This window comes from Streptomyces sp. NPDC047706 (assembly GCF_043204795.1).
Taxonomy (GTDB): Bacteria; Actinomycetota; Actinomycetes; order Streptomycetales; family Streptomycetaceae; genus Streptomyces.
Window position 1 is genome coordinate 1 of the sequence record NZ_JBIDCW010000003.1, and the last position, 113,871, is coordinate 113,871.

Here is a 113,871-nt window from a genome sequence, read left to right on the forward strand (position 1 = left end):
TGCTGGAAGCTTCAAGAACTCCCATCATCGCAGGTCACAAGGCTCTTCCTCGTTCCCGAAGAAGTTGTCCACAGACGTCAGCCGGTGGATCCGGGCTGAGGTGAAGGCGGCGGAGGAGCCGCAGCCCACGGCGAAGAAGGCGGCGGCCAAGCCCGCCGCGAAGCCTGCGGCGCGCGCCACGGGTACCAAGGCGCCGGCGCGCCGGACGCCCGCCAAGAAGGCTGAAGCGGCAGCGAAGTAGAACGGAGGGGCGCGGTGGCGGTCGCGCCCCTCCTCTCCTGTGGGCTTGAGCGGGTGGGCGCGGCCGGAATTCCGGCCGCGCCCATTTCCGCTGGAATTCCTCCAGGAACTCCAACCCGTTTTCGGCCCCGGGCCGGGCGGGCAGGGGGACTCTCCCTGCCCGCCCGGTGCCGCTCAGGCCCTCTGCAGGTCCGAGCGGGCGGCATCATCGGTCACCGAGGACGTCGGCGGCGACGCCGACGCACCCCGGCATCTGAGCACCACGAAAGGAATGGCCACGTGCTCACCCTGTTCACCAACCGCTTCCAGGCGTTCCAGCCCCCGCAAGGGGTGCCGGTGCGCATCACCCTGGGCGCTCCCCGCTTCAAACTCCCCTACTCCCTCACCCACTCGGTGCGGGAGCTCGCGCCGCGTCGGGACTACCTCTCCCAGCCTGAGCCTGAGTTCACGACGGCCTACCGCGCCGACCTCGACCAGCTCGGCCCCGAGCGAATCGCCGCGCACTTGCGGCAGATCGCGCAGGCCGAAGGTGATCACCGCCTGGTGCTGCTCTGCTTCGAGGACCTGGCCAAGCCGGGCCTGTGGTGTCACCGTCGCGTGTTCGCCGCCTGGTGGAAGGACGTCACGGGGGACGACGTGCGCGAGCTGTCTCCGATGGATCAGCAGGGCACCTTGATCTGAGCGTCGGAACCGCGCCCCAAAGATAGGTGACATTATTCCAAGGAGCTGCCTGCTCCTTGTGTAAGGTTCCAGCGCAGCGCCCGGCCCCGGCACCCCGCCGAGGCCGGGCGCTGTTGTTCGTCGGGAGGCGAGAGATGTTCCAGGGCACCATCCCGGGCCCCATGCGCTCCATCGTGCGCGAGACCGCCAGCGGCTGGCCCAGCGGCCCGGTGTACGTCCCGTGCTGCGGCAACTTCACCATCGAGCGCAGCGTGGCCGGCATGGGCTTCGCCCTCCACTCCTCCGACGTGTCCATCTACACCAGTGCCGTCGGTCGGTGGCTCACCCGGCAACCAGTCGGCATCCAGCTCCGCGAGGAGAGCCGAGACGAACTCGGCTGGCTCGCGGACTCCTTGGACGACGGCGTGGGCACCGTCGCCACGCTCATGCTCGGCACCCGGTTCCTCGCCAGCGTCGGCCGCGAGGGGCTGTGGCACGAACGGGTCGTGCGCTCCTACCGGGAGCAGTGGAAGGCCAAGCACGCGGAGACGGTCGAGCGGCTGTCCGGCTCGGACATCGAACTCGCCTCGTACGAGGTGGAAGACGTGCGCTCCTGGCTCCAGAAGGTTCCCCGCGACGCCCCGGTGTGTTCCTTCCCTCCCTTCTACGGCGGCGGCTACGAGAAGCTGTACGAGCCGCTGGAGGCACACTTCACCTGGGACGCGCCCGAGTACGAGCCACTGTCCGACGACGACGTGGTCAGCGTGCTCGGCGCGATCACGGACCGGCCGTACTGGCTGACGGCCTCCAACCACGACGTGCCCGAGCTGCACCCCTACCTGCGCGGTGTGATCAAGGCGACCCCGCGCGCCGCTCCCTTCTACGTGTATGCCAGTCAGGCCCGGACGAGGATCGTCGCCCCGCGCCAGCCGATCGAGCCGGTGAAGGTCCCCCGCCTGCGCGAGGGTGACGAACTGGTCGGCCCGCTCATGCTGTCGCTGCTGAAGCCCGGCCAGTTCAACGCGCTGCGCTCCCGGTATCTCAACCCGAGGATTGCGCCGGGCGCGGCGAACCTGGCTGTGGCGGTGAAGGACGGCGGAGGACGGCTGCTGGGCGTGTTCGCGATGGCTCCGAGCACGTTCACGCCGGACGAGGCTTATGTGCTCTCGGACTTCGCGGTCGCGCCGACCGACTACCCGCGGTTGTCGAAGCTGATCGTGCTGGCGGCCACGAGCGCAGAGGCGCAGTTGCTGTGCCAGCGGGCGTTCTCGCGGCGGATCCGGCGGGTGGCGACGACGGCGTTCAGCAACAACCCGGTGTCGATGAAGTACCGCGGTCTGCTGCGGCTGCACAAGCGCAGCCCGTCGAACGAGAACGGCTGGAAGTTCCAGCTCCAGTACCAGGGGGTGATGGGCCAGCACTCGTTGGCCGAGGCCCTTGAGACATGGGCGAAGCGGTGGGGCGCCCAGACGACGAAGACGGGAGTCTGATTATGGAGGAGACCACGCGCCTCGCCCCGCCGCAGATGGTGCAGGGCGACCCGCGCACGCTGACGCTGCTCGACGTCAACGCGCGGTTCCTGCCGCACGAGCAGTTCCGGCAGCTCGTGGCGAACATCGAGCGGGATGGCTGCCTGACCTCGACGCCGCTGGTGTGGAACGACCGCGAGACGGGGCGGCTGGTCGTCCTGTCCGGCAACCACCGCACGCTCGCCGCGATCGAGGCCGGCCTGTCGCAGATCTGGTGGATGCAGATAGACGAGCCGCTGCCCCGCCAGCGGCAGATCGCGCTCCAGCTCTCGCACAACGCCATCGCGGGACAGGACGATCCGGCGATCCTCAAGGAGCTGTACGACGAGCTGGAGTCGGTGGAGTGGCGACAGTACACGGGCCTGGACGACAAGGCCCTGGACCTGCTGGAGAAGGTGGACGTCGCCTCCCTGGGTGAGGCGAACCTCGACTTCGCGTCCGTGCAGTTCATGTTCCTGCCCGATGAGCTGGAGCGGGCGGAAGCCGCGTTCGACGCGGCCCGGGCCACGGCGACGGCGGACCAGCGGTGGGTGGCCGGGCTGGAGCAGTACGAGCCGGTGCTCGATGCGCTGGAGACCTCCCGGGCCGCGTACAAGATCGGCAACAGTGCGACGGCGCTCGGCGTGATCCTCGCAGTGTTCGAGCGGCACCTCGGGGAGCTGGCCGAGGGCTGGTTCGATGCCGCCTCCGGGGAACCGACGCGGGCGGGGACAGCACCGCTGGAAGCCGTGTTCGGCGTTCGGGACGTGCCGGTGGAGACCGCGGCTGTCGTGCGGGCTGCCATCGACCGGATGGTGCAGGACGGCACCGTGCCGGCCGACGAGCCGTGGCGGGCGCTGGAAGTCCTGGCCGCACAGAGTCACTAGTCGGCCGTCGGCCAGGAGGTGAGCGGTGGCCGAGGGCACCGTGGAGTCCTGGGAGCGGCAGAGCGGGGAGTCGGTCCAGGCGTTCGAGGCGTTCGCCGTGTACCGCGATCTCGGTCCGGCGCGGAGTGTCACGAAGGTGGCACGGGAGTTGCATAAATCCCGCGCGCTGGTGGGCCGGTGGTCGCGGCAGTTCGCATGGGTGATGCGGGCCGCGGCGTACGACCGGGAGCAGGACCGGCTGTTCCTCGCGGAGCAGGCGCAAGCGCGGCGGGAAATCGCCCGCAGGCACGCGAAGTTGGCGCAAGCCGTGCAGAGCAAGGCGGTGGCTCGGCTCCAGACACTCGACCCGCGGGAGCTGTCGCCGTCGGAGCTGCTGCGCTACATCCAGGTCGCGGCGGAGATCGAGCGGCGGGCCGTGGGTGAGGCACCGGCAGCCGGGACGGTCGAGGACCGGGACCAGGGCGTGGACGTGGCCTCCCTGTCGGACGAGGAGCGCCGGGCGCGAATGGATCAGCTGCGCCGGGAGCTGGAGCGCAGGTTGTCGGAGGGCGCGCAGTGAGCCGCGGCCGGGCGAAGCGTCGCATGGTCGAGGGGTTCGCGGACCCGTCGGTGATGAGCGACGAGCAGTTGAAGGCCGAGGTCGCGGCACTGGTACGGGCCGATGAGCTGTCGGCGCGCAGGTGGGCGTGCGAGGTCCCGGACTGTGACGGGCTGCCTCACGCGGGCTGGCTGCATCACCATGCCCGTGCGGCGCAGCGTCAGCCGCTGTGGCTGTGGACGGTGTGGATGCTGCTCACCGGCCGTGGTTGGGGGAAGTCGCGGACGGCGGCGGAGGCGGTCCGGGAGTGGGCGCAGACGCCGGGGTTGCAGATCGCGGTGGTGGCGAAGAACGCGACGCTGGTGCGGGACATCTGCTTCGAGTCCCCGAAGTCGGGGCTGCTGTCCGTGTTCCCGCCGGAGGAGGTAGCGAAGTACAACTCCTCGCTCGGTGAGACGACGCTCCGGCTGACGAACGGCACGCTGATCCGGGGGTTCGGTGCGGAGACGCCGGACAACCTGCGCGGTTGGGCGTTCGACAAGGCGTGGTGCGACGAGTACGCGGCCTGGTCGCGGCACACCGCGCAAGAGGTCTACGACATGCTGTGGTTCTGCCTGCGTGAGGCCGACACCCCGCAGGTCGTCATCTCCACGACCCCGAAACCGCTCCCACACGTCAAGCGCCTCGTTGAGCGCGGCCGTGCCCAGGAGAAGACGCACGCGGAGGGAGGGGCGCCGCCTCGGGTGGTGCTGACCCGCGGGCACATGCGGGAGAACGACGCGAACCTGTCGGCCGCGGCCCGGGAGGAGCTGGAGGAGGAGTACGCCGGCACACGCCTCGGCCGTCAGGAACTGTCCGGCGAGCTACTCGAGGACGTGGAGGGCGCGCTGTGGAAGGGCTGGATGCTGGAGGTCGAGGGCTTCCGGCCCCGGCCCGAGCATCTGCCAGACCTCCAGCGCGTGGTGGTGTCCGTGGACCCGGCGACCAAGAGCCACGAGAACGCAGACATGACCGCGTTCACGGTGGCGGGACGCGGCTTCCCGGTGGAGACGATGTTCGGGGACGACCGGCCCCGCGGGTATCTGCTGCACTGCGAGCAGGACCGGTACACGCCGACGCAGGCGATGAAGCGGGCCGCCACGCTGTATCACGAGCACCGGGCGGACTGCGTGGTCATCGAGGCGAACAACGGCGGCGACTACCTGCCCGCACTCCTGGAGCAGGTGGACCCGACCGTGAACTGGCGCATCGTTCACGCAACGCGCGGAAAGCGGGCGCGGGCGGCCCCGGCAGCGCAGATGTACGAGCAGGCGCGTGTGCATCACGTGGGCTCTGCGCGGGTGTTCGCTGAGCTGGAGGAGCAGATGACGACGTTCGTCGGGCAGGGCGAGACGGAGGACTCCCCGGACCTGCTTGACTCGGCGGTATGGGCGCTGTGGGATCTGTTCCTTGACCCGACCATGCCGCCTCCGCGCAGTGGGGATGACCAGCGCCTCAGCGGTCGTCGGTAACCGTGGTGTTCGCCGTACACGCTTCTTATGCTGGCCAAATAGCACCATCAGGCGGCAACTGGCGTCCTCGTGGGCTTACGACTTTTTGAACTTGGCGGCAGGCCAGTCCTTGGCGATCCGATAAAAGGCAAGGATCAGCAGAAGTGCCACATCCAGAGCGACAACCTTTCCGCCATCGCGTGGCATCCATACCAGGGTCACGACGAAGACCGCAGTGCTCATCAGTGAAAATACCCAAGTGACTCGTCTCCTGCGAAGACGTTCACTGCCTTCACTGCCGTCCGTGTCATCCGCATATCTAGAGCTTGCGTAAATGCGGCGACTCACCTCGTCCCACAGCGCGTAAAGAATGAAGGCTAGAAATACGCCTAGAGCTTCGGGCTGGGCACTCGTTGGGCTATTCGGCCGTGCGGAAATTTCCGGGACGTACTCAACTGTCGCCGCAACGAACCAATAGTCACCGACGAGCAAGACGTCGATCAAGAATTGCCAGAATGGCAAATTGATAAAGCGAATTGGGTATTGAGGTCTGTTGGCGCTGTTGTGATAACCTACCCAACTAAAGGTAGTTAGGGCTGCCGCTACCAGCAGGTGGCTAATCGCATGTGCAGGCAACGAGCTCGCATCCGTAGCCGCAGCTAGAATACGACTAACAACCAAAGCGAACAGCACATCAATGAACGTGATGCCCACTTCGTCAACGCGGTGAAAAACTTGGGTGGTGTCATTCGAGGCTTTGGGGTCTTGGTTCACGCTGGCGCTCCAATAATGCTGCAGGCGACTGCGCGATGATCTCATCAACCGCCTCAGAAATCGATGAGGCGCGCAGCAGTCTACCTTTCTCCACCTCCGTTTCGCGGTGTTCGTAAGCCCACACATCTGCTGGTACCCAGACGGCGGATAGACCGGCGCGCAGCGCAGGGTTAATGTCTGACGGGAGGCTATTACCAATAGACCATGATTTGGCAGGAGTAGCGTTGAATTCCTCGGTGATCTCAAGAAACACCGCATCGGTCTTCCGGGGAACGATGCGCATGCAAGAAAAGTTGGTAGCGAGACCGCTGTGGGCGATCCGCCGAATCTGCACGGTTTGATCGCCGGCCGTGAGGAGGGCGAGCGGAGCCCACCTGCTTGCGCGATTAATGGCATCGACGACGCCCGGCATAAGCTTTGCTGGTTGCGTGAAAACCGACTCAGCAATTTTGCGAATTCTGGCCTCGCTCATGATGCTCGTGGAGTTTCCAGCGTTTGACGCAACTTTGCGGTAGGCCTGCACGCATGAGGCGGGGAAACGCTTACTTGAGAGACCCATAGTGGTCACATTCCGCAGATCATATTCACGCTGCGCTTGGATCCAGGTAGCACCCTCCAGCCCGAGATCTTCCACGTACTCGGCCGCTTCAGTCAGCGCATCCTCATAAAGCGACTCCGTTTCCCATAGCGTATCGTCGCCATCGAATACGATCACCATGCCTTTCATGGCGATACCATAGCAAGGGGTTGGGCTACTAATAAGCCTTGTCGAGTCAATGAGCTGCTTTCGTGGCCGATGTGATTATTGAAATGTAGATTTTCATCCTGCCTGCGAATCCTGGTCGAGATGGGCATATTGTGCAAAATGTGTATTCCCGTCTTCTGGCTTCGTGATCCACCTTGCCTTCATCGCGCCCTAGGACAAAGGCCCTTGAACTCAAGGTTGTGGGCCGCAGTTGTGACAGGTCGTGGCCTCCTGACCACCTAAGATGCAGTCGGCTGAGTATGCTGCAGAAGGCGCGGGGCCGACTGACATAGGGGACTCGTGGGCCTGCGCCAATTCGTCATCGATGCCTGGTCGTGGCTGAACTACAAGCCGGTGATGGCCGATGTCGGGCGTCCCGGCAGCCGCGCGTTTCCGGAGCTGGCCAAAACGTGGGTGCCGCCGCAGGAGCTGCGGCGGCTGGCCGCGTACAAGGTGCTGGCGGCGTACGACAACAACCAGGCCGGGCAGCTCGCGGCGGTCGGGGGCGACGAGGGCGCGCTGGAGCGGCGGGAGCTGGGCGACGCGGCGAACCTTGTGGACACCGCGCTCGGTTACCTCCTCGGCTCGGAGCAGAAGATCACGGTCGAGGGGGCGGAGAACGCCGACGGGGAGACGCCGACGCCTGGTGCGGCGGAGGCCACCGCAGTGCAGGAGCGATTGCGGAAGTGGGCGGACAAGGAGCTGCTGACGTTTCGGGTCCAGCAGGCGGAGCGGGCGGCGGTGCTCCTTGGGGACAGCGTGATGGTGCTGGCGTGGAACCCGGAGAAGCAGCGGCCGACGTTGCGGGTCTACGATCCGGGGTTCTTCTTCCCGCAGTGGGACGACGAGGACGAGGACTTCCCGAGCCGGGTGCATCTGGCGTGGGAGCTGCCGGCGGACGACGCCGCTGGGCTGAAGGCCAGGGTGCGTCGGGTGACGTACGAGCTGGGTCCGATCTCCGAGGACGGCGAGCCCGGCGACGACGGTGCGGCGGCTGGTGGACGGCAGTATCCGTGGGAGCCGGGCCGGACGTCCAACGTGACGTGCTACCTCACGGACGCGGAGTGGCTGCTGGAGGATCTGAAGAACGGCGAGACGCTGGACCGGCTGCCGATGGACAAGGCGAGCTTCCGGGTACGGCCGGATGGCACGGAGCTGAACCGGCGGATCTGTTGATCGACTTCGTGCCGGTGGTGCACATCGCGAACACAATCCCGGACGGTGGGGAGCACTGGGGGCGGTCGATTCTGGCGCGGGTATTGCAGGCGCTCGATGAGCTCGCGGCCACAGACTCGGACAGCTCGGCGGCCTCGGCGACGACGGGCACGCCGATCATCGGGCTCGCGGGTGCGCGGCTGCCGGTGGACCGGGCGACGGGCAAGCCGCAGGAGCTTCAGGTGAAGGCCGGTGCGGTGTGGCAGCTCGGCGAGACCGGGCGGATGGACGCGTTGGACACGTCGCCGCAGCTGGCCGAACTGCGGGCGCGGGTGGATCACCTGCTGGAGCGGATCGCGGCGAACAGCCGGGTGACGGCGGCCGGGCTCGGGACGCTGGAGGCCACGGAGGTGCCGTCGGGGTACGCGCTGAAGCTGGCGCTGGGGCCGCTGGATGCGCTGATCGGAATGATGCGACTCGCCCGTGAACACAAGTACCGGCTGCTGTTCAAGATGGTGCAGCGGCTCTACCAGGCCGGACGGGCGGAGGGCTGGACGGCCGGGGAGGCACTGCCGGCGCGCCTGGCGTGGGCGCCGCACACGCCGACGGATCGGGGGGCGGTGCTGGAGGAGGTCGTCAAGGCGTACGGAGCAGGGGTGCTGTCGCTGGAGACGGCGGTGGCGATGCTGCTGGAGGCCGGGTACCCGATCAAGGACGCGTCCCAGGAGGTGGAGCGGATCAGGGCGAAGGCAGAGCAGGAGGCGGCGGTGCGGATGGCGGAGGCCGCTGCCCGGCGCGGCCGCGACGAGGACGACGAGGACCAGGAGGAGGACGACGGGTCGGGGTCGGCCGGGGTGAGGAAGGTGAGCGAGCGGGAGCCGGTGGAGGCGGGCCGGTGACGCGGCCTCGGAGTGGTGCCTCTGGGCGCGGTGGGACAAGGCTCGTGGTCGTGTCGGTGCAGGTGGCTACACTGGCCGTCAGCGCGGGGGCGCGCTCTGGAGGAGATGTATGGTCCGGCCCCTGCCGCCTCGCCGTCCTGTCGGCCACCGCCGTGACGGGCGGCCGATCTACCCGATTCTTGGTGCCTCGCCGGAGGACGACACGAACGACCAGCTCGACGACGCCACGGACAGCGGCGGCCAGGAGCAGCAGGTCACGGTCACCCAGGACCGGTTGGGCAAGATGCTCACCCGCGAGAAGGCCCAGGGCGAACGGGCAGCTATCAAGCGGCTGTTGTCCACGCTCGGGTTCGACTCCCCGAAGGCGCTCACCGAGTTCGTGACCGCGCAGCGGGAAGCCGAGCAAGCCGCGCTGTCGGAGGTAGAGCGCAGGGAACAGGCGGCTGCCGAGCGGGAGTTGCAGGCCGCCCGCCGGGAGGAGCTGGCCGCCGAACGGGAGAGGGCCGCGCTTCGCCGGGCCGCGCTCGTGGCGCTCGGCGCGGAAGGCGACGACTTGGTGGACGCGGAGCGTCTGCTGGCCGTGGACGACGAGGAAGCGGACGAGGCGCAGATCCAGTCGGCGGCCGAGGCCCTGCGAGCCAGGCGACCGGAGCTGTTCGGTGAGGTCCGCACGCCGGTGCCGGCCGCGCCTGCGGGTGCACCGGCCGGTCGCGGCCCGACCCGTACAGCCCCCGTGTCCAAGCCCGGTTCGGCCGGGCTGGAGATGGCCAAGCGCCGTGGCCTGATCCCGGAGTTCAGCGACTCCGCAGCCCGGTAGTACCAGGCACCTGATCTTGGGGGACCACGCCCCCTGAACTTCGTGGACGGCATCGCCTCCGTGGGCGGTGTGCGGAATCTGACCGCAGCGTCCATGGAGAGCAAGCACATGACCATCCAGCCCGTCTCGAAGTCCGAGTACACCACCGCCAACCGCGAGTGGCTGGCGTCCCTGCACGGCACCGACTCTGTCGACACGATCACGCTCGACCTGAACCTGTTCTGCGAGGGTACGCACTACGTGTGCGGCGACGGCTGCGACCCGTACGGCCGGGTGCTGTCCGGTGTGCCGGTCGGCAGGGTCGCGGAGTCTGGCCTGTACGGCCCGTATGACCCGGAGGCGCACTGCGGTCGCCAGATCCTGCGCGGGTTCGTGATCGCCGAGGCCCCGTTCGCGCCGGGCCAGACCCGCGTTCCGGCCGCGCTGCTGTGGCACGGCGCGGTGAAGGCGTCGAAGGTCCCGGGCGGCATCGACGTGTCCCAGCTCGTGTGGCACCCGCGTGCCGCGCAGATCCGCTTCGTGTGAGCGGGGGCTGAGCTGTGACGATTCAGGACCTGCTCAAGGACGTCTCGGTCATGGACCTGACGGCGTTCGCCAGGGCGATCCCGTCCCCGAAGGACTTCCTCCTCACGCAGACGATCTTCCCGACGGTGGAGATGCGGGAGGTGAAGTGGCGTACGAAGGACTCCGGCCGGTACGTCAACGTCGCCAAGTACCGGGCGTTCAACGCCTCGGTGCCGTTCGCGACCCGTGAGGCGTGGCAGACCTCCCGCGAGGGCGCGCTGCCCGCGCTGGGGCAGAAGCTCGTCGTCTCCGAGCAGGAGCAGATCCTGCTGGAAGCGTCGCACGGCTCGGATCAGGACCGGCTGATCGAGCTGCTGTACGACGACGTGGAACGGCACGTCGAAGCCATCCGCTCCCGGCTGGAGCTGGCCGCCGGCGACGTGCTCACGGACGGCCGTTTCACGCTGGAGCAGGAGAACGGCCTGACGCTGGAGGTGGACTGGAACGTCCCCGCCGAGAACATGCCGGTCGCGCGGATCCCATGGTCGGATCCGACCTCCGACCCGATCGCGGACGAGCTGCGGTGGATCCAGCACCTGGACGACATTGGCGCGCCGGAGCCGGAGCTGGTGATCACTAGCCGGAAGGCGTTCAGCTACCTGGCGGCGAACAACGCCTACAGGGCGGCGTACTACGGCAGCGTGAACCCGTCGACCACGCCGACGGCCACGCTCACCCCGCAGCAGATCAACGTGGTGCGCGGCAACTACAGCCTGCCGCCGATCCAGTTCTACAAGGCCCAGGTGCGGGTGGACGGCAAGCCCCGCAAGGTGCTGCCGGAGGACCTGTGGATTCTGGTGCCACCGGAGCGGGAGAAGTGGGCGCAGACCATGTACGGGGTGACCGCGGAGGCCCTGGTGCTGTCGCGCGGGTCGAACCCGGAGATCATCCGGGAGGACGCTCCCGGCCTGATCATCACGCGCGGTGTCCAGGATGACCCCGTGCAGATCTGGACCAAGGGTGCCGCGGTCGGCATGCCTGTGATGCACACCCCGGACGCGCACATCGTGGCGAAGGTGCTCTGATGCAGGTGCGCCGACTGATCGCCGCCGTGTACGTGAAGGATCCGACGACCCACGAGAACCTGATCCTGCTGCCGGGCGAGAGCCCGGCGCCGGAGATCGCTGCCCTGGTGACGAATCCAGACGCCTGGGACGTGCCCCTGCAGGATGACGCCGAACCGGAGCCGATCCCAGTCGGCGAGCCGGGCCCAGCCGCGGGCGGCGGCGAGTCAGGCCCAGGGCAGGGCGAGACTGGCGGGGGCACGAAGAAGTCGTCGTCTCGGCGGACCCGATCGTCCTCCACGTAATACGCTCATGCGTACGGCCCGGAGCCGGCTTCCCCCGTCTGGCTCCGGGCCGTGCCTCAAGTTGAGGGATGTGAACCCGGTGGACGAGTTCCAGCGATCGTGGCTCCTTGCGCAGCTCGGCCCGGACGCTGACTCCGCTGACCTTGAACGCCGCTTCTTTCGCCTGCGGTCGGTGCGCGCGGTCGCACTCGAGGTGCTGGGTGAGCGGCGCGCCAAGCTCTTGGCCGACCCGCTGAAGGTCACCGTGGACGGAGTGGTGACCATGGACCTTCAGGAGAACCTGCGGGGTATCGAGCGGCAGATTGAGCAAGTGCACCAAGTTCCTCCGCCGGATGGTTCGGACGGCGAGGACGATGCAGACGAGGCGCTGGAAATGACGTGGCTGGTGTCCACGCGCCGCTACAGGTAACGGCTTGTGTCGGGTGGGAGCTGCCTGCGTGGGCACGCCGGCAAGGCTGCGGCGTGCCCACGCGTCTTGAATCGTAGGCGCCAAGGTCGGAGCTACCCGTCGATGACTTACCTGACGAGAGTTGGTGTCAGCCCCCCGGCCTGTCGACGAGGTCGCCCATGCTGCCAATTTCTCCTGTCGACCAGTGCTCGCCGAGCAGGAGTAGCCCCTTGTTCATCAAGATCTCCACGGCCCGATAAGGCTCCGCGATAACACCGGGCTCGGGGTAGTAGATCTTGACTGTCTCGGCCATCAGACCGTCGGGGTCAAGGCCACCGGTGTCGTAGTTGCTCCCGCCGCGGGTGCCAGGGGCGCGGTCCAGGTCGACTTGGTTTTCGATCGCATAGGCGAAACCGAGGCGTACTCGGTCCGCCAACTGCGTTGTCTTCTCCGAAATGCCCAGCCAGTGGAGGAGATCATCTGCGGCCTGGGTCGCCTCGATGGTGAGCGAGATGTTCTTGAGATCAGCCATCAGACAGCCGCCCTCCGACGCTCAATCACAGTGTGCTTGGAGCTTCGCCGCTCCAACTGGTACTCGGCCACGAGGTTGCCGCCCAGGGCCTGGAGCGCAGCTGCTCGATCAAACTCTCCGTCGAACGAGAGCAGGATCACCTGTCGCGCCATTCGTGGCAGAGCGGCGACGACGTGCGCCGTGTTGTCGGTATCCAGGCGACCGAATGGGTAGTCCATGACCACTGGTCCCCGTACTGCTGCGCTGTCCTGGAGGGCGGCAATCAGGGACAAGGCTACGAGATGCTCGTAGCCTGCGGATCGCCTCACTACTTCGCCATCCTTGTCAAGGATCTCAAGCCCGTAGCTGTCGGTGATGCGCAGCCCCACGTAGTCGGGTTCGGACGCCAGGACGCGGAAGATTTCTGAGGCGTGCTTTTCGACACGGCGGCGAAGCTTCGTTCTGTACGCGTCGATCGAGTCGCTGAACAGATCGCGGAGACGTTGGGCCACCTCGTCCTTCAACTCGACAGTGCGGTCTGGGGTCACCTGCTTCCGGAGCCGCCGCTTGAAGTCCTCGATGTCAAGTTCCTTCAGGCGGATCTTCTCTTCGTGAGCCGCAAGGCGATCTTTATCGCGCTCGAGCTTGGCGTGGCGCTCATCGCGCTCGGTAGACAGCGCGCGAACCTGCTCCTCGCTCTGCCCAATCTCGTCAATCTGCAGCCTCAGCTCGGTGATGTCCCCCTCCAGCTCCTCCTGCTCCAGCCGCACTTGGCGAAGGTTGGCGTCACGTTCCACGATGAGGCGAACGTCCTGTTGGGCGAGAGTCTGAAGAGTGTGACGCTTTGCCCGAAGCCGATCCAAGCGAGTCTGCACGTCCTCCTGGTGCCCAGTCGATGCGATTTGCTTGATCTTCTCGGTCAGTTCCGCATGCAAGGCCGGCGGGATCTCACGCCGACAGACCGGGCAGTCGTTCGATGTGTGTAGGTGCGCCAGATCTCTCATGGCGGCCGCGGCTTCGCTGAGCTCGGTCTCCGCCATGGCGACAGCACTGTCAACTTCGGCGAGACGTGCAGCTGCGGAGCGAGCCATAACAGCTTTCCACAGGTCTGGGGAAAGCTCGTCAAGGGCGGCTATCGCCGCTGTCTCCCGGCCTTTTACTCCTGCGATCTGCACTTCCAGTTGATCGATCTTCCCGAGGATGTGCTGAGCCTTCTGCTGCTCGCGTAGCAAAACATCGAGCTCGGAGATGCGATTCTGGCCCGCCTCGATCTGGGATTCGATCTCGCTGTAGTCTTGCTGGAGACGGTCGCGCACGTCCTGGGCTTCCTTGAGAGCCAGGCCCATACGGTTGGTCTCGTCGTTGGCGGCGTACTGCTCGCTCAGTTGCTTTGATGCGGCTCGCGAGATCGCTACGGCGTCGGCTTTTGCATTGCCGACGATAGGAATACCGAGAACCCGTTCGATGCTCCGCTCCAGCTCGGCACCCTTTTCGCTCCCCGGGTCAAGCAAGTCCTCGTACTGGCGAAGGAGCTCACCGTCGAACAGGAAGAACTGGCTTACCGATTCCGGCGCGATCATCTGGATGATCCTCCTGGAATCATCCGGAGACAGCACCTCGCCGTCGCGCTGCAAGATGACGGTTTCGTTCGGTTGTGTGTCCTCGTCGTACCGTCGGATCAGACGGTAGGGAACACCCTTTTCGTGGAAGTCCAGCACTGTTTCGAAGGCTCCCACGCCGCCTGCCTCCTTGCGCGCCTCGGTGTTTACGAGGTCAGAGGCATCTTCCGTGCCGCGGCGGCCATGAATTTCGCCGTACAGTGCGTACCGGAAGGCGTTGTGGAGAGTGGTCTTACCGCGCCCGTTGGGTCCGTAGACGATGTAGACCCCGCGGTCGCTGGAGAAGACCATCTCCTGGCGTCCCCGATAAGGGCCGAAGTCTTCGACTGTAAGTCGATCAAGAGTCAACATCAGTTGGCCCCCTCAGCAGAGGCCCGTTGGGTAACCCACCGGTTGACGATCTGTTCCGTACGCTTGCGGGCTTCGGTGTGGTCCTCGGCGAACTGGTGCTGCACCCGAAGGATTTCGCTGACTAGTTCAGGATCCAGGTCCGGATAACGTTCCTTCCGAACCTCTTCCACGGTCGCCAGCAAGTCTGCCGTCTCCTCACTTCGGTCAGGCATCCGCTTCCCCCTCATCGTCCTCGATACCCTCCGGTCGGATCTCATCAAGCTGGCTGAGAGACAACCCCATCGATACCCACTTGTCTTCCAGAATCGAAACGGAACTCTGTGTGATACTCCAACCGGCGAATTGGATGGCTCGTGACAGTTCACCTACAACGAGAGGCCACGATGGATCATCCCTCTGCGTAGTTTCTGGCAGAACCAATACGTCGATCAGCGTAGCTACAGTCTTGTTAGGAGAACGCCGAAGGATCCGCCCTCGTCGCTGAATGAATTCGCGCGGATTGCGCGAACTGGCCAGGATCAGAGCATGTGAGGCGGAAGGGATATCTACACCCTCATCCAGGCACTTGATCGCGACCACGATCCCGCCGCTGATATCAAATAGCCTTAGTGTGGCTTCCGAGTCCCCGCGCATTTGGCTGTGGTACTCAAGCGAAGAAATTCCTCTGGCTGAGAGTGCTTGCCGCACCAGGGACATTTGGTCCTGGTTATCGCAGTAGATGAGCCACTTCTGATCCTTTTCGGGACGATAGTGCTCTGCCACAAGGTCAGCAGCTCGGGATACCTTGAGCGCCGCGCCCTTGGCGATACGGGCTCGCTCGATGAGCTTTCGGCGCAATTGGTCTTGAGTGTGGGACGTTGCGCCAGGTGCCTGGGCCATGGCGTATCGCTGCCGGATCTCGCTGGTCAGGCGATCCCAGCGTTCCTCTTCGTCCTCCGTCAGGCCCACCCAGGACGGGTGGTAGACGTACGGGGCAAGTACGCCGTCGTCAAGGGCATCCTTCAAGGTGTACTCATGGATGACACCACCGAAGTAGCTGTCGACCGCAGATGTGCCTTCTGGGTCGTTGGCCCGTTCCGGTGTGGCGCTCAGCCCGAGACGCCAAGGGGTATCGAGCCACTCGAGGATGGTGCGGAACCGAGGACTGCCCAGTCGATGTGCTTCGTCAGCGATAGTGAACACCTTGCCGGCCACCGGTCGCAGTTGCGCCCGAAATGCAGGGCTGGACGCCGTGTTGAGGACTGCAATCAAGACGTGCTTGCGTCCAGGGCGGCTGGATTCCACTGCGGCACGGAGTGCGCCGCTACGGCTCCAGCGATCGTGGCCACCACCCGCCAGCACTGGGCGGGCGCCGAGTAGTTCGTGAACCTGCTTCGCCCACTGATCCAGTAGCAGACGGGAGGGTACGAGGATCAGTGGCGTCAGACCTTGCTCGAGAGCGAGGCCGGCAGAGTAGAGACCGGTGATTGTCTTGCCGGAGCCCGTGGCGTGGGCCAGTAGTCCGGTGTGGTCGTGAGCCTCCCATGCACGTACTGCGGCGCGCTGATGTTCGCGAAGTTGGATGCCTCCGAGCGTGAACTCCTCTTTGGGCGGTCGCCCGATCCGCCCTGCAGCGACGTCGCGTAGCAGGGCGGTGAGGTCCGCGTCTTCCGCGACGTGCTCCAGCTCCTCTCTGATCTCATGTGGGAGGCCGATGACTGTGACACCCGGGACGACCCCTTCCCAGAGTCGCTCGAAGCGAGCGACGGCATGGCGGGCCCGCTCGGCGTCACGGCCGCCATCCCAAGACGGCCACACATCGATCGATTCGATGTTGCCGTCAGGCGAGAGCCCGAGGTAGCTCTCGTTGGCGGATCCGCGGAAGCCGACGACATCCCCAGCGGCGTCAGTGAAAAGTCCCACTTTGTCATGGAACATGCGTTTGTTGTGAATGGACGCCTTGGGCGTGACGCGGGCCAACTTCACATCCAACCGTCCTGAGGCGACCAGTGCAGCCAGCAGGCGGGCGGTGTCGGCATGAGAAGAGCGAAGAAGCTGTGTGAGTTCACCTCGCAGTTTCGTCACGAGCTCAGCGTCGTCGCGAACTTCGTAGCCGTAAACGAGACTGTCGGCATCGGCTGTGCTCAGCCTGGGCGAGCACAGGATGCGCATGGAGCCCGAGTTTTGCAGGAAGAAAGCCTCAAGCCCGGACTGAATCAGATGGAACGCCGTCGAGCTGAAGAAGCCAGTGATTCGGTCATAGTGGGACGCTTCACGCAGACACGGGTCATAGAAGTCACGGGGGATATCGTCGGTATCCGTGGTGTATTCAGTTCGCAGGCTGCCGAGGTCCCTGAGCATCAGAACAACCCCTCGCACATTGCTTCATTGCTCAGGTCGATTCGCAGACTCAGTGCATCCACGAGACGATGGGGGCGGGCGGCGACGATCGTCTCCGTCAATCCCCCATGAAGCCTGCGGGATCCGTGAGAGATGTCCTTCGCCAAGGCGGCCCAGACGATTTCAGGCGGAGTTTGTACATTTTTGGAGTTCGTAAAGCCGCCATTCAGGTCATGCAGATCGGCGTCCCACAAGATGAACAGGTTCCAGTCAGGGTGATACCCCATCGCGATCGGCCGAATGTTGTCAGCGCGATCGAACCAGAGTCGCTTCGCCTTCGCGGGTGCGGGCGTGCCATCGCGCGTGACACCGACTGACAACTGGATCTTGAACGTCCCCGGCTGACGCTCGGATGGGTGCTGCGTCGCCGTATACACGTAGAAGCGGAGGCGTGGCGGCAGCGGCGAGGCCAGATCGAGAACGAGTGGCTTGCGCCTCAGGGCTTCGTCGGGGGGTACCCCGTCGACGGCAGACCCCAAGGCGCGGACCAGCACACGATGCAGGTAGCCGCTGGTGAAGTTCTTGGCAGGGCGGTACCGCTCCTGAAACTCGTCCTCCGGCAGCGTGAGCCAGCCGGGCGTTGTCGACCCCACGCCTCCCCCTCGTCCGCAACCCTACTGTCCGTCGTTGACCATGTACACAGTCTCAGACGCCACTGACATTCGGCCTGGCTCGGGGGATTTTGCCTGGCCCAGGGCGTCGTAGTGGCAGCCAGCAGCCCCAGTGGCCGCTATAGTGTCTGGGGTTGATCAGTTGCGGAGGGGCTCTACATGCAGGACGTCCTTGATCGCCTGCGGTCGGGTCGCGTTTGCTACACCACGCCGCACGGCGCTCAGCTCACAGGTGACAGCCTGGAGCTGCTTGGCGAGTTGCCGGCGAACAGTGTCGACCTCTTCATGACAAGCCCTCCCTTCCCTCTCCTGCGTAAGAAGGCTTACGGGAACAAGGATCAAGAGGAGTACGTCGCCTGGCTCGTGAAGTTCGCGAAGCTGGCGAAGGATGCCCTCAAGCCCACGGGTAGCCTCGTGATCGACATTGGTGGCGCTTACCAACAAGGCGAACCGGTGAGGTCGCTCCATCAATTCCGTGCACTGCTTGCATTTGTTGACGACCTTGGCTACTTCCTGGCCGAGGAGTTCTATTGGTACAACCCTGCTAAGCTGCCGTCGCCCATTGAATGGGTAAACAAGCGTAAGTATCGCGCCAAAGACGCCGTCAATACGGTTTGGTGGCTCTCGAAAACCGAGCGGCCGAAGGCTGATGTCGGTAAGGTTCGCGTACCCTACTCCAAGGCCATGCAGCAGCTGCTAAAGGACCCCGCAGCCTATTACACGCCAAAGGAAAGGCCGTCTCACCACAGCATCGGCAAGGCATTCGGTGTCGATAACGGTGGCGCGCTTCCTTCGAATCTGCTTGAGATTCCCCATCTGGTTGAGGATCTGCTTGAGATTCCCAATCTGCTTGAGCTCCCTAATAGCCAGTCCAACGATGCGTATCTTCGCACGTTGAAGGCGATGGAGCGCCCGGGTCACCCCGCTCGATTCCCGATCAAGCTGCCCACATTCTTCATTAAGATGCTGACCGATCCGGGAGACGTCGTTGTGGACTTCTTCGGAGGGTCGAACACGACTGGCCGAGCTGCGGAAGACCTGGGCAGGAGCTGGCTGTCGTTCGAGCTGGACCCTGCATACGCTGCTCTCTCTGCTGTGCGGTTCATGGAGGGCCAGGACCTCAAGGCCATCCAGCGGGCGGTGAAGAAGATCGAGGGGGGCGCCACGCTGGAGTTGACAGACGTCTCAACACCGCCGAACAACGAGATCGAGGAAGGCGCCAGAGCGGTGCCCACAAACACCTCGACCCAGTTGAGTATCGACGCTGGTTGACGTCTCGCTCCGTAATGTCGCGCCTCCTGGTTCTCTTCGACCTCGACAACACACTCGTGGACCGGCGGGAAACGGTGGCCGACTGGTCCGCCGAGTTCACCGCCCGGCACGGTCTGGATGGCGAGGAGCGGGCGTACGTGCTGGGCATGGTGGCCGAGCGGGCCTATCCGTCCACATTCGAAGTGATCCGCGCCCACTACCGGCTGCCCATGTCGCCCGAGGAGTTGTGGCGCACGTACTGCGCCGACATCGTAGCCTCGGTGTCGTGCCCGGACGAGATCCTCGATGGCTTGGACGAGCTGCGGGGAGCCGGCTGGCGGGTGGGAGTAGCGACCAACGGTGCGGTGGACATCCAGCGCGCCAAGTTGAGGACCGCTGGTATCGCCGAGCGTGTGGACGGCATCTTCGTCTCCGAGGAGGCTGACGCACGCAAACCGCAGCGCCGACACTTCGCTCTGGCTGCGGCCCGCTGCGGCGCCGTGCTGGGCGATGGCGGCTGGATGGTCGGTGACAACCCGATCAACGACATCGGCGGCGGACGCTCTGCGGGGTTGCACACCATCTGGGTCAGCGACAGTCGCTCATGGCCGCTGGCCGACCGCGGGCCCGACCACACGGTGCCGCACGCACGCGCCGCCATCGACCACCTGCTTCTGCACGGCGCCGACCACGCGAAGGCCACGGCATGACGTACACCGTCGGTCTGCTGCACCCCGGCAGCATGGGATCTGCCTTCGGCTCCCAGATGCGCGCCTGTGGCCACACCGTTTTGTGGTGTCCTGACGGACGCAGCGACGCTACCTGCCGCAGGGCTGAGCACGCGGGTCTCGAACCCGAGGCACTGCCCGAGCTCGTTTCCCGCTCCGATGTGTTGCTCTCCCTATGCCCACCGGCCGCTGCGGAGGAGGTCGCCGCTCAGGTGGCCGAGCTTGACATGGTCGGCGCGGGCACTATCTATGTCGAAGCGAACGCCGTTGCTCCGCCGCGCGTGCAGCGCATCGCCGACCGCCTGCTCCCCGTGCCAGTCGTCGATGCCGCGGTGGTGGGATCGCCTCCGGTGGGCGGCAAGACCCCGACGCTCTATCTGTCTGGCCCCGGCAAGCAGAGCGGCCAGATCGTTGAACTCCTCGCGGGAACGGATGTCCGGACCCACGTCCTCGGCGACAGCATCGGCCAAGCATCCGCACTCAAGCTCGCCTACTCCAGCTACCAGAAGGTCTCCCGCGTCCTTGCTGCCGTGGCGTACGGAGCCGCTGAATCGTACGGCGTCGCGGACGAGCTGCTGGTGATTGCGGCCAAGCGCACCGGCAGCTACCTGGTGGAGACCGACTACATCCCCAAGACCGCAGCTCGGGCCTGGCGTTGGGGCCCGGAACTCGAGGATGCAGCGGCTCTGCTAGCCCACGCCGGCCTGCCGGACTCCCTGATGCACGCGGCTGCTGCGACACTCGCCCGGTGGGACGGCAAGAGAGACGAGCGACTGGACATCGAGGAAGCACTCGAAGCCCTACGCGGTGAGCGGGACCTGGACGACCCGCGTTGAGGATCGCAGCGACGGGTCGCCGACGTCTTGGCTGTCAGGAGCGCGGCGACGTCGTGCGGACGATGGCATCGATCTTCTTCGCGGCTTCCTGAGGTGCCGTCGTGTCCGTGTCCACGCGCAGCTCCCACTGAGCCTGGGGATGAGCCGCAAGATCGGCCTGGGTGGCGTCCCACGCGGCCAACCGAGCTGATGTGTCGGTGTCGCCCCGCTGTGGCGAGCGTAGGGCGGTGGTCTCCCTGGAGCACCACAGCAGAACGCGCACCCAGTGCGCTGGGAAGAGGGCGGTCACCTGCTCGACCCCCGCCATCTGACCGAGGTGGACGATGGGCGTCCTGCCGCCCTGCATGGCCTGTTCGAGACCGGGCCGGTCGACGACATAGACGTTGCCATACCGTTCGTTCCGGTAGATGACGTCGCCGCGTGCTTCAAGGTCAGCCAGATTCTCCGGTGTGCCCATCCGGTAGCCCTTGGTGTTTCCCTTCCCGATCTTGAGCCGGGCGAACCGTACGTACCGGGCACCGAGTTCGGTGAGTACGTCGGTGACGGTGTCCTTGCCTGCCGCCGGCGGCCCGTACAGCAGGATGCCCCGCCTCACTGGAACACCGCTCCGAAAACCTGGCGTACCTGGTCCGTGAGCGATATGGCGGCGCCAAGGCGGTTGTCGACAACCAAGTGCGGCACAACAGGCCTCAACGCGGGATCGATCCCGGCTGCGTACGTGTCCCAGTTCTGGAGTTTCCAGCTGTCCCGGGCGGCGGACCGGAAGCTGATGTACTCGTGCATAGTGTCGAGGTCGCACTGGATCCAGACGACAGCGACGGTGACGCCACGTGCTTCGCAGCGGTTGATCAGGCGCCGCATCCACCGAGGATCGGTGGCCTCGGCGATGAACGGCGCGGTGAGTACAGTGCTGATCGCGCAGTCGATGTTCGCGTACGCGGTCTCCAGTAGGCACTGGTACTCCAGCGGGCGGACCTTCTCCCTGTAGAGGTCGGTGTGCCGGTCATTCGGGTCGCTGCCCATTTCTACGAGGAGGCGCTCGACGAGGGGGCGCGTGATCGGGTCCTTGTCGAGGACGGGCCAGCCGGTGAGCTGGGATATGAAGCGAGCGAACTCCGACTTCCCGCTGCCTGCGTACCCCCCGACCATCATCAGCGTCGGCTTGTTCGGGTCGCCGCCGGTGTGGCGGCGCTTCCAGGCATCGAGGATGCGCTGCTGTATGCCTCGTCCGTCGGTGTCCTCCGTACCGGGCGAGAGCTGAAGCAACGCCCGCTCCACAGCTAGCACGTGGGCCCCGTTGTGCGGTTCGCTCGACTCGGTGAACTTGAGCTTCCTAGCCTCGTCAGGCAGGGCGTTGCGGAAGCCGAGCTCAGGCTCGGTCGCGCGGTACAACAGGCAGTACGCGCGGCGATAGTGCGGTCCGGGATAGACCTCGCCCTGCTCGTGCTGCCACAGCGTCTGGAAGTTAGCGGCCGGCACCGCGAGTCCCGCAGCCCGTGCCACCTCGCGCAGTTGCTCGCCCGCGCCTTCGAGCGTCAGGCCGTGGGCTTCGCGTTGCTGCCTCAGCCTGTCCGGGCGCCACCCCGGCCGACTCTTCCCCACTGCGCCTACCGCCTGCCCATCCCTGGTCATGATCCGGAGCCTAGGTCAGCCTCTCATGAACGCATGTGAAAGCGGATGTTGAAAAGTCAGGTCCTTCGGCCATGAACGGCTGATGAGCAGCTTCGGTAACGGCTCGTGATACTCCGCACGCCTCCGGACCGCTGTCATGGTCACACCGACGTGACCGTTGCAAGCCCCTCGCCTTCCATGGCGATTAACCGATGGAGCCTCACCATGCGCTGCTCGAGGACGTGCGTCCCCTCATCGACGAGTTCGTCCGCGCCCCCGTCCCAAGCGCAGCGCCCGCTTCGTCATTACGCTGCCGCGGTGAGCTCCCTGGCCCGCTCGTTGAAGTCGGCCACGAGCCGATGACTGCCGAAGGGTCGCATGCGTCGTTGAAGGTCATGCACGGCTTCTACGGCACGCGAGGACCTCACCTGCTGGGTCAAGTTCAAAGTGCGAACACCGGCCGCGTAGGCCGCTTCCAGGTCGTTCCTCTGCAAGTGAGAGACAGCAAGCGCGGCTTGCGACATGGCCCCACGTCGAGCGCGCTTCTGGCTCCTGGCATGGTCAATGGACCTGCGGGCGTGCTCGTCCGCGGAAGCCGCGTCCCCAAGGTCCCGGAACGTATTGGCGTGCTCGCCGTGCAGGTAGGCCGGATCGATGAACGCCGCCCACTCCGGCTCCTCATTCAGCCGCGCGTTCGCGTACGCCTTCTCCGACTCGACCACGGCCCGAGTCGCCGCGGTCTTGTCTCCGAGCAGTGCGAGCGCGCGCGCCTCCAGGCACCAGAGGTCCGCGAGGCAGGCCGGCGAGTTCGCGTGGGTCAGTCCGAGACGCCCCGCTTGGGCCAAGCGCCGTCCTTCGGCGGGATCTCCAAGAAGGGTCGCCTGGTCGGCCATACCCGCGAGCACGTGGGATCCCAAGGCCGCGTTGCCGGATTCCTCCGCGAGACGCAAGGACTGGATCAGATACCTCTGGGCTACGCCGTGTTCGCCATTGTCGTAGGCCATCCACCCGAGGAGGTACGTCTGCTCGGCCGCCGCTTCGCAGAGTGCCCGTCGCACGTCATCGCTGTAGGTGCGACGGAGCAGAGGGTAGACGTGCTGGTTCATGTACTCGGCGAGGATCAGGCGACCGGAACCGCCTCCTTGAAGTACGTCCATCTTCTGGAACTCGCCGAACATATTCCTCACCGCCGTCACGTCCTCAAGACGTACGCGGGGGCCGGGCTCTGGACTCTGGTCGAGGGTGTTCATCAGCCAGTCGCGCGATGGCCCTACGCCGGCAAGGGCTGCGAACGGCACGCCTGCAAGGAAGTTACGTCGATCCACGTCAGCTCTCCCGAGGTCTGCGACAACCTCCACGGTAGCCGCGTAGGAAGAGTTGTACACGAGCGCGCGTTCAGTGCCCGCGCCTTCCCCGAGTCCGAGATCATACGTTGTGACCCGGTATCCGAAGTGATCCGAGAAGACCGCCGCGATGATGTCGGGTAACGGCTGGCGCGGAATCTGTCCTTCGATCCAGAAGCGGACCCGCGTCGTGCTGGTGGCGACATGGGGCTCGTTCCACAGCAACGCCTTGGCCTTCACGCGTCGCGCCAACGCGCCACGACTCAGTCCTGAGCGGTCGAGCCAACTCACAAGCCGATCGTTCGTCATGCAGCGCCCCCTGGCCGAGGTAACGGAAACGACACCCTTCGACACCCCTGATCACGGTACCGCGCAACTCCCTTCTGAAGTTGCCTAGTTGTCAGCCAAGCCAGCCGCTGGGAGGGCCAGACCATGATGAGTAGTGCAGGGCAGAGCACGGAGACCGAGCAGCAGCCTGTGTTGGATCGGCAAGAGCACACGCCGGTCCGCCCTCCGCGCCTCGGAGTCCTGCAGCGTCAGCTCGGGGGGTACGGCCCGGCGACGGTCAAGCCCAACTCGATCACGCGCTGGGCCATCGACGGCGGGTCCGTGCTCAAGATCTACCGTTGTGTCTCGCCGCACGAGAGGCGGCGCCGGGAGGTCGAGGCTCTGACTCTCGCCGCAGACTGGGGGTTCTCTGTGCCCCGCGTCCTGGCGACTGGTGAACAGAAGACCCATGCCTGGACCGTGCTGTCGACCGTGCCCGGCAAGCCTTGTTCATTCGACACGGCCAAGGGGATTCAGCATTACCTCTGTCACGTTGTCTCGACGACCGAGCGGTTACATAGTCAAGTCGTTGGACTGCCTCCCGGAGCCGGCTGGACCCAGCAGAAGGGTGATGCGAACAGAGGCAACAGTCGCTTCCTTCTCGACCAGATGTCTCTCGCCTGCCGACGACTGCCATGGTGGGGGTCGCTGGAGGCTTCTCTGGAACCTTGCGACGACCTGCCAACGGTTTACCTTCACGGTGACCTCAAACCGGACCATCTTCTATTCGACGGCAGCCGTCTTCACGTTCTCGACTGGGAGGCCAGCGGGCGAGGGCCAGCTTCCAGCGATCACGCTGACGCGATCTTTCACCTCATACGAGACCTGATCTACTCGTCGGTTCCAGTCCACCGAATTCCCGTCGGGCTCATCAGCCAACTTCCCGTCCCTGGCGCGGTGTTGGCCTGGCGTCTGGCCCTATGGCTCGACCGACGGAGAGCCGGAGACATCCTGCTCCTGCCATCGCATGACCTTTATCAGCTCGTCGCGGAGGACGATCCCGCGGCAGCCTGCGCGGAACTCGCTCGAACGATCGCCCACCTGCGCGCGGCTGGTGTCCCGCGCTGAGAACGGCGCTGTCTCGGCCTAACGAGGCCCGTGAGACCGCACGTCCCTTTCCAACCCTTCGAATCGGAGTAGGCCATGCAACGAACCACCGCGACCTTCGGCAACAGCCACGTAGTGATCGAGGCTGGGGTGAACCCTCCTGACGCGACGACCATCGTCGAACGCAAGGGCCTCGGCCACCCGGATACGCTCGCCGACCACCTCGCGGAGAGACTGTCCCGCGCGTACAGCCGGTACACGGTGGAGCACTTCGGCGCCGTGCTGCACCACAACTTCGACAAGCTGGCGCTCCTCGGCGGTGCGAGTGAAGTCCGGTACGGTGGTGGCCGGATGACCTCTCCCGTGCGTGTGCTGGTCAACGGGCGAGCAGCTCCGATGTGCGGTGGAGAGACAATCCCCGTCACCGAGATCGTCGAGGCAGAGGTAAGGGCGTTCTTCGCCGAGCGCCTGCCGGAGGTGGCTGACCACCTCGACATCGCCTACAACATCACGAGCAACTCAAGCCCCGGTGCGGTGCTCACCGGAGACGCCGTTCCGGATCGGACTCGCTGGTTCAACCCCCGGTCGATCGACGACCTCCGCGAGCGTCGGGTGCGCCTCTCGAACGACACGTCGCTCGGCACGGGGTGGGCCCCCGAGAGCCCATTCGAAACCTTCGTTCGCGACCTGGTGGATCACTTTTCGGGACAGAGTGACTTCACGCGGGCCCACCAGTGGTGCGGATCGGACGTGAAGCTCATGGGGTACTGGGACGGCCAACACGCGGACATCGTGCTGTGCGTGCCCCAGAAGTCCCGCCATGTCGCGAGTCGGGCCGAATACGTCCAGAACGCGGAGGCTGTCCTCGCGGAGTGCCACCGCCTCGCCGACAGCAGGCTGCCCGGCGCGGACGCGGACTTCCGCCTCAACGCCCGCGACATGCCCGAGAAGGACGAGCTCTACCTGACGTACACCGGCAGCTCGATCGAGTCCGGGGATGAGGGCGTCGTCGGCCGAGGAAACCGTGTCAACGGCCTCATCACGCCTCTGCGGCCGATGAACCTGGAGGGAGCCAGCGGTAAGAACCCCGTCTACCACGTTGGCAAGCTCTACAACATCGCCGCCCTCCGGCTCGCCAGCCGGCTCAACGAGGCCACGGGAGAGCACGCGGAGGTGCACCTGGTGAGCACCACCGGGCAGAGGCTCGATCAGCCCTGGCGCGTCCTGGTCCGTCTCGCCGCGGGTGAGGTCGAGATTGACAAGGTGCAGGCGCTCATCACCGAGGCCCTGGAGGAGTTCCCGGCCCTCACCGACGAGCTCGTTCACGATGGGGTCGTGCTGAGCTGATGACGACGCGGACGCTCGGCGAGGTGCCCGCGGGATGTCGACGGCGGCTACTCGCTCACTATGGACCGAAGGCTCAGGAATGGCTCGATGCCGTTCCGTGCGTGCTGAGGCAGGTAGCGGAACGCTGGCAGCTCTCCCTCGGCGGGTACCACGACGCTGGACACGCCTCGGTGATCGTGACGGCCACGGCTCTCGACGGGCGTCCGCTGATCGTCAAGGCTTGGGTGGACCCGGCCCGCTACCGCCACGAGATTCGAGCGTTGCGGTTGTGGGCCGGCGGGCCGACGGCGGACGTCGTTGAGGTCGACGACGACATGGCGGTGGCCGTTCTGGAAATGGTGGGCGGCCGTCCGGGAGGTTCCAGTTGGCGCCAGCGGGAGACACAGGTCGTGGCCGCCGCACTGCAAGGGCTGCACACTCTCGGACGGGCCAGACCCCTCACTGGTCACCTCCCCCTCCTCAGTGACTACCTGCGTTTCGAGGTGTTCCCGAGGATCGAGAAACGGGCGCGAAGCATCGATCTCGGTTCCTGGCAGCCGCTCGCCGACCACGAGCTCCGAGCGATTCACAGACTCGTGGAGGGCACAGGTCAGCCCACCGTGCTGCACGGGGATATGTATCGCGAGAACGTGGCGTTCGACAGCACCGGGCATCCGCGGCTGATCGACCCGGTGCCCATGGTCGGAGATGCGGTGTTCGATTGGGCCTTCTGGACCGTCTACTACGACCTCGGTCGTGAGACGAACATACGGCTCGCGACGGCGTCCAGAGTGTCCCGCATCCCGGTGCCGATGATCGCCCCATGGTGCAGGTTGCTGTCCTTGGATGGCCTCCTCTACTACGTGGACATCGATGATCCGCGAGCGCCCCAGATGCTGGAGGTTCTCTCCTTCTTATCCGCCCGAGGCTCGGGGAGCGACGGATGAGGACGCACATCCTCCGTCACGGTCAGACCGAGTACAGCATGAAGTACCTCGTCAACGGGGATCCCTCTGTTCCGGTCGAGCTCAGCGAAGACGGAATCCGATCGTGTCAGCGAGCCTGGGCCGTGCTACCGCTTCACAGCACGAAAACATGGATCGCCAGCGGATTCTCGCGAGCCCAGCAGACCGCGGTCCTGCTCACTGGTGTCCCCGCCGCCGAGCTGGTTGTCGAGGCCAGGCTGAACGAACTGGACTACGGCGACTTCGAAGGCGGTCCTTGGCTCACATACGGTGATTGGCTTGATCACCACGGTGCATGGAGGCGTCCGCCAGGCGCTGCAGAATCCCAGCGGGAAGGGATCCGCAGAATGCTCCTCGGGCTGCGGGATTGCCTAGCTGTCCCTGGGCCTCGCCTCGTGGTGTGCCACGGCCTGCTGCTGTCCGTGCTGCTCTGGCAGCGCGACCGGTCCGGGGGCGAGGCGATGCCTCTGCACTTTCCTGAGGCCCCGTGCGTCCAGCCGCTCGACGTCGCGGACGACTCGCTCACCGTCTGGATCGAGGATCTCCTATCTGATCTTGCTATGGAGTCTCGCAGAGACCTCGGGGAAGGGGGTGGCGCGGCTATATAAGCGGGGCAGCGCCATCTCGGCAGTTGCTACCGTCGGAGCAGTAGCTCACTTCCCGGAGGAGAAGGACCCCTCATGCATGATGCCCGCGCCCTGATCGACATGGGTGCCGAAGCGGTTCGTCGGCTCGCTCGTCGCGGCTACACCCTGGACCTGTCCGAGCTGGAGTCCCTCCACTCTCGGCGCAACCAGAACATCCGCTCGGCCGACGAGCTGCGGGCAGAGTCCAAGCGGGTGGCGAGCGAGGTCCAGCAGACGGCCAAGCAGGGCGGCGACATCACCAAGCTCAAGGAGCGCGCCCGCGAGATCAAGGAGCAAATCCGGGAGATCGAGGCCGACCAAGAGCAAATCGAGGCGCAGCTCCGTGACCTGCTTCTGAGCATCCCGAACCTGCCGGACGACTCGGCCCCCGATGGCGACTCCGAGGAGTTCGCGGTCGAGATCCGGCGCGTCGGCACGCCCCCCGCGTTCGCGTTCGAACCGAAGGACCACGTTGATCTGGGCGAGGCCACCGGCATCCTCGACTTCGGCCGGGCCACGAAGCTGTCCGGGCCGCGCTTCGCGGTCTCTCGTGGCGCTGGTGCCGCTCTGGAGCGTGCCCTGGCTACGCTCTTCCTCGACCTCCACACGCGTCGGCATGGCTACGTCGAATACGCGGTGCCCTATCTCGTCACTCGCAAGACCATGACCGGTACCGGCCAGCTCCCGAAGTTCGAGGAGGACCTGTTCAAGACCGGTGTCGCCGATCGCGAACTGTTCCTCATCCCGACGGCCGAGGTTCCGCTGACCAACCTCTACGCCGATGAGATCATCCCCCCGGCAGAGCTGCCGCTCGCATTCACCGCGCACACCCCGTGCTTCCGGTCGGAGGCGGGCTCGTATGGCCGCGATACCCGTGGACTGATCCGCCAGCACCAGTTCGCCAAGGTCGAGATCGTTCGCATCGTCGACCCGGCGGACGCCGACGTCGAGCTGGAGAAGATGATCGGCCATGCCGAGGCGTGCCTGAAGGAACTCGGCCTCGCCTACCGCGTCATCAAGCTGGCCGCCGGCGACACGGGCTTTTCTGCCCAGCTCACCTACGACATCGAGGTCTGGATCCCGAGCCAGAACACGTACCGCGAGATCTCCTCGGTCTCGAACTTCGGCACCTTCCAGGCCCGCCGGGCGAACATCCGGACCCGCGGTGAGGACGGCAAGCCCAAGCTCGTCGCTACCCTCAACGGCTCCGGCCTGCCTATCGGCCGCACCCTGGCCGCTCTCCTTGAGCAGTGCCAGCAGCAGGACGGCTCCATCCTCCTGCCTGAATCCCTCGTCCCATACCTCGGCTTCCGCCGGATCTCGGCGGACGGAACACCGGAGGCATAGTGCTCGTCGGCGTCTGCGACTTTCCTGGTAGCTACGCTTTTCCCCCTGCCGGATACGGCGGGATCGAACGATGGCTGTGGGCGGTCGCAGTAGGCGCCCGTGCCGCAGGCGCCGACGTACACCTCCTTGGTCCGGGCTGGCTCCCGGACCTCGATTCCGAATGGGTCCGTAAGCCGGTCCGTCTCGAAGACGTCACCGCCGGATCCCTGGCCGAGCGCGACCTCCGAGACACCGGCTACGACCTCCTCGTGGTCGGCCACGAATACCCCTCGCTGGCTACGTGGACTCGCACCTGGGACGAGCTGGACTGCGACGTGGCCACGTTCCAGCACTCTCCCGTCTTCCAGCACACCGCCACGGCGTTCGACGGCAAGCGGTCACGGCTGTACTGCTACTCGTCCGAGATGATCGAGCGGTACGCCGGCCACCAACCGATCCCTGAACTCGCCGTTCACTTGGGGCTCCATGAGGACGAACCGCCAGCCGTTCGGGGTCGGGACCTCGTGTGGCTTGGACGAATAGATGAGGAGAAGGCTCCGCACCTCGCCGTGAGGGCGGCGGAGATTCTCGGCCGCCGCATCCGCATCGTTGGACCGGTCTTCGACGAGGAATACGTACGTCGGCACAAGCTCTTCGCTGCGGATCACGTCGAGTGGGTGGGTGAACTCGGCGGCCCCGCCAAGTCCGCCGCCATCCGCGACGCGTCGGTGTTCGTCTATACGTACGCGCGGAACTACGTGGAGGCGGGGGCGGCAGTGTTCGGCGAGGCCCTGCGAGCTGGCACGCCCATCGCCGCACTGACTTGGCGCGAAGGAACTTGTGCCGAGGCAGCCTTGTGTGGAGAGACCGGTGTGATAGCGGTCGTCAGTCCCGAAGAGGACGACGAGACAGCAGCATGGCGACTGGCCGAGGCTCTCGAGCAGACTGAGCCGTGCGATCACCGTCGGGTGCAGGCGATCGGACTACAGCGATTCGATCCCGCGCGGCACTTCGAGGCCATGGCTGCTCGGCCATGCTGAGCAGGGAACTTGGCCCACGGATTCCAGGCCTCCTTCGCCAAGCGTTAGGCTCTCATTGGGAGTTCCACCAGGATGGGGACACACTGGAGGTCAAGCATCCCCATCGTGACTCCCCGTACCGCCCGCCTCGCGGTCCACTGTCCTGGGAGCAACTACTAGGCACTCTCGAATACGCCTTCGCCACTCAAGGCTTTCTCCGGGACGCATGCCTCCCCCTCCGATGGGGACGCGAGACCGAACTGACCATCTCTGCCGTCCAAGCACTTGACCCGCTCCTCAAGGAGGGTCGTCCTTCAACCTATAGACGCGGCTTCATTCCTCAACCGGTGGTTCGATTCACGGGGCAACGCTCTGCGTCCGGAGAGCTGTGCGACGGATTTCTCACGTCATTCGTCAACGTCTCGTGCGTCCAGCCCATAGAAAGCATTGACGAGTATGGACAAGTCCTTGACGCCTGGCTGTCTGTGCTCTCTCAACTTGGCTTCCACGCCCGCCACATAAGCGTATACGGTCGCCTAGAGGTGTGGAGGCGAAGCCAAGTCGAGGGAATAACCCTGCGGTTCCGGCACTTGGACCTGACCTTGGGTGACATCGTCCTCCTCTGGAATGCCAAGGACCCTCGGTGCATGGCCGTAGATCTAGGAACAGGGCTTGAGCGGTTGGCCTGGGCCCGAACTCGTCGAAGGTGGAATGAGCTTGTCTTTGGACCCCTCGTTGCGGCAGCACCTCCCTCAACCCTCGACGCTCTGCGTACGGCGACACTCCTCCTTGGGAACGGCATCATGCCCGCCCCGAGGGGCGCAGGAGGGATAACCCGCCGCGTCCTGGCGACGCTCAAACCAGAGGCGGTTCGCCTGGGAGTGAGCGTCGCAGTTCGATCATCCCACCGGTACTGGACGACCATTGCAGGGCTTACCGTGCCGTGGCCCGCAGTTGCCGCTCGCATCGAGCACGAGGTCGCGAGTCGCCACGACACAGGAAGTAGTCCTTTCGGACTGTGACCAGATGGTCCGCCCACGATGTCCGACAGCGGCGTTAGCGTCGGCTGAATGGATCACGACAGCGACGGAAACCTGCACAGCGTGTGCATAACCGCTCGCGGCGCGAAGGCCGCGATCGAGATCGACGGACAACGGGTGGACCCTGGTGCCCTGAGCGGCTACACCGTCACCCACCGAGAGGGGGAACAACCGCAGGTTGTCCTGTACTCGGGGGACTATGCCGAGTCGACCTTCGAGGGTCTTGCCCGAGTCTCCGTGGCGGACCTGCCTGACCCGGGCCCGGCTGCCGCGGTGTTCCTGTCGGCGATCGATGCCGAGGAGCTGGAGCGGTCCGCTCTGGCCCGGCCCGACCTGGGCACCGGCCCGCACTCCCTGACTCAGGCGATGCTCACCCAGCTCGTGGAGTGGGCGCGTGGCCTTTGACGTGGAGGGTGCGCGTCGAGTTGTCGGCCGCATCCTGGACGACAAGCTCGAAGTGTGGCGGGACGGCGCCGGCCGCGCGGACGATGTGCTGGACGAAGCCACCGGCCAGCTCGTGTCCCCGACGCCGGACGAGTCCTTGGTCTGGGACGGGCTCGGCGCCGTGATGCCGCTGGGCCGTCCCGCGATCACCCGGCCGTTGAGCGGTGCCGTCGCCGTCGAGCCGCCCACGACGGACTATCAGGTCGTGCTCCCCGTTGACGCTCCGGAGCTCCGGCCGGACGACGTGGTGCGCGTGGCCGGATCGGTGAGGCAGGGCGGGCCGCGTGATCCTCAGCTGATCGGCCGCCGCTTCCGCGTGTCGGACGAGACCGTGGGCACCTACAGCGTGGTGCGCATCGTCAGGGTGCAGGTGATCGACTGATGGCACCGGCGAATCCGCACCCCAACGCCCACCCGGACGCGACCGCGTTCCGCGATCCGATCGCGCTGGCTGCCGCCCTGGCCGGGATGGGTCCGGCCACCCGTGCCCGCACGCGGACGATCACGCGGCACCACGCCATGCTGCTGCGGGTCCGCATCCAGCGGAATGCGAGCGGCAGGCCCGGCCCGAACGTGATCACCGGGCAGTACCGAGCCTCCTGGGACGTGCGGGTGCGCACCGGCGGCGGCGAGGTCACCGCCGAGGTGTTCTCCGACGCCCCACAGGCGCGACGGCTGGAGTACGGCTTCGTCGGCGTGGACAGCCTCGGACGGCACTACCGGCAGCCGCCGTTCCCGCACGTCGAGCCCGCGTTCCGGCAGACCGAACCGGCCTTCATCCAGGCCCTGGCGGACGGGGTGCTGCCGTGACCGCTCGCCTTCCGGTGACCCGCGCACTCGCCGTCCTCCTGGAGCACGCCACGGGCCGACCGTGCGGGATCGGTGAACTCCCGCGTGTTCAGGGGCAGTCCGGCTGGGAACCTGCGCCTGTTCCGTACACGATCCTCGACTCGCTGCCTGCCGAGTTCGCAGGCCCGCCCCTGTGGGACTGGCACGCGGATGCCGCCTGGGCCTACCAGGTCACCTCGGTCGGGGAACGGGTCGATCAGGTCGAGTGGCTGGCCGACCGCGTACGCGCTGGCCTCGTCGGCCGGAGAGACGGCCACTGGGTCCACGACCTGCACGTTCCCGAAGCCCGCGTCATCGACCGGGAGTTGACCTACGACGCCGGAGGAGAGCCCTCGGTGTCGGCGGCAGGCGCTATCGTGTCCTACGTGCAGCGGGTCACGATCACCGTGACCCCGGCATGAAGGAACGTCTCTTCTGATCCTCACCGCGGAGGCCCGCGCGGACGCTAGGCCCCAGGCCAGGCGAACCCCCTTTGAACCTCAAGGGGCAGGGCCTCGGCACGGGACGCTGCCCCAGAAGTGGGAGCGGACCTGTGTCCACGAGCACGAAGAAGACCCAGACCCGATTTCTGCGGCGCGGCATCTCCAAGATCCTCTGGTCGCCGGACCTCAACGACCCGAAGTACCCCAGCCGCCGAGAGATCACCAACGCCTTCGGCCTGACCGACGCCGTCTCGGACATCGAGGGCTGGGCGTTGGAGAACGACCCCATCGAGACCCCCGACATGGGCTCGACCTTCAACTCCTCGATCCCGGGCAACGACAAGGCCGAGAACTCCAGCCTGACCTTCTACGAGGACCGGTTCTCCGACGCGATCGAGCAGCAGCTCCCCAAGGGCGCGAAGGGCTACGTCATCCTTCTGCGCAAGGGCGACCTGCCCGGCTCCCGCTCGGTGGACGTCTTCCCGGTCCAGGTCGCCACCCGCGCCGCGACGTACTCGACCGGCAACGAAGCGGCCAAGTTCAAGGTGGACTTCACGATCACCGACGAGCCGTCCCTCGACCGCCCGGTGCCGCAGAAGCAGCACCGCCCGCTGCCGGACAAGGACTGCGAGACCGACCACGAGCACGGTCACCACGACCACGACGGTGACCACGTCGACGTGACCGTGGTCAGCACCACCAAGACCAAGACCAAGACCGAGGCGACGGTCCGCGAGCACGACGCTGACGAGGGCTGATCGTGTCGCGCCCCGCACAGGCCAAGCGCCCGTCCCCCTCCGCCACATCGGGGGAGGGGGCGTGGTCGGCCAAGATGGAACGGCTCCGCCGCCGGGCCCGCCCACAGAACCGGCTCCGCATCTGCGACGACACCGAGCTGCGCCAGCGGTACGAGGAGGCTGAGCAGGCCGCCCGCCGTGCCCGGTTCGTCGCCGAGGCCAACCCGGGTGACGAGCTGGCCACGCGCCAGGCCACCGACGCAGACGCGGCGCGGGACCAGGCTCTCCAGGCACTCGACGCCGCCTCGGAGTTCCTGACCTTCCGCGCACTGCCACGCCCGGTGCTGGAGGAGCTGATCAGCGAGCACCCGCCCACCGAACAGCAGGCGGAGGAGGGGGCGATCTTCAACGCCGACACCTTCCCCGCCGCGCTGGTGGCGGCGGCCTCCGTGGACGGCATGAGCCGCGAGGAGGCCGAGGAGCTGCTGAACGACTGGTCGGCGCCGGATGCCAATGCGCTGTGGGACGCCGCCTGGCAGATCCAGCAGGAGAGCCGGGTCGAGCTGGGAAAAGGCTGAGCCGTGACGCCGGCCTGCGCGCCGAACTGGAGCTGTGCGCCCGCTACGGGATCCCGCACTCGCAGTTCCTCGGCGGTGACGGCCGCTGGACCGACCTCGACCGGGCAAAGGCGTTGGCCTGGGCGGAGTGGCAGCGGTCGGTCTGCCCGGAGTGCCACACCCGGCTGGAGGAGTGGGACCGCGAACGCGGCGGCGACCCCCACGCCTACGTCACCGACACCCTGCGCTGCCCCGGCTGCGAGCTGATCGAGCAGGAACGCGATCACGTCCCCCAGGACCGGTCCGGCTACGGCGTGAAGATCCAGCTCCTCCCGCGCGACCAGTACGAGCCGCGCCCCTGATCCACCCCCGCACCATGTAAGGAGGCCGCCGCGGTGGCCGGGTTCACCCTCACGGTCGCGATGCGCGCCGAGGTCCGCGACCTGATCGCGGGAACCCGTGCTGCCTCCGCACAGATGCGGACGTTGGGGGACCGGACCGACGCGGCGAACCGGTCCCTGGCCCGGCTGGACGCCAACGGGGCGCGGCTCGCTGCTCAGTTCGCCGCGCTGAATCGTTCCTCCCGCGCGGCCGTCGGCGAGCTGAACCGGGTCGCCGCCCGCGCCGGGGCGGCTCGTGCGGCGCTGCGCGCGGCCGGGGACGACGGGGCCCGCTCCATGTCCCGCCTCCAGCGCGCCATGGCGGGCGCGGGCAGAGGGGGCATCTCCATGACCAACATGCTCGCGGGCGGCAGCCTGCTGCTCGGCGCGGGCGAGATGGTCGAGGAGGGCAACCGCTACCAGCGGCAGATGAACCTCTTCCGCGCGGTGACCAGCGCCACGGCCGCGCAGATGAAGCGCGCCGCTGTCGTCGCGCAGGAACTCGGCAACGACCTGAGCCTGCCGGGCTCGACCGCGGCGGACGCGGCCGAGGGCATGGTCGAGCTGAGCAAGGCCGGTTTCCGCGCCGATCAGTCGATCGACGCCGTACGCGCCTCGCTCCAGCTCGCGGCGGCGGCCGACGTCAACGCCGCCACGTCGGCCCGGTATTTGGGCGACATCATGGACCAGTACGGCCTCGGTGCTGATCAGGCGGCCAAGGCGTCGGACACCCTGGCCGCCACGGCGAACTCGGCGTCCGGCTCGATCACCGACATCTACTACTCGATGCGGTACGCCGGACCCGTCGCCAATGCCCTCGGCGTCTCCCTGGAGGACACCGCGGCCGCGGTCGGCATGCTCGGCAAGGCCGGCATCTTGGGGCAGACGGCGGGCACGAGCCTTCGCGGGATCTTCGCGAACCTCGCCGCGCCCACCCCGAAGATGCGCACCGCGCTCAAGGAGCTGGGCATCGACGCCTGGGACGCCCAGGGGCAGTTCCGCGGGCTGCGCGTCGTGATCGACGGTCTGGCGAAGGCCGAACACGACCTGTCTCAGAAGGACTTCGCGTCTGGCGTCACCAGGGCGTTCGGGAAACCGGCGCTCAGCGGTGCGGTGGCGTTGGCGCACCAGGGAACCGAGTCCTTCGACGACCTGTCGATGGCCGTACGGCAGACCGGCGCCGCCGCCTCCATCACCGCCTCACGCGGGCAGGGCCTGGCCGGCGCGATGGTGCAGCTGCGCACCCAGGCCCGTCAGACCGGGCTCGCGCTGTACGAGGGTATGGCCCCCGGACTGGAGTGGGTCACGCGGCTGCTGACCCGCGGACTGTCCGGTGCGACCCCGTACCTGACCACCGCGCTGGAGTACGGCCGCAACCTCGCCATCCTGTACGGCCCGGACCTGAAGGCCAAGACCCAGGAAGGGCTTGGCGGCCTGGTCGATGAGGCGAAACGGTTCGTCGGTCCGCTCAAGGAGCTGGGCGAGGACGCTCTGGCCACCGGCCTGAACCTGCTGATCAACGCCGCCCAGACCCTGGGGGAGGTCCTGGACAACGCGGCCGACGGCGCGGAGCCCATCGTGTCCGCCGTGGCCGACCTCGGGGAGCAGGGCGGTGCGGCGGCCGGCACGCTCGACATCATCGCCACCGTCGCCAACGCGGCGATGGACGCGGTCTCGGGACTGTCCCTGGTCCTCGTGCCGGTCGGGCACATCGTGGGCGGTCTCGTCAGCGCGTTCGGCGCTCTGCCCGGCCCGATCCAGTCGGCTGCCCTGGCCATGCTGCTGTTCCGCCGTGTCCAGCCGTCCCTGACCAGCGTCGCCAACACGGTCACCGGCCCGATCCGCAGCGGGTTCCAGGGCTTCGCCCAGCAGATGCGGGTCCAGCAGGCGCTCGCGGCCTCCGCCGGAGTGTCGCTGTCGCGGTACGGCGCGGCCTGGGCCACGGTACAGGCGCGCGTCGGTTTCCTCGGCAGCATGACGTCCGCGTTCCGCAGCGCGAACGGCGCCGGGGTGACGTTCATGGGCACGCTGAACGGCATCGGCCGTGCGGCCGGTTCCGGGCTGCGCTCCGCTCTGGGCGGTGTCAGCAACGCGCTCGGCGGTCCGTTCGGGATCGCCATGGCCGGTGTGTCCGTCGGCCTGGGCCTGCTCGCCGCTCGCCAGCAGAAGGCCGCGCAGGCCGCGGCCGAACACCAGCAGCGCATCTCCTCGCTGACCTCGGCCCTGCGCGAGTCCGGCGGTCAGATCGACAGCAACGTGCGCCAGCAGGCCGCCCAGATCCTGCTGGACACCAAGACCAGCCAGGGGCAGCTGAGCAAGGTCATGGAGGACGCCGGCGTGCCGCTCGCCTCCCTGACGGACGCCTACCTCGGGCAGGGCACCTCGCTGGAGGCGCTGCAGAAGCAGCTCCAGGCGACCGCCGACAAGCACAAGGTGTGGGAGGACGTGGCGGGCGGAAAGGCGAGCAAGCAGGTCTACTCGGATGTCGGCCAGCAGTACAAGGACGCCGCCGATGCCCTCGGCAGCGTCAAGGGCGAGATGGCCGAGTCGGTCAGGAACGCCAAGGAACTGGCCAAGGCGGCGAAGGGCACCGGGGACGGCACCTCCGCCTACGACCGGCTCAAGGCCGCCGTCGGCGGGCTGGCGGACGAGACGGCCGATGCCGACACCCGCACCCGCTCCCTCAAGAGCGCCCTCGATCTGCTGTCGGGCGGCCAGATCTCTCTTCAGGCTGCGAAGGCGAAGGTCAACTCCGCCGTCCTCGACCTTCAGGAGGGCAGCAAGGGCGTCAACCGGGAGCAGGGCTACGGCGGCAGGCAGCTGGTCAACCAGGACAAGACCCTCAACACCACGACCCGAAACGGGCAGCAGCTCTACACCCAGCTCACCGCCCTGTCCGACGCGGCGGCCGATGCATCGGTGGCGACGTACGACCTGGCCGTGCGCAACGGGGAGTCCCTGCCCGCGGCACTGGCGAAGGCCCGCGGGGAGATGAGCCGGGCGCGAGCCGAGGCGATCAAGGCGGCCCGCAGCTACGGGCTGACCAAGGCCCAGGCCGAGGGCGTCGCCGACAGCCTCGGCCTGCTGCCGTCGAAGGTGTCGCTGCTGCTCCAGACCAAGGGCATGGACAGCACGCTCGCGAACCTGATCGCGGTGCAGGCCGAGTTCCACCGGCTGCCGAAGCAGAAGACGATCAAGGTCGACTCGCTGAGCGACGGCGCGCAGAAGAAGCTGCGCAGCCTCGGCTTCACGGTCAAGACGGTGCCGGGCACGCGGCAGATCAAGATCACCGCTCCGACGGCGGGCGCCCGCAAGAACCTGGACGTGCTGATCGACAAGCTCGGGCAGACCCCGAACGCGAAGAACGTGAAGGTGTCGGCGCCGACCGCCGCGGCGATCAAGAGCCTTGAGGCGGTGCAGGCGAAGATCCGGGCGACGCCGGGCGCGAAGAGCGTTCGGGTCAGCGCGCCGACGGCCGAGGCCCGAAAGCAGCTGGAGTCGCTGGGCTTCCGCATCGAGAAGATCCCCGGTTCCAAGGACGTGAAGGTCACGGTTCCCACCGGGGGCGCGAAGAAGGCGGCCGACACGATCCAGGGCCGTATCAACGCGCTGCGCGGCAAGGAGGTGACCGTCACCACGCGCCACGTATCGATCTTCAGTCAGCTCCAGGAGTCGAACGCCTCCATCGCCGACGCCATCCAGAAGCAGGCTGAAACCCAGGAGCGGCTGGCCAAGAAGCAGGCCGACGGCGGTGTCGTCGACTACTTCGCCGACGGCGGGATCACCGGTCCCCGTCGGCGCGAGCATCACGTCGCGCAGATCGCCCCGGCAGGGAGCTGGCGCATCTGGGGGGAGCCCGAGACCGGCGGGGAGGCATACGTGCCTATGGCCGCCTCGAAGCGCGACCGGAGCAAGGCGATCGTGGAGACCGTGGTCGACCGGTTCGGTGGACAGGTCGAGTGGTACGCCAACGGCGGCGTACGAGGCCGGAGCAGCCGCGACTACAACCCGATGCTCGCCAGCAGCTTCAAGCAGGCCCGCAGCGTCGCGGCCATGGCGGGCGTTGTGCGCTCCTTCGATCTCCGCACCGGCAGCGACCGCGCCCGCACCCGTGTGGTGGACGCCCGTGCCGGCGGCCGGGTCCAAGTCGTCGTCGTGCGTGAACAGCAGCCGCTGATCGGCTCCATGCCGGTCACTGTCACCGACAGCTCCGCAACCCCCGAGCAGATCGGCAACGAGATGATGCGCACCCTGCGCAACGCGCAGCGGGGCGGGAGAGTGTGATGACCACAGCACCGAACAAGCACAGCCGCCCCGAACTGGCCCCGTGGCAGTACGAGATCGGCGGCGTCGTCCTCGGCACCGGCAGCTACGTCCCCATCGGCGACATCGAAGGGCTCGGATCACCCGGCACACGGCCGCAGGACGCCGACAACTCCAACAGCGACGGCACCGCGCCCGGCCGGGACTTCTACGGCCCGCGCCCCCTTCGCTTCGAGGCGGGCATCAAGACGCCCGGAGACCCCGTGAAGGCCGCCGAAATCCTCGCCCGCCTGGAGCGGGCCCTGGACACCCCCGACGCCCGTACCAATCCGGACGGCCGTCACATCCTGCGGGGGCGGTGGCCCGGACACACAACACGCCGCATGTACGGGCGACTTCGGCGTATGGAGGCCACCAGCACGGCCAACGCTGTGCACGGCTGGATACCCCTGGACATCGAATTCGTCGGCCTGGACAACCCCCGCTGGTACGACGACGCGCTGTCGAAGCTGACACTCAGCTTGGACCAGGCCGCCCGACCCCGGAACGGGGACCACACCGTGGACGAGGTGATGGGCCGCCCTGCCGCGTGCCGCCGCCCGGCCGACCCGAACCACCACCCGGCCGACGACCGCCCCGGCTGGATCACCAACCATGGCGACGTGCCGACCTACCCGAGCCTGCGCGTGCACGGCCCCGTCACCGACCCACGGATCTGGAACACCGTCACCCGCCGCGTCCTCGAACTCGACCTGTCGCTGCTCGACGGCGAATGGGTGGAGATCGAGACCCGGCCCGGCACCTGCTGGGCCCTGCGCAACGGCACCGTCAACGTCGCCAACGACCTCAGCCCCGCATCCCGTCTCGACCTGTTCACCCTCCCGCCCGGACGGTCCGAGATCGCCTGGAGCGCGACCGACCCGTCCGGCACCGCGCGCCTCGAGGTGGCGTGGCGGTCGGCGTACACCACCCTGTGAACGGAGAGCACTCGTGACGCTGCAACCCCCCATGATGGTGCGCGGGGCCGACCACTCCGCCCGCGCGATGCGCCTGATGATCCGCGATCTCGCCCGCGGCCGGCAGGGCGTCGCGGAGAGCGAGGACCTGAAGGTCCGCCCACTGGAGACCCCCGGCCCCGGCGTCCGCGTCGGTGACGGCTCCGCCCTCATCCACGGCGCCCGCCCGTGGCAGGGGGCCTACACCCAGAGCAACATCGGCGACGCGCGGGTCGACGTCGAGCCGACCGGCCCCTTTGCCCGCACCGACCTGATCGTCCTGCGGATCGAGGACCCCGAGTGGGAGGGCGAACGCGACCCCCGCACACAGGAGATCGGCTACTTCCACGTCGTCAAAGGCGTGGCCCGCGACGCCACCACCGTGCCCGAGGGCATGACCGGGATCGCCCTGGCCCGCATCACCCTGCCGCGCAACACCGCGGCGATCACCGCCGACATGATCACCGACCTGCGGCAGCTCGCGAACCCGCGCACCGAGCGCACCCTGCGCACCGTGCACCCGACCACGACGGAGGAGGTGCCCGGCAAGCACGGCAAGTGGGCGGCCTGGCCCAAGGAAGCCGCCTGGGATCTCGACGTCCCGGCCTGGGCGACGACGGCCACCATCGTCGTCACCCTCTCCGGCCTGCGCGCCGAGGCGGGCTCCGTGTACGCCGAGCTGCGCACCCGGCTCGGAGAGCGCGCCGCGAAGCCGACCGTCGTGGACGACGACGGCACCACCACCCGCCGCTCCTCCGTGACCCTGGCCGACACGCTCGCCGTACCGCCCGCCTACCGGGGCACCCGCCAGCACCTGGCCGTCGAGATCAACCAGAACGACAAGTACGGCGATGGCGACTTGACCGTGGCCAAGGGCACGACCGTCACGCTCGACGTCGCGTTCACGGAAGGGCCTGCGTGACGATGGCCGACTACCGCTACATCGTGGCCCGGGCCTCGACCGGTGACGTTTTCCACTGGAACCTGCCACTGAGCGAGGTCGAGTACGGCCCGGAGATATCCGGGCCCGGCTCGCTGAAAGCGACCCTGCCGACGGCGTTCCGCCGCTCCCTCGGCGACGCGCTCGACGCCGGCGACACGGTGCTCCTCGTCGAGCGCAACGCCCGCCTCGACTGGGGCGGGCTGCTCTGGCGCGCCGAACCAGAGGGCAGCACCCTGCCCGTCGAAGCCTCCGGGTTCACCAGCTACCTCCACCGCCGCTTCGACCTGCACGGCAACCTCGACGGCCGCGGCCCATATATCGAAGCCGACCCGTGCGACGTGATCCGCGACGTGTGGGCCTACGCCCAGGCACAGCCGGACGGCGACCTCGGCGTGGTCGTGGACGACACGAAGTCCAAGGCGAAGACCGGCACCGCGAAGGACCCGTACACCACCTCCAAGACCGACCCGCGCAACCTCGGCGAGATCGTGGACGAGATGGCCGAGATCGATGACGGCCTGGAGTGGTCGGAGACCGTGGCCTGGCGCGGGCGCCGCGCTGAGCGCCGCATCATCCTCGGTGCGCCGCGCCTTGGCCGACGTCGCGAGGACCTGACGTTCACCACCGGCGCCAACGTGGTCGGTACCCCGCACGTCATCAAGGACGCCGACTCCTACGCCCAGTGGGTCATCGGGCTCGGCGCGGGCGAGGGCAAGAAGCGCAAGGTCGTCGTGGACGGCGTACGCAACGGCCGTCTACGTCTGGAACATCGGCTGGAGACGAGCGAGAAGGACGAAGCGAAGCTGAGGCAGCGGGCCCGCCGTGAACGGCTGGCCCGCCAGGTCCTGCCCTCGCTGACCGAGCTGGAGATCGTCGACCACCCGGCGGCCCCGATCCACGCGCTGCGCATCGGCGACGACGTACGGATCCGCCTGTTCGAGCCGCACACCGAGTTCGACGCCTGGTGTCGGATCGTCGGCTGGACGGTACGGCCCGGCGAGGGCGAGACGGCTGAGCGCGTGACGCTGAAGCTGGAGCGCACCAACAAGCCCGAGGACGAGACGGGCGAAGGAGAGGAGCAGTAGGTGCCGGACACGATCGCCGACCTCGGCCGCCGACTGGCCAAGCTGGAGAAGCGGGTCGTCACCCTGGAACGCGCCCGCCGCGCGCCGTACCCGGAGTGGCGCGACCTGCCGCTGACCGGCGACACCACCGTTCCGGACGAGGAGCAGCCGCCGCATTTCCGGGCCAACCCCTGGGACACGACCGAGTTCTGCGGCCGTATCGGTCTGGCGGCCGGCCGGGCTGTCGACGAGGAGCTGGTCGCGCTGCTGCCCGAGGGGTACTGGCCGGAAGCGCCGCGCACGGTCGATGTCGCCTCCGACGCGGCACGCCGCAGTCTCCGGCTCGACATCGATCCCAAGGGCCTGGTGCGGCTGCGCGTCCAGGGCGGCGGCACCGTTCGCGCGTCCTGGATCAGCCTGGACAGTGCGTCGTTCCGGACCGACCGCGCGGACACCTGACCGGCTGCGCGCGTCGGCGACCAGCCCGTGCGCCGCCGGTAGCATGAGGCTCTGGGTGACCCTCCACCCGCTTCGACTCCCGAGGGACCGGACCGCCGCGGCGGCCACGGCCGACTGCCATCCGGCGCAGGGGAGAAGGACGAAGCGCGTGGCTACACCGCTGAGTGCGGACAGGTTCCTGTCCGTGCTGAAGGGCGCCGGGCTCGGCGTGGTCGAGCACGGCAAATGGCGCACCCACAACCGGAACACCCACGGAAACTGGGGCCCCGCGAACGGGGTCATGATCCACCACACCGGGCCGTACACGTCCGAGAAGGACATGGTGGAGCTGTGCCGAACGGGCTACCAAGATCTTCCTGGACCGCTCTGCCACGGGGTGATCGACCGGTCCGGGACGATCCACCTGGTCGGCTACGGGCGTTCCAATCACGCCGGCATGGGTGACACAGACGTCCTGCTCGCGGTCATCGCGGAGAAGACGAGCCTCCCGCGCAACAACGAAGCGGATACCGACGGCAACCGGCATTTCTACGGCTTCGAGTGCATCAACACCGGGAGCCAGCCGTGGCCGGCGGCCCAGCTCGACGCGATGGCGCGTGCGGCGGCGGCCATCTGCCGTGCGCACGGATGGAACGAGCACTCCGTCATCGGCCACAAGGAGTGGCGGCCAGGGAAGCCGGACCCGGGCGGCATCGACATGGACGACTTCCGCGCCCGGGTCGCCCGGCACCTCAAGGACGGCGGCAAGCCGAAGCCCCGCCCCGAGCCGAAGCCCAAGCCGGACCCGAAGCCGGACCCGAAGCCGAGGCCGGACCCGAAGCCCAAGCCCAAGCCGACACCGAAGTACGCGGCGTACCCGGGCAAGCAGTTCTTCCGCGAGGGGCGCTCCTCCCCGGTGATCGCTGCGATGGCGAAGCGACTGATCGCCGAGGGCTGCGACTCCTACGACACGCCGCCCGGCCCGGTGTGGAACGACGCGCACCGCCGCTCCTACGCGGCCTACCAGATCAAGCGCGGTCACCACGGTGCCGACGCCGATGGCATTCCCGGCCCGCAGACCTGGGCGGACCTCCGTGTCCCGCATCAGGCCGGGGCCGCCGACCCGAACCCCACCACCCCGAACCAGGAGCACGACCCGATGCCGCAGGCCCTTGCCGATGTTGCCGAGCGCACGATCGCTACCTACCTCCAGTCGCTGCTGGGCCTGATGGCGGCCTCCAGCACGACGGACATGGTGTCCCTGTCGGCGTGGCAGGCCGCCGCGGTCTCCGCGATACCGGCCGCGCTCAGCGCGCTGAAGTCCACTGTCGGCACGGTCCTGGGCAGGCCCGGAACGGCTTCGTGGCTCCCGCTCAAGCGCGACCCGGCCACGCCGAAGCACTGACCGCCGGGGCCGTGAGAGTAGAGGAGGAAGGCCGTGCCCGAAGGACAGGTCGCGCTCGCTCTGGCGGAGCTGCGTCAGGCGCTGGAGGTCGGATTCGCGCGCATCGACGGACAGTTGGCGCTGCTCGTCCAGCGCAGCGATCAAACGGACAAGGCCCTGGAGGACCTGGAGGAACGGGTGAGCGCACTGGAGAAGACCAGGTGGCCGCTGCCGACCGTTGCCGTACTGGCCAGCATCACCGCGGTGGTGCTCACCGTCTTCAGCCTGGCCCGCGGCTGAGATGAACGCCCCTGCCGTCAAGCGGTGTTGTCCGACAGCGCGCATAGCGTGAGGGCGCACTTGTTCCTGCGGCCTGGGGGTCATGATGGATACGACAAGCCTGCTCGTCACCGACCTGGAGGTGGACACCGCGCTCGCGAACCCGGCGGTCCCGGCCGCCATCCGCGCGGTGTGGCAGCTGCTTTGGGAGTCGGAGGTCCGGCTGGACGAGGTCCTGGCGTTCGACGTGTCGGACGTGGAGCTGGGTGACCGCCTGGTCGTCATCCGGCACGCGAAGGAGGCCGGCGTCTACGAGGCCGGGATCACCGTGTCGGCGGCCAACGCGCTGCGCGATCTGATCGGGGCACGCGCGGACGGACCGCTGTTCACGCTGGGAGGACGGCGGCTGACCAAGGCCGAGGTGGCGACCGCGTTCCGTGAGGTGACTGGTGGGCGCACCATTCACGCCCTGCGGTTCACGCGGCAGAGGAAGGAGCGGGGCTCGACCCGGCTCAGCTCCACCACCGGCCAGCCCGAGGGCAAGACCGCGTAGGCCGCGCGCGGCAACGCACACGGCCCCCGCCGAAGCGGGGGCCGATCGGTCCTCTTGGAGAAAGACCGCCGCCACCATAGCAGCGGCCGGCGCCGACGCCGGCGTGCGCGTACGGCTACGCTGCCCACTGCACCAGGGCAGAGACCGGAGGACGGGGATGAGTCGGGGCAAGCCGTACCTGGTCGGGCACCAGGAGTTCGCCGCGCTGTACCGCGTCGATGCGAAGCAGGTCGCGCAGTGGCTGGCGCCAAGCCGCCGCGTGCTGGATCCGGAGACAGCGATCATCGTCAGCGGCGTGCGGTACTGGCCGCTCGGCTTCGCCGCCGGGTGGGGAGCGACGACAGCGCGGTTCCGCCAGGTCGATCTCGACGTCAAGGCGCAGATCATCGCGGAACAGGGTGAGGGCTGGGAGCCGCACCTGGGGGACGAGCTGCCGCCGATCGTCGGCCAGCAGGAGATCATCGAGCTGTTCCACCTGCCCGCACAGGGCAACTTGGCGACGACCATCGCCACAGGACGGTTCCCGGAGCACGACTGGCTGCTGTCCGGGTCGAGGCTCTGGATGCTGGAGACCGTCCTCGCCGCCGTCCCGACGCTGCGCGAGAGCGCGCGGAGCCTGCCCTGGGAGGTGGATGAGGCAGTCGTCGCCGCCCTGCGCGACGGCACCTATGACGGGCCGGGCAGCCTCGTACTGACCCGAGGCCGTCACGCCCGTAAGAGCCTCTGACCTGCGCAAGCACTGTACGTAGCCCCGAAATGCGAATAAGATATAAGCAATCCCCTTTTGGGGGTCGCCCATTCGCCAAGGAGGCAACAGTGAAGTTCATCGCCACGCAGGACGGCGGGGAGGTCGCCATCATGGACGCCCGCGAAGCCCTGGTCGTGGAGGGCGCCCTTTCTCTCTACGCCCTCAAGCACCCCGACTCCAACGTCGCCATCCGCGCCCTGCGGGCGACCTCGGCGGCCAACGAGGCTCGCCTGGCCCGCATGGAGGAGGCGACCGGGCGGACCTCGGGCTGAGACCGTGAAGTCGCGCCTGTAGCCGGTGGGGTTGATCATCTGACTGCTGACCCTCAAGATAGGTGACATTCTTGAAAGAAGTCACACCAGGGGGTGGGTATGGCAGCCGTCCAGGACGAGATACCGGGCCTGGTCATCCACACCGTGAGGCAGCCGGATGACCAGCCGACGTCGATCCAGGCCCAGTTCGAGACGTTCCACCAGCTCAACCCCTGGGTGCTGCGTGCCCTGGAGGCCCTGACCGCCGACTACCTGCAGCGCGGCGCGAGCCGTGTCGGCATCGGGATGCTCTTCGAGGTCCTGCGATGGCGCTACGTCACGGCGACCGAGGGCGACGAGTTCCGCCTCAACAACAACTTCCGCAGCCGGTACGTCCGGCTGCTCATCGAGCGCCACCCCGAGTGGGTGAGCGCGTTCGAGGTCCGCGCCTTGCGGACCGACTGAACCAGTTCTCTTGGAGACGAACGACCTATGAACCAACCGACCGAGCAGCAGGGCGACGACGCTGCGTCCAGCGCGCCGCCCCTGACGACCACCGAGGTACTGCCCGAACGCAGCGTGTCCCAGAGCGCCGTTGTCCTGCGCGCCGACCAACTGGAGTTCGACGCGCGTCAGGTGGCTGCCCTGGCTCTGATCAGTCCGGGGCTGGAGCAGGCGCCGCGTGCACAGCTGGCCGTCTTCTTCCACTACTGCGTGCGCAGCGGCCTCGACCCGTTCGCGCGGCAGATCTACATGATCGGCCGTACCAACTGGAAGGCCGCCGACAACCCCGACGAGCCGGAGAAGACCTGGACCATCCAGACCGGAATCGACGGCTTTCGCACCGTCGCGCACCGGGCGGCGGCCAAGGCTGGGGAGTCCATCTCGTACGAGGACACCGTCTACTACGACTCCGAGGGCAACGCCCACGAGGTCTGGCTGTCCAAGGCGTACCCGGCCGCGGTCAAGGTCACCGTCCTGCGCGGCACCAGCCGGTTCCCCATGATCGCCCGCTGGGACGAGTTCGCCCCGACCTACTACGACCGCAAGCAGAGCGCGTACGTCGTGGCGAAGATGTGGCAGCAGATGCCCGCCCACATGCTCCGTAAGTGCGCCGAGGCCGGCGCGCTGCGCATGGCCGCGCCGCAGGACCTGTCCGGCGTGTATTCGGATGAGGAGATGGCGCGGGCCGACGCTGAAGCCGTCGTCCGCGAGACGGAAGAGGCGACCCGACGCCTGCGCGAGGCCGCCGGGCTCGAAGCGGGGGCCGACAAGGGCGGCGACGCGCAGGAGGAATCCGCCGAGGACCAGGGCGAGGCCAAGGAGCAGCCCGCGCCGAAGAAGCGGGCGCGTGCCAGGAAGAAGGCCGCCCCGAAAGCCGAGCCTGACGCTTCCTCCGAATCCGCCCAGTCCGACGAGGCCCCGGCCCCGGCGAAGCGGGCTCCGCGAAAGCAAGCCGCCGCGCCCCGCCGCGCCTCCTGACCCTGCCGACACCGGGTGCCGCCCGCTGTCGGCGGGCGGCACCCCACCCTCTTGGAGAACACCGTGACCACCATGGCCATCGCGCCCGAGCGGCCTGTCAGTCTGTGGCCCGCCGCGCACGCGGCGGACGCACGCCGTCCCCGCTCCCAACAGACCAAGCTCGGCGCCAGCGACACCGTGTGCGCACGCCGGGCCGGATACCTCCTGCACGGCCGCACCCCGACCGACGTCGGTGAGAAGCGCAAGGCGATCCTCGGCACCTGGCTGCACACCGGGATACTCGACGCCGCCCGCGAGGAGTACGGCTGGCTCACCGAGCGCCGCGTCGAGGATGACACCGTCCGGGGCCACATTGACGCCGTCCAACTCGACTCCAGCACCGCCGCCCGGCTGCCGAAGCGGCTGCGCCCCACGCTCCCGGCCGAGGAGACAACGGTCGAGGACGTGAAGACCAAGAGCACCTACCAGTGGGACAGTATCCTGCGGTACGGCGCGAGCGAGGCCGAGCTGCGGCAGGTGTACCTGTACGCCGACCTGCTCGGCACGGAAGGCTTCGCCAGCGTCCCGGGTCAGCGGCAGCTTGCCCGCCTCGGGCCGGTGCCGGTCGCTCGCATCCGTTTCCGGTTCATCAACCGCGACAACGGCGACGACTACGTTCAGGAGATCGCCTACGAGGCCGAGCGTGCCCGTCGTGCGCGCTGGTGGGTTCAGCAGGTGCGGGCCGCCGCCTCCCCGGAGGAGCTGCCGCGCACCTTCCAGGGGCCGGGCATCTCCGCGATCTGCGACCACTGCCCCTTCCGTACCGCGTGCTGGGGGCCGCTCGTCGCCGGGTGCTCCCCGCAGAGCCAGCTCATCCACGACGACGAGGAACGCGCGAAGGCGCTGGCCGAGTACGCCGAGGTCTCCGAGCAGATGAAGCCGCTGAAGGACCGGCAGAAGTTCCTGCGCGCCCAGCTCGAAGGCTCCGAGCCCGGCGTGTACGGCGACAACGTCCTGAAGTGGAGTGGCGGCAACCCGACCAAGGTCGATGACGTCGAGGCGATGGTCGCGCTGTATCGCCGCGCAGGGCTGGAGGTGCCGATGGTGCCCGACGCGGCGGCGATGAAGGCGACGCTGAAGGAGGTGGGCATCCCCCTGCCCACGCGCCTCGACCACGACCGGCGGACCGCGGTGAGCATCAACGTCACCGCGCGCAAGGAGCCCTGATCGCGCCACCGGGCGGGGCCGGAGCCGGCGTGCTCGGCCCCGCCCTGGTGCGGCGGGAACCGGACGGAACACGGAGAGGTGCCGGTGAGCATCCAACTGATGGTGGCGGCGGCCTACTTGCCGAAGGAGGTGATCAACACGACGCAGAAGCTGGTCCTCATGAAGATCGCTGACTCGGCCGACGACCAGACCAGGCTGGCCCGGCCAGGGCTGGAGCGGATGATGGCCTGGGCCGGCGTAGGGGAGAAGCAGGTCATCACGGTGGTGACGCAGCTCGTCGGCCTCGGCCTGGTCGAGCGGGTGACGATCGGCCGTGTCGGCCGCCGAGCCGAGTACCGGGTGTTCCCGCACGGCGTGCCGCCCATCCCGTCGACGGAGGAGCTGATCGAGCGGCGCCGGGCGGCGCAGCGTGCCCCGACCAACCCCCGGTTGGCCCGCAAGGGCGCGCGCCGCAGGCCCTCGTCGGCGGCCCGGACTCAGCAGGATGTCGCCGCGCGGGAGGAGGCGCGGGCCGCCGCCGAGGCCGCGTCGGAGCCAGGGTTGCCCCAGGGGAACCCTGATGACGCTCCGGGCAGGGTTGCCCTGGGGGAACCCAGTGGGTTGCCGCAGGGCAACCGGGCGGGTTCCCCTGGGGAAACCCCTTCTCTTCCTCCTTCTTCCTCTTCTCTTCCTCACCCCCCTACCCCCACGGCTGACGCCGCAGGGGAGCCGGAGGCGGGGCACGGAGAGCAGCAGCGGGCGGGCTGTCCGAAGCACGTCGAGCCGGTGGGGAACTGCCGGGGGTGCGGGACGAACCCGCGTGCCGGGAGGGAGCAGGCGCGGCGCGAAGCGGCCGACCGCGAGCACCGCGAGCAGCAGGACTGGCTACGGCAGTTCTTCGCCGAGCAGGAGCGGCGCGTTGCCCAGACGGACCCGCAAGCCCTGGAGATGGCCCGCCAGCGAGTGCGAGACCTGGCACGAATGGGGCGCGAGCAGGGCGCCAAGTCTCGCCAGAAACAGGGGCGTTCACAAGATCGGCAACATTGACGCCCCGGCGTACGCCATTAAGATATAAGCATGAGTTCGGAACTGGCCGAACTCACCGACCTCTTGGAGACCACCTTGAATGACACGCTCACCCCGGCCCCCGACGCCTACGTCGTAGTCGGCGAAGTCATCCACGGCCCGCACCTCGCTCCACGCCTGGGCGGCCACCTGTACTGCTCGGCCGAGTGCGCCGAGCACGGCGTCCGCGAGCTCGTCAGCGACCTGAGCAAGGAGGAGGGCGGCAGCGGATTCGTCCTGCCCCATGAGGGGCGCATGATCGGCTGCGTCGTCAGCCGCGGCGGCCGCATGTGGTCCGTACAGATCCTCGCCCGCAGCGAACTGCCCACCGTCTGAATCACGCTGCACCTCAGATAGGTGACATTTTTCAACGGCGGACGCACCTTCTGTGCGCCCGCCGTGCACACCCTCTTGGAGACCAGAACATGACCACCACCATCGCGGCTCTGCCCGACCACAACCGCACCACCGACCCGCTGTGGCAGAGGCTGTTCCACGGCTACGGCCACGTCGTCACCCCGCTGCGCTACGCGGGCTGGGTCACCGACATCGAGACCTCCGGCGGCGAGTTCCACGTCCGCGCCGACCTGCGGGACGGCACGGAACTGATCATCGCCTCCGAGCACAGCCTGCCCGCCGACCCCGCCGAGGTGACCGGCTGGACCGCCGTCCGCCAGGACGTGGAGAACGCCGACCGGCACACCGTCCTGTACGACTCCACCCCCAACGGACCCCAGCGCCACCACGGCAACAGCCTCATCCCCCTGCTGGCCCGCATCGACGGCCTCGACGTTCCTCGCCGCGCACCCCGGCTGATCGTCTCGGCCACGCACACCGCGCCGTACGGCGCGAACCACAACCAGACCGCCGGGATCGAGGGCGCGGCCACCGCCATCGCCCGGTTCTCGGAGTGGTCCCAGCGGCTCATTGACCACGAGGGCTACCGCCGCGTCTGGCAGCGGCCCCAGGCGGACGGCTACCCCCTGGCGCTTTTCGAGAGCGCCGGACACATCACCACCGTCCGCGTCACCCGCAGCGATGACTGACCGGTCGCGCCGCGCACCGCGCCCCATCGGGGGCGCGGACCGGTGATCTGGCTGCTGATCGTGTGCGCCCTCGGCCTGCTGGGGTTCACCGCCCTCGGCATCGAGGACAGCCGCCACCACCGCGCGTTACGCGCCTGCGACGAGTCCTGACCATGGCCGCCCGGCCCACCAGCCGGGCCGGGCGGCCCCGCCTCTTGGAGACCTAAGACCGTGCCCCGATCCGTCCACCTGCTCTGCGGAGCGGGCGGAGATGCCACCGGCCTGTTGGAAGCCGGATTCGACCCCATCCTCGGCATCAACCACTGGCAGACCGCCGTCGACACATTCGGGCTCAACCACCCGAATGCGGCGGCGCGCTGCGCCGACATCCAGAACTACCCCATGCGCTGGCTCCCGAAGGCCCTCGTGCTGTGGGCCAGCGTCATCTGCACCGAGATCAGCCCCGCCGGCGGCAAGAAGCGCCCCGACCCCGCGCAGGACGCGCTGTTCGAAGAAGAAGAGCAGTGGCGCGAACTGCCCCCGGAAGCCTTCGAGATGACCCGGGTGACCGCCTGGTGCGTGCTGCGCGCCGCCGAGGCGAAGCGGTTCCCGTGCGTCGTCGTGGAGAACGTCGTCGAGTTCATCACCGACTGGCTGCTGTTCCCCGAGTGGATCCGCGCCATGAAGAAGCTCGGCTACCGCGTCCAGATCGTCTCCGTGTCCTCCGCGCACATCGGGTCGGAGACCAATCCGTACGCCCCCCAGTGGCGCGACCGCGTGTACGTGGTCTTCACCCTGGCCGGGGTCCGCCGCCCCGACCTCGCGCCGCGCCCGCTGGCGCACTGCTTCGAGTGCGGGCGGGACGTCAAGGCGCGCCAGAGCTGGCGCGATGCGCGGGTGAAGGTCGGCAAGTACCAGCAGCAGTACGACTACCGCTGCCCGAACAGCCGCTGCGGCCACGCGCTGGTGGAGCCGTACGTCCGGCCCGCCTCCGATGTGATCATGTGGGACGACATCGGCCAGCGCATCGGAGACCGACCACGCCCGCTGGTGCCGAACACCATGCGCCGCATCGCGGCCGGACTGGCGAAGTTCCCCTACGAACCGTCCGTCGTCACCCTCACGCACGGCAAGGACGGCACCGACCGGGCCTTCGCCCCGCACACCCGGCCGCTGCCCACCCGCACGGCCAAGCTCGGTGAAGCCCTCCTGGTGCCGGTCGGCGGCTCGTGGAACGACACCGCCTCGCCCGTCGGGGAGCCGATGCGCACCCGCACCACCCGGGAGAGCGAAGCCCTGGTCACGGTGGACCCGTTCATCGTGGAGTTCCGCAACAACTGCGACGCCGCGCCGATCGACGCCCCGCTCAGCACCATCGCCACGGCCCGCCACCACGGCCTGGTGGTGCCCGATGGCGATGTCCGCACCCGGGCCCGCAACACGCTGGTGATCCCGTACCGCAAGGCCGCGCCGAAGACCGCGGCCGAGCCGCTGCACACGCTGTCGACCCGCGACTCTGCGGCCGTCGTGCGCAGCGCGCCCGCCATCGAGGACTGCCACTTCCGCATGCTCCAGCCGCGCGAGCAGCTGCGCGGCCAGCGGTTTCCCGACACCTACGAGGTTGTCGGATCCAAGGCCGCCCAGACCCAGCAGGCCGGCAACGCCGTGAGCGTCAACGTCGCCCGCTGGATCGGTGAACGCCTCAAGCCCGTCCTCGCCTGACCCCAACCCCGAAGAAGAAGGGACACCCCCCCCCATGACACCGGCAGCACACGACCAGTTGGCCATCCTCAGCAAGCAGCGAGAGGAACTGGAGGCTGAGCGCCTGCGCGTCGAGAAGGCGTACTGCCTGGCCGTGCTCGACCACATCACCGCGAAGATCCGCGCCGCCTGCCCCGAGGCGGTGTACGTGACCTTCGCGTTCTACACCTCCCGCACCCTCGACCTGCACGGCGTGCTCGGCGCGCAGCCCAGCCGGTTGGGTACGTGCCCGGAGCTGTGGGACAACCGCGACGGGGAGGACGAGCACCCGCTCGACTACATCGCGGACCAGATCGAGTCCGACGTGGAGACCGCGCTCGCGCCCTACTCCTCCCCGGCGTGGGCATCCGTCCACCGCAACACAGCCGCCGACGGCAACTCCTGGCTCCTGGAGTTGCCTCCGGCCGACCGGGCCGCCCGCGTGGCCGAGCTGGTCCGCGAGCACCACCCGGAGGCGACCGCCGTCGTCGTCGACGGGCGCGCCGCCGGGCGCATCATCGAGATCCACGAAGGCGTCGCCGACGACGGTGCCCCGGTGCGCATACCGCGCCCCCGGTGGTCGTCCGCCTGCGACACCGCCCTCACTCGGCTCCTCGGCCAGATCCTCGCCCTCCCGGCCCTGGCCGACCGGCACCTGATGCCCCTGCCAGGCGACTACACCCACCCGTACCGCGCCACGACCAGCGATCAGGTCCGCCTGATGCCGCTGCCGCCGACCGCCTAGCGAACGGGAGGAAGAGCAGATGAGCGGCAACGGGTGGGTCGCCCAGGCCCCCTGCGCCGGGGACGCCCGCTTCACGTCCGAGGAGACGGCGGCCGAAGCCCCGACACAGCCGCTGGTCCTCTCCCTCCTCGCCGCCTGCCAGAACTGCCCGTTCCGCTCGCAGTGCATCGACCTGGTCATGCCGAGCATGAGCCTGTTCGACGGCGTGTGCGGAGGTCGACTCTGGCGCAACGGGCAGGTCCTCGCGGCCTGCGAGGGCGCTCAGCCCGTCGAGCTACGCGAGCGCGGACGGCGCCCGATCACCCACGGCACCGAAGCCGGTGCCCGTGCCCACAACCGGCGCGGGGAGCGTGCCTGCTCCCTGTGTCTGGAGGCCGGACGGCTCGCCCAGCAAGCCCGCCGGGCCCGCAAGCGCGCCTCCGGCCCCTGATCACCACTCCTTCAACGTCAGGCAAGATAGATGACATTTATGAAAAACCGGATGGGTTCTCGTGCTCCAGTGTGCGGCCAGGTCGCGGACCCCGGCTACGGCCTGAACCCGTGGCCCTCCGCATGGCGCGCCCATCCCTCGACTCCTGCGGCCCAGCCGAATCGAAAGGAAGCCCCCGTGAACAAGGCCCAGCTCATCCAGGCCGTGGCGAACGCGACCGGCAACCGCGCTCAGGCGACCCTCGCCGTAGAAGCCGCACTCGACGCGATGGTCCGCGCCGTCGCCGCCGGAGAAGTCGTCTCCGTCACCGGCTTCGGGAGCCTCACCCCCGAGGTGCGCCCTGCCCGTATTGCCCGCAACCCGCAGACCGGCGAGCCGATCGAGGTCGCCGAGCGCCGGGTCGTGAAGTTCCGCCCCGGAGCCCGGTTCCAGGACCTCGTCGCGGGCCGCCGGGCGATGCCCGAGTCCGGCAACTGCATCCAGAAGGCCCCCAAGGCCGCTCGCCCGTAACCGCTGCACACGAGGGGCCGTCCCAGCGTGCACCAGGACGGCCCCGCCGAAGGAGTTCGAGATGAACGACCGTTGCGTGGGCGTCGAGGTCGATGCCACCGCGAAGTGGCTGCAGGAGCGCGGCCATGGCCGAGGTCAACCGGCTCATCACCGACCATCGCGCGGCAACAGGCGAGGGTGATCGGTGACCGCCGAACTCCAAAGCGCCCCAGTGACGTTGCCGAGCGTGCAGGAGAAGGGGGAGTGGCAGCCGCGGGTCGTCGGCCTCGATCTGTCGCTGACCTCGACCGGCATCGCGGGAGCGGACTGGGCGCGCGCCTACCGGCCCGGCCGCCGCCGCAGCCACGAGCGGCTGGACTGGCTGGTCGCGGCCGTCGCGCTGAGCGTGAAGGATGGCGCGGACCTGGTGGTCGTCGAGGGCGCCGCGTACGCCCAAGGCGGGCAGGCCGGGCACCACGAGTTGGCCGGGCTGTGGTGGCTGGTCACCCAGTACCTGTGGAGGCACCGCATCCCGTACGCCGTCGTGACCCCGCACGGGCGCACGATCTACGCGACCGGCCGGGCCAATCCGGCCCAGGACTTCCCGCGCAAGGACAGGTCCCGGGTGGCGAAGGGAATGGTCCGCTCGGTGGCCGTGGAGCGGTACGGCGTCGAATGCGAAGGGCCGGGCCGCTACGACCAGGCGGACGCCACGATCCTCGCCGCGATGGGACTCGACTGGCTGGGCTACCCGACCGTGCCCGTTCCCGACTCGCACCGCCGCGCGCTGGAAGCCGTCCGCTGGCCCGACCTCATTCCCGCAACCGCTAATTAGGGAATTGAATTGCGGAAATTAAATGCGCATTCAACTGGCTATTCCTTGCTTCTGGGGTATTTGCCATTAAGATATAAGTAAGGAATTCGGGAAATGCCCGACCAGGAAGGGGACTTGGAAATGGAAACCCAGAACCACGGATGCGGCTGCGAGTGCAACAGCGGCGGCTTCTGCGGCGGCTGCGGCCACGCCGGATGCGGCGGACGCCGCTAACCATCCCCGAACCCCCAGGCACGACACCGCGCCCCCGGCCAACGCCGGGGGCGCACCCATACGCGCAAGCGCCTCTTGGAGACCCAATGACCGACTACTCACCCGGAGTCCGCCAACTCGCCCACGAGATAGGGCTCGACCCGTTCCACGTCGCCCACGCCGTCCGCCTCGCCTCCCGCACCTTCGCCCGCGTGCAGGTGACCACCGGCATGAGCCTCGACCAGTTCCGCCGCCTGTTCACCCAGGACCGGCACTCCATCGCCATCGTCGCGAACATCGCCATGCGCCACGCCGGCCGCCGCGACGACGCCCAACTCCTCATGGACATCTACAAGGCCGCCGCCGGACGCCTCCCGTACGAGCGGCCCCTGCACACCGGCGTGGGCACCCTGCCCGAATGCCACGGCCACCCGCATGTCCGGGACGCCGTACGGATCCTGACCGCGGCCGGACTGCCGCCCATCCACACCGACGGCGTCCACGAACTGCGCCCCGGCTTCCAGGTCCTGCCCGACGACACCGGAGACCTGCCCGGCTGGGTGTTCATCGCGCCCGATCCCGGCGCCAAGGGCCGCACCGGCTTTGCGGGCGGAGACCTCGGCTACCTCGCCGTCGTGCGCTGGGCCGGATGGGGCGTCATCACCGAACGCCTCCCCGGCGGCGTGTACGCCGCCTGCCACCCCGACCACCGGGACAACCCCTTCCCCGCCGTCCCGACTTCCTGACCCGCGCCCGTGCCCGGCCGCACCGCGCGGCCGGGCACGGCCTACCCGAAAGGCAACAGCCCGTGAAGCTCCCCGTTGACGACGCCACCCTTGCGTCCTGGTCCACCCTGCTCGGCCTCACCGACGAGCAGACCGCTGAGACCCTCGCCGCGATCGAGGAGACCCTGCGCGTCGGCTACGAGCACCGCCCCGACGAGCTGCGCGACACCAGCTTCGACCAGCTCATCAGCGACATGGACGCCGACGAGGCGGCCCTGATGTTCCTCATCAGCGGCCTGCGCCAGTCCGGACACCCCGAAGCCGCGTACGCCATCGAGGTCCGCGGCATCTTCGCCACCCTCCGGGACCTCCAGCAGACCCGCTGACCCCGCCCCCAACCCCATCCACACGCCGCCCCGGCTGCGCACCGCGCACCGGGGCGGCCCCGTGCGCGCCCGCAGAAAGGATTCCGCCCCCATGTCCGACGACTCCTTGCCCCGCGCGGCAGCCCCGGCCACCGCCGCGCGACCCGCGCCCTCGTGGGCGAAGAAGCCCCCGCCCAAGCCCAAGGCCCGCCCCACCGGCAAGATCACCGCCCGCCGCTACGCCGCCCCTCGCGACCCGCACGAGCACGCCCGCAAGATCGCGGAGAACGTACTCGACGCCTGGTATCAGTCCTTCGGCGGCAGCAGCATCGACGTGCCCCTCGGCACCGTCGCCGGGCTCTCCCTGCTCCGCAATCTCCCCGGCCTCGCGGACTGGGTGCTCAACCTGCCGCCCGAACAACTCCCGCAGCTCCTCAAGGAGATCTACCTCGGCCACTGGATCAACCGCCCCGACCTCATCAACCGCGCGATACGCCTCCACGACTGGGCCTGGAACCCCGAGCCCGACAAGCAGCAGCTCCGCGCCGTCCACGCCGTCACCCGGGCCGCCATCAACACCGGCCTGATGGACCTCACCGGCCACGACGACGTGTGGCGACGCTCCGAGACAGACGTCCTCAGCCCCCTGCTCACCGGCCTGCGCCACAAGAGCGACAAGAAGTGGCGCGGCGAGTACCACACGCCGGCGTGCATCACGGACCTGATGGCGAACATGACCATCGACAAGGACTTCGCGAAGCCCGGCATGTCCTTCCGCGAGCCCGCCGTCGGCTCCGGCACGATGTTCCGCTCCGTCGCCTGCCGACTGCGCGACCTCGGACTCGACCCGCACGACTTCCACTGGTACGGCAACGACATCGACTCGCTGTCGGCCGGATGCGCCGCCGTCAACGCGATCATCTGGGACCTCGGCCCGCGCTGCCTCATCGGCTGCGCCGACTCCCTCGCCCCGGACGACGACTACGCCAAGACCCGAGCCGAAGCCCTCGAAGCCTTCGAGGAGCGCGACCGGTACATGGGCGCCGCCCACTCGCTCGTCGCCGTGCGCCGCGCCTTCGACCTGGTCGACGAGCTGATGCCCAGCAAAGAGCCCGTCGCGTGACCGGCACCTTCGACCGCCCTGGCACCACGCCCATCGCCCGCCGCCGACGCCCGGCTTTCGCCGCGCCGCGCGACGAGATCGACGTTCCGCCCCTCGACCAGATCGCCCCGACCCTCGACCCGCCCTGGCTCAAGGAGGACACCGACACCCCCGACCGCAAAGCCCTCTACCGCCATCCCGACGGCCACAGCGTCGGCCTGCGCATCCAGTCCCGCGGCTTCGCCATCCAGACCTGGATCACCGCAGGCCCCGACCTGCCGCCGATCCCCGACAGCGCAACCCCCGCCGAGCAGGCCGAAGCCCAGGCCGCCCGCGACGCCCGGCTCCAGCCCGGCCGCACCTGGCACGCCGTCCTCAACACGCGCACCAGCAAGACCCTGGCCACCGACCTCGGCGCACTCGTCCGCGACCGCCTGCTCCCCGCCCTGACGAACAAACCGCGCGGCATCCCAGCCCCGCCCGCACCCGCCCGCATCGGGCAGTCCGACCCCACCCCGACCGCAGAGGGAACCCAGAAGTGAGCCCCGACAACACCGTGCAGGTCACCAGCCTGCCCAACCTCGCCGAGATCCTGCCCTACCTCCTCGGCCACTACCCCGACGACAGCATCGCCCTCCACGCCCCCGGCCCCAACTTCATCGACGGCCCGACCATGACGTGCCCCCTGCCCGACGACCCCGCCGAGTGGAAGGCCACCGCCGAACTCGCCGCCCGCCAATTCGTGGCGTACGCCCACGACCGCGGGCACGACCCCGGCCAGGGCGTCATCGTCTACCTCTGCCGCGAGCCGCGCCCAGACGAAACCCCGTGGGACACCGCCGCGCTCCTCGCACCGGTCACCGACTGGCTCACCGTCACCTTCCTGAACCAGCGCGCCTGCGTCCTCCAGACGATTGGCCTTGTCGCGAACCGCTGGTGGGCGTACGAGTGCGACACCGAAGGATGCTGCGAGGGCGAACCGCTCCCATCTGCCGACGACCCCACCAGCGTCGCGGCACAGATGGCCCGCCTCGGCCGCACCCCCGGCCCCCGCACCCGCGACATCGTCAAGGAGTTCCGGGCGGCGGCCCCCGCCGACACCGACTTCCTCAAGGCCCTGGACACGGCCGTCGACCAGTTCAACACCCGGTGCGCGACCAGCGCAGGACGCGACGCCACCCTCACCTCAACCTGCGCCCAGGTCGACGCGGCCGTCAGCCAGTTCCGGGCCGGAGCGACCACCCTCAACCGCACCTTGGCCACGCAGCTCCTCGTCGGTCTGCACGACGACGGCGCCGTGGAGGCCGGCATGGCGCACACCGACGACGACGACCTTCCCCACGCCCGACGCTTGTGGGCCTACCTCGCCCGGCACTGCGCCGACCCCTTCACACAAGAGGCCGTCCCCGCACTGACGCTGTACGCCTTCGTCGCCTGGCGGCAAGGCGACCTCATCGCCGCCCGCCTCGCCCTCCGCGACGCGCTCACCGCCGACTCCGAATACGACCTGGCCGTCGGCATACACCTCGGCACCATCGACGGCGAGGACCCCCGAGACTTCCGTACCGCCGCCCGCGAGAACTGCGACCACCGCAAGGCGCACGTCCAGCACGCCGTCCAGGTCGCCAGCGAGTACCGCCCCGTCACCGACAGCACGGCGGACCGCCACCGCGAAGCCCTCGACGCCGCCACCGAGTACCACGCCGCGCAGGCCAGCACCTACCGCGGACAGCTCCTCGCCCGCTACGGGACGATCGACATCATCGACGGAGCCCTGGCCGACTTCCGCAACGGCCCACCGCAGCTCATGGACGAGATCGCCGCCCGCATCATCCTCGGCCTACAGGACCCCGAAACCCGAGACGCCGCACTGTCCACCGGCGACGCGAACGACCTCCCCGCCGAACGGCAACTGTGGGGCTACCTCGCTCGGCGCTGCGTACCCCCGCACACCGACAAGGCCCCGCCGCTCCTCACCCTCCTCGGCTGGGTCGCCTGGCGACAGAACGACACCGTCACCGCCAGCCACGCCCTCACCGAAGCCGTCGACATCTACCCCGGCTACACCATGGCCAAGCTGCTGCTCGACGGCATCCGCAAGGAGTGCGACCCGGCCCGGCTCCTGGCGACGTACCGCGACGCGGCGGCGGAGTTCGCCGCGAGCCGCCCCGACCTCGACACCCTCTGACCAACACGGCGGCCGCGGCCAGCCGCCGGGGCCACCTGCCTGGAGACCCAACCATGACCACGCCGGACGACTCCGAGTCCGTCACGTGGCTCCGTCCCGAGTACAAGGGACGCGAGCACGAACTGATCAACCTCGCCGCTGGAGCAGCCCTCGTCGGGGTCACCCGCTCCGCCGTCAGTAACTGGGCGAAGCGCCACTCCAACTTCCCCAAGATTGTGCTGCTCACAGGGATGGGCGACCGGCGCACGAAGTACGTCCCGCGCGCTGAGTTCCTCGACTTCGCTCGCAGCCAGCTGAACAAGAAGCGTGGCCCGAATCGGCCACCCGCCCCGCGCCGTCCTGCAGCAACGCTCCGAGCCGAAGAGATCGCGCATGCGCAGCGGCAGATAGAGCGCCTCACGGAACTCGAGGCGCGTCAGGCCGCAACGCTTGCCAACACGCGCCGTGCCTTGAAGAAGCACAGGGCGCGACTCCAACGCGCCAAGCGGCGCCTGGCCGAAGAAGTTGCCGCTGCACGGCAGGTAGGAGCTGACCCAGGTAAGGAGGTTCTGGACAGGCGATCAAAGGGCTAGCCTGTGATCAGGCGGCTGACCAGCTAGAAGCCGCGATGCTCCCCCTCCGGGCACGGGAGGTGTGAGCCTGCTGCGCCGGTAAGGCACTCCGCTGCGCTCAAGATCGATCGGGGCACGTCTCGCATCGGCGACCAGCACCTTCGCAAACCGCACGGTGCCGCAGCAATCTCGATTCGCGCTCCGGGGCTCGGTAATGGGACCCCTCAGGGACCCGTACGGTGCCCAGGGACCCGCGAGGGACCGGAAGGGCACGGAAGGATCAGGAAGGACAAGGGGCTCAGACGTACGACATCACGGCTCTGACCTGCGAAAACAGGAAGCGCACGGCAGGATCAGGAAGATCGCGGATGATCCTCAAAGGACTCATAATCCGTCGGCCGTGGGTTCGAGTCCCACCCGCCCCACCAGTCGCAGGTGGATGCAGGACCGTTTCTACCTGCACAAACGCGAAAACGAGGGTTACCCCTCCAGAGTGGCGACCCTCGTTCATTCGATCAGTCCAAGATCCAGTGGACACGTAGTGGACGCCGCGTGGGCGACATACGAGTCATGATCGAAATTTGCCGCATCGGCCGTTCAGCGTCGTGGGGTGCGGTGAGACTCCGCGGGCATCGTCGGCCCGCGGATGTGGGTGATGTATCATGGCCGCGTACATCGCGTACATCGCGTACTTCAGGGTGGTGGCTGAGATGTCTGTGACACAGATCGACCTGGACGACGAGGCACTCGCCGAGGCGATGCGTCTCATGGGCTCCACTACGAAGAAGGACACAGTCAACGCGGCTCTCCGGGACTACGTGGCGCGCATCAAGCGGCTTGAGGCGGCCGAGAAGCTGGCCGCGCGCGGCGAGCGAGGTGAGTTCGAGGCTGCGGCGGCCGCGCACGACGCTGCCAAGCGCGCACGGCAGGCAGCCTTCGAGTGATCACGTACCTTCTCGACACATCTGCTCTGTGGCATCTGTTCCGCACTCCCGGGGCGATCCGGCCGTGGGAAGGGCACATTGCCGCCGGTGTGTTCCACGTCTGTGAGCCGACGAGGACGGAGTTCCTCTACTCCGCCACAGGGCCGGCTCACCGCGACGAGCTTGCGGAGGAGTTGGATGCGCTGTGCCGGCTCTCGCCGGTGCCGAAGAGCGCATGGCGCTGGGTGGACTCCGCGCAGTACAAGCTCACGCAGCGGGGGCAGCACCGCTCCGCGGGGGCCATCGATCTCCTGGTGTGCGCCACTGCGGTACACCACGGTCACACGGTGCTCCATGTGGACAACGACTTCACCACCGTGGCGGCGGTCCTGAAGGATGTGCAGCAGCGGGACGCACGCGCCTGACGCCGACGACGCTGCGGCACGCCCCTCCGGCCGATCGCGTCCCATGAGGCCCCGCGGGATATGACCGAACCAGGTCAGGCGGGTGGCGCTGCACCGCCATCCGGCGTTGCGGTAGCGGCACCGTACGCGGCCTTCCACCTTCGCAGGACGCGGGAGCCCGGCCGCCAGAAGGCCGCGTCAGTGCGCTTCACACCGTCCAGGCCACGGCCGGCCACGATGCGGCCGATGTCGGGCATCAGGGATTCGGCGGTCTCTTCAACCTACTGTGCCACCCTCGGGCGAAGGGGGGAGCGGCCTGCTTCGCCGGTAAGGCAGTCCGCTGCGCCGGAGTTCAATTCCATCCCCTCTCGGTGACCTCGGCCTGCGCCGAGGGCTCACCATGCCGTTCGTGCCGGGCGTGAAGAGGGCGCCGGTGGACTCCCCAGTGGACACGCAGTGGATGGAAGGACCAGGAAGGATCAGGAAGGACCAGGAAGGATCAGGAAGGATCAGGAAGGCTGGCGCAGAGCCAGAACGGCGAAGTGCGTCTGACCTGGTGAGCAAGACGGAGAACGCGTACCTCAGGTAAAGCAGCAAGGGTCACGGCGGCGGCTCGCCCCATGCGTCTGGGCCGCCGAGGTCGAACTGGTCAGGGTCGAGGCCGGCTCGGTGCATGAACACTCGGACCTGCGGCACCTCCAGTGGCCGGCGTCGGGGCGCTGGGCGCTCCCGGGCGTGAAGCGGATCCGGTCGTCGACAGACGCGTCGGCCGGGGCCGCGGTTCCGCCCGCGCCGCATCGCGCGCGGGTGGAGACCGTCGAGCCCGGCCGCGGGTTCTCCTTCCGGTGGCTGCCCCGACCGGGAGACCTGGTCGACATCACCGTCCCGGCGGTGACCGGACCGGGTTTGCCCGAGTTCCGGTCGCGCCTTCACCCAGGGGGGTGGTCGTCCCCCGTGGTCCGCCCGCGCCAGGCATGTCCGGGCGACCGCCTGACGATGATGCCGGCGTGACCGCCGCGATGCTCCGCCCACCGGCCCTGGCCCTGGCTCTGCTGATCTCGTCCACCCTGCTCGGTTCCGGGCAGGCCCAAGCGGCGTCCGTGCCACGGCCGGTGACCGTGGGGGAGCGGGCCACGGACGCCTACCTGGACGCCGTCCGGCACGAACCGCGCCTCCTCGGTGACTTCTTCCGCCGGCTGCCCAAGGGGGCGGACCTGCACAACCACCTCTCCGGCGCGGCCGCCACGGAGTACCTGATCGAGCTGGCCGCCGAGGACGGGCTGTGCATCGAGACCGCGACGACGACCGCCGTCGCCCCGCCCTGCGGCACCGGGACCCGGCCCGCCGCCGACGCGCGTACCGACCGTGCCTTCCACGAGACGATCCTGCGCGCCTGGTCCATGCACGGCTTCCCGCCGGACGGCAACGGCCACGACCACTTCTTCGCCACCTTCGGCAAGTTCGGGGCGGTGAGCGAGCCGCACCGCGGCAAGCTGCTCGCCGAGGTCGCGGACGACGTGGCGGCGCAGAACCAGTTCTACCTGGAGACCATGGTCACGCCGGCCGCCGACGCCGCCGAGCGGCTCGCCGACGAGGTCGGCTGGGACAGCGACCTCGCGCGGCTGCACGCCAGGCTGACCGCCGGGGGCGGGCTGGACAGGCTGGTGGCCGAGGCCCGCGAGGAGGCGGACGCCGCCGACGCCGAGTTCCGCGCGGCCGCCCGCTGCGACACCGGTCGTCCGAGGCCGGCCTGCGCGTTGCCCGTCCGCTGGATCTCCCACGTGCTGCGGGAGAGTTCACCGGAGCGGGTCTTCACCCGGATCGCCCTCGGCATGCGCCTGGCCGAACGGGACCCCCGCTTCGTCGCGGTCAACCTCGTCCAGCCCGAGGACGGGGAGGTCGCCGTGCGCGACTATCGCCTGCACATGCGCATGCTGGACCACCTGCGCGGCGTCTACCCCCGCGCGCACCTCACCCTGCACGCGGGCGAGCTGTGGCCGGGGCTGGTCAAGCCGGAGGACCTGGCGTTCCACATCCGGCAGGCCGTGCAGGTGGCCGGCGCCGAGCGCGTCGGCCACGGGGTCGGCCTGGTCCACGAGCACGACTGGCGGCGCACCGTCCGCACCATGGCCGCCCGCGAGATCGCCGTCGAGGTGCCCTTCACCAGCAACGCCCAGATCCTCGGCGTACGCGGCGACGAGCATCCGTTCGACATCTACCGCCGTCACGGTGTGCCCGTGGTGCTGGCCACCGACGACCCCGGTGTCAGCCGCACCGACATCAGCGCCGAGTACCGGTACGCCGCCGGGACCTACGGCCTGTCGTACCCGGAGCTGAAGGATCTGGCGCGCGCCTCCCTGGAGTACGCCTTCCTGCCTGGAGGCAGCCTGTGGCGCGGCAGTCCGGCACGCGAGGGGTACCGGATCACGGCCGCCTGCCGGGGGGAACGGCCCGGGGACCCGGCTGCCGGCCCGGACTGCCGCCGCTTGCTGGACACGAGCGTCAGGGCCGCGGTCCAGTGGCGGCAGGAGGCGGCCTTCCGGCAGTTCGAGCGGACCTTCGGCGGCACCCCGGGCACGGGCGCGCAGGACCGGGTCCGGTCTCTCACCGCCCCCGTCGTGCCAGGGCCCGGCGCAGTGCCAGGCGCACCTCGCCGGGCAGGGACGGGCCGTCGTTCTCCGCGCCGGAGGTGATGGCCGCGGCGACCGTGTGGAGCTTGGTGTTGGACAGCTGGGAGGCCTCGCGGAGGATGTGCCAGGCCTCGTCGGAGGTGCAGGAGTGGGTGGCCATCAGGATGCCGCGGGCCTGGTCGATCACCGGGCGGGAGGCGATGGCCCGGCGCAGGTGCTCGATCTCCTCGCGCAGTTCGTGCAGCTGTTCCGCGCGCTCCAGGGAGACGGGGGAGGGCAGCGGGGCGGGTGAGCGCAGAACCGGGGGGTTGCGGTCCGCGGGGCGCAGGGGGTCGGAGGTGTCCAAACCGATCAGCTCCAGGATGCGGCGCGGCTGGCCGTGCCAGTTGGTGGCGGAGACCGGGACCAGATGACGGCGCCCGTAGTCGCGCAGGGTGTCCAGGAACTGCCGTCCCGCCGTGTCCATGAAGATCACGCCGGTCATGTCCAGCTCCACCCGGGCGGTGCCGGCGGGCAGTTCGTCCAGCGCTTCGGACAGGACGTCCGCGCAGCCGTGCACGAGTTCGCCCCGCACGCGGAGCACGGCCCGGCCGGTGCCGGCCGTGCGCCGGTCGATGCTGAGTGGACGCGACCGCTCCGCGAGAGAGCGTGGTGCCACTGGGGTCATGTCACCGCCTTCGTGGTCCCGTAAAGCCGTGAACGCCCGCCGGCGTCCTGGTGCGACGTCACGTTCGTCCACGGCTCTTCACGTTTCCCGATGTTGTGTGGAGCCCCCCGCCGCCCCGGTTCTGAACGTGCGCCTTCCCGGCCCACGGCGCCCTACACCCCCCGATCGCCCAGTTCGTGGATTGACCGGATCGCTTCGGGGTACGAGCGACGATGTCCAGGAGTAGGGGGAGCCGGTTGTGACCATCCGTTACCGCGTGCCGAACGCGTCCGGTGGCACGGCGGCGCGGCTGACCTTCGCACCGCTGGCCGAGCCGTTCGGCGTGCGCGCGGTGGGCGAAGTGGGACTGACCACGCGAGAGATCTGGGAACGCGCACTGGAAGAGGTGATGCGGGACGGCGGCGACGTGTGCCATCTGGAGCTGTCCGCCGTGACGTTCGTGGACGTCGCGGGCGCCGACGTGCTCGTGGACGCCGTGCGACGGCTTCCCGTCGGCAGGCGGATCGTGTTGCACCGGCCGCCGCCCGCCCTGTGCCGGACACTGGAGCTGTTCTGGCCCGGTCTGCCGGCGATCGAGGTGACGACGTCATGAGTGCCCCAGCCGAGTCCCCAGGCTCCGCCGGGCCCCGCGGCGCGCGCGAGCCGCGTGACAGCGCCGGCCCGTCCGCCCGGACCGCGCCCTTCGCGCATCCCGCGCTGTTCTACGCCGGCCGGCAGGAGTACCTCGACGGCGTCCTCCCGTTCGTCCGCGACGGGCTCGCCGCCGGGGAACCGGTGGCGGTGGCCGTGCCCCGCGGGAACCTGGAACTGATCCGGGACGGGCTCGGCGACATCGCCGACGCGGTGCGGCTGCTGGACATGCGCGAGGCCGGTCGCAACCCCGGCCGGATCATCCCCGGTGTGCTCCGCGCGTTCGCCGACGCCCAGCCGGCCGGCCGCCGGGTGCGGATCGTCGGTGAGCCGGTGTGGGCCGGGCGCACGCCCACCGAGTACCCGGCCTGCGCCCAGCACGAGGCCCTGATCAACGCGGCGTTCACGGGCCGCCGGCTGACCGTCCTGTGCCCGTACGACGTCACCGCCCTGGACGACGAGGTGCTCGCCGACGCCCGGGCCACCCACCCCACGGTCATCACCTCGGGACGGGAGAGCGGCAGTTCGGCGTACGACTGGGAAGGCGTCGTACGCCGCTGGAACCAGCCCCTGCCCGTCGTGCCGGACGCGCGGGCCTTCGCCTTCACCGCGGAGACGCTGCCGGTGGCCCGGCACACCGCCACCGGGGAGGCGGCGCGGTTCGGGCTGGCCGGCACACGGCTGGACGACCTGGCGCTGGTCACGGCCGAGCTGACCACCAACAGCGTGGTTCACGGGGGCGGTTCGGGCGTTCTGCGGGTGTGGGCCGAGGACGGGCACGTGGTGTGCGAGGTGCGCGACGGGGGACGGCTGACGGACCCGCTGGCGGGTCGCCGCCCGGCCTCCCGCGACCAGCGAGGGGGCCGCGGACTGCTGCTGGTGAACATGGTCGCCGATCTCGTACGGGTGCACGCCGGCGAGGCGGGGACGACGATCCGCTGCTGGTTCGCCCGCTGACGGCGGCTACCCGGGCGGCTGCTGGAGGGTGAGGATCGTGGTGCGCACCTCCTGGATGATCGCGTGGAGCTCGTCGACGGCACGGCCGAGCCGGTCGTGGACCTCGCCCGGCTCCGCACGGCGTTGTGCGGTCTCCAGCATCAGCGCGGCGGCGAACAGCCGTTGCACGACCAGGTCGTGCAGGTCCCGGGCGATCCGGTCGCGGTCCTCGTGGACCGCGAGGCGGGCGCGGCTGTGCCGGGCGTCGGCCAGGACCAGGGCGAGCGCGGCCTGGGAGGCGAACTTCCCGGCCAGCTGTCGTTCCAGGGGTGTGTACGCAGGGCCGCCGCGCCGGCGGGGCAGGGCGAGGGTGCCGATCAGCCGTCCGCCCGACTGCAACGGCAGCAGCATGCTGGGGCCGAACCGGTGCCGTACCGGTGTGGTCATGCGCGGGTCGGTCGCCGAGTCGTCCACGAACACCGCCTCGCCGTTCAGGAGCTGCTCCAGGACGGGGCTGCCGGGCGCGATGGTCGTGCCGACGCGGTCGCCGGGCTCCTCGGGCGCGGCGGCGGCGATCTCCATGCCGCCCGCCCCGGTGGGCAGCAGGACGATGCCCGCGGCGGCGCCGGCGAGGAGCCGGGCCCGTTCGGCGACCGTCGTCAGGGCGTCGCCCGAGCCCTCGCCGCTGAGCAGCGCGGTGGTGACGGCCGCCGCGCCCTCGATCCAGCGTTCCCGCTGCCGGGCCGCCTCGTACAGCCGGGCGTTGCCGAGGGCGATGCCGGCCTGGGTGACGAGGACGTGCAGGAGCTGTTCGTCCTCGGCGGTGAACGGTCCGCCGCCGTGCTTGCCGGCGAGCCGGAGACGGCCGAACTCCTCGTCGCCGACGAAGATCGGCACGTCGAGGGTGGGGGCGTCCGGCGGTGGGGTGGGCGGTCCCGCCCGGCGGATCTCGTCCACGCCGTCGCGGCGGGGATCGCGTGGACGGAGGGCTGCGTGGCGGGCGCCGGTCAGTTCGGCCGCGCCGTCGACCACGCGCTGGAGGGTGGCGCGCAGACCGAGGTCGGCGCCGACCCCGAGGACGGCTCCCAGCAGGAGCGCGGGCAGGCGGGGGACGTCGGGCATGCCGTTCCCGGTGGGAAAAGGGGAAGGCTGACGGCTCAGCTGCCCAGCGGGTCCAGCTCCAGCGGTTCGATCCGGCCCTCCAGCATGGTGCCGAGCCCCTGGACCGCGCACACGTCGGGCCGCTCGGCGATGGCCACCGGCATGCCGGTGGCCTGCCGCAGCATCTGGTCGAAGCCGGGGAGCAGGGCGCTGCCGCCGACCATCATGATCCCCCGGTCGGCGAGGTCGGCGACCAGGTCCGGCGGGCAGTCACGCAGCACCTTGCCGATGCCGTCGAGGACGCCGGTCAGCGGCGTCTGGATGGCGACGCGCACGGCCGCGGTGTCGATCCGCACGCTGCGGGCGAGGCCGGTGGCGACATCGCGTCCGTGGATCTCGGTGGAGGCCGGTCCCTGCGGGGTGAGTCCGTTGCCGGAGAGGGCGATCTGCAGGGGACGTACCGACTGGCTGGGCAGCACCAGTTCGTGCTCGTGCCGCAGGTGCTGCACGATCGCGTGGTCCACGGCCTCACCGCCGACCGGAATCCGCACGGCGGTCACGATCGAGCCGAGCGAGAGCACCGCGACCTGTGTGGCGGCCGCCCCGCACACCAGGACCATGGTCGCCTCGGGCTGCTCGACCGGCAGCCCGCAGCCGACGGCGGCGGCGATGAGCGTGTCGACGAGCTCGACGCGCCGGGCGCCGAGACCGACGAGGGTCTCGATGGTCGCGCGCTGGGCGAGCGGGTCGGCGTCGTGCGGGGTGCAGGCGGCGGCCCGCAGCCGGGGCTTGCGGCGCAGATGCCGGCGCATCTTGTCGCCGAGCAGATGGCGCAGCATCCGCTGGGCCATCTCGATGTCGACCACCGTGCCGCCGGACACCGGGCGCACGACCCGGATGTAGTCCGGGGTGCGTCCGGTCATCTGCTCGGCGAGCTCGCCGACCGCGATCAGCGCCCCGGTACGGGTGTTCACGGCGGCCACCGACGGCTGGTCGACGACGAGGCCCGCGCCCTTGACGTAGACCCGCGTTCGCGCCGCCCCCAGGTCGACGGCGAAATGGCAGCGCCGCAGCTGCTCCAGAGTGGCGGTCATGCGGATCCTCCCGAGCGTACGAACCGAGGTGCCGCCGGGCGGCGGGCCTCTTCTGCATCGTGCGGGGGGCCGGGCCGCGGGCGCCTTCTGGAGGGGGCCGGGCGGGGTGCGGCCGTACGGGTGGTTGTCCGGTGCGGCGCGCCCGGCAAGCTTGACGTGGACGTTCGTGACGGTGATCGGAACGGCGCCCGGAGGCGCCCCGTACGCCAGTCGCCTCCTGGCGGTGGCACGCGGACGACGACGCCTCCCTGGGACGGGGAGACGGCGCCGTCGGGGTTCCCGTCGCTCGCGCACCCTGAGTATCGCCATGGCGCACCTGCCCCAGTCGCTCTCAGGGGTGACGATCGCCTGTTCCAGGGAACAACCGCCCGCTTGTCCGGGCCAGTCCCAGTTCCGCCAAGTCCTGTGGACGGAGACGGAGTTGACCGGCCGTGGACCGCACCTCCTGGGGTGGTCGTTTGAGGATCGCGGTGGCCAGTTCCGGTGCTATGACGGAGAAGTAGCTGTCGGGGGTGGCCCAGGTGTTGCCCGGGGCGGCCAGCGCGAGCGCGCCGCCGGAGCCGCCCTCGCCGATCACCAGCGTCGTGACCGGGGTGCGGGCCGCTGCCACCGCGCCGAACACGTCGGCGATCGCCGCCCCCGCGCCCTGCCGTTCCGCTTCCGCGTCGTTGGCGGCCCCCGGGGTGTCCACCAGGGTCAGCACCGGGATGCCGAGCCGGTCCGCCAGGCGGATCAGCCGGGCCGCGGTGCGGTAGCCGGCGGGACGGGTCGCCGTCCCGGTCTGGGCGGCGTACGCCACCGTGCGGCCCGCGTGGGCGCCGAAGCCGCACAGCATCCCGCCGTCGGTGCCGCCGCACCGGTCACCGCCGATCGTCACCCGCTCCGTGAAGTAGGCGTCCAAGTAGTGGTGTGCGCGCGGGCGTTGTGGTGAGCGGGCGCGCAGCACCGCCTCCCACCCGGAGGCGGGGAGCCCGGTCGCGCCCAGCGGGCGGGGCGGCGGCGCCGGTTCGGCGGACGGGCCGGTGAGCAGCCGGAGCCACCGGCCGAGCGTCCGTCGCAGTTCCTCCGGGTGCACGACCGCGTCGGCGGCGCCCGCCGCCACCTGGGCCTCGGCCGTGTACGCCGCGGGGTCCGCGTCGGCCGGGCGGACCCGGGAGCCCGCGAAGCCGACCTGGGCGCCGGGCAGCGCGAGGACCACGTCGGCGCCCGCGCCGAGGGTGGCCCAGCCGCCGCCGGTCGTGGGGTCCCGCAACACCGCGAGCTGCGCCAGTCCGGCCTCGCGGAGCAGCACCGACTGCCGTGCCACGCGCTGTAGTTGGGCGAGCGCCACCATGCCCTCCTGCATGCGGCTGCCGCCGGTGGCGATCAGCGCGACGACGGGCAGCCGGTGGTCGCGGGCATGGGTGTACGCCGCCTGAAGCCGGTCGCCGGTGCGTTCGCCGAGCGAGCCGCCGAGGAAGCCGAACTCGAAGGCGATCAGGACGGCCTCGGTGCCCTCGACGCGGGCGGTACCGCAGACGACGGACTCGTCCTCGCCGGTGCGGTCGGCGGCACGGGCGCGCGAGGCGCGGTAACCCTGCCAGGCCAGGGGGCCGTCGGGGTCCCCGGCACGGCGTGCGGGGTGCGGGAGTTCGGTGAAGTCGTCGGTGACGAGGGCGAGGGTGGCGCGGGCGGAGAGACGGTCAGGCATGGCTGACCAGCGCCCGCTTCATGATCTTCCCCATGTCGTTGCGGGGGAGCGCGTCGAGGTGGTGCACGACGCGGGGCCGCTTGTGCGGGGCGAGGCGGCGGGCCACGTGGTCCGCGAGCTCCTCGATGCCCGGCGGGGCCTGGGGATCGGCCGGGACGACCCAGGCGACGATCCGTTCGCCGAGGTCGGGGTCGCTCTCACCGGTGACGGCTGCCTCCCGGACCCCGGGATGCTCCAGGAGCGCGTTCTCGATCTCACCGGCGCCGATCTTGTAACCGCCGCTCTTGATCAGGTCGGTGGCCTTGCGGCCGACGATGCGTACGTAGCCGTCGGGGTCGCGCACCGCCATGTCGCCGGTGCGGAACCAGCCGTCGGCGGTGAAGGCGGCGGCGGTGGCGTCGGGGCGGTCGAGGTACCCGGTGAACAGGTTGGGGCCGCGAACCTGGATCTCACCCACGCTCTCGCCGTCGTACACGGCGAGGGGCGTCCCGTCGTCCTCCACCAGCCGCAGCTCCACGCCGGGCAGCGGGACGCCGACGGTCCCGGCGCGGGCCTCGCCGTCCGCGCGGACGCTGGTGTTCATCAGCGTCTCGGTCATGCCGTACCGCTCGACGACCCGGCGGCCGGTGGCGGACGCGATCCGCTCGTGGTCGCGAACGGGCAGGGCGGCCGACCCGGAGACCAGCAGCCGCGCCCCGGCCAGCGCCTTGACCAGCCCCGGGTCGGTCGGAAGGGCCTCGGCGATGCGGTGGTACATCGTCGGGACGCCGAAGAGCATGGTCGCGCCGGAGCCCAGTTCCCGGGCCACGCCCCCGGGGCTGAACCGGCCGAGATGGCGGACGGATCCTCCGCGCCGGAGCGGGCCGAGGATCCCCAGGACCAGGCCGTGCACATGGAACAGCGGCAGCCCGTGCACGAGCACGTCGTCGCCGGTCCACTGCCAGGCGTCGGCGAGCGCGTCGAGGGTCGAGGCGATCGCGCGGCGGGGGATGACGGCGCCCTTGGGCGGGCCGGTGGTGCCGGAGGTGTAGACGATCAGGGCGGGCGCGGCGTCGTCGGCCTCACGGGCCGGGGCGGTGCCGGCCGCCCGGACGTCGACGTCGATGCGCGGCAGGCCGGCGAGCGGGGCGGGCAGTGGGGTGCCGGGCGCGGTCAGTACGGCGTCCGGGGCGCTGTCGGTCAGGATGTGCCCGAGTTCCTGCTCGCCGGACCGCGGGTTGAGCGGCACCGCGGCGACCGCGGCCGTCAGGGCGCCGACGGTGGCGACGGCGGTCTCCAGGGCCGGGGTCGCCCAGACCGCCACACGGCCGGCGGTGCGGATCCGCTCGGCGACGGCGCCGGACGCGGCGGCCAGTTGCGCGTACGTCAGGGAGCGGTCGCCGAAGGTCAGCGCGGGCTGCTCGGCCGGTCCCTGGGCGAGGGCCGGGAAGAGTGGGGACACGCGGCGTACTCCTTGGTCGTCGTCGGTCGTCGGTCGTCGGTCGTCGGGGTCGGTCCTCGTGCGGGCCGTCGTACCCGAGTGGCCGTGAGCGGGGCTCTCCCGAAGGCGGGCACGGCCGTCACCGGCCGCACCTCCGCGGGCACCGCCGCCACGACTCCTCCGTACACCATCCGCCGCCGGAAGAAACGCTCCCGGCCGCACGAGGCGGTCACGTCGGTCAGGCGGGCGGCCCGCCTCCGGCGGTGCGGCCGCTGCCCTCCCGGTCGTCGTGCCGGTGGGTACGGACCAGCGGTACGAGCGACAGCGCTCCGGCCGCCGCCAGGACGGCCGCCGCCCGCAGCACCCACTCGATCGCAGGCCCGTCGGACGCGGCCGTCGCCGCGGAACCGCTCAGCGCTTCCAGGACCGTCGCGGCCACCGTCACGGCCACCGCGCCCAGCAGCACCAGCGAGGTGAGCACCAGCCCGGACGCGGCCGCGAGACGGCCGGCCGGAACGTAGGACTGCGTGGCGGTGTTGGTCAGGGCCCAGCCGAGGCCCACGCCGATGCCGACCACGGCGAAGACGGCCGTGTAGAGCGGGAGCGGCCTGCTCCAGGTCAGCAGGAGCAGGCCCGCGGCGCTCAGCAGCATGCCCGCCGACATCACAGCCTCCGGCCTCCACCTCCGGGCCAGGTGCCCCGACCAGTAGCTGGCCCCGCCCGCCCCGACGGACAGCGCCAGGAAGACCAGGCCCGCGTCGAGCGGCGAGAGCCCGCGCGCCTGTTGCAGGTACAGGGCGGAGAGGACGGCCACCAGGCAGTACACGACGTTGGACAGGGAGCCGGCCAGGGTGACCGTGACGAACGGTCTGTTGCGCAGCAGCGTGAGGTCCAGGAGCGGCTCCGCCGCCCCGCGCTCGACCGCGAAGAAGGTCACCAGAAGTGCGGCGCCGGCGACGAGGACCGCCACCGTGGCCGGGGACGTCCACCCCCACCTGCTGCCCTGGTCCACGGCGAGCATGACGGCGGTCAGGCCGGCGGTGACGGCCACCGCCCCGGGCAGGTCCAGCCCCCGGCCGGCCTGCTCGTCGCGGGTCTCGGCGACGAAGCGAAGCATCAGCAGGGCGGCGACGGCGCAGAGCGGCACGTTCAGCAGGAAGGCCGCGCGCCAGCTGACGTGCTCGGCGAAGGCACCACCCACGAACGGGCCGAGCGCGGTGCCCACGGCGCTGAAGGCGAGGACGGTGCCCACCGCCCGCCCCTGCCGGTCGTCACGGAAGTAGGCGGTCACGACGGCGACCGCGACGGGGAAGACCAGCGCGGCCGAAGCGCCCTGCACCACACGCCCCGCGACCAGCCATGCCTCGTTCTGAGCGGCGCTGCACACCACGGACACCGCACCGAATCCGGTCAGGCCCACGATGAGGACCCGGCGGCGGCCGTGGATGTCGGCGAGCCTGCCACCGATGATCATCAGCGCGCCGAGTGCGAGCATGTAGCCGCTGACCAGCCACTGGAGATCGGTCGTCGGTTCGCCGAAGTCCCGGGCGATCACCGGGAGCATCAAGGTGAGGGCGAACCAGTCCATCTGCACGAGCAACATGGAGATCGCCGCCGCGGCGATGACCGCGCGGTCGCGCCGGGAGAAGAGCGGAGCCGTTGGCGGCCCGGTCGTGTCCTCTGCCATGAAGGTCCCCGTCCGCAGCCCTACGTCATCAGGGTGCACCCGCCGGCCGGACGAGGCACACGCAGGCGCCGGGCCGCCGGCGTCGTTCGCGGCGGCGACCAGGGCGTGGACGGCCTCCTCGGGCGTGGAGTGCGCGCCGAGCAGCTCGCGTATCCGGGCGTCGGGGACCACGGCAAAGAGGCCGTCGGAGCACAGGAGGTAGCGGTCGCCCGGGTGGGCGTCGTACAGGCGCAGGGCCTTGGGCGTGAGCCGGGTCGCCTTGGCGAAGGCGCCGATCGTCAGCAGGTGATCCACCTCGGTACTCCTCCGGTTCCGTCCGCCGATGCTGGGGCTTCACCGAAGGTGAAGGTCAAGCGGCCTGCTTCGGTTGCGGGGCGGTTGTCAGCCTGCGGGGCGATCGCCCGGAAGGAAGCGCGTGCGGCCAGGCCGTACGAGGATGGAGAGTGTCGTGCCCCGGATAGCCCTCGTCACCTGCCGTCCCGGTCCCGAGGTGAGCGCCGACCGGGATCTGCCCGTGCTGGTGGCGGCGTTGACGCAGGCGGGGGCCGACGCACAGGCCGTGGAGTGGGACCGGGACGGGGTCGACTGGGGTGGGTTCGATCTCGTGGTGATCCGTTCGACCTGGGACTACAGCTGGCGGGCCGCCGAGTTCCTGGAGTGGGTGGCGGCCTGCGGGAAGCTCACGCGGCTGGCCAATCCGGCGGACGTGGTCCGGTGGAACGCCGACAAGCGGTATCTGGGGGAGCTGGCGGCGGCCGGGGTGCCGGTGGTGCCGACCCGGTATGCCGCGCCGGGGGAGGCCGTCGAGCTGCCGTCCGACGGTGAGTTCGTGGTCAAGCCGGCCTCGGGGGCGGGGGCGCGGTTCGCCGCCCGGTACCCGCCCGGCCGGCACGACGTCGCCGTACGGCACGTCGAGCGCATGCACGCCGAGGGCCTCACCGCGATGGTGCAGCCGTATGTCGAGGGCGTCGACGTCAGCGGGGAACGGGCGCTGCAGTTCTTCGGGGGACGCCTGCTGCACGCCAGCCGGAAGGGGGCCGTGCTGGCGCGCGGGACGGCGTACGACGAGCGGAAGACCGCCCATCCGGGGCTGGCGGCATGGGTGCCGACCCGCCACGAACTGGCCGTCGCCGAGCGGGCGTTGGGTGCTGTCCCCGGTGCTCCCGAGCTGCTGTACGCGCGCGTCGACCTCGTCGACGGTCAGGACGGGCCGCGGGTGATGGAGCTGGAGCTGGTCGAGCCGAACCTCTTCCTGTCGCTGCACGCCGCCTCCGTGCCGCGGGTCGTGCAGGCGGTGCTGGCGGCGGCCGGACGATGACGCGGGCCCGGGGCGTGCCGGTGGTCCTTCCGGCACGCCCGGTCCGGGGTCACAGCACCCGCCGGCCGCCGATCATCGTGCGCTGGAGCAGGCCCCACGTGAACTCCGCCGTGACCTCGTGGCGCCGGCCCTCGGTGTCCGGGGCGGTGAAGGCGAGGCCCCAGCGGCTGGGGGCCGTGCCCTCCAGGGGGCGGGCGGGGGCGAAGGCGCGAGCCGCGTCGTCGACCGTGCAGGACCAGGGGTAGAGGTCCTCCACCGTGTGCAGGTCGGCGGGTTCGGCGTCCGGGGCGCGGACCAGCCACTCGTTCCAGACCGCGCCGCCCGGGGCGAGCAGCACCTCGAAGCGCAGGTCGGGCCAGAGGACGACGGGCCACTGCCAGGCCTCGCAGTCCAGGTCACCGATGCGGCGGGTGGTCGTCCACTCGGGTGCGCCGAGGATCGCCCGGTGCCGGCTCTGGGCGGCGCGTACGCGCGGCGAGCGGAGCAGCGTCTGCCAGCGCCGGTTCGCGTCCTGCGTGCGTGTGACGGAGACGCCCAGTTCACGTCGGGCGTCCTCGACCAGGTCGGCGTTGTGGTCGGCCATGCGGCGCAGCAGGACCACCTGGAATTCGACGAGGGTGAAGGAGCTGGTGGGGTTGTCTGGGGAGGACGGCATGCGGACCATCGTCGCCCATCCGGCGCCTTCCCGGGCGCCGTCCGTCGGGAAGAAACAGCACGGAGTTGACGTATCGGATCCGGCGGTGTATTGGGAGAACGCGGCGCACCAGTCCGTGCGAGGCGACGTGCGAAGTGGCTGCCTGGTGGGCCTCCAGGGGGAAGTCGGCGAGGGGGATCCAGTGGTCGCCGGGGAGCACCCAGCCGTCATATCCGAGGAGTTCCAAATACGTCAGGACGGGCGAGACCGGCTGGATACGGGACTCCAGTTCGACGAACAGGGCCGGGCGCTCGCGGGTCAGGAGTGCCGTGCCGCCCCGCAGGACCGCCAGCTCGCTGCCGTCCACGTCGATCTTGACGAACCCGACGTCCCGCAGGTTCAGGTCGTCCAGCGCGACACAGCGGACGTCCACGGCGTGGGCGTGGATGTCCCGCCGGACGAGTGACGACACGCCCCGGTTCCCGGTGCCGTCGGCAGGCAGCCAGAGGCGGGCCGTGCCGGGGCGGTCCGACGCGGCGGCCTGGACGACCCGGACGTTGGGCGGGGTGGTCGCGGAGAGCAGACGGGCCAGGTGCGGCACCGGCTCGACGGTCACCACCCGGCGGGCGAGGGCGGACAGGCGGCGGGTCCAGGGCCCGTACCAGCCGCCCACGTCCACGGCCGTGCCGCAGCCGGGCGGGCACAGCTCGGTGATCCTGCCGAGCTCCGGCTCGAATCGGGGGTAGACCGCGCGGGCGGTCGCCGCCACGAGGCGGGCCGGCAGGAAGGGGGCGAGGCGGGCGGCGAGCGTGGTCATGGGGCCATCCGTTTCCGGTTCCTTGGGGCCTGGTGTGCCGAGGCCTTCGGTCAGGGGGCCATGCGTTTGAGGAGCTGCTCGTGCTCGTCCTCGGAGATCTGCTCGCCGGAGGACGGCAGCAGTTGCGGAATGCCGTCGACGATCGGGTAGCGGCGGCGCAGGCGCGGGTTGTACAGGGCCTGCGCGGACGTCACGGACCCGTCCGGCGGCAGCAGATGCAGCGGGCCCTTGTCGAGCGGGCACGCGAGGATCTTCAGCAACCGGTCGTCCGGGCCGGGGATGGAACTCATGGCGGGGTCAGCTCCTTGGCGGGCGTGGGGGGCGGGGGCGCCTTGTCGTGCTTCGGCATGGTCAGCAGCACCGTGACCGCCAGCGCAGTGCCCGCCAGCCGCAGCGCGAGCCGCGGCGGGTCGTCCGGCAGTGCCTCGCCGAACGACAGCGTGCCGAGCACCGCCGTGTACAGGCAGGTCACCGTCGTGCACACCGGCACGATCAGCGAGGCCCGGCAGCGCTGCAGCGCCGCCTGCGACATGACCAGGCCGAACGCGCCGGTGAACAGCAGCAGATACGGGTACGGGGAGCGCAGTACGCCGAGCAGCGCGCCGCCGACGTCGCCGCCCGTCCAGTAGCCGGAGACACCCTTGACGGCGAGCGAGCTGACACCGTAGAGCAGGCCCACCGCCACCCCGTACTCGACGCCCGTCGTCGGCAGCCGGTGCCGGCGCAGGGCGCGGCGCTCGGCGGCGCGGTACAGCCAGACCCCGCCCGCGAGCGACGGTACGCACAGCAGCAGGACCAGCGGGTAGGGGGCGGCGTGGCCGACGGTGTCCGTGGACTCGTCCAGGGAGAGCACGACCATCAGCAGCGCGGCGAGGATCGCGGCGAGCGCGTACCGCTCCCGCCCCGTGGTCTCCTCGCCCAGCAGCCGGGCGGAGAGCAGCACGAGCAGCACCAGGCCGGAGACGAAGATGGCCTGCGCGGCGGCGATCGGCAGCGTGCGGTAGACGACGAGCTGGGCGGCGAAGCCGGCCCCGAGCGCGAGCGAGCCGCCGATCCACAGCGGGCTGCCGAGCACCAGGCGCAGCAGCCGGCCAGGCCGGCGGACGGTGACCTCGGGCAGTGCGGCCAGCGCCCGCTTCTCCAGGACGAACCCGCTGCTGTACAGGACGTTCGCCAGCAGGGCCGCGGCCACTCCCCACCACACGGACTACGTCCTGCGGGCGTGCAGGAGCAGGATCGAGGCCAGGGCCGGCCGGGCGCAGGCGAGCCGGTCCAGCGCCCGCAGCGGACGCGGTACGCCGTGGAAGGGCGCTCCTTCGAGCCGTACGACCTCGAAGCCGGCCGCCGCGACGAACTCCCGCAGCGCGCGGGCGGTGTACAGCCGCAGATGTCCCACGACCTCCCGGCCCGGGCGGCCGTGGATCGCGCGCAGGCTCACCTCGGAGAAGACGGGCTGGACGCCTGCCAGCAGGAGGGCGCGGTTGTACCAGGCCGCGAGGTTGGGGGTGGAGAGCATCAGATGGCCCCCGGGGCGCAGCACGCGGCGCAGCTCGTCGAGGGCGGCGTCCGGGTCGACCAGGTGCTCGATCACCTCGCTGAACAGGACGGCGTCCGCGGCGGCTGTGCGGAACGGCAGCCCGCCGTCGGTGAGTTCGCCGCGGACGGCGTACGCCAGGCGGGGGCGGGCCCGGTGCAGGGCGTCCTGGGACCAGTCGACGCCGACGATGCGGTGGCCGGGCAGCAGGGGGGCGGCGGTCGCCGCGGCGGTGCCGTCGCCGCAGCCGACGTCGAGGATGAGGCTCGGCGCGGTGCCCTCGCCGAGGGCGGTGGCGAGCATGCGGGCCTGGCGGAGGCTGCGGGGGGTGCCGGAGGCGACCGGGACGGCGGGGTTCTCGTAGAAGTCGCGCAGGCCCTCGGGGGGTGCGGTGGTGGTCATCGGGTGACCTCCGTCGCGTGCAGGTGGTGCGCGAACAGCTCCCGCAGACGGGCGCCGTCGCCCGGGCCGAGAAGGCTGTGCGACCAGCGCAGGGCCAGGTGCAGGCGGCCCGCTGTGGAGGCGGTGGTGAAGGTCAGGCCGCGCGGCATACGGGCCGGTGCCGAGAACCAGACCGCGTGCGCGCGTCCGGCCTCCTCGCCGAAGTCCAGGGAGTAGGGGATGCGGCCGATGTTGCTCAGCAGCGTGGTGGACGTCCAGGGGGCGGCGGCCCGGCGCAGGGTCCGGGCGAGCGCGCCGCGCCAGGGGACCGGCAGGACCGGGGCGGTCAGGAGGGCGGCTCCGTGGCCGAGTTGGGGGCGGGGCAGGGACTTCAGGGCGCGGGTGCGGGTGGCGGTGCGGTGCAGCAGGCCGGGCATGCCGGTCGTGGCCTCGCTCAACTCGTCCGGCGTGAAGGGGACCTCGACCAGGCGGGTGCCGTTGCCGATGGGCATCGTCGCATCACGGGGGCGGTCGTCGACCGGCATGGTGATGCGCAGCGGGCGGGGGCGGGCTCCGTGGTCGCGGTTCCAGTGGGCGACGGTCAGGGCGGTGGCGACCATGAGCTGGTCGTTGACCGTGTAGGGGGAGCCCTTGGGGCGGTGCGGGAGGGGCAGTTCGGTGACCAGGACGTCGTTGCCGGGGGTGGGCCCGGGGGTGCCGGGGGCCACGCGGGCCGGCGGGCTCCAGTGGGAGGGCGCGGCGGCGGCGGGCGGTTCGGCGGTGGCCGCACGGACGGGTGGGGCGGCGGGGGAGTTGTCCTTGCCGCCGTACAGCTCGGCGGCGGTGGCCAGGACGCGCAGGCAGGCCGGGCCGTCGAGGGCGACGTGGTTGACGGTGAGGACCAGGGCCGTGCCCTCGTCCTGAGGGCCCGCCACGACCTCCAGGCGGATCGGCGGGGACAGCGAGAGCGCGGGCGCCTGGGCCAGGGCCCGCGTGCGCGCGTCCCGCAGCGCGTCCTTCCCCGGTCGCGGAAAGCTCACCACCTCCACGTCCGGCGCCCGGGTCAGCTCCCATTCGTAGCGGCGGCGCCACCACGGGCCCGGGGCCTCGCGCATCAGGACACGCGGGTGGCGGCGCAGGGCCTCGCCGAAGGCCTGGCGAAGCCGCGCCGGATCCAGCCGGCCGGGGAGGCGGACCTCGATGTGGACCGTCTCCGGTTCCTCGTCCTGCCGGCAGTGGCGTGCCACCTCGTCCACCACCGGGAACGGCAGCCGTTGCGGCGTGCGGGGCGTGACGTTCTCCAGTTGGGTCATCGGCCGTCGTCTCCCCCCTTGGGCTCCGGACCGCCCGGACCGCGCGCCGAGACGGGCGGTCCGGCCTCGCCGCGCGGGAACGGCTCCTGCGCCTGCCCCCCGAGCCGGGGCAACGTCTTCGCGGGGGCCGCCTGAGGGGGCACCGGCGTCGTACCCGGCGGCGGGGGCACCGCCGGCAGCACCGCCGTCGTACCCGGATCGCCACCCCGCTCCCGCACGCCCACCAGCGCCGCGAACAGACCGGTCAGCGCGAGCAGTTGGGCCACCGGCGAGAAGGCGCCCACGCCTTCCCCGGCGGGTTCGCCCGCACCCGTCGCCGCCACCACGCCCGCCGCCGCGAGCGCCCCGAACGCGAGCGGCACCAGCAGCGCGTGCCGCCGGTGCGCCAGCACCGCCAGCGCCGGCACCAGCAGCGCGAACCATCCGGCGATCACCACGCCCACCAGCGTCAGCGCCACCGTGCCCAGCCACAGCCCGGGCGCCGGGGGCACCGGCTGGGGGGCGTCGGGGTTGGGTGCGCGCCTGCGCCAGACGACCAGGCCGACGAGCGCGGCCAGCCCCACCCCGCTGCCGATCAGCCCCGCCTCGTACGCCGTCGCCGGCTCGTACGACAGCCTGATCGTGCCGCCCGCTCCGGCCGGGACGCGCCAGCCCTGCTGCCAGCCGTCAAGCCGGACCGGTGTGAGCTCCTCGCCGTTCAGCGTGGCCCGCCAGCCGTCGTTGAAGTTCTCGTACGTCGTCAGGTACGAGGCCGCGCCCGCGCCGGCCGTCACCTCCCGGCGGTCACCGAGCCAGTCCCGTATCCGCAGGTCACGGCCGGTGGACCCCGGCTGTGTCAGCGTGCCCCGGGTCAGCGTCACATCCGTCAGGACCAGCGGTCCGGCGTCGCCGGCCTCGACGCGGTGCGTGCCCTCGGACAGTCGCAGACCGCGCTCCGGGCACAGGGTCACCTGCACCGGCCGGCGCTCGGTCAGGTCCCTCACCGTGCCCGTGACGCCGGTCCGGTACAGCTCGCCGTCGACCGCCAGCAACGGTCCCTCGCCGCACGGCAGGGAGAACTCCCGGTCGGGGCGGGGCTGTGGGGTCCGGTAGCTGTCGAGGGCCGGGAGATAGGCCTCGGTCAGGCCCACCGGCAGTTGCAGGGCCTCGTCGACGACCGGGTTGTGGAGGGTGAGCGGAGCCGTCCCGGTGACCGTGATCTCCAGGCGGTCGGTCGTGATCGCCGGGAAGCGCACCCAGCCGTTCTCGTCCACACCGGCGCTCGCCGCGCCGTCGGGGGAGCTGATGCGCACCTGCGTGGGCCGGCTGGACAGCCCGCCGGCCGCCGCCAGCACCAGCTCACTCACCGGCTGCCTGCCCTCCCAGCGCAGATGGATCGTGGGCCGGTCGCCCGCGATCCACGCCGTCGTCAGGTCGCCGTCGGTGAGGTTGCGCGCGGCGAGGCCCGCGCCCAGCCGGGCGGTGGAGTCGGCGGTGGCGGTGATGCGCTGCTGCTGTCCGGGCGCGATCTCGTAGAGCAGCCGGTCCAGTTCCTCGCCTGGCACCGGCACCGCGCTCGCCGTCACCTCGTACGTCCCCGCACCGGCCGTGCGGAAACTGCGGTGCAGGCCCGCCTCGGTGCCGGTCCGGGAGAGGCCGGTGGGGTCGGCCGGGCGGTGCAGGGAGATGATCTCCGAGGCCGCGGCGGAGACGTCCGAGGGCAGCCGCAGCATGCGCGTCACCTGCACGTCCGGCAGCTGGATCTCGGCGAAGCCCGCCCCGGTCAGCCCGGCCCTGCGGGCCACGGAGTCGACGATCGTCAGCTTCATCCAGCCGGTCGCGCCCGCCGGAGCCCTGACGCTCTGCGTCATGCCGTTCGGCTGGAGGAAGCTGGTCACCGACCCGCGCTCCGTCTCCACCCGCACCCGCGTGGCGGCTGCCCGCACGCTCTCCTGCGGCAGCGGCGTCACCTCGAAGGACGACGGCATGTCGTACTCGTCCGCGCCGTCGCCGCCCGTGCCGGCGAACTCGATGCGCAGCCACTGCCCGTTCGGCGAGGCGACCGAGCCCTCCGTCCAGGCGGTGGCCGGGTCGCCGTCGAAGGCCCCCACGGGGTCGAACTGCGGCAGGTGGAACAGCCAGTTGCCGTACGAGGACGCCGTCACCGACCGCGCCCCGCGCAGCTCGGCCACCGTCTGGTGGCGGGTACCGGACACCGGCAGGATCTGGTGCGGCGGCTCACCGGCGTCCTGGTGGGCGCCCGGCGCGTTCCGCTCGTCCCGGGTGTACGTGTACGACGTGTTGGCGTTGACCAGCCCGAACCGCGTGTCGGCGCGGCGCAGCCCGTCGCCGGTCACCTGCAGCTGCGGTGAGCCGAGCCCCGGGTGGTTGTCGCCGGACAGCACGGTCGCCCGGCCGCGCAGCGCGGCGGCGAGCGGCAGCAGCGACTCGGGACCGCCGGAGACGACGGCCGTGCCGGCGATCGGGTGCAGGGCGGCCTGCACGGGCCGGGGTACACCCTCGCCGCCCGGCCGGTAGATCTCCACCGCCCGCTGGCGCGGGTAGAGCCCCTCGACCTGGAGCGGGGTGTCGTCGGCGATCCGGCCGCCGGTCATGACCGGGCCGAGCCCGGTCACCCGCCGGTAGCCGGACTGCTCCAGCGTCCGCTTGACCGTCGTGGTGGGGACGGCACCGAGCTGGTCGGGGTCGAGGTCGTTGCGGACCACGACGTAGTGGATGCCCGCCCGGCTCAGGAAGTCGGCCAGGCCCGGGACTTCGGCACCGGTGAGCAGGGCCTGCTCCACGGCGTCCATCGCGCGGCGGTTGCCTGGCGTGCCGAAGGGGACGTAATCCCGCTGGGCCCAGCGGGACCCGGCGAGCACGTCGAGGGGCTGGTCGATGGTGGAGCCCCAGGTGTGGATGCCGTGCGCGGTGGCCGGGACGACCAGGGCGCGGGAGTCGGGGGAGTACTTCTCCAGCCAGTCGGCGGTGGCCCGCCAGTACTTCGGGAGCTCCTGGAAGGAACCGGCGTTGAGGATCGACCCGTTGACGTACGGCCACACCAGCCCCGGCAGCACCAGCACCGCCGCGGCCAGCGGGGCGAACCGGCGGCCGCGCAGCGGCCGGGCGCCGCGCGGCTCGGCGGCCACCGCCACCAGGTGGGCGAGGCCGAGGACCAGGGCGAGGGCCAGGCCCGTCTGGAACTTGTAGATGTTCCGGAACGGCGCCAGCCGGCCGTTCAGCCAGTCCTGCACGGTCTCGTGGAAGGGCGCCCCGAACGCGCCGCCGTACCCGGCGAGCAGGACCAGCCCCGTCACGAGCACGGTCAGCACCAGCCAGCGCCGCTCCGGCATGTCCCGCCGCGCCAGCCCGGCCAGCCCCAGTCCGGCGGCCAGCGCCGAGCAGACCACCACGAGCGCCGAGGACACCACCGTCCAGCCGGCCGGCAGCCACGCCTCGCCGAAATGCAGATACGCCACCCAGTTCCCGGCGCCGCGCAGCGCCTCGGTGGCCGCCATGGTGTCGGTCGTGGTCCGGGAAGTCTCGATGTAGGGAAGGAAGTTCTCGCCGTAGGCGCCGAGCAGCAGCAGCGGTATCCACCACCAGGCGGTCGCCAGCGCCACGCCCGGCGCCCACCAGGCGATCAGCTTGCGCTGCCGTGGGCCGGGCGGGCGGGACAGCAGATACAGGCCCACCGGAAGCAGCGACGCCAGCGTCGAGGCCGCGTTCACGCCGCCCATGAAGGGGACGACCAGCGCCGAACGCAGCGCCGCCACCCGGGCCGAGTGGCGGTCATCGGTCAGCGGCAGCAGCACCCACGGCAGAAAGGCTCCGGGCAGCGCGGCGGCGGACGTCGAGCCGACGACGATCGTGAACAGCGGCCACAGCGCGTACGCCAGCGCGGCGAGCAGCCGGGAGGCACCGCTGCCGACGCGCAGCCGCTCGGCCAGCCGCAGCGCGCCCCAGAAGGCGACCGACACGACCAGCGACATCCACAGACGCTCCGCGAGCCACACCGGCAGGTCGACCGCGCGGCACAGCCAGTGGAACGGGAGCATCGGCCACAGGTAGCCGGCGTACTGGTCCTGGATGCCGCCGAAGCCGCCCCGGTCGTGCCACAACTGGCCGAGGTCGGCGAGGAACCTGCCCGGGTCGACGGTGACCCCGAGCTTGGTGTCGAAGGTCTGCCGGCCCGGCCGTACCGCGAGGAACAGCACGAGGACCACGGCCCAGAACCCCAGCAGCCAGCGCCGCGACCGCGGGCCCTCCGGGGGGCCCGCCGCGGTCGCGGTGGTGGGGACGGCTGCGGGAGGAGGGGCCTGGACCGTGGTCGTCATGGGGGACACCGCCGGAGGATGAGGAGGAGGTTCCAGGTGGCCACCTCACGGATGCCGGGCGCCTTGACGACGGCCTCCGCGAGGAACGGCCAGTAGCGGGAGCGCGCCGTGACGAGCGTGACGTCGTCGCGGGCGCGGACCTGCCGCAGGGTGGGGCCGATGTGCACGGCGAAGAGGTTCTCGCCGAGGGTGTGCTTGGCGGGCCTTCCGGTCCGGCGGCGGTAGCGGGCGCGGGCCCGTTCGGCGCCGAGGTAGTGCCAGGGGGCCCACTCGTGGCCGCCCCACGGGGAGAGCCAGTTGGTGAACGACACGTAGATCAGACCGCCGGGCCGTGTGACGCGTGCCAGCTCACTGAGGAAGGTCTGCGGGTCGGCCACGTGCTCCAGGACGTTGGAGGAGAACGTCACGTCGGCGACCCCGTCGGGCAGCGGCAGCAGATAGCCGTCGGCGACCACGGTGCCGTCGGGCGGCTTCTCGCCCAGTTCGGTCACGTCGGGCTCGAAGAGGTAGGCGTGCGCGCCGCGCCGCCGGAACTCCTCGGTGAAGTGCCCGCCGCCCCCGCCGACGTCGACGACGATCCGCCCGGCGACCGGCCCGTCGTACGCCTCGACCTGGTCGGCGGAGTCCCGGGCGAGCAGCGAGTAGCAGGCGCCGGGGTCGTCCTGCTCGCGCAGGAAGGCCCGGAAGAGGGCGAGGGAGCGCCGCAACGACGGATCCTTGAACCCCCGGTGAGATGACGCCGTGGAGGGGCGCGGGGAACTGCGCGATCGACCACGGACGACCCGCAGTCGCCGGCCGGCCGCGGGCGTACGGCGCGGGGGCGTCATGGCGTCCAGCCCCGCACCGCTTCCGCGGCAGCCGCCCGGAACTGCAGCACCGTACGGTCCCACCGGTACCGGGCGGCGTGTTCGAGGGCCGCCTTGCCCATGAGCTCCCGTCGATGCGCGGACAGTGCCAGCGTGCACCAGGCCGCCGCGAAGGAGGACTCGCCGGCTGCCAGGACGCCGGTCTCGCCGTCGACGACGGAGTCCCGCAGACCGGGCACGTCGAAGCCGATCGCGGGGGTCCCGCGCGCGGCGGCCTCGGTCACCACCAGGCCCCATCCCTCCACCGCCGACGGATGCAGCAGCAGCCAGGCCGCGCACAGCAGACGGTGTTTCTCGGCCTCGCTGACCCGCCCGGTGAACTCGACGCCCGGTCCGGCCAGCGCGGCGAGCCGCTCCCGTTCGGGGCCGTCGCCCACGATCACCAGACGGCCGCCGGTGACCGGGCGGACCCGCTCCCACAGCCGCAGCAGCAGATCGACGCGCTTGTACTCGACGAGCCGGCCGACCGCCACGAACAGCGGCTCGGGGGAGCGTTCGGCGAGCGGTCCGGGCTCCTCCACGCCGTTGGGGACCACCCGGATGCGTTCGCGTGCCACGCCGAGCGCGCGCAGCGCGTGGGCGGTGGACGGGGAGACCGCGACCAGCAGACCGTGGGACTGCGCACCGGTCAGCGCCCAGTGCTCCAGGCGCCGGCCGATCCGGGCGGCGGGCGCGAGCGGGCCGCCGAAGCGCATCCGCCACAGGTCGGAGTGGACGTGGTTGACCAGGCAGAGGGTGGGGCCGCGGTGCCACAGCGGGGCGAGGTAGGGCATGCCGTTGCAGACCTCGACCAGCAGGTCGCAGTCGCCGACCTGGCGGGCGAAGGCCGAGCGGGCGCGCAGGTAGTGGCCGTAGGCGCCGCCCGCGGAGACGACCCGGTAGTCGCGGAACGCCGCCGGGCCGCCGCACAGCAGCGTGACCTGGTGGCCGAGGCGGGTCAGGCCCTCGGCCAGCCGGTCGACGAGCAGCTCGGAGCCGCCCGCCGCCGGGTTGCCGAGGTCCCGGTGGGCGAGGAAGACGATGCGGCGCGGCGGCGGGGGGAGCGCCGGGTGCCGCTGCTGCGGCCGGGGGAGGGCGGTGCGCAGCGGCTGCGGTACGTGCTGGGGCATGGGTGCTCCAACTCGTCTCGGGGTGCGGAACTCGAAGCGGGGGAGGGGGATGTTGCCGGTGGGGAAGGGAGGTTCTGCTGTGGGGGAGGGGGATGTTGCCGGTGGGGAAGGGAGGTTCTGCTGTGGGGAAGGGACGTCGTGCCGGTGGGGCAGGGAGGTTCTGCCGTGGGGAAGGAGGGTTCTGCTGTGGGGAAGGGCGGTTTCTTTGCCTGGCCTGGGTGGGACCTGTGGACGGGATGTGCGCGGGGTGGGGTTGGACAGTTTTCGCCGAGGCGTTCGTCACGGCTACTCACGCACATGACAATTTCGTTGCTTGTTGTACCTGACGGCACGTCACAATGTGAGCCCCGGTCCGATTCCGGGCCTTGACGGCTACCCGGACCGTGCCGACACTGGGCCGACGGGCGGGGTGGGCACCGGGGTGGGACGACCTCCGGACCAGAGAGGCTGACCTCGCATGTCCAGACTGATCGCCGCCACCGTGACCGTCGTGGTCGCGGCCGCCCTCGCGGTGGGCGCCGCGCTCGGCGTCGTCGCGCTGCTCGAAGCCACCCCCGAGCAGCCCAACAGCCCCCTGATCACCTACGAGCAAGCGGGCCAGGGGAGCTGACCGGTGACCGCCCGCCCGGCAACCGCCACCCCGCCCGCCGCCACCGGCACGGCCGGGGCGTCCCGCTCCGCCTGGCACGAGGTGCCCCGGCTCCAGGTGCGCAGGTTCGCGGGGATCGCCATGGCCGAGGCGCCCGCGCTGGCCGAGGAGATCCTGCGCGAGATCCGCCGCGAGTACCCGCACCTGCCGCTCGTGCTGGACGAGAGCGGCGAGCCCATGGCGCTGGTCGGCATCCGGCGCGCCATCGAGGTGTTCGTGCAGCACCTGGAGCACGCCGACTACTCGACGGGCCGCCCCACCGTGCCGCCCGGCGTCTTCCAGGACTTCGGCCGCGGCGAGGGCCTCAACGGCCGCACGCTGGACTCGCTGCAGGCGATCTACCGGATGGGGGTACGGCTGGCCTGGCGCCGTTTCGCCGACATCGGCCAGCGTGTGGAGATCCCGCCACCCGCGATGTACGAGCTGGTCGACGCGGGCTACGAGTACCTCGACGGACTGGTCGACCAGTCCGTGCGCGGCTACGCCGAGGCCGCCGCCCGCCAGGCGGGGGAACGGCTGCGCCTGCAGCGCCGGCTCATGGAACTGCTGCTCGCCGAACGCCACCGCGGCGACCCCGCCGACGCCCTCGCCGAACGCGCCGCCCGGATCGGGTGGCAGCTGCCCGACAAGGTCGCGGTCGGGGTGCTGCTGCGCCCGGCGCGGGAGGCGCTCGCCCCCGCCGTCGGGCAGGGCGTGCTGCTCGACCTGGAGTACGAGCAGCCCCGCATGGTGGTGCCCGAACCGGACGCCGCCGGGCGGCCCGAGCTGCTGCAACGCGCCCTCGGCGGCTGGGCGGGCGCCATCGGGCCGCCGGTGCCGCTGGCCGACGCCGCGAAGTCGCTGCGCTGGGCAGAGGCCGCCGTACGCCTGATGGAACGGCGGCTGCTGCCCGCCGGGGAGGTGCTGTTCTGCACCGAGCACACCGAGGCGCTGGTGCTGCTCCAGCCCGAGGAACTCCTCGACGACCTGGCGTCGCGCTGCCTCGCCCCGCTCGCGCACTGCGGCCCCGCGCACGCGCGACGGCTCGCGGAGACGCTGCTGGCCTGGCTGGAGACGCGCGGCGGGGCGCCGGAGGTCGCGGAGCGCCTCGGTGTGCATCCTCAGACCGTCCGGTACCGGTTGCGCCAGATGCGGGAGCTGTGGGGCGACGAGATCGACGACCCCGACCGGCGCTTCGAACTGGAACTGGTGCTGCGCGCCCGGCGGTTGCGGGGCGAGATCGGCCGGGGCCGTGCTCAGCCTCGCCGGGCTGCGCCGCCGACGGGAAGGCGGGTGAGGTCGCGCCCGACGACCACGCGCCCGGAGTAGCCCCTGCTCGCCTTGGCGTGCCAGGTGGTGTCCGGGACGATGTTGGTGGCGCCGGGCACCAGATGGCTGAGGACCAGCGTGGGCACGCCGGCACGGGACGCCAGCGGGCCGACCCGGCCGGCGTCGGTGTGGCTGATCTCCATGTGCCGCTGCTGCGCCGGTTTCAGCCCGCCGAGGGCGAGCGTGTCCAGGTCCATCACCTCGTGCACCAGGACGTCCGCGCCGCGCGCCAGCCGGGCCACGTTGCCGCACGGGGCGGTGTCTCCGCTGAACACGACCGATCCGTCAGCGGTGTCGAAGCGGAAGGCGAAGGACGGGTAGACCGGCGGATGCTCCACCAGCACCGCCGTGACCAGCACCCGCTCGTCGCGCATCACCTCGAACGGCTCCATCGGCGGCGCCATCAGCTTGCGCGCCCCGGCGCCCCTCGGCGGGCGGAACCGGATGTCGTGCGGCACGATCAGCTCCCGGATGTCGGGCCAGCCCTCACTGCGCATCCGGACGTTGATGTCGTAGGCGGTCGCGTCGATGTGACCGGCGATCAGGTCCTTCGTGCCCGGTGCGGGCGCCGACGGGCACACGGTGCGCACGCTGCGTCCGGCGGGGTGGACGGCGGGCAGGGTCCCGGCGGAACCGGGTCCGTAGATGTGCACGGGCCCGCCGAGCGGCTGGAAGCCGCCGAAGCGCAGCCACAGCAGCGGGTACAGGTCCGAGAGATGGTCCGAGTGCAGATGCGTGACGAACACCGCGGTCAGCTGCTCCGGCGTCAGCCAGGCCTGCGCGTACCGGGCGAACGTGCCCGGCCCGCAGTCCACGAGGTAGACCCGCCCGTCGACGACCAGCGCGGAGCAGATGCCGGCCCGCCCGTGCATGGGGACGGGGCCGCCGCTGGTGCCGAGCAGCACCAGCTGGGTGCCCTTGTGCGGTTCGGCGACCGCCGGGGTGGGGTGCAGGGGAAGCGCGGCGACCGCGCCGGCGCCGGAGGCGACGGCGGCGGTACGCAGGACGGTGCGGCGGCTGGGCGCGGGGAAACTGGGCATGGCGGATCCCGGGGAGGCTGAGGGGTGCACGGGGCCGCGGGCGCGCGGCGGGGACGCGACGTCGAACGGTGTTGTCCTCCCGTTGCCCTGCCGGGCGCCGGACGTCCGACCTCGTCACTGAGTCAACGACTTGGGGCCGCCGCGGGCTTTGGTCCGGCGCCCCAAACTCGGCCGGATCTTTGGCACGCGGGCCTCATGCGGGACCGGTCCCGGCTTCGGCCGCGGGTCTCGCGCGGCGTCCGGACGCCGGGCAGCCGCGCGAACGCGGCTGCCCGCCGATCGCCCTTTCGGCTCAGCCGGGCCCCAGCAGCCGCACGATCTCCAGTGCCATCCGCACCTCCAGCGTGTCCTGCTCCAGCGGCCGGCCGAGCAGCCGCTCGGCCCGCCGCACCCGGTACGTCACCGTGTTCCGCGCCACGAACAGCCGCTCGGCCGCCCCCTGCGGGCTGCGCCCCTCCGCCAGGTACACGCGGAGCGTCTCCCGCAGCTCCCGCACCCGCGGATCGTCGGCGCCCAGCCCCCCGAGGACGCGCGCCGCGAACCACCGGGCGTGTTCCACGTCGGCGGTGAGCAGGGCGGCCGTGCTCACGTCGGCGTAGTCGCACAGCCAGCCGGTGTGGCCGAAGCGGTCCATGCGCCGGGCCTCGCGGGCGCCGCGGTGGCTGCGCCGGAAGCCTTCGGGGCCGTACCCCACCGGTCCCAGCGCGGCCCGAAGCGGGCGGCGTTCGGGGACCAGCCGGGACAGCCCGGCCAGGGCGTCCCTCGCCGGCTCGGCCGACCAGCAGGCCCACGCCCACAGCTCGGCGCTGCCCGCCGCCACGCTCAGCAGGTTCTCCGCCCCGGCCGCCCGGCCCAGCTCGGCGGCCAGCAGCCTCAGTTCGTCCGTCGAGGTGGCCTCGGGCGAACCGGTGGTGACGATGAACGCCGCGTGATGGCGGGCCAGTTCGTAGCCGAGTGTGCGTGCCGCGACGGCCCCGCCGACCAGCCGCCCGGACAGCAGGTCGTCCACGATCCTGCGGCGCGCCGCCTCCCGGCCGCGCCGCCACCGGTCCCGCTCGGCGACGTACTCCTCGGCGAGCCGGCTGGCCTGCACGTCGGCGTAGACGAACAGCAGCTCGCTGACCCGGTGGCTCTCCTGGATCCGGACCTCGTCCGGCTCCTTGTCGAGCGCCTCCATCAGCCGCCCGTGCAGATACGCGTGCCCGAGCCGCACGCCGCGCAGTACCCGTTCCAGCGGCACGTTGCGGCGGGCCAGTTCGGCGTTGCCCGCCACCGCCTCGGGCACCACCAGCGCGCCCCTCGGCTCCGGCTCGGTGAGCAACCCGCGCAGCGCCTGGAGCACGGTCGCCTCCACGGCCCGGTGGAACGGCGGGTACGCTCCCGGCCCGCCGTGCTCGGGCACCTGGCGCACGATGTGCGCCGCCATGTCCCGGGCGACCTCGACGGCCCAGCCGACCGGCCCCGGCCCGAGCGGCGCCCGCGCCGCGGCCAGGGTCTCGGGCGAGCACACCGGTTCCGGCGGCGCCGCCGAGGGCACCAGCCGCAGCAGCCACGACGACCCGCTCACCCGGCCAGTACAGCAGACGCGGCCCCCGCCGGCGCCCCCGCCGGCGCCCCCGTCAACGGGCCCCCGCCAGGCCCCGGGACCGCAGCACCCGCCGTTCCAGCGGAGCGAACAGCAGCAGGTCCACCGCGATGCCCACGACGAGGATCTCCCCGATGGTGGCGAGCACCAGTGCCATGTCCTGGTAGGAGCGGGCGTTCTCCAGGAGCTGGCCGAGCCCCAGCCCCAGCTCCGGGGAACTGGCGATGAGTTCGGCGGCCATCAGGGACCGCCAGGAGAACGCCCAGCCCTGTTTGAGGCCGGCCAGGTAGCCGGGCAGCGCGGCCGGCAGCAGCACGTACCGCACCCGCGCGGCCCCGGTGGCGCCGAGCACCCGCCCGGCCCGCAGATACAGCGGCGGCACCTGGTCGACCCCGGCCAGCAGCCCGTTCGCTACGGACGGCACGGCACCGAGCAGGATCACCGCGTAGATCGTCGCGTCGGTCAGCCCGAACCACACCACCGCGGCCGGCACCCACGCCACCGACGGCAGCGACTGCAGTCCGGACAGCACCGGCCCGAGCGCGACCCGGACCGGCCGCACCGCGCTCAGCAGCAGGCCCAGCGCGGTCCCCAGCAGCACGGCCGCCGTGAAGCCGAGCGCGCCCCGCTCCATGCTGGTCCACACCGTGGAGAACAGCGTCCCCTCGTACCACTGACCGGACAGCGCCCGTCCCACGTCGGCCGGGGAGGGCAGCAGATAGTCCGGCTTGAGCCGGGCCTCGTACGCGGCCTGCCAGGCGAGCAGCACCAGCACGACGGCCACCAGGGGCGGCACCAGCCGTTGCCGCAGCAGCCGCCCGACGGGTGTCCTGGCGGACCCGGCGGGGGCGCTGTCCAGCGCGTCCAGGCCCGCCTCGACGGCCGCCGTCTCGCGCACCTTCCGGGGCACGACCAACTCACCGGCGGCCATGGCGGCGGATCTCCTCCCGTAACGCGTCGGTGACCAGGGCCGTCAGCGCGGCCTCCGGGGTGCCGTGGGCGCTCCACTCGCGGGCGATCCGGCCCGGCCGGGAGGACAGCAGCACGACCCGCTGCCCGAGCCGTACCGCCTCGCGGACGTTGTGGGTGACGAACAGGACGGTCAGGCCGTTCTCCGCCCAGATGCGGGTGAGTTCCCCGTGCAGCACGTCGCGGGTGATGGCGTCGAGCGCGGCGAACGGCTCGTCCATCAGCAGCACGTCCGCGTCCTGGGCCAGCGCGCGGGCCAGGGCGACGCGCTGGCGCATCCCGCCGGACAGCTCGTGGATCCGCTTGCCGTACGCGTCCTTCAGCCGGACCAGGTCGAGCAGCCGCCGCGCCTCGCCGGGCCGGTCGCGCCGGGGCACCCCGCGCAGCCGCAGCGCGAGTTCGACGTTCCGCCCGGCGCTCAGCCACGGGAACAGGGCGTGGTCCTGGAACATCAGCGCGGGCCGCCGCCCGCCGGGCACGTCGATGGCGCCGGTGGACGGCCGGTCCAGTCCCGCGACCAGGTTGAGCAGCGTGGACTTGCCGCAGCCGGAGGCACCCAGCACACAGACGAACTCGCCGCGGCCGACGGTCAGCCCGATGTCGTCGAGCACGGTCTGGCGGCGCCCGGCGGTGTCGAACCACTTGGAGACACGGGTGAGGCGTACGGCCGCGCGCTCCGCCTCGGCCGGCGGGACGGGACGGGCCGGTGCGCCGGTGTGCAGCATCGTTTCTGACATGGGATCACTTCCTTCGCGTTCAGGAGCCCGGAGCGGCCACGACACCGAGCCCGGCGTCGTCCACGGCCGCCTCGCCGCGCCGGGCGAGGACCCGGTTGAGGGGGCGCAGATCGAAGATTCCGTCCAGGGCGGCACGGCTGCCGCCGAGCAGCCCGAGCCGTTCGGCCCGGTCGGCCTCCTCGGCGAGGGTCGCGGCGAGCGGGTCGGCGGTGAGACGGACGTGCCGCCAGGCCGCGTCGAGGACCCGCTCCGGCAGCGGGCGGCCGGTCAGTGACTCGATGGCCCGGTTGACGGCCGCCCGGCCCTCGGCGGGCCGGCTCTTCAGCCAGGCGTTGGTGCGTACCGCGCCGCGCAGCACGGCCTCGACGACGTCCGGATGGTCCCTCAGGAAGGAGGGGCTGACCACCACGAGGGCGGTGACGAACGCGCCGCCCTCCCACAGGTCCGCCTCGTCCAGCAGCACCCGCCCGCCGTCGGCGACGAGCTGCGCCGCCACCGGCTCCGGCACCCACGCCCCGTCGATCGCGCCGCGCCGGAAGCTGGTGGGGATCTCCTTGACGGACTGCCGTACGACCGTCACGTCCCCCCGGCCGGTGTGCGGGTCGATCTCCCAGCCCTGCTCCCGGATCCAGTGCAGCAGGGCCACGTCCTGCGTGTTGCCCGCCTCGGGCGTGGCGATCCGCAGCCCCCGGACGTCACTGCCGCGCACGCCGGCGTCCGCGTCGACGACCAGCGCGACTCCGCCCGACGCGGCGCCGGAGACGATCCGCAGCCCACGGCCGCCGGAGCGCAGGAAGCCGTTGATCGCGGGCGACGGGCCCATCCAGGCGATGTCCACGGCGCCCGCGTTGAGCGCCTCCAGCGCCGTGGGGCCGCCGTTGAACACCTGGGTGCGCAGCCGGGTGCCGCCCAGCTCCCGGGTGAGGAAGCCCTGCTGGACGGCGGCCAGCGGGGTGGCGTGGGTGACGTTGGCGAAGTAGCCGACCGAGACGGTCTGCGCCGACAGCGGCGGCCCACTGCCGGCGGCCGGTGCGGCCGCCACCCCCGGCGCCCGGGACCCGTAGCCGCAGCCCGCCGCGCCCAGGAGCAGCAGGAGCAGCGCCAGGGCCGCGCGGAGCGGACGCCGCGAGCGGCGGGACGTACGGCTGCGCTCAGGGAGCCGCATCGGGGGTCCCCGGAACGGTCGCGCCGACCATGCCCGCGGTCAGCGTGGCCCCGTCGGCCGGGTCGATCAGCACGAAGGAGCCGGTGCGCCGGCTGTCCTCGTAGCGGTCGAACGCCAGCCGCCCGGCGGTGCGCAGCGCCACCTGCCCGATCTCGTTGAGTTCCAGCCGTCCGGCGCCCTCGATCCGCCGGACGACCGCGCGCACGGTCCGCGTGGTGTGCCTCAGCAGCACGTGGTCCCCGGGCCGCAGCGGCCGCTCGTGCAGATGGCACACGGCCGCCTCGACGTCCCGGGACACCACGGGCGGCGCCGCCGCCGGGACGATCAGGTCGCCCCGGGAGACGTCCAGGTCGTCGGCCAGCCGCAGCGCGCCCGACTGCGGGGAGCACAGCGACTCGGCCGGGGCACCGAGGACGTCGACGCCGGTGACGGTGGTGGTCCGCCCGGACGGCAGCACGGTGACCCGGTCGCCGGCCCGCAGCTCACCGGCCGCGAGCTGACCCGCGTACAGGCGGGTGCCGCCGGAGCGGATGACGTACTGGACGGGGAAGCGGGCGGGCGCGCCGGCGGTGTTCTCGGTGACCGGCACGTTCTCCAGATGGGCCAGGACGGTCGGGCCGCCGTACCAGGCCATGCGCGGGGACGGCTCGACGACGTTGTCCCCGGCGAGCGCGGAGATCGGGATCGCGGTGACCTCGGGGATGCCGAGCCCGGCCGCGAGCCGGGTGAACTCCCCGGCGACCGCGGCGAACACGGACTGCTCGTGGCCGACGAGGTCCATCTTGTTGACGGCGAGCACCACGTGCGGCACCCGCAGCAGCGCCGCCACGGCCGCGTGCCGGCGGGTCTGCTCGGCCACGCCCTTGCGGGCGTCGACGAGGATCACGGTGAGGGCGGCGGTGGAGGCGCCGGTGACCATGTTCCGGGTGTACTGCACGTGGCCCGGGGTGTCGGCCAGGATGAACCGGCGGCGGGGCGTGGCGAAGTAGCGGTACGCCACGTCGATGGTGATGCCCTGCTCACGCTCGGCGCGCAGCCCGTCGGTGAGCAGGGCGAGGTCCGGTCCCTCGCCCAAGGACGCGCGGGCGACGGCCTCCATTTGGTCGGCCAGGACGGACTTGGAGTCGTGCAGCAGCCGTCCCACGAGGGTGGACTTGCCGTCGTCCACCGAGCCGGCGGTGGCCCAGCGGAGCAGGTCCGCCTCGGCCACCGGCGCCTCGCCGGGCCGGGAGGTGGGCATGGGGTTCATGTGTCCCTCCTGTGCGCCGGTCGCGGCGGTCAGCCGGGACCGGGCCTCCTGGAAGATGCCGCGCATCATCAGGGCGGCGGTGACGTGCGGGGGGTGGCCGAAAGCCGTCAGGTCGGCGGTCATCAGAAGTACCCCTCGCGCTTGCGGTCCTCCATCGCGGACTCCGACAGCCGGTCGTCGGCGCGGGTGGCGCCGCGTTCGGTGAGCCGGGAGGCGGTGATCTCGACGATCACCTCGTCGACGCCGGACGCCTCGGACAGCACCGCGCCGGTGCAGGACATGTCGCCGACGGTGCGGTAGCGCACCCGGCGTCTCTCCACCGGTTCGCCGTCCCTGGGGCCGCCCCAGTCGCCCGGGGCCAGCCACATGCCGGAACGCAGGAAGACCTCGCGCTCGTGCGCGAAGTAGATGGACGGCAGCTCGATGCCCTCGCGGGCGATGTACTGCCACACGTCCAGTTCGGTCCAGTTGCTCAGCGGGAACACCCGCACGTGCTCGCCGGGCAGATGGCGGCCGTTGTACAGCTGCCACAGCTCGGGCCGCTGGCGGCGCGGGTCCCAGGTGCCGAACTCGTCGCGCAGCGAGAACACCCGCTCCTTGGCGCGGGCCTTCTCCTCGTCGCGCCGCCCGCCGCCGAACACCGCGTCGAAGCCGCCGCCCCGGATCGCCTCCAGCAGCGGAAGCGTCTGGAGCGGGTTGCGGGTGCCGTCGGGACGTTCCCGCAGCACACCCCGGTCGATGTAGTCCTGTACGGAAGCCACATGGAGGGTGAGCCCATGGGCGGCCACCGCACGGTCCCGGTACGCCAGCACCTCCGGGAAGTTGTGCCCGGTGTCCACGTGCAGCAGCGCGAACGGCGGCGGCGCCGGCGCGAACGCCTTCAGCGCCAGATGCAGCATGACGACGGAGTCCTTGCCGCCGGAGAACAGCAGCACCGGCTTCTCGAACTCGCCGGCCACCTCGCGGAAGATGTACACCGCCTCGGACTCCAGCACGTCGGTGTGTGTGAGCCGGGCGGCCACGGTGCTCACAGCAGCCCCCGCTCAGCCATCAGCGCGTGCACGACGTCCACCGACTCGGCGACGGACTGGAGTTGCGTCTCCACCTTGGCGTCCGGCGACCGCGGCGGCTCGTACGGGTCGTCGACGCCGGTCAGCCCGGACAGCCGCCCGGCGCGGGCCTGCGCGTACAGGCCCTTCACGTCGCGCACCGCGCACACCTGGAGCGGGGTGGCGACATGCACCTCCAGATACGGCGTCCCGCTCGCCTCGTGCCGCTTGCGGACCGCCTCGCGGCTGTCGGCGTACGGCGCGATGACCGGGACCAGCACCAGGATGCCGTTGCGGGCCAGCACCTCGGCGACCAGGCCGATGCGCTGCACGTTGGTGTCGCGGTCCTCGCGGGTGAAGCCGAGGCCGGCGCTGAGGAAGGTGCGGATCTCGTCGCCGTCGAGCACCTCGACGCGATGCCCCTCCCGGGTGAGCCGGCTGGCCAGCGCCTGGGCCAGGGTCGTCTTGCCGGAGCTGGGCAGGCCGGTCAGCCAGACCGTGCCACCCCGGGTCGGCGGGGTCCTCATGCGCCGCTCCTCGCCGCCGGGGCCGCCGGGGCCGCCGTGGCGGCCAGGGGGGCGACGCCGTGCGCGGCGAGCACCGAGAAGCCGGGGGCGCACGCCTGCTCCAGCTCCTCCCGCTCGGCGCCGGGCAGGTCCCGCCAGGACGACGAGGGCGCGCCCACCTTGGCCGCGCACCTGCGCACCCAGTCCGCGTCCACGAAATCGGTGCCGAGGAACTCACCGACGCGGTGCAGGGACTCCTCGGGCGCGGCGAGCAGGTCCTCGTACCACAGGTGCAGCACGTTCTCCGGCGGCAGCTCGGACATCGCCGCCATGCCGCGCTTCATCTCGTCGGCCCAGTACGTGCCGAACAGCGACACCGGGACCCGGTAGTCCCGTACGGCCTCGGCGTCGAAGCGCTCCGGCAGGAACGGCAGCAGCTCCTCCGGTACGAAGCCGAGGTCGAGCTCGGTGTCGAGGGCCGGCTCCTCGGCGTACGGGTCGTGGCCCAGCGTCAGGTGCAGGGCCATCACCACGGCGGCCATCCGGAAGCCGGTGTGCCGGCTCATGGACAGGGCGGTGTCCCGGCCGTCGCGCACGATGTGCAGATGGCGGGCGTCGGGGAAGTGCTCACGGAACTGCGAGGCGAGGATCAGCGAGCCGCCGCTGCGCTCGGCCCACAGGGTCTTGCCGAAGCGGGCGCACAGCCAGCCGAAGAGGCGGTGGTAGTGCGCGCCGGCCCCGGCGTCCGGGAACCCGGCGACGGCCGCCTCCAGTTCGTCGTACAGCTCGTCCGGGGTCTCGGTGAGGTGGGGCAGCGTGGTGAGGAGGACTGCCGGGACGCCGGTGTCCGCCTGGAAGCGGGTGGTGGGGGAGGGGCGGTAGAGGACTTCCCCGGGGGCGAGGCCATGGGCGGTGAGGAGTTTGTTCACGGCGTTGCGGGAGGACAGGATCCGCCAGAACTCCGCTGCCGTGAGCGGGCCTTCGGGGAAGACCCGGGCGGTGATCCGGTACATGTCCGTGAGGTGGTTGAAGAGCTCCGACAGGCTGAGGACCTGGGGGTGCTCGCGCAGCAGCTCGGAGACCAGGGTGGAGCCGCAGCGGCCGGTGCCGGTGACGAAGACCTGGCCCGGGGCCGGTGAGGTCGGGGTGGGCATGCGCAGCTGTTCCTTCCGTGCGTCCTTGGGGTGGTGTCCACGGGTGGTGCGGGAAGGTGCGTCGACGGCGTCAGGAGCGGCGCAGCAGGGCCGCGTAGAGCGTCAGGCCGGGTCCGAAGGCCATGGCGACCACGGGGCCTTCGGTACGGGGCAGCCGTTGCAGGACCATCAGGACGGTGGGCGAGGAGCAGTTGCCGCACTCGTCGAGGACGCCGTACGACGCGTCCAGCGCGCCGGCCGGCAGGGCGAGGCGCTCGCCGACGACCTCCAGGATCCGCTTGCCGCCCGGATGCACGGCCCAGCCGGTGACCGCCTCGGGGGTCAGCCCGTGCGGGGCGAGCAGCTGGTCGCGGACCACCTCGCCGACGTGCTGCGCGAGCACGTCCGGGACCTTGGGCGACAGGCCCATCTTGAAGCCGAGGTCGGTGATCTGCCAGCTCATGTGGTCGGCGGTGGAGTGGTCGGTGACCGCGACGACGTCGATCACCTCGTAGCCGGTGTCCGCGTCGGGCTCCAGGACGACGGCGGCGGCCGCGTCGGCGAACAGGGCGTGCGCCACGATCTGTTCGATGTCCCGGGAGGGCGGCTGGACGTGCAGCGAGGTGAGTTCGAGGCACAACAGCACCGCCGGGCGGCCACGGGAGGCGACGAAGTCGGAGACGGCGCCCAGCGACGGGACGGCGGCGTAGCAGCCCATGTGGCCGATGAACAGCCGCTGCACCTTGCTGCTCATGCCCAGTTCGTCGGCGAGCCGTAAGTCCAGTCCCGGTGTGGTGTAGCCGGTGCAGGACGCCACGGCCAGCAGGCCGACGTCCTGCGGGGCCAGGCCCGCCGACTCCAGGGCGTCCGCGACCGTGCGCCTGCCGAGCGGGACGGCCTCGTCGATGTAACGGGCCATGCGCTGTCCGGTGCTCCAGCCCGACACCTCCTTCTCGGCGCGCGGGTCCACGGCGGTCGAGCGGGAGCTGATGCCGGAATTCTCGAATATCCGGCGGGCCAGCGGAAAACCGTCGTAGTGCTCGAGGAAAAAGTCCTGCCACAGCTCGTCCTGGCTGTTCCGGGCGCCCGGAAATGAATGTGAGGAACCGGTGATGACAGGGCGCGCCGCAGTGCGCGCCGCACGTCGGACGGGAGCGATTTTCTCTTCGAGATGCATGCGTGATTCCTTTGTTTCGGTCAGTTTCGGGCAGCGGAAAACAGCCGCTCGGGCGAAAGACGGGAGAGGGAATCGTGCGTGCCGAAGCGGTCGGCCCGGGCGTCTTTGCGCAGGCCAGACCGCTGAAATGGCGCTCGGTGAAGTACGCCGGCAGGGCGTACGAAGACAGAAGAAAGAGTGGTCAGCTCTCCCCCGTTCGAACCGGATGTCGATTCGATGTCCTCAGTCAAGCACACGCGCTTCACTGGAATCAAATGTTCCGCTGTTAAATTCTTCGGCGCGAATAATTAACGGCAAAAGATACCGGCCTGTCTCCCGGTGAACGCGAGAGACAGGCCGACGTGGTTATATCTGCGCTATTTCAGCCAGTGCCCGCTTTGATTTCGGTCAGTGCGCGTACGGGTTCTTCGGGCGGTTCGCCGTCCAGCCGGGCCCCCTCGATGTCCAGGTCGGGCAGCAGCCGCTCCAGCGGCCGTGGCAGCCACCACGCGCCGCGGCCCACCATGGCGAGGACCGCCGGCACCAGCGTCATCCGCACGACGAAGGCGTCCACCAGCACACCGAACGCCAGGGAGAAGGCGATGGGTTTGACGATGGCGTCCTGCGTGGTCACGAAACTGGCGAAGACGAAGAACATGATCAACGCCGCCGCAGTGACCACCCGGGAGGCATGCCCGGCGCCGTCCACCACGGCGTCCCGGGCCCGCCCGGTGCGCACCCACTCCTCGCGCATGCCGGAGACGAGGAACACCTCGTAGTCCATCGCCAGTCCGAAAAGCACCGCCATCAGCACGATGGGCAGGAAGCTGACGACCGGTCCGGTACTGGCCACGCCGAGCGCGTCCGCGAGCCAGCCCCACTGGAACACCGCCACGACCGCGCCGAAGGACGCCGCCACCGACAGCAGGAAGCCGGCCGTCGCCTTGACCGGCACGACCAGTGACCGGAAGACGAGCAGCAGCAGCACCAGGCACAGGCCCACCACCACGGCCGCGAACGGCAGCAGCGAGGCGCTCAGCCGGTCGGAGACGTCGATGCCGATCGCGGTGGTGCCGGTGACGGAGACGGTGGCGCCGGTCTCCCGCTCGATCGCGGCGGCGTCGCCGCGGACGGCGTCGACCAGATCCCGCGTGGACTCGTCCTGCGGGCCGCCCTCGGGCACGACCTGGATCACCGCCCGCCCGGTCCCGGGCGCGTACTGCGGCTGCCCGGCCTTCACGACACCCGGCACCTGCCGCAACCGCCCGGCCACGGCGGCCACCTGCCGCTGTCCGGCCTCCCCTTGTGTGCCCGCCTCGGCGAGCACCAGCAGCGGGCCGTTGAATCCCGGGCCGAAGGTGCCGGCGACGGTGTCGTAGGTCTCGCGCTGCGACGTCCCGTGCGCGGCCGTGCCGTTGTCGGGCAGCGCGAGGCGCAGATCGGCGGCGGGGACGGCGAGGGTGACCAGGGCGGCGACGGCGGCGAGGACGACGAGGAGGGGGCGGCGGGTGACGAGACGGGCCCAGCGCTGCCCCATGACGGACGGCGGCCGGGGCGGGGAGTCCCCGTCGAGCGGGACGGGCGCGTTCCCGTCCCCGTGTGGGCCTTCCTTGCCGGGCGTGCCGTCCCCGTGTGCGCCGGTGACGTTCCCGTCCCCGCCCGCGCCCCTGTCCCCGGCTTCGCGGGTGCCCGCCCGCGGCGCCGCCGTGGCCCGCCGCGCCGCCCGTGACCCCGGGCTCGGTCGCAGCCGGGCGCCCGCCAGGCCGAACAGCGCCGGCAGCAGCGTCACCGCGACCAGCACCGCGATCAGCACGGTCGCCGCCGCGCTCAGGCCCATGACGGTGAGGAACGGGATGCGGACGACCATCAGCCCCAGCAGGGCGATGACGACCGTGGTCCCCGCGAAGACCACCGCGCTGCCCGCCGTTGCGACCGCGCGTCCCGCGGACTCGCGCGGATCCATTCCCCGGGCCAGCTGCGTTCGGTGCCGGGACAGCACGAACAGGGCGTAGTCGATCCCCACGGCCAGCCCCAGCATCAGCGCGAGGCTCAGCGCGGTCGACGACACCGTCACCCCCGAGGACACCGCCAGCAGTCCCGCTAGCGAGGTGCCGACGCCGGCGAACGCGGTCAGCAGGGGCATCCCGGCGGCGAGCAGCGAGCCGAAGGTGACGGCGAGCACCGCCAGCGCGACGACCACGCCGAGGAGTTCGAGGACGCTCGGTGTCAGCACGCCGTTGCCGTACGCCTGTCCGCCGACGGACACCTCCAGCCCGGCCTCCTCGGCGGCCCGCGTCGTCTCCTCCAGCGCGTCGAGCGTGCCGTCGTCCAGGGCGGAACGGCTCACGTCGTAGTTGACCTGCGCCAGCGCGGTCCGCCCGTCGGGAGTCACGGTCCCGGCGCGCTCCGGCGGGACGACCGCCGCGACCTGCGGGGCGTCCCGCGCGGCGGTGAGCGTGCGCCGGATCGCCTGTGCGGTCCGCGGATCGCTCACCTCACCCCCCTCGGGAGCGGTGAACACGATCTGCGCGCTGGTCCCGGCCGCCGCCGGGAAGTCCTCGGCCATCGTGTCCTGGGCCCGCTGGGACTCGGAGCCGGGAATCGTGAACTCGTTGTCCAGCTTGCCGCCCACGGCGACCAGCGCGCAGACGGCACCGGCCAGCACGGCCAGCCAGGCCGCCAGGACGAGCCGCCGGCGGCGGTACGCGCCGAGGCCGAGCCGATAGAGCCAAGTCGCCACGGAGATGCTCCTCGTGCAGTAGTGGCAGTGCGGTGGGGGTGGTCCTCGGGGAGGGGACGACGGCCGGGGTGGGCCCCGGGAGCCGGGCCGGGGCGGGTGCGGCCGGCGCCGGGCGGGCTCAGGCCTTCACGGTCGTACTCCCTCCCGCCAGCTCCAGCCGCAGCCCGCTCGCCGTCACCGCGAGCCGCTCCGGTTCCAGACCGAGCGGCAGCCCGGACAGGTCCAGTTCCCGCGGGGTCCCGCCGAGCAGTTGGGCGGCGAGGGCGTCCGGGACCGTGCGCTCGCCCACCTTCACCGTGGTGCGCTCGAAGCGGATGCCCCGCTCGTGCAGCTCCGGCCGGAAACCGACGGCGATCCGCCCGGCGGGCCCGGCGTGCACGACGAGTTCGCCGGTGCCGGGGTCGGGGATGACGGCGGCGGTGCCCAGCGCGCCCCCGGTCATGGTGGCGACGGCGTCCGCGAGCGCGGCGCCGGCCAGTTCGGCGCTGACCCGGGTGTCGGCCACGGACAGCCCGTCGCCGGTGCGCACCACGTCGTCCAGCTCGGCATGCAGATCCACCCCGGTGAACCGGCGGAAGGTCGCGCCCTCGCCGGAGACCTCGACCCGGGAGAAGGATCCGCGGGCCAGCTGCACCATCACCGGCGTCGGGCCGAAGCCGACGTCCAGCGCCGTGTGCAGCCGGCGCTCCATACGGTCCGCGAGCCGGTCGGCCGCCCGGTCGCGTGCCACCGCCTCGGCGACACCTCCGGCCGCCAGCACCGCGCCGGCCGCGCCCAGGGCGACCAGCCGGGCCCGCCGCGAGCCCCCGCCGCGGGCCGTACGCCCCCTCCGAAAAAGTGTCATGACTGACAGCATAGCGAAAGTGTCATGACTGACAGATTCTGTACCGTCGGTTTTCCGCCTGCGATACTCCTCACATGGCAACCCTCGACACTCCCCACGCCGCGTCCGGCGGCCGGCGCGAGGCGCACAAGGCGGCCACGCGCAAGGCCCTCCAGGAGGCGGCGCACCGCATGTTCGAGGAACGCGGGTACGCCCGGACCACGGTGCGCGACATCGCGGCGGCCGCCGGGGTCACCGAGCGGACGTTCTTCCGCTACTTCCCCTCCAAGGAGGACCTCGTCCTCGACGAGACCCTCGACCTCGCCCCGGTCATGCGCGCCCGGGTGATCGCCCGGCCCGCCGAGGAGGACCCGTACTCCGCCGTGCTGGGCGCGGCCCTTGACCTCGTGGCCGACGGCGGTGTCGGCCTGATGTTCAGCGGCCCGCCGCAGCGCTTCCCCGGCCGGCCGCTGCGTCAGTTCCTGCCGGTGCTCAGCCAGTTCGAGACCGAGCTCACGCAGGCCGTGCGGGAACGTCTCGCACGGCAGGAGCCCGAGGCGGCCACGCCCCTGCGGGCCGCGGTGCTCGCGCGGGCCGCGATCGGCGCGATCCGCTCGGCGCTGTTCACGTACGCTGCCCTGCCGGAGGAGGAGCGCGGCGCGGCCGTCGCCGGGGAACTGCTGCGCACGGCCTTCGGTCACCTGCGCGCGGGCTGAACCCGCACCGCCCCGGCAGGGACCCCGCGAGGCCATTGCCCCGGCAAACACTCCATGAGTAGCCTGTGTTCGCCATTCCGGCCGCATGTTGAAATTTCGAACGCAGTGCCCAGGTCGACGCAGCACCCGACCCGGCAGCACACCCAGCCGTAGGCCGCAGACGCAAGTCTCAGAACGCAAGGGAGGGGGCCGGCCGTGGGACGCCTCGTACCTGCCGTGACCCGGGCTCTCGACATCCTGGAGCTCTTCCTCGACGGGGACGGCACGCTCTCCGCCCCCGACATCGTGCGCAAGCTCCAGCTGCCGCGCACCACCGTGCACGAGCTGGTCACCACACTCGCCGCCCGGTCGTACATCGTGCAGATCCCCGGCCAGCCGGGCCGCTACCGGCTCGGCGTACGGCCGTACCAGCTGGGCAGCCGCTACGCCGAGCAGCTCGACCTCGCCGCCGAGGGCGGGCAGGTCGCCCGGTCCGTCGCCGAGACCTGCGACGAGACCGTGCACGTGGCGATCCTGGAGGGCACGGACGTCATCTACATCGCCAAGGTCGACTCCACGCACGCCGTGCGCATGGTCTCCGCGGCCGGCCGGCGCCTGCCGGCCCACTGCACCTCCGTCGGCAAGATGCTGCTGGCCTCCCTGCCCGAGCAGGAGCTCGCGTCCCGCCTGCCCGACGGCGCCGCGCTCACCGCGATGACGCCGAACAGCATCACCGACCCCGCGGCACTGCGCGCGGCCCTCGCCGGGATCCGGCAGCGGGGCGTCGCGGTGGAGAGCCGTGAGTCCAACCCGGACGTCTCCTGCGTCGCCGCTCCGGTCCGTGACCGCACCGGCCAGGTGGTGGCCGCCCTCTCCATCTCGGTGCCGATGATCCGCTGGAGCGACGAGCGCCGCGCCGAGCTGGAACAGCTGGCCGTGAAGGGCGCGATGGAGCTGTCCGGACGACTGGGCCACCGGAGCGCCGTATGACGCCCTGCGAGGTGGCGGTGCGCGCCGAGGCGGTGCTGGGGGAGGGCCCGACGTGGGACACGCACGCCGGCCGGCTGATCTGGATCGACATCCTGGGCTGCCGGCTGCACACCTACGACCCCGCCACCGGCCGCCGTACGACCCGCACCACGCACCAGCACATCGGCGCCGCCAAGCCGCGCGCGGGCGGCGGGATGGTCCTCAGCCTGCGGGACGGAGTGGGCCTGCTGGACCCGGACGGCACCTTCCGCCGGCTCCACCACGACCCGGTCCCCGGCCGCCGTGCCAACGACGCCGCCGTGGCGCCGGACGGCGCGCTGTGGGCGGGCACCATGCGCTACGACGAGGCGCCGGGCGGCGGCACGCTCAGCCGCGTCGCGCCCGACGGCTCGGTGGAGGTCGTCCTCGACGACGTGGCGGTGAGCAACGGCACCGGCTGGAGTCCCGACGGCCGCCTCATGTACTACGTCGACTCCCCGACCCGCCGCGTCGACGTCTTCGACCACGCCGACGGCCGGGTCGGCCGCCGCCGCACCCTGGTGGAGATCGAGCAGGGCGCCGGATACCCCGACGGCCTCACGGTCGACGCCGACGGCTGTGTGTGGGTGGCCCTGTGGGACGGAGGGGCGATACGCCGCTACACGCCCGCCGGCGAGCTGGACCGGGTGCTGCGCCTGCCGGTTCCCCGCCCCACGGCCTGCGCCTTCGGCGGTGCGGACCTGACGGACCTGTACATCACGACGGCCCGCACCGGTCTGACCTCCCCGACGCCGCTGTCCGGCTCGCTGCTGGTGCTCCCCGGCGCCGGAACGGGCCTGGCCCAGCCGCCGTTCGCGGGCTAGGGGCCTGCCGCCCGTCCCGAAGCCCGGCTACGCCAGCCCCGCCGCCTTGCGCTCCTCGCTCGTCAGCGGGGGGCCGGCGAGTGCCGGCCGCAACGGCCCCACCGCCGCCGCCAGCAGGACCGAGGGGGCCAGCAGCACCTGCGAGCCCCGCTCCAGCGACGTCACGTCGGTCACCCGGCGGGCGATCCTGCCGTTGCCGGTGGCCGTGTACATGAGCCGGTCGACGTACGACGCCACGAGCCGGTCCCTGAGCGTGGGGCCGTCCGCGGTGGCGCCGGGGCAGAACACGTCCTGGCCGATGGCCAGGTCCCAGGCGGCGCCGACCGGCCGGGCCAGCGCCTTCTGCACCCGGCGGGAGAGCCCCGGCGCCGCCCAGCCGTGCCGCCTCGTCAGGTCGCGCAGCAGCAGCGCGCACTGCGCGGCGGCCGCCAGGCCATGACCGTAGACCGGGTTGAAGGAGGCGAGCGCGTCGCCGAGGACGGTGAAGTTCCCGGGCCAGGCCGGCATCCGCTCGTAGAGGTACCGGCGGTTGACGGTGCTGCGGGTGAACGACACCCCGGACAGCGGCTCCGCCCGTTCCAGCAGCTCGCCGATGAGAGGGTGCCGGAGGTCCTCGCGGGCGAACCGCACGAAGTCGTCCTCGGCGGCGGACGGTTCGCCGCCGCGGGTCCCCGACAGGGTGACGATCCACCGGCCGTCCTCGATCGGCAGCAGGAAGCCCGCCCGGCCCGGTCCGCCGTCCCGCGGGTCGGACTGCACGTTGACGACCGGGAAGCCGCCGCGGGCGTCCTCGGGGGCGAGGTAGAGGCGGCTGGCGTACGCCAGTCCGGGGTCGACCTTCCGCTGCCGGGCCGCGGGAAGTCCCAGGCAGGTCAGCCAGTTGGCGGCCGCCGAGCCGCGCCCGGTGGCGTCGACGACCATGCCCGCCTCGATGACGCGCTCGTCTCCGGTGCCGCGTTCGCGCACGCGGACCCCGGTGACGGCCGCCGCGGAGCCCTCGAGTCCGAGCGCCCGCGTGCTCTGGAGGACCTCGACCCGGGTGTCCGCGAGCACCTGCGCGCGGATCGTCGCGTCCAGCAGGTCCCGGCCGGCCAGGAGCACGTGATGCGACTCGGGCCAGCGGCGGAACCAGCCCTGCCGCGACAGGGCGACCATGTCCGTCGTGACGGGCAGCCGGCGTGCCCCGGCCTCCAGCAGGGCCTCGGTGACACCCGGCACCAGCGCCTCCACGGCCCGCGCGCCGCCGGACCACAGCATGTGGGCGTGCCGCGCCTGCGGCAGCCCCCTGCGGGGCGCGGGGCCCGCGGGCAGCACGTCCCGCTCCACCACGACGACCCGGTCGGCGAACTCCGCCAGCGCGCGCGCCGCGAGCATGCCGGCGTGTGATCCCCCCAGGACGACGGCGGTTCTGGCGGGGACGGACGGTTCAGTCATGCGCGGACACACTCTCTGCCGGGGCGGCGGCGCGGGCGCGCACCGCCTTGATCTCGTCGGGACTGCGAAGGACCTGGGACACCGCGTGGATCTCCCGCAGGAGATAGGTGCTGTCCGGTTCGGACGGCGCGGCGCCGCGGCCGTGGTCCCGGGACCGCTCGCGGGCGTCGACGGCGTCCAGGATCGTGACGGCGGCGGCCAGGGCCTGCGCCCGGCCCCGCTCGAACCCGAGGCCGAGCGCCGCGTCGTAGGCCCGTGCGCGCAGTTCCTCGTCGAGATGGCGGGCGAGCTGCAGCAGCGCGTCACGGATGAACGTCTCGCGCCGGATCAGGCGCAGTTCGGCAGGGGCCTGCGGGGCGAAGGGCTCACGGCCGGCGCTGACGGCCCGCATCAGCAGGGCCAGGGGGCGCAGCTGCCGGTGGCGGGCCCGGACCCGCCAGTGCTCCTGGAGGTACTGGCCGGCGTGCGGCACGATGAAGCCGACCGCGACCAGGGTCGCGGAGACACAGGCGGCCGCCGGCGCCACGTCGGTGCTCAGCCAGTCCAGGTCGTGGCCGGTCCAACGGGCCACGATGGCGGTGAGCTTGGAGGCGTCGAAGAACAGGTTCGTCGCGTAGCCGACGCCCAGCAGCCGCAGCCCCCAGCGCAGCCAGGCGTCGAGGCCGTCGGTGCGGATCCAGTTCCAGATCAGCCGGGCCGTGATCGCGCAGGCGACGGTGTGCGCGGTCAGGTAGAGCAGGATCTGCTCGCGCATGAAGGGGGTGGTGGCGTAGTACGTGTCCAGGTCGCGGAGCCGTTCCACGGGCGCGTCGGCCAGCCAGAAGAGCGTCCACAGGGCGACGATCACACCGGCGTAGACGGCGACGACCAGGCGGACCGCGCGGCGCGTGCGGTTGGCGCGGTCGGTCAGCCCGTTGCGCCAGGCGATGATCAGCAGCAGCCAGGACGCGCAGAGCGCGGTGAGCAGGGAGTACACCAGAGGCGCCGAGATGTTGGGCACGCCGGTGACCCGGTTCGTCCAGGCGATGGTCCTCGGGGCCGCGAAGACGAACACGGCGCAGGCGAAGAGCAGCAGACCGCCGACGGCCCGCAGCAGCGGGTCCCGCCACATCTTGATGATGCTGGGCAGCTTGATCGCCAGGGCAGCGGTCAGTACGAGGGCGGGCAGCCAGAAGGTCATGTGCACCTCGCCGGGGAGGGCGCCTGCGGGGGGCCCGCCGGCGGCACGGAGGCGTTCGTCACCGCTGTGCACCCTTTCGTCCGCGGTAGCCCATGGAACGCTGCACGGGGTCGAGCGAGTCGTCGTGGCCGCCGTCGCCGCAGACGAGGGGCCGGAACCGGGCGGCGAGGCGGTGGCCGAACTCGTCGGCCTCGGCCTCCTCCCGGCGGCGCGAGCCGTTGCGGGCGGCGGCGCCGAGGGCGGTGCCGGGGCCGGAGCGGTCCACGAGGGCGTGTGCCGCGGCCGTCCCGGCGACCTGCTGGTGGTCGTGTCCGGCGAACATGTGCCACAACTCATGGCCGAGGATGACCAGTTGCTGCAGTGCTTCGGCGCGCTCCTCGACGATGACCAGGTCGAAGTCCTGGAACTCCACCCACAGTCCGGTCACTTCGATCTCGTCGGGGAACCGCTCGAAGCGCAGCTCGACGCGGCGTCCGCCGCGTTGCTCGCTCATCGCCTCGCACAGCGCCCGGCACAGGTCAGGCAGGTCGGCGGGTGGACGGGGGCGGGTCCGCAGGGCGGTGCCGAGGTCGGCGACCAGCGTGCGCATGGCCGAACCACGCCGCCGGCGCCGCAGCGCCGCGAGATCCATCGCACCCCCTCTCCCCGCCGGTCGACGGGCGGTTCGAGACTACGCGGCCGGAAGTGTCCGCGTCATGGGGTCGAGCGACCGTGGTTCAACCGAAAACGACCGAGGGCTGCCCGAAGCGAGGCCGCCGTGGCGGCGGTGCGGTGACGGCCGGCCCACGACGGACGCCGCCGCGCGGGACATCGCCGCACAGGTTCCCGGTGGGGATCTTCGGCGATCCGCGGCGCGGCGGCAGCGGCGGGTACCGGGCGGCGCGAGGCTTCGGCGATCACGGTCGCCGGCATCGTCCGGACCGCGGACGGACCGATCGTGCCCGGTGCCCGGCGAACGCGCGACCGGGCTGACGTACCGGGGTTCGGCGGAGCCGCAGCCACCCCGGTGGATCCCGGCAGTGCCTCTAGTAGACGCCGGACACCAGTTCCAGCGCCTCGCCGAGTCCGGCCGGCCTCGGCATCCCCGCCGGTGCGGAGCCGGCCCACCCCGTGCCGCCGAGGACGACCAGCGGGCGGCGGCGGGCGCCTCGGGCACCCCAGCGGGCGGCGGCGACATGCGCCGCCAGCGCCGTGCTCGCCGTGCTGCGGGCCTGCGCCCACAGGACCACGACGGGCGGGCCGAGCCGCCGGACCGCCGCGGTGAGCGCCTCCGCCGGTACGGCCGCTCCGAACATCCGGGTGGGCACCCCGCGCTCGCACAGCGCGGCGGTGAGTGCCTCCAGGGCGAGGGTGTGCTGCTCCCCGGGCACGCAGGCCAGCACGACCGGGCCGGGGACGGTCGGGAGGGACGGTTCCGGTGGCGGCGCGGGGGAGCTCACCAGCCGGGTGGCGCGGCGCAGCGTGGTCGAGACGTGCCAGGACAGGAGGTGCTCGACCTCGACGTAGCGGTCGCCCGAGGTCTCCCATTTGCGGCCCACGGCGTGCAGCACCGGCATCATGACGTCGTGCCAGGCGCGGACGACGCCATGACGGTCGACGGCGGCGGCCAGGAGCTCGTCCACCGCCGGGGCGTCCAGCCGCACGGCGGCCCGGGCGAGGCCCCGGCACTCCTGGCGCACGTCGCCCAGCGGGAGGGCGCCGGCGGCGTGGGAGCGGCCCTCGCCGTCCGGTCCGCCGTCGTCGGGACGGGACACGCCGGGACGGGACGAGCGGGGACCGGACACGCCGGGGCCGGACGGATCCGAGCCGGACGGATCCGAGCCGGACGGATCCGAGCCGGACGGATCGGAGCCGGAGACGTCGGCACCGGCGCGCGCGGCGCGGGCGGCCTCCGCGGGCGGTATCCCCGCGGACGTCAGCCGGCACATCGCCTCCAGCACCGCCACGTCCTCCGGTGACCAGCGGCGATGCCGCCCCTCGGTCCGCACCCGCGTGCCGACTCCGTACCGGCGGTCCCAGGAGCGCAGGGTCGTCGGCGAGACACCGAGCCGCCGGGCCAGGGCACCGGTCGTCAGACCCACCTCGGAGACCGGCTCCCTCTCCCGTGCCATGCGCAAACTCTACGGCCGTGACGCCGGGTCAGCCCGGGAAACGGCCGGTCGAACGCAGCAGCCACCGGCGCTCGGCATACGCCAGGTCGTCGCGCCACAGGCGCCCGGCGGCGGCGCGCACCAGCGGACGCAGCGCCGGCGCCAGCGCGCGGGCCACCGCGAAGCCACGGCGGTCGGAGGCGGCGACGACCGCCTCGGTCACGGCGGTGCGCGGCCGGCCACGGCCGTCCGGGCCGAGCGGCGTGGCATGGGTCTCGACGACCGATCCCTCGCCCTCGCCCTCCGTGATCCGCATCACGACGGTGCGCGGCTCCGGCGCGGTGAAGAGGGCCCGTACCGGAACCACCAGCCGCCCGGCGACCTTGAAGGACACGTCGACGGCGAAACCGTCGCCGTCCCCGGCCCCGTCGGGGCCATGCGCGTCCAGGACGGTCAGGTCCACGAAGGAGTACGGGTGGAACCAGGCGCCGTGCCAGGGGTCGAGGCGGTTGGCGACCACGTCCTCCGGCTCGCAGACGCCGATCGCGGTGTACACGGCGTGCAGGGCGCCGGGGAGAGCGGGCCGGGCGGGCACCACGGGGGCCTCGCGCGGCGTCTCACCGCCCGCCTCGTCCAGCCGGACCCACAGGAGGACGCCGTCGTCGTGCGCCGGCAGGGGCTCCCAGCCCGCCGCCGAACCGCCGTCCAGGGCCAGGCCGTGCCAGTGGCAGATCAGGGTGCCGCAGCGCACGGGGCTGTCGCCCAGCGGCGCCCCGAGGTGCGGGCAGCTGCCGGGCCCGGCCACCAGCCGGCCCGTACGGTCGCGCCACACGACCACCTCCCGCCCCGCCACGGTCCGGGCGAGCGGCCGGTCCCCGGGGAGGTCGCCGGTGGCGCCGACGACGTACCAGTTGCCGGACGGCCGCGCCTGCGCCCGTTTCAGCGCCGCGGCGATCACGGCGGGGCGGGCCTCCCGCCAGGTGGGCCGCTGGTGTGTCCAGGTCACCGGGTCCCTGCGCAGCCGCAGCGGGAACCGGCCACGGCGACCGGCGCTCACCTGCTCTCCTCGGCGACGGCGGCGGCCGGCACCGCCGCGTCCCTGGGCGGTGGGGCGGCGGCACCCGCCGTCAGCCTGGCCCGCAGTACACGGGCGAGACCGTCGCCGGCCACCGTCAGCCGCCGCCGGAGCGGAACCACCGCACGCCGGTGGACCACCGAGTACCCGCCCTCGGCGATCGTGTCGAGGATCCCGCCGTACAGCACGAACGCGGTGCGGATGCAGGGGCGGGAGGCCGGTTCGAGCATGGCGATGCCGGGCGCGGCCTCACGGTAGACGCCCCGGGTGAGGTCCTCGGCGGCCCGCAGCGCCTCCGTGATCCGCTTGTCGCCGCGCCCGCTGCGGCGGCTCCAGAGCAGCAGTTCGCGGTCGGTGCCGTGCGCGGCGAGCAGGTCGGCGGGGAGGTAGACGCGCCCGCGGTCGAGGTCCTCGCCGACGTCCCGCAGGAAGTTGGTGAGCTGGAAGGCCACGCCGAGGGCCGCGGCGTGCGGGGCGGCCTCGGCACGCGGCACCACGGTGCCGAGGACGGGCAGCATCTGGAGTCCGATCACGGCGGCGGAGCCGTGCATGTAGGCGCGCAGGTCGGCGTAGGTGGCGTAGTCCGTGACGTCCAGGTCGCTGCGCATGGCGGCCATGAAGTCCGTGAAGTGCTGGTGGTCGATGGTGTGCCGGCGGGCGGTGTCCGCGAGGGCGTGGACGACGGGTTCGGTGCTGTGGCCCTCCCGCAGCCCCCGCTCCAGCCGGGCCCCCAGCAGCGCGAGTTGCTGTGCCCGGTCGTCACGCGTGTCACCGGTGCCGAGGGCGTCGACGATGTCGTCCGCCCAGCGGGCGAACCCGTAGAGGGCGTGCACGGCGGGTCGGCGGGCGAGGGGCAGCAGCCGGGTCGCGAGGAAGTACGTCTTGCCGTGCCGGGCGTTGAGGGCGCGGCAGCGGGTGTAGGCGGCGCGCAGGTCCGGGTCGGCGATGCCCGCCGCGTCGAGCTCTCGGCTGGTCATGACGGGATCCCTTCGGTTGCAGGGCGGCCGGTGCGCGGGCGTGGGGCCGCTGCCCGGCCGCCGGTGATGCGGGCGGCGGCGAGTTTGCCCGACAGCAGCACCGTGGGGACGCCGACGCCGGGTGTGGTGCCGCAGCCGGCGAGGACGGCGTTGTCCGTGCCGCGGACGAGGTTGCGGGGCCGGAAGGGCCCGGTCTGGCGGAAGGTGTGGGCGGCCGAGAACGGCGTGCCCGCCGCGTGCCCCTGCGCCTGCCAGTCGGCGGGGGTCACCAGGCACTCCTCCTCGATGGCCGCGCCCAGGCCGGTCAGTCCCCGGCGTTCGAGTTCGGTGAGGATCCGGTCGCGGTACCGGGGGGCCAGATCGTGCCAGTCGGCGGCGCCCGGACCGATGTCGGTGTTGGGGCACGGCGCGAGGACGTAGTGCAGATGGCGGCCGGGCGGTGCGAGATCCGGGTCGGTCGTGGTGGGGCGGGTGATCAGCAGGGACGGATCGGACATGAGGCTGCCGGCGCGGGTGAGTTCGTCGAAGGTGCCGTGCCACCGGGCGCCGAAGGACAGGGTGTGGTGGGCGAGCTGCGGCCAGGTGCGATCGGTGCCCGCGTGCAGTACGACGGCCGACGGCGCGTGCGTCAGCCGGGCCGGCCGGTTGGGGGTACGGCCCAGCAGCCGGTAGGCCACGGGCAGGTCGGGGGTGAGGACGACCGCGTCGCAGGGGATGCGGTCGCCGTCGGCGGTCACCACCGCGCGCACGCGGCTGCCGTGCCGCTCCAGCCGGGCGACCTCCTGGCCGTGGCGGAACTCGGCGCCCGCCGCGGCGGCGGCGTCCGCCATGGCCTGGGGCAGGGCGTGCATGCCGCCGCGCGGGAAGTACACACCGGCGACGGTGTCCATGTAGGCGATCACGGCGTACGCGGCGAGCGCGCGCCGCGGCGGGACACCGGCGTACAGCGCCTGGAAGGAGAACACCCGGCGCAGCCGCTCGTCCCGCAGATGACGGCCGATGGCCGGCTCCAGCCGGCCGAAGCCGCCCAGGGCGGCGAGGCGCGCCAGGTCCCAGGTGAGCAGCTCGAAGGGCGAGTCGAAGTTGCGGTCGATGAAACGCCGCATCTGGGCCCGGTAGACCTGCTCGAGCCAGCGGCGCAGCCGGCGGTATCCGGCGGCCTCCGCCGCGCCCGCGAAGCGTTCGACCTCCGCCTCCATGGCCGGGCCGTCCGTGTGCACGTCGAGCGCGCTGCCGTCGGCGAAGCACGCGCGGTAGGCGGGGCGCAGTTCGATCAGCTCGACCCGGGCGGCCAGGCTGTCCCCGACCGCCGCGAAGGCCTCGTCCGCCAGATGCGGCATCGTCAGCACCGTGGGGCCGGTGTCCATGCGGTAACCGGCGCGCGTCAGGCGCCCGGCGCGTCCGCCCGGCAGCGCGTCACGCTCGACGACGGTGACCCGGCGCCCGGCGCCGAGCAGGTGCAGGGTGGCCGACAGGCCGGACAGACCGGCGCCGACGACCACCACGTGGTCGGTACGGCCGGGAACGGTGCGTGTCATCGCCCTGCCCCCTCGGCTTCGGCGACGGGCGGGGCCGGCTGCGCCGTGGGCCCGCCCGCCGCGCGCAGCAGCAGCCGTTCCAGTTCGGCACCGCCCGCCGGATCGAGGCGGGCGCACCGCAGTTGGCCGACGGCGCACCGGGCCAGCCGGCCGATTTTGTCCTCCACGGCCTTGAGCGCGCCCGAGGCGACCAGGACCTGCCGCACCGGGCCGAGGGCGGACTCCGGCAGATCGGCGCGGCCGTGCGCCCCGTCCAGCACGGCGAGCGCGCTCAGGTCGCCGGCTTCCTCGGCCCACGCCCGGGCGACGGTGAAGAGGTAGGTGGGCTTGCCGTTGCGCAGGTCGCCACCCGGCGGTTTCCCGGTGCGGTCCGGATCGGCGAACAGGTCCTCGATGTCGTCCCGCAGCTGGAACGCCAGGCCCGCTCCGCGCCCGGCGGCGCACAGCGCGGCCGTCGTGGCCGCGTCGGCCCCGGCCAGGGCGGCGCCCAGTGCCATCGGCCGCTCGACCGAGTACAGGGCGCTCTTGAGGGTGGCGGCCCGCACCGCCTGGGGCACGGAGCGCGCGCGGGTGGCCTGGCCCTGGACGTCCAGGTACTGTCCGGCCACCATCTCGGTGCGCATGTCCCGCCACAGCTCCCGCAGGCGGCGGGAGCAGTGCTCCGGCACCACGGTGTCGGCGATCAGGTCGTCGGCCCAGGCGAGCGCCAGGTCACCGGCGAGTATCGCGGTGGCCTCGCCGAGCCGTTCGGCCCTGCCGTCCGGCGCGGTCTGCCGGTACTGGGCGGCGACGGAGGCGTGCAGGGCGGGCCGGCCGCGCCGGGTGCGCGCGCCGTCCATCACGTCGTCGTGGGCGAGGGCGCAGGTCTGGATCAGTTCGAGGGCGGCCCCGGTCCGCAGCGCCGCCTGCCCCGCGACGCCGTCCCCGCCGCCGCAGGCGCGCATCGTCCACCACACGATCCGGGAGCGGAGCCGCTTGCCGCCGTCCAGGGTGAAGCGGGCGACCCGGTCGGCGACGTCGCGGGCGAAGAGCGGGTCCAGCGCGCGGGCGCGGGCGAGGTTCTCCGCCAGGACCTGCCCGAGCACTCTTTCGACGGCGGCGCGGACGTCCCGGTCGACGGCGGCCACCTGGAACCCGGCCGCGCCGCGGCTCTCGGCCCCCGCGTCGGGCGCTGCCTCGTGGTGGGGCCGTTCGGACGCCGTCGCCCGGTGGGGGGCGCGGGCCGTGGGGTGGCTGGCACGCATGCCGGGTCCTCTCCTCGGTGGCGCGGCACTGTGTCCATGCCTTCCGCGCGAGCGACCGGATCGGATGCGCCAATGGGGTACGTCACGGAGGGGCGTCACCGCGCAGCCGCTCCTGGCGTACGACCCCCGCCACGTCCGCCAGCCGGTCCAGCCCCCGTACGGCCCGCGTCATGCGGGGGTTGCCCGCCAGCAGCCAGGCCCGGTGCCGGTGCAGGAAGGCCCAGTAGCCGGCGGTGTACGGGCAGGCCCGTTCGCCGAGGCGCTCGGTGGGCCGGTAGGCGCAGCCGTCGCACAGATCGCTCATCCGGTGCACGTACGCCCCGCCGGAGGTGTAGGGCTTGGTGGTCATCCGCCCGCCGTCGGCGTACTGCGACATGCCGACGACGTTGGGCAGCATCACCCAGTCGTAGCCGTCCACGAAGCAGCGGTGGAACCAGTCCGTCACCGCGCACGGGTCCCAGCCGCGTTGCAGCGCGTGGCTGCCGAGCACCATCAGCCGCTGGATGTGGTGGGTCCACCCCGTGTCACGGACCTGCGCGAGGGCGGTGGCCAGGCAGCGGGCGGTGACCGCGTCGGCGTCGAGTTCGAGGAACCAGCCGGGCCGCGAGGTCGGATGGCCTACCGTCACTCCGCGTCGCCGACGGCCTCGCGCAGGCCCTCCCGGTAGGTCTCGGCGCGCACGTAACGGACCCGGTCGCCGAGTTCGGCGGCCCGGTGCCGCATGGCGGACAGCACCAGGTGGGCCTTGGCCCGGTGGAAGCGGCGGCGCCGGAACACCGACCGCGCCTCGATCATCACGACGGGCGCCGCACGGTCAGGACCGCCGTCCCCGGGCGCCAGGAAGTGCGGGCCGAGCTGGTCCCCGAACAGCCAGTGCGCAGCGGTCATGTGCGTGCTCCTCAGCCGCGTTC

At 71.1% G+C, this 113,871-nt stretch carries 110 protein-coding genes and 4 pseudogenes (1 of these 114 only partly in view); 67 read left to right on the forward strand and 47 right to left on the reverse strand.

All coding sequences use genetic code 11. From position 1 onward, the window contains the following. The 6 genes and pseudogenes from ACGF8A_RS03695 to ACGF8A_RS03720 form a co-directional block, all read left to right on the forward strand. Positions 1–241 (forward strand): annotated as a pseudogene (locus tag ACGF8A_RS03695) (hypothetical protein); the annotation flags it as partial. A 278-nt stretch (positions 242–519) separates the two neighbouring features. Beyond that, complete coding sequence (locus ACGF8A_RS03700) at positions 520–921, forward strand: hypothetical protein (protein ID WP_393103849.1); 402 nt, start codon at positions 520–522, stop codon at positions 919–921. A 134-nt stretch (positions 922–1,055) separates the two neighbouring features. Next, positions 1,056–2,390: a hypothetical protein gene (locus tag ACGF8A_RS03705; RefSeq protein ID WP_393103851.1), complete on the forward strand. Its 1,335-nt coding sequence runs from the start codon at positions 1,056–1,058 to the stop codon at positions 2,388–2,390. Between the two features lie 2 nt (positions 2,391–2,392). Further along, a complete protein-coding gene (locus ACGF8A_RS03710) occupies positions 2,393–3,295 on the forward strand; it encodes a ParB N-terminal domain-containing protein (RefSeq protein ID WP_393103853.1) in 903 nt (300 codons plus the stop codon). Positions 3,296–3,320: 25 nt separating this feature from the next. Beyond that, positions 3,321–3,854, forward strand: coding sequence for a hypothetical protein (locus ACGF8A_RS03715; protein WP_393103855.1), 534 nt, complete (start codon positions 3,321–3,323; stop codon positions 3,852–3,854). 23 nt (positions 3,855–3,877) lie between these two features. After that, the gene (locus tag ACGF8A_RS03720) at positions 3,878–5,344 is read left to right on the forward strand and encodes a terminase large subunit domain-containing protein (RefSeq protein WP_393103857.1); all 1,467 of its coding nucleotides are present in this window, start codon (positions 3,878–3,880) and stop codon (positions 5,342–5,344) included. Positions 5,345–5,419: 75 nt separating this feature from the next. Here ACGF8A_RS03720 and ACGF8A_RS03725 read toward each other — a convergent pair whose 3' ends face one another. Further along, the gene (locus ACGF8A_RS03725; protein WP_393103859.1) at positions 5,420–6,097 is read right to left on the reverse strand and encodes a hypothetical protein; all 678 of its coding nucleotides are present in this window, start codon (positions 6,095–6,097) and stop codon (positions 5,420–5,422) included. After that, positions 6,069–6,824, reverse strand: a complete 756-nt coding sequence (locus ACGF8A_RS03730; RefSeq protein WP_393103861.1) for an HAD family hydrolase — start codon at positions 6,822–6,824, stop codon at positions 6,069–6,071. The genes ACGF8A_RS03725 and ACGF8A_RS03730 overlap by 29 nt, the downstream gene beginning before the upstream one ends. Positions 6,825–7,142: 318 nt before the next feature. Here ACGF8A_RS03730 and ACGF8A_RS03735 point away from each other — a divergent pair, with 318 nt between their 5' ends. The 7 genes from ACGF8A_RS03735 (at position 7,143) to ACGF8A_RS03765 (ending at position 11,995) form a co-directional block, all read left to right on the forward strand. After that, on the forward strand, positions 7,143–8,018 hold the full coding sequence (locus tag ACGF8A_RS03735) for a hypothetical protein (protein WP_393103863.1): 876 nt from the start codon (positions 7,143–7,145) through the stop codon (positions 8,016–8,018). Continuing rightward, positions 8,015–8,896, forward strand: coding sequence for a hypothetical protein (locus ACGF8A_RS03740; RefSeq protein WP_393103865.1), 882 nt, complete (start codon positions 8,015–8,017; stop codon positions 8,894–8,896). Before ACGF8A_RS03735 ends, ACGF8A_RS03740 begins: the two co-directional genes overlap by 4 nt. A gap of 109 nt (positions 8,897–9,005) precedes the next feature. Then, the gene (locus ACGF8A_RS03745) at positions 9,006–9,713 is read left to right on the forward strand and encodes a hypothetical protein (RefSeq protein WP_393103867.1); all 708 of its coding nucleotides are present in this window, start codon (positions 9,006–9,008) and stop codon (positions 9,711–9,713) included. 108 nt (positions 9,714–9,821) lie between these two features. Further along, positions 9,822–10,238, forward strand: a complete 417-nt coding sequence (locus ACGF8A_RS03750; protein WP_306501640.1) for a head decoration protein — start codon at positions 9,822–9,824, stop codon at positions 10,236–10,238. A gap of 14 nt (positions 10,239–10,252) precedes the next feature. Beyond that, positions 10,253–11,302 carry a major capsid protein gene (locus ACGF8A_RS03755; RefSeq protein WP_393103869.1) on the forward strand — a complete coding sequence of 350 codons (1,050 nt, stop codon included), beginning with the start codon at positions 10,253–10,255 and terminating at the stop codon, positions 11,300–11,302. Next, positions 11,302–11,586 carry a hypothetical protein gene (locus ACGF8A_RS03760; RefSeq protein ID WP_393103871.1) on the forward strand — a complete coding sequence of 95 codons (285 nt, stop codon included), beginning with the start codon at positions 11,302–11,304 and terminating at the stop codon, positions 11,584–11,586. The genes ACGF8A_RS03755 and ACGF8A_RS03760 overlap by 1 nt, the downstream gene beginning before the upstream one ends. 79 nt (positions 11,587–11,665) lie before the next feature. Then, entirely contained in the window at positions 11,666–11,995 is a 330-nt protein-coding gene (locus ACGF8A_RS03765) for a hypothetical protein (RefSeq protein WP_393103873.1), read from the forward strand. A 127-nt stretch (positions 11,996–12,122) separates the two neighbouring features. Here the strand turns inward: ACGF8A_RS03765 and ACGF8A_RS03770 are convergent, their stop codons facing one another. The 5 genes from ACGF8A_RS03770 to ACGF8A_RS03790 are packed head-to-tail and all read right to left on the reverse strand — an operon-like array spanning position 12,123 to position 17,427. Continuing rightward, on the reverse strand, positions 12,123–12,506 hold the full coding sequence (locus tag ACGF8A_RS03770; protein WP_393103875.1) for a hypothetical protein: 384 nt from the start codon (positions 12,504–12,506) through the stop codon (positions 12,123–12,125). Beyond that, positions 12,506–14,455: an AAA family ATPase gene (locus ACGF8A_RS03775; RefSeq protein ID WP_393103877.1), complete on the reverse strand. Its 1,950-nt coding sequence runs from the start codon at positions 14,453–14,455 to the stop codon at positions 12,506–12,508. Before ACGF8A_RS03775 ends, ACGF8A_RS03770 begins: the two co-directional genes overlap by 1 nt. Next, entirely contained in the window at positions 14,455–14,637 is a 183-nt protein-coding gene (locus tag ACGF8A_RS03780; protein WP_393103879.1) for a hypothetical protein, read from the reverse strand. Before ACGF8A_RS03780 ends, ACGF8A_RS03775 begins: the two co-directional genes overlap by 1 nt. Positions 14,638–14,659: 22 nt before the next feature. Continuing rightward, on the reverse strand, positions 14,660–16,795 hold the full coding sequence (locus ACGF8A_RS03785) for a DEAD/DEAH box helicase family protein (protein ID WP_393103881.1): 2,136 nt from the start codon (positions 16,793–16,795) through the stop codon (positions 14,660–14,662). After that, positions 16,795–17,427, reverse strand: coding sequence for a hypothetical protein (locus ACGF8A_RS03790; protein ID WP_393103883.1), 633 nt, complete (start codon positions 17,425–17,427; stop codon positions 16,795–16,797). The genes ACGF8A_RS03785 and ACGF8A_RS03790 overlap by 1 nt, the downstream gene beginning before the upstream one ends. A gap of 177 nt (positions 17,428–17,604) precedes the next feature. Here ACGF8A_RS03790 and ACGF8A_RS03795 point away from each other — a divergent pair, with 177 nt between their 5' ends. The 3 genes from ACGF8A_RS03795 to ACGF8A_RS03805 are packed head-to-tail and all read left to right on the forward strand — an operon-like array spanning position 17,605 to position 20,260. After that, on the forward strand, positions 17,605–18,717 hold the full coding sequence (locus ACGF8A_RS03795; protein WP_393103885.1) for a DNA-methyltransferase: 1,113 nt from the start codon (positions 17,605–17,607) through the stop codon (positions 18,715–18,717). A gap of 14 nt (positions 18,718–18,731) precedes the next feature. Further along, entirely contained in the window at positions 18,732–19,406 is a 675-nt protein-coding gene (locus ACGF8A_RS03800) for an HAD family hydrolase (RefSeq protein ID WP_393103887.1), read from the forward strand. Next, positions 19,403–20,260 (forward strand): DUF1932 domain-containing protein, encoded by an 858-nt coding sequence (locus tag ACGF8A_RS03805; protein WP_393103889.1) that lies wholly within the window; start codon positions 19,403–19,405, stop codon positions 20,258–20,260. Before ACGF8A_RS03800 ends, ACGF8A_RS03805 begins: the two co-directional genes overlap by 4 nt. Before the next feature lie 34 nt (positions 20,261–20,294). On the opposite strand, the gene ACGF8A_RS03810 is transcribed toward ACGF8A_RS03805, so the two are convergent. The 3 genes from ACGF8A_RS03810 to ACGF8A_RS03820 form a co-directional block, all read right to left on the reverse strand. Further along, positions 20,295–20,855: a guanylate kinase gene (locus ACGF8A_RS03810; protein ID WP_393103891.1), complete on the reverse strand. Its 561-nt coding sequence runs from the start codon at positions 20,853–20,855 to the stop codon at positions 20,295–20,297. After that, positions 20,852–21,892, reverse strand: a complete 1,041-nt coding sequence (locus ACGF8A_RS03815) for an AAA family ATPase (RefSeq protein ID WP_393103893.1) — start codon at positions 21,890–21,892, stop codon at positions 20,852–20,854. The genes ACGF8A_RS03810 and ACGF8A_RS03815 overlap by 4 nt, the downstream gene beginning before the upstream one ends. A gap of 284 nt (positions 21,893–22,176) precedes the next feature. Then, positions 22,177–23,523 carry a transcriptional regulator gene (locus ACGF8A_RS03820; RefSeq protein WP_393103895.1) on the reverse strand — a complete coding sequence of 449 codons (1,347 nt, stop codon included), beginning with the start codon at positions 23,521–23,523 and terminating at the stop codon, positions 22,177–22,179. Between the two features lie 300 nt (positions 23,524–23,823). Between ACGF8A_RS03820 and ACGF8A_RS03825 the strand changes: the two genes are divergently transcribed. From ACGF8A_RS03825 to ACGF8A_RS04035, 43 genes and pseudogenes are all read left to right on the forward strand, one after another. After that, positions 23,824–24,609, forward strand: coding sequence for an aminoglycoside phosphotransferase family protein (locus tag ACGF8A_RS03825; RefSeq protein ID WP_393103897.1), 786 nt, complete (start codon positions 23,824–23,826; stop codon positions 24,607–24,609). Between the two features lie 75 nt (positions 24,610–24,684). Then, positions 24,685–25,935: a methionine adenosyltransferase gene (locus ACGF8A_RS03830; protein WP_393103899.1), complete on the forward strand. Its 1,251-nt coding sequence runs from the start codon at positions 24,685–24,687 to the stop codon at positions 25,933–25,935. Positions 25,936–26,036: 101 nt separating this feature from the next. Further along, positions 26,037–26,861 (forward strand): aminoglycoside phosphotransferase family protein, encoded by an 825-nt coding sequence (locus ACGF8A_RS03835; protein WP_393103901.1) that lies wholly within the window; start codon positions 26,037–26,039, stop codon positions 26,859–26,861. Further along, positions 26,858–27,487 carry a histidine phosphatase family protein gene (locus tag ACGF8A_RS03840; protein ID WP_393103903.1) on the forward strand — a complete coding sequence of 210 codons (630 nt, stop codon included), beginning with the start codon at positions 26,858–26,860 and terminating at the stop codon, positions 27,485–27,487. Before ACGF8A_RS03835 ends, ACGF8A_RS03840 begins: the two co-directional genes overlap by 4 nt. A 72-nt stretch (positions 27,488–27,559) precedes the next feature. Continuing rightward, positions 27,560–28,852 carry a serine--tRNA ligase gene (serS, locus tag ACGF8A_RS03845; protein WP_393103905.1) on the forward strand — a complete coding sequence of 431 codons (1,293 nt, stop codon included), beginning with the start codon at positions 27,560–27,562 and terminating at the stop codon, positions 28,850–28,852. Further along, positions 28,852–29,871, forward strand: coding sequence for a glycosyltransferase (locus tag ACGF8A_RS03850; protein ID WP_393103907.1), 1,020 nt, complete (start codon positions 28,852–28,854; stop codon positions 29,869–29,871). Before serS ends, ACGF8A_RS03850 begins: the two co-directional genes overlap by 1 nt. A gap of 1,049 nt (positions 29,872–30,920) precedes the next feature. After that, on the forward strand, positions 30,921–31,295 hold the full coding sequence (locus tag ACGF8A_RS03855) for a hypothetical protein (protein WP_393103909.1): 375 nt from the start codon (positions 30,921–30,923) through the stop codon (positions 31,293–31,295). Then, positions 31,285–31,716: a DUF6093 family protein gene (locus tag ACGF8A_RS03860; RefSeq protein WP_393103911.1), complete on the forward strand. Its 432-nt coding sequence runs from the start codon at positions 31,285–31,287 to the stop codon at positions 31,714–31,716. Before ACGF8A_RS03855 ends, ACGF8A_RS03860 begins: the two co-directional genes overlap by 11 nt. After that, positions 31,716–32,144 (forward strand): HK97 gp10 family phage protein, encoded by a 429-nt coding sequence (locus tag ACGF8A_RS03865; protein ID WP_393103913.1) that lies wholly within the window; start codon positions 31,716–31,718, stop codon positions 32,142–32,144. Before ACGF8A_RS03860 ends, ACGF8A_RS03865 begins: the two co-directional genes overlap by 1 nt. Next, positions 32,141–32,584 carry a hypothetical protein gene (locus ACGF8A_RS03870; protein ID WP_393103915.1) on the forward strand — a complete coding sequence of 148 codons (444 nt, stop codon included), beginning with the start codon at positions 32,141–32,143 and terminating at the stop codon, positions 32,582–32,584. Before ACGF8A_RS03865 ends, ACGF8A_RS03870 begins: the two co-directional genes overlap by 4 nt. 131 nt (positions 32,585–32,715) lie before the next feature. Beyond that, positions 32,716–33,363 (forward strand): hypothetical protein, encoded by a 648-nt coding sequence (locus ACGF8A_RS03875; protein WP_393103917.1) that lies wholly within the window; start codon positions 32,716–32,718, stop codon positions 33,361–33,363. Positions 33,364–33,437: 74 nt separating this feature from the next. Then, positions 33,438–33,920, forward strand: a complete 483-nt coding sequence (locus ACGF8A_RS03880; RefSeq protein ID WP_393103919.1) for a hypothetical protein — start codon at positions 33,438–33,440, stop codon at positions 33,918–33,920. After that, complete coding sequence (locus tag ACGF8A_RS03885; RefSeq protein WP_393103921.1) at positions 33,863–34,261, forward strand: hypothetical protein; 399 nt, start codon at positions 33,863–33,865, stop codon at positions 34,259–34,261. The genes ACGF8A_RS03880 and ACGF8A_RS03885 overlap by 58 nt, the downstream gene beginning before the upstream one ends. Before the next feature lie 33 nt (positions 34,262–34,294). Next, positions 34,295–38,563, forward strand: coding sequence for a phage tail tape measure protein (locus ACGF8A_RS03890; protein ID WP_393103923.1), 4,269 nt, complete (start codon positions 34,295–34,297; stop codon positions 38,561–38,563). Then, the gene (locus ACGF8A_RS03895; protein WP_393103925.1) at positions 38,563–39,519 is read left to right on the forward strand and encodes a phage distal tail protein; all 957 of its coding nucleotides are present in this window, start codon (positions 38,563–38,565) and stop codon (positions 39,517–39,519) included. The genes ACGF8A_RS03890 and ACGF8A_RS03895 overlap by 1 nt, the downstream gene beginning before the upstream one ends. Positions 39,520–39,532: 13 nt before the next feature. Next, positions 39,533–40,459 (forward strand): hypothetical protein, encoded by a 927-nt coding sequence (locus ACGF8A_RS03900; protein WP_393103927.1) that lies wholly within the window; start codon positions 39,533–39,535, stop codon positions 40,457–40,459. Beyond that, positions 40,456–41,565, forward strand: a complete 1,110-nt coding sequence (locus tag ACGF8A_RS03905) for a hypothetical protein (RefSeq protein ID WP_393103929.1) — start codon at positions 40,456–40,458, stop codon at positions 41,563–41,565. The genes ACGF8A_RS03900 and ACGF8A_RS03905 overlap by 4 nt, the downstream gene beginning before the upstream one ends. Further along, the gene (locus tag ACGF8A_RS03910; protein ID WP_393103931.1) at positions 41,566–42,003 is read left to right on the forward strand and encodes a hypothetical protein; all 438 of its coding nucleotides are present in this window, start codon (positions 41,566–41,568) and stop codon (positions 42,001–42,003) included. A gap of 148 nt (positions 42,004–42,151) precedes the next feature. Continuing rightward, positions 42,152–43,090 (forward strand): annotated as a pseudogene (locus ACGF8A_RS03915) (peptidoglycan-binding protein); the annotation flags it as partial. 330 nt (positions 43,091–43,420) lie between these two features. Further along, positions 43,421–43,666 (forward strand): hypothetical protein, encoded by a 246-nt coding sequence (locus tag ACGF8A_RS03920; RefSeq protein WP_019753491.1) that lies wholly within the window; start codon positions 43,421–43,423, stop codon positions 43,664–43,666. Positions 43,667–43,748: 82 nt separating this feature from the next. Further along, complete coding sequence (locus ACGF8A_RS03925) at positions 43,749–44,198, forward strand: hypothetical protein (RefSeq protein ID WP_393103933.1); 450 nt, start codon at positions 43,749–43,751, stop codon at positions 44,196–44,198. 157 nt (positions 44,199–44,355) lie between these two features. Further along, a complete protein-coding gene (locus tag ACGF8A_RS03930) occupies positions 44,356–44,925 on the forward strand; it encodes a hypothetical protein (protein WP_393103934.1) in 570 nt (189 codons plus the stop codon). 89 nt (positions 44,926–45,014) lie between these two features. Then, entirely contained in the window at positions 45,015–45,218 is a 204-nt protein-coding gene (locus ACGF8A_RS03935; RefSeq protein ID WP_393103936.1) for a hypothetical protein, read from the forward strand. Positions 45,219–45,317: 99 nt separating this feature from the next. Further along, complete coding sequence (locus ACGF8A_RS03940; RefSeq protein ID WP_393103939.1) at positions 45,318–45,662, forward strand: hypothetical protein; 345 nt, start codon at positions 45,318–45,320, stop codon at positions 45,660–45,662. Between the two features lie 27 nt (positions 45,663–45,689). After that, complete coding sequence (gene bet, locus ACGF8A_RS03945) at positions 45,690–46,679, forward strand: phage recombination protein Bet (RefSeq protein ID WP_393103941.1); 990 nt, start codon at positions 45,690–45,692, stop codon at positions 46,677–46,679. 72 nt (positions 46,680–46,751) lie between these two features. Continuing rightward, positions 46,752–47,885, forward strand: coding sequence for a PD-(D/E)XK nuclease family protein (locus tag ACGF8A_RS03950; RefSeq protein WP_393104497.1), 1,134 nt, complete (start codon positions 46,752–46,754; stop codon positions 47,883–47,885). A gap of 84 nt (positions 47,886–47,969) precedes the next feature. Further along, the gene (locus tag ACGF8A_RS03955; protein ID WP_393103943.1) at positions 47,970–48,911 is read left to right on the forward strand and encodes a helix-turn-helix domain-containing protein; all 942 of its coding nucleotides are present in this window, start codon (positions 47,970–47,972) and stop codon (positions 48,909–48,911) included. Between the two features lie 30 nt (positions 48,912–48,941). Continuing rightward, on the forward strand, positions 48,942–49,265 hold the full coding sequence (locus ACGF8A_RS03960; protein ID WP_393103945.1) for a hypothetical protein: 324 nt from the start codon (positions 48,942–48,944) through the stop codon (positions 49,263–49,265). A gap of 89 nt (positions 49,266–49,354) precedes the next feature. Continuing rightward, complete coding sequence (locus tag ACGF8A_RS03965; RefSeq protein ID WP_393103947.1) at positions 49,355–49,975, forward strand: hypothetical protein; 621 nt, start codon at positions 49,355–49,357, stop codon at positions 49,973–49,975. 210 nt (positions 49,976–50,185) lie between these two features. Continuing rightward, a complete protein-coding gene (locus tag ACGF8A_RS03970) occupies positions 50,186–51,676 on the forward strand; it encodes a DNA cytosine methyltransferase (protein WP_393103949.1) in 1,491 nt (496 codons plus the stop codon). Positions 51,677–51,710: 34 nt separating this feature from the next. Then, positions 51,711–52,439, forward strand: coding sequence for a hypothetical protein (locus tag ACGF8A_RS03975; RefSeq protein WP_393103951.1), 729 nt, complete (start codon positions 51,711–51,713; stop codon positions 52,437–52,439). Positions 52,440–52,458: 19 nt separating this feature from the next. Continuing rightward, entirely contained in the window at positions 52,459–52,869 is a 411-nt protein-coding gene (locus tag ACGF8A_RS03980; protein ID WP_393103953.1) for a hypothetical protein, read from the forward strand. 177 nt (positions 52,870–53,046) lie between these two features. Beyond that, positions 53,047–53,379, forward strand: coding sequence for an HU family DNA-binding protein (locus ACGF8A_RS03985; RefSeq protein ID WP_393103955.1), 333 nt, complete (start codon positions 53,047–53,049; stop codon positions 53,377–53,379). A gap of 226 nt (positions 53,380–53,605) precedes the next feature. Next, on the forward strand, positions 53,606–54,193 hold the full coding sequence (locus ACGF8A_RS03990; RefSeq protein ID WP_393103957.1) for a hypothetical protein: 588 nt from the start codon (positions 53,606–53,608) through the stop codon (positions 54,191–54,193). A 299-nt stretch (positions 54,194–54,492) separates the two neighbouring features. Further along, positions 54,493–55,131 carry a hypothetical protein gene (locus tag ACGF8A_RS03995; RefSeq protein WP_393103959.1) on the forward strand — a complete coding sequence of 213 codons (639 nt, stop codon included), beginning with the start codon at positions 54,493–54,495 and terminating at the stop codon, positions 55,129–55,131. A gap of 62 nt (positions 55,132–55,193) precedes the next feature. Then, positions 55,194–55,496 (forward strand): hypothetical protein, encoded by a 303-nt coding sequence (locus ACGF8A_RS04000; protein ID WP_393103960.1) that lies wholly within the window; start codon positions 55,194–55,196, stop codon positions 55,494–55,496. 91 nt (positions 55,497–55,587) lie between these two features. After that, positions 55,588–56,598 (forward strand): N-6 DNA methylase, encoded by a 1,011-nt coding sequence (locus ACGF8A_RS04005; protein WP_393103962.1) that lies wholly within the window; start codon positions 55,588–55,590, stop codon positions 56,596–56,598. Next, complete coding sequence (locus tag ACGF8A_RS04010; RefSeq protein WP_393103964.1) at positions 56,595–57,119, forward strand: hypothetical protein; 525 nt, start codon at positions 56,595–56,597, stop codon at positions 57,117–57,119. Before ACGF8A_RS04005 ends, ACGF8A_RS04010 begins: the two co-directional genes overlap by 4 nt. Next, on the forward strand, positions 57,116–58,765 hold the full coding sequence (locus tag ACGF8A_RS04015) for a DUF4192 family protein (protein WP_393103966.1): 1,650 nt from the start codon (positions 57,116–57,118) through the stop codon (positions 58,763–58,765). The genes ACGF8A_RS04010 and ACGF8A_RS04015 overlap by 4 nt, the downstream gene beginning before the upstream one ends. A 53-nt stretch (positions 58,766–58,818) precedes the next feature. Next, complete coding sequence (locus ACGF8A_RS04020) at positions 58,819–59,337, forward strand: hypothetical protein (RefSeq protein ID WP_393103968.1); 519 nt, start codon at positions 58,819–58,821, stop codon at positions 59,335–59,337. Positions 59,338–60,026: 689 nt separating this feature from the next. Further along, positions 60,027–60,260 carry a type II toxin-antitoxin system VapB family antitoxin gene (locus ACGF8A_RS04025; protein WP_103811040.1) on the forward strand — a complete coding sequence of 78 codons (234 nt, stop codon included), beginning with the start codon at positions 60,027–60,029 and terminating at the stop codon, positions 60,258–60,260. Then, positions 60,257–60,664, forward strand: a complete 408-nt coding sequence (locus ACGF8A_RS04030; RefSeq protein WP_393103970.1) for a PIN domain nuclease — start codon at positions 60,257–60,259, stop codon at positions 60,662–60,664. The genes ACGF8A_RS04025 and ACGF8A_RS04030 overlap by 4 nt, the downstream gene beginning before the upstream one ends. Positions 60,665–61,662: 998 nt before the next feature. After that, complete coding sequence (locus tag ACGF8A_RS04035) at positions 61,663–63,336, forward strand: adenosine deaminase (RefSeq protein ID WP_393104500.1); 1,674 nt, start codon at positions 61,663–61,665, stop codon at positions 63,334–63,336. On the opposite strand, the gene ACGF8A_RS04040 is transcribed toward ACGF8A_RS04035, so the two are convergent. Then, positions 63,248–63,940, reverse strand: a complete 693-nt coding sequence (locus ACGF8A_RS04040) for an ANTAR domain-containing response regulator (RefSeq protein WP_393103971.1) — start codon at positions 63,938–63,940, stop codon at positions 63,248–63,250. The genes ACGF8A_RS04035 and ACGF8A_RS04040 overlap by 89 nt on opposite strands. Positions 63,941–64,178: 238 nt before the next feature. On the opposite strand from ACGF8A_RS04040, the gene ACGF8A_RS04045 reads away from it, so the two are divergent. Continuing rightward, the gene (locus tag ACGF8A_RS04045) at positions 64,179–64,532 is read left to right on the forward strand and encodes an STAS domain-containing protein (RefSeq protein WP_393103973.1); all 354 of its coding nucleotides are present in this window, start codon (positions 64,179–64,181) and stop codon (positions 64,530–64,532) included. Next, the gene (locus tag ACGF8A_RS04050) at positions 64,529–65,527 is read left to right on the forward strand and encodes an anti-sigma factor RsbA family regulatory protein (RefSeq protein ID WP_393103975.1); all 999 of its coding nucleotides are present in this window, start codon (positions 64,529–64,531) and stop codon (positions 65,525–65,527) included. Before ACGF8A_RS04045 ends, ACGF8A_RS04050 begins: the two co-directional genes overlap by 4 nt. A gap of 12 nt (positions 65,528–65,539) precedes the next feature. On the opposite strand, the pseudogene ACGF8A_RS04055 reads toward ACGF8A_RS04050, so the two are convergent. From ACGF8A_RS04055 to ACGF8A_RS04075, 5 genes and pseudogenes are all read right to left on the reverse strand, one after another. Beyond that, positions 65,540–66,628 (reverse strand): annotated as a pseudogene (locus ACGF8A_RS04055) (GAF domain-containing protein); the annotation flags it as partial. Positions 66,629–66,663: 35 nt separating this feature from the next. Further along, positions 66,664–67,701, reverse strand: a complete 1,038-nt coding sequence (locus ACGF8A_RS04060; protein ID WP_393103977.1) for a rod shape-determining protein — start codon at positions 67,699–67,701, stop codon at positions 66,664–66,666. Between the two features lie 331 nt (positions 67,702–68,032). After that, the gene (locus ACGF8A_RS04065) at positions 68,033–69,391 is read right to left on the reverse strand and encodes a carboxyl transferase domain-containing protein (protein ID WP_393103979.1); all 1,359 of its coding nucleotides are present in this window, start codon (positions 69,389–69,391) and stop codon (positions 68,033–68,035) included. After that, positions 69,384–70,832, reverse strand: coding sequence for an acyl-CoA synthetase (locus tag ACGF8A_RS04070; protein WP_393103981.1), 1,449 nt, complete (start codon positions 70,830–70,832; stop codon positions 69,384–69,386). The genes ACGF8A_RS04065 and ACGF8A_RS04070 overlap by 8 nt, the downstream gene beginning before the upstream one ends. A 217-nt stretch (positions 70,833–71,049) precedes the next feature. Beyond that, positions 71,050–72,792 carry an MFS transporter gene (locus ACGF8A_RS04075; protein ID WP_393103983.1) on the reverse strand — a complete coding sequence of 581 codons (1,743 nt, stop codon included), beginning with the start codon at positions 72,790–72,792 and terminating at the stop codon, positions 71,050–71,052. Between the two features lie 154 nt (positions 72,793–72,946). Here ACGF8A_RS04075 and ACGF8A_RS04080 point away from each other — a divergent pair, with 154 nt between their 5' ends. After that, complete coding sequence (locus ACGF8A_RS04080) at positions 72,947–73,816, forward strand: RimK family alpha-L-glutamate ligase (RefSeq protein WP_393103985.1); 870 nt, start codon at positions 72,947–72,949, stop codon at positions 73,814–73,816. A 49-nt stretch (positions 73,817–73,865) separates the two neighbouring features. Here the strand turns inward: ACGF8A_RS04080 and ACGF8A_RS04085 are convergent, their stop codons facing one another. Genes ACGF8A_RS04085 through ACGF8A_RS04125 form a run of 9 tightly spaced genes read right to left on the reverse strand, consistent with a single transcriptional unit; the run spans position 73,866 to position 84,786 of the window. After that, a complete protein-coding gene (locus ACGF8A_RS04085) occupies positions 73,866–74,471 on the reverse strand; it encodes a hypothetical protein (protein ID WP_393103987.1) in 606 nt (201 codons plus the stop codon). Beyond that, positions 74,356–75,267 (reverse strand): FkbM family methyltransferase, encoded by a 912-nt coding sequence (locus tag ACGF8A_RS04090; protein WP_393103989.1) that lies wholly within the window; start codon positions 75,265–75,267, stop codon positions 74,356–74,358. The genes ACGF8A_RS04085 and ACGF8A_RS04090 overlap by 116 nt, the downstream gene beginning before the upstream one ends. Before the next feature lie 50 nt (positions 75,268–75,317). Next, a complete protein-coding gene (locus tag ACGF8A_RS04095; RefSeq protein WP_393103991.1) occupies positions 75,318–75,557 on the reverse strand; it encodes a Trm112 family protein in 240 nt (79 codons plus the stop codon). Then, positions 75,554–76,459 (reverse strand): hypothetical protein, encoded by a 906-nt coding sequence (locus tag ACGF8A_RS04100; RefSeq protein WP_393104502.1) that lies wholly within the window; start codon positions 76,457–76,459, stop codon positions 75,554–75,556. Before ACGF8A_RS04100 ends, ACGF8A_RS04095 begins: the two co-directional genes overlap by 4 nt. 15 nt (positions 76,460–76,474) lie before the next feature. Continuing rightward, a complete protein-coding gene (locus ACGF8A_RS04105) occupies positions 76,475–77,203 on the reverse strand; it encodes a class I SAM-dependent methyltransferase (RefSeq protein ID WP_393103993.1) in 729 nt (242 codons plus the stop codon). After that, entirely contained in the window at positions 77,200–78,495 is a 1,296-nt protein-coding gene (locus tag ACGF8A_RS04110) for a condensation protein (protein ID WP_393103995.1), read from the reverse strand. Before ACGF8A_RS04110 ends, ACGF8A_RS04105 begins: the two co-directional genes overlap by 4 nt. Beyond that, entirely contained in the window at positions 78,492–82,811 is a 4,320-nt protein-coding gene (locus tag ACGF8A_RS04115; RefSeq protein WP_393103997.1) for an alpha-(1->3)-arabinofuranosyltransferase family protein, read from the reverse strand. The genes ACGF8A_RS04110 and ACGF8A_RS04115 overlap by 4 nt, the downstream gene beginning before the upstream one ends. Beyond that, complete coding sequence (locus ACGF8A_RS04120; RefSeq protein WP_393104504.1) at positions 82,808–83,599, reverse strand: class I SAM-dependent methyltransferase; 792 nt, start codon at positions 83,597–83,599, stop codon at positions 82,808–82,810. The genes ACGF8A_RS04115 and ACGF8A_RS04120 overlap by 4 nt, the downstream gene beginning before the upstream one ends. A gap of 35 nt (positions 83,600–83,634) precedes the next feature. After that, entirely contained in the window at positions 83,635–84,786 is a 1,152-nt protein-coding gene (locus ACGF8A_RS04125; protein ID WP_393103999.1) for a glycosyltransferase family 4 protein, read from the reverse strand. A 457-nt stretch (positions 84,787–85,243) separates the two neighbouring features. Here ACGF8A_RS04125 and ACGF8A_RS04130 point away from each other — a divergent pair, with 457 nt between their 5' ends. Together ACGF8A_RS04130 and ACGF8A_RS04135 are read left to right on the forward strand one after the other, a co-directional pair. Continuing rightward, a complete protein-coding gene (locus ACGF8A_RS04130; protein WP_393104001.1) occupies positions 85,244–85,396 on the forward strand; it encodes a hypothetical protein in 153 nt (50 codons plus the stop codon). A 3-nt stretch (positions 85,397–85,399) separates the two neighbouring features. Beyond that, the gene (locus tag ACGF8A_RS04135) at positions 85,400–86,743 is read left to right on the forward strand and encodes a PucR family transcriptional regulator (protein ID WP_393104003.1); all 1,344 of its coding nucleotides are present in this window, start codon (positions 85,400–85,402) and stop codon (positions 86,741–86,743) included. On the opposite strand, the gene ACGF8A_RS04140 is transcribed toward ACGF8A_RS04135, so the two are convergent. From ACGF8A_RS04140 to ACGF8A_RS04195, 12 genes are all read right to left on the reverse strand, one after another. Beyond that, the gene (locus ACGF8A_RS04140; RefSeq protein ID WP_393104005.1) at positions 86,671–87,783 is read right to left on the reverse strand and encodes an MBL fold metallo-hydrolase; all 1,113 of its coding nucleotides are present in this window, start codon (positions 87,781–87,783) and stop codon (positions 86,671–86,673) included. The genes ACGF8A_RS04135 and ACGF8A_RS04140 overlap by 73 nt on opposite strands. Positions 87,784–88,075: 292 nt before the next feature. Then, positions 88,076–89,350 (reverse strand): PucR family transcriptional regulator, encoded by a 1,275-nt coding sequence (locus tag ACGF8A_RS04145; protein WP_393104007.1) that lies wholly within the window; start codon positions 89,348–89,350, stop codon positions 88,076–88,078. A gap of 52 nt (positions 89,351–89,402) precedes the next feature. Next, positions 89,403–90,299, reverse strand: a complete 897-nt coding sequence (locus ACGF8A_RS04150) for an ABC transporter permease (RefSeq protein ID WP_393104009.1) — start codon at positions 90,297–90,299, stop codon at positions 89,403–89,405. Continuing rightward, positions 90,286–91,074: an ABC transporter ATP-binding protein gene (locus tag ACGF8A_RS04155; protein WP_393104011.1), complete on the reverse strand. Its 789-nt coding sequence runs from the start codon at positions 91,072–91,074 to the stop codon at positions 90,286–90,288. The genes ACGF8A_RS04150 and ACGF8A_RS04155 overlap by 14 nt, the downstream gene beginning before the upstream one ends. A gap of 19 nt (positions 91,075–91,093) precedes the next feature. Beyond that, a complete protein-coding gene (locus ACGF8A_RS04160) occupies positions 91,094–92,239 on the reverse strand; it encodes an ABC transporter substrate-binding protein (protein ID WP_393104013.1) in 1,146 nt (381 codons plus the stop codon). Next, entirely contained in the window at positions 92,226–93,611 is a 1,386-nt protein-coding gene (locus ACGF8A_RS04165; RefSeq protein ID WP_393104015.1) for a sulfate adenylyltransferase subunit 1, read from the reverse strand. Before ACGF8A_RS04165 ends, ACGF8A_RS04160 begins: the two co-directional genes overlap by 14 nt. Beyond that, positions 93,611–94,519, reverse strand: a complete 909-nt coding sequence (gene cysD / locus ACGF8A_RS04170; protein WP_393104017.1) for a sulfate adenylyltransferase subunit CysD — start codon at positions 94,517–94,519, stop codon at positions 93,611–93,613. The genes ACGF8A_RS04165 and cysD overlap by 1 nt, the downstream gene beginning before the upstream one ends. Then, positions 94,516–95,064 carry an adenylyl-sulfate kinase gene (gene cysC, locus ACGF8A_RS04175; protein ID WP_393104019.1) on the reverse strand — a complete coding sequence of 183 codons (549 nt, stop codon included), beginning with the start codon at positions 95,062–95,064 and terminating at the stop codon, positions 94,516–94,518. The genes cysD and cysC overlap by 4 nt, the downstream gene beginning before the upstream one ends. Continuing rightward, complete coding sequence (locus ACGF8A_RS04180) at positions 95,061–96,197, reverse strand: sulfotransferase family protein (RefSeq protein WP_393104021.1); 1,137 nt, start codon at positions 96,195–96,197, stop codon at positions 95,061–95,063. Before ACGF8A_RS04180 ends, cysC begins: the two co-directional genes overlap by 4 nt. A gap of 70 nt (positions 96,198–96,267) precedes the next feature. Further along, complete coding sequence (locus tag ACGF8A_RS04185; protein WP_393104023.1) at positions 96,268–97,353, reverse strand: type III polyketide synthase; 1,086 nt, start codon at positions 97,351–97,353, stop codon at positions 96,268–96,270. Positions 97,354–97,714: 361 nt separating this feature from the next. Then, positions 97,715–100,072 (reverse strand): MMPL family transporter, encoded by a 2,358-nt coding sequence (locus ACGF8A_RS04190; protein WP_393104025.1) that lies wholly within the window; start codon positions 100,070–100,072, stop codon positions 97,715–97,717. 118 nt (positions 100,073–100,190) lie between these two features. Beyond that, the gene (locus ACGF8A_RS04195; protein ID WP_393104027.1) at positions 100,191–100,916 is read right to left on the reverse strand and encodes a DUF2993 domain-containing protein; all 726 of its coding nucleotides are present in this window, start codon (positions 100,914–100,916) and stop codon (positions 100,191–100,193) included. 74 nt (positions 100,917–100,990) lie between these two features. Here ACGF8A_RS04195 and ACGF8A_RS04200 point away from each other — a divergent pair, with 74 nt between their 5' ends. The 3 genes from ACGF8A_RS04200 (at position 100,991) to ACGF8A_RS04210 (ending at position 103,422) form a co-directional block, all read left to right on the forward strand. Then, positions 100,991–101,611 (forward strand): helix-turn-helix domain-containing protein, encoded by a 621-nt coding sequence (locus tag ACGF8A_RS04200; RefSeq protein ID WP_393104029.1) that lies wholly within the window; start codon positions 100,991–100,993, stop codon positions 101,609–101,611. Between the two features lie 195 nt (positions 101,612–101,806). After that, entirely contained in the window at positions 101,807–102,580 is a 774-nt protein-coding gene (locus ACGF8A_RS04205; protein WP_393104031.1) for an IclR family transcriptional regulator, read from the forward strand. Then, on the forward strand, positions 102,577–103,422 hold the full coding sequence (locus ACGF8A_RS04210; RefSeq protein ID WP_393104033.1) for an SMP-30/gluconolactonase/LRE family protein: 846 nt from the start codon (positions 102,577–102,579) through the stop codon (positions 103,420–103,422). The genes ACGF8A_RS04205 and ACGF8A_RS04210 overlap by 4 nt, the downstream gene beginning before the upstream one ends. Positions 103,423–103,449: 27 nt before the next feature. On the opposite strand, the gene ACGF8A_RS04215 is transcribed toward ACGF8A_RS04210, so the two are convergent. From ACGF8A_RS04215 to ACGF8A_RS04260, 10 genes and pseudogenes are all read right to left on the reverse strand, one after another. After that, positions 103,450–104,856, reverse strand: coding sequence for an NAD(P)/FAD-dependent oxidoreductase (locus tag ACGF8A_RS04215; RefSeq protein ID WP_393104035.1), 1,407 nt, complete (start codon positions 104,854–104,856; stop codon positions 103,450–103,452). Then, positions 104,849–106,036: an MAB_1171c family putative transporter gene (locus ACGF8A_RS04220; protein WP_393104037.1), complete on the reverse strand. Its 1,188-nt coding sequence runs from the start codon at positions 106,034–106,036 to the stop codon at positions 104,849–104,851. The genes ACGF8A_RS04215 and ACGF8A_RS04220 overlap by 8 nt, the downstream gene beginning before the upstream one ends. 58 nt (positions 106,037–106,094) lie before the next feature. Then, the gene (locus ACGF8A_RS04225) at positions 106,095–106,667 is read right to left on the reverse strand and encodes a toxin-antitoxin system, toxin component family protein (RefSeq protein WP_393104039.1); all 573 of its coding nucleotides are present in this window, start codon (positions 106,665–106,667) and stop codon (positions 106,095–106,097) included. Between the two features lie 394 nt (positions 106,668–107,061). Further along, complete coding sequence (locus ACGF8A_RS04230) at positions 107,062–108,147, reverse strand: MerR family transcriptional regulator (RefSeq protein ID WP_393104041.1); 1,086 nt, start codon at positions 108,145–108,147, stop codon at positions 107,062–107,064. A gap of 28 nt (positions 108,148–108,175) precedes the next feature. Next, positions 108,176–109,183: a DUF5914 domain-containing protein gene (locus ACGF8A_RS04235; RefSeq protein WP_393104043.1), complete on the reverse strand. Its 1,008-nt coding sequence runs from the start codon at positions 109,181–109,183 to the stop codon at positions 108,176–108,178. Continuing rightward, the gene (locus ACGF8A_RS04240) at positions 109,180–110,178 is read right to left on the reverse strand and encodes a phytoene/squalene synthase family protein (RefSeq protein ID WP_393104045.1); all 999 of its coding nucleotides are present in this window, start codon (positions 110,176–110,178) and stop codon (positions 109,180–109,182) included. Before ACGF8A_RS04240 ends, ACGF8A_RS04235 begins: the two co-directional genes overlap by 4 nt. Further along, positions 110,175–111,716: a phytoene desaturase gene (locus ACGF8A_RS04245; RefSeq protein ID WP_393104047.1), complete on the reverse strand. Its 1,542-nt coding sequence runs from the start codon at positions 111,714–111,716 to the stop codon at positions 110,175–110,177. The genes ACGF8A_RS04240 and ACGF8A_RS04245 overlap by 4 nt, the downstream gene beginning before the upstream one ends. Continuing rightward, complete coding sequence (locus tag ACGF8A_RS04250; protein ID WP_393104049.1) at positions 111,713–112,960, reverse strand: polyprenyl synthetase family protein; 1,248 nt, start codon at positions 112,958–112,960, stop codon at positions 111,713–111,715. Before ACGF8A_RS04250 ends, ACGF8A_RS04245 begins: the two co-directional genes overlap by 4 nt. Before the next feature lie 82 nt (positions 112,961–113,042). Next, positions 113,043–113,848 (reverse strand): annotated as a pseudogene (locus ACGF8A_RS04255) (cryptochrome/photolyase family protein). A gap of 11 nt (positions 113,849–113,859) precedes the next feature. After that, on the reverse strand, positions 113,860–113,871 hold the final stretch of the coding sequence (locus ACGF8A_RS04260; RefSeq protein WP_393104051.1) for a cryptochrome/photolyase family protein. 1,362 nt of this gene lie beyond the right edge of the window; only the last 12 of its 1,374 coding nucleotides appear in the window; the start codon falls outside the window, past its right edge; it ends in the stop codon at positions 113,860–113,862.

Bases quoted from the DNA above. Each gene is read 5' to 3' on its own strand.
- ACGF8A_RS03705 (WP_393103851.1), top strand. From the start codon at position 1,056: ATGTTCCAGGGCACCATCCCGGGCCCCATGCGCTCCATCGTGCGCGAG.
- ACGF8A_RS03710 (WP_393103853.1), top strand. From the start codon at position 2,393: ATGGAGGAGACCACGCGCCTCGCCCCGCCGCAGATGGTGCAGGGCGAC.
- ACGF8A_RS03720 (WP_393103857.1), top strand. From the start codon at position 3,878: ATGGTCGAGGGGTTCGCGGACCCGTCGGTGATGAGCGACGAGCAGTTG.
- ACGF8A_RS03730 (WP_393103861.1), bottom strand. From the start codon at position 6,824: ATGAAAGGCATGGTGATCGTATTCGATGGCGACGATACGCTATGGGAA.
- ACGF8A_RS03745 (WP_393103867.1), top strand. From the start codon at position 9,006: ATGGTCCGGCCCCTGCCGCCTCGCCGTCCTGTCGGCCACCGCCGTGAC.
- ACGF8A_RS03750 (WP_306501640.1), top strand. From the start codon at position 9,822: ATGACCATCCAGCCCGTCTCGAAGTCCGAGTACACCACCGCCAACCGC.
- ACGF8A_RS03760 (WP_393103871.1), top strand. From the start codon at position 11,302: ATGCAGGTGCGCCGACTGATCGCCGCCGTGTACGTGAAGGATCCGACG.
- ACGF8A_RS03770 (WP_393103875.1), bottom strand. From the start codon at position 12,506: ATGGCTGATCTCAAGAACATCTCGCTCACCATCGAGGCGACCCAGGCC.
- ACGF8A_RS03775 (WP_393103877.1), bottom strand. From the start codon at position 14,455: ATGTTGACTCTTGATCGACTTACAGTCGAAGACTTCGGCCCTTATCGG.
- ACGF8A_RS03785 (WP_393103881.1), bottom strand. From the start codon at position 16,795: ATGCTCAGGGACCTCGGCAGCCTGCGAACTGAATACACCACGGATACC.
- ACGF8A_RS03795 (WP_393103885.1), top strand. From the start codon at position 17,605: ATGCAGGACGTCCTTGATCGCCTGCGGTCGGGTCGCGTTTGCTACACC.
- ACGF8A_RS03800 (WP_393103887.1), top strand. From the start codon at position 18,732: ATGTCGCGCCTCCTGGTTCTCTTCGACCTCGACAACACACTCGTGGAC.
- ACGF8A_RS03805 (WP_393103889.1), top strand. From the start codon at position 19,403: ATGACGTACACCGTCGGTCTGCTGCACCCCGGCAGCATGGGATCTGCC.
- ACGF8A_RS03815 (WP_393103893.1), bottom strand. From the start codon at position 21,892: ATGACCAGGGATGGGCAGGCGGTAGGCGCAGTGGGGAAGAGTCGGCCG.
- ACGF8A_RS03820 (WP_393103895.1), bottom strand. From the start codon at position 23,523: ATGACGAACGATCGGCTTGTGAGTTGGCTCGACCGCTCAGGACTGAGT.
- ACGF8A_RS03830 (WP_393103899.1), top strand. From the start codon at position 24,685: ATGCAACGAACCACCGCGACCTTCGGCAACAGCCACGTAGTGATCGAG.
- ACGF8A_RS03840 (WP_393103903.1), top strand. From the start codon at position 26,858: ATGAGGACGCACATCCTCCGTCACGGTCAGACCGAGTACAGCATGAAG.
- serS (WP_393103905.1), top strand. From the start codon at position 27,560: ATGCATGATGCCCGCGCCCTGATCGACATGGGTGCCGAAGCGGTTCGT.
- ACGF8A_RS03855 (WP_393103909.1), top strand. From the start codon at position 30,921: ATGGATCACGACAGCGACGGAAACCTGCACAGCGTGTGCATAACCGCT.
- ACGF8A_RS03865 (WP_393103913.1), top strand. From the start codon at position 31,716: ATGGCACCGGCGAATCCGCACCCCAACGCCCACCCGGACGCGACCGCG.
- ACGF8A_RS03880 (WP_393103919.1), top strand. From the start codon at position 33,438: ATGGAACGGCTCCGCCGCCGGGCCCGCCCACAGAACCGGCTCCGCATC.
- ACGF8A_RS03895 (WP_393103925.1), top strand. From the start codon at position 38,563: ATGACCACAGCACCGAACAAGCACAGCCGCCCCGAACTGGCCCCGTGG.
- ACGF8A_RS03925 (WP_393103933.1), top strand. From the start codon at position 43,749: ATGATGGATACGACAAGCCTGCTCGTCACCGACCTGGAGGTGGACACC.
- ACGF8A_RS03930 (WP_393103934.1), top strand. From the start codon at position 44,356: ATGAGTCGGGGCAAGCCGTACCTGGTCGGGCACCAGGAGTTCGCCGCG.
- ACGF8A_RS03940 (WP_393103939.1), top strand. From the start codon at position 45,318: ATGGCAGCCGTCCAGGACGAGATACCGGGCCTGGTCATCCACACCGTG.
- bet (WP_393103941.1), top strand. From the start codon at position 45,690: ATGAACCAACCGACCGAGCAGCAGGGCGACGACGCTGCGTCCAGCGCG.
- ACGF8A_RS03950 (WP_393104497.1), top strand. From the start codon at position 46,752: ATGGCCATCGCGCCCGAGCGGCCTGTCAGTCTGTGGCCCGCCGCGCAC.
- ACGF8A_RS03960 (WP_393103945.1), top strand. From the start codon at position 48,942: ATGAGTTCGGAACTGGCCGAACTCACCGACCTCTTGGAGACCACCTTG.
- ACGF8A_RS03965 (WP_393103947.1), top strand. From the start codon at position 49,355: ATGACCACCACCATCGCGGCTCTGCCCGACCACAACCGCACCACCGAC.
- ACGF8A_RS03975 (WP_393103951.1), top strand. From the start codon at position 51,711: ATGACACCGGCAGCACACGACCAGTTGGCCATCCTCAGCAAGCAGCGA.
- ACGF8A_RS03980 (WP_393103953.1), top strand. From the start codon at position 52,459: ATGAGCGGCAACGGGTGGGTCGCCCAGGCCCCCTGCGCCGGGGACGCC.
- ACGF8A_RS03995 (WP_393103959.1), top strand. From the start codon at position 54,493: ATGACCGACTACTCACCCGGAGTCCGCCAACTCGCCCACGAGATAGGG.
- ACGF8A_RS04005 (WP_393103962.1), top strand. From the start codon at position 55,588: ATGTCCGACGACTCCTTGCCCCGCGCGGCAGCCCCGGCCACCGCCGCG.
- ACGF8A_RS04020 (WP_393103968.1), top strand. From the start codon at position 58,819: ATGACCACGCCGGACGACTCCGAGTCCGTCACGTGGCTCCGTCCCGAG.
- ACGF8A_RS04025 (WP_103811040.1), top strand. From the start codon at position 60,027: ATGTCTGTGACACAGATCGACCTGGACGACGAGGCACTCGCCGAGGCG.
- ACGF8A_RS04035 (WP_393104500.1), top strand. From the start codon at position 61,663: ATGCTCCGCCCACCGGCCCTGGCCCTGGCTCTGCTGATCTCGTCCACC.
- ACGF8A_RS04040 (WP_393103971.1), bottom strand. From the start codon at position 63,940: ATGACCCCAGTGGCACCACGCTCTCTCGCGGAGCGGTCGCGTCCACTC.
- ACGF8A_RS04050 (WP_393103975.1), top strand. From the start codon at position 64,529: ATGAGTGCCCCAGCCGAGTCCCCAGGCTCCGCCGGGCCCCGCGGCGCG.
- ACGF8A_RS04060 (WP_393103977.1), bottom strand. From the start codon at position 67,701: ATGACCGCCACTCTGGAGCAGCTGCGGCGCTGCCATTTCGCCGTCGAC.
- ACGF8A_RS04065 (WP_393103979.1), bottom strand. From the start codon at position 69,391: ATGCCTGACCGTCTCTCCGCCCGCGCCACCCTCGCCCTCGTCACCGAC.
- ACGF8A_RS04085 (WP_393103987.1), bottom strand. From the start codon at position 74,471: ATGCCGTCCTCCCCAGACAACCCCACCAGCTCCTTCACCCTCGTCGAA.
- ACGF8A_RS04090 (WP_393103989.1), bottom strand. From the start codon at position 75,267: ATGACCACGCTCGCCGCCCGCCTCGCCCCCTTCCTGCCGGCCCGCCTC.
- ACGF8A_RS04095 (WP_393103991.1), bottom strand. From the start codon at position 75,557: ATGAGTTCCATCCCCGGCCCGGACGACCGGTTGCTGAAGATCCTCGCG.
- ACGF8A_RS04105 (WP_393103993.1), bottom strand. From the start codon at position 77,203: ATGACCACCACCGCACCCCCCGAGGGCCTGCGCGACTTCTACGAGAAC.
- ACGF8A_RS04110 (WP_393103995.1), bottom strand. From the start codon at position 78,495: ATGACCCAACTGGAGAACGTCACGCCCCGCACGCCGCAACGGCTGCCG.
- ACGF8A_RS04115 (WP_393103997.1), bottom strand. From the start codon at position 82,811: ATGACGACCACGGTCCAGGCCCCTCCTCCCGCAGCCGTCCCCACCACC.
- ACGF8A_RS04125 (WP_393103999.1), bottom strand. From the start codon at position 84,786: ATGCCCCAGCACGTACCGCAGCCGCTGCGCACCGCCCTCCCCCGGCCG.
- ACGF8A_RS04130 (WP_393104001.1), top strand. From the start codon at position 85,244: ATGTCCAGACTGATCGCCGCCACCGTGACCGTCGTGGTCGCGGCCGCC.
- ACGF8A_RS04140 (WP_393104005.1), bottom strand. From the start codon at position 87,783: ATGCCCAGTTTCCCCGCGCCCAGCCGCCGCACCGTCCTGCGTACCGCC.
- ACGF8A_RS04150 (WP_393104009.1), bottom strand. From the start codon at position 90,299: ATGGCCGCCGGTGAGTTGGTCGTGCCCCGGAAGGTGCGCGAGACGGCG.
- ACGF8A_RS04155 (WP_393104011.1), bottom strand. From the start codon at position 91,074: ATGTCAGAAACGATGCTGCACACCGGCGCACCGGCCCGTCCCGTCCCG.
- ACGF8A_RS04160 (WP_393104013.1), bottom strand. From the start codon at position 92,239: ATGCGGCTCCCTGAGCGCAGCCGTACGTCCCGCCGCTCGCGGCGTCCG.
- ACGF8A_RS04165 (WP_393104015.1), bottom strand. From the start codon at position 93,611: ATGACCGCCGACCTGACGGCTTTCGGCCACCCCCCGCACGTCACCGCC.
- cysC (WP_393104019.1), bottom strand. From the start codon at position 95,064: ATGAGGACCCCGCCGACCCGGGGTGGCACGGTCTGGCTGACCGGCCTG.
- ACGF8A_RS04180 (WP_393104021.1), bottom strand. From the start codon at position 96,197: ATGCCCACCCCGACCTCACCGGCCCCGGGCCAGGTCTTCGTCACCGGC.
- ACGF8A_RS04185 (WP_393104023.1), bottom strand. From the start codon at position 97,353: ATGCATCTCGAAGAGAAAATCGCTCCCGTCCGACGTGCGGCGCGCACT.
- ACGF8A_RS04195 (WP_393104027.1), bottom strand. From the start codon at position 100,916: ATGACACTTTTTCGGAGGGGGCGTACGGCCCGCGGCGGGGGCTCGCGG.
- ACGF8A_RS04200 (WP_393104029.1), top strand. From the start codon at position 100,991: ATGGCAACCCTCGACACTCCCCACGCCGCGTCCGGCGGCCGGCGCGAG.
- ACGF8A_RS04210 (WP_393104033.1), top strand. From the start codon at position 102,577: ATGACGCCCTGCGAGGTGGCGGTGCGCGCCGAGGCGGTGCTGGGGGAG.
- ACGF8A_RS04215 (WP_393104035.1), bottom strand. From the start codon at position 104,856: ATGACTGAACCGTCCGTCCCCGCCAGAACCGCCGTCGTCCTGGGGGGA.
- ACGF8A_RS04220 (WP_393104037.1), bottom strand. From the start codon at position 106,036: ATGACCTTCTGGCTGCCCGCCCTCGTACTGACCGCTGCCCTGGCGATC.
- ACGF8A_RS04225 (WP_393104039.1), bottom strand. From the start codon at position 106,667: ATGGATCTCGCGGCGCTGCGGCGCCGGCGGCGTGGTTCGGCCATGCGC.
- ACGF8A_RS04230 (WP_393104041.1), bottom strand. From the start codon at position 108,147: ATGGCACGGGAGAGGGAGCCGGTCTCCGAGGTGGGTCTGACGACCGGT.
- ACGF8A_RS04240 (WP_393104045.1), bottom strand. From the start codon at position 110,178: ATGACCAGCCGAGAGCTCGACGCGGCGGGCATCGCCGACCCGGACCTG.
- ACGF8A_RS04245 (WP_393104047.1), bottom strand. From the start codon at position 111,716: ATGACACGCACCGTTCCCGGCCGTACCGACCACGTGGTGGTCGTCGGC.
- ACGF8A_RS04250 (WP_393104049.1), bottom strand. From the start codon at position 112,960: ATGCGTGCCAGCCACCCCACGGCCCGCGCCCCCCACCGGGCGACGGCG.